The organism is Phyllobacterium sp. GQ127 (assembly GCF_059758635.1).
The window spans coordinates 507,607-621,339 of record NZ_JCAXDZ010000003.1 but is presented as its reverse complement, the minus strand read 5'-3'; the positions used below and the strand labels follow the sequence as shown (position 1 = coordinate 621,339).

Annotated in this window: 113 protein-coding genes and 1 tRNA gene (1 of these 114 only partly in view); 51 read left to right on the top strand and 63 right to left on the bottom strand. The window is 53.1% G+C overall.

From position 1 onward, the window contains the following. The first annotated feature begins 73 nt into the window (after positions 1-73). On the top strand, positions 74-688 hold the full coding sequence (locus tag AC6CHM_RS15070) for a transglutaminase-like cysteine peptidase (protein ID WP_435530097.1): 615 nt from the start codon (positions 74-76) through the stop codon (positions 686-688). A gap of 49 nt (positions 689-737) precedes the next feature. Here the strand turns inward: AC6CHM_RS15070 and AC6CHM_RS15065 are convergent, their stop codons facing one another. The 6 genes from AC6CHM_RS15065 to AC6CHM_RS15040 form a co-directional block, all read right to left on the bottom strand. Further along, positions 738-1,034, bottom strand: coding sequence for a hypothetical protein (locus AC6CHM_RS15065; protein WP_498173634.1), 297 nt, complete (start codon positions 1,032-1,034; stop codon positions 738-740). Positions 1,035-1,278: 244 nt separating this feature from the next. Then, the gene (locus tag AC6CHM_RS15060; protein WP_498173633.1) at positions 1,279-2,829 is read right to left on the bottom strand and encodes a YifB family Mg chelatase-like AAA ATPase; all 1,551 of its coding nucleotides are present in this window, start codon (positions 2,827-2,829) and stop codon (positions 1,279-1,281) included. Positions 2,830-2,935: 106 nt separating this feature from the next. Then, positions 2,936-3,877 carry a glutathione synthase gene (gshB, locus tag AC6CHM_RS15055; protein WP_115054570.1) on the bottom strand — a complete coding sequence of 314 codons (942 nt, stop codon included), beginning with the start codon at positions 3,875-3,877 and terminating at the stop codon, positions 2,936-2,938. Between the two features lie 87 nt (positions 3,878-3,964). Beyond that, a complete protein-coding gene (locus AC6CHM_RS15050) occupies positions 3,965-4,318 on the bottom strand; it encodes a septal ring lytic transglycosylase RlpA family protein (RefSeq protein WP_307281671.1) in 354 nt (117 codons plus the stop codon). A 426-nt stretch (positions 4,319-4,744) separates the two neighbouring features. Continuing rightward, the gene (gene uxuA / locus AC6CHM_RS15045) at positions 4,745-5,935 is read right to left on the bottom strand and encodes a mannonate dehydratase (RefSeq protein ID WP_498173632.1); all 1,191 of its coding nucleotides are present in this window, start codon (positions 5,933-5,935) and stop codon (positions 4,745-4,747) included. Between the two features lie 36 nt (positions 5,936-5,971). Then, positions 5,972-6,742 carry a GntR family transcriptional regulator gene (locus tag AC6CHM_RS15040; protein ID WP_115054567.1) on the bottom strand — a complete coding sequence of 257 codons (771 nt, stop codon included), beginning with the start codon at positions 6,740-6,742 and terminating at the stop codon, positions 5,972-5,974. Positions 6,743-6,937: 195 nt separating this feature from the next. Here AC6CHM_RS15040 and uxaC point away from each other — a divergent pair, with 195 nt between their 5' ends. From uxaC to AC6CHM_RS15010, 6 genes are all read left to right on the top strand, one after another. Next, positions 6,938-8,335: a glucuronate isomerase gene (gene uxaC, locus AC6CHM_RS15035; protein WP_498173631.1), complete on the top strand. Its 1,398-nt coding sequence runs from the start codon at positions 6,938-6,940 to the stop codon at positions 8,333-8,335. 16 nt (positions 8,336-8,351) lie between these two features. Then, positions 8,352-9,830, top strand: coding sequence for a mannitol dehydrogenase family protein (locus tag AC6CHM_RS15030; protein WP_498173630.1), 1,479 nt, complete (start codon positions 8,352-8,354; stop codon positions 9,828-9,830). A gap of 117 nt (positions 9,831-9,947) precedes the next feature. Continuing rightward, a complete protein-coding gene (locus AC6CHM_RS15025; protein ID WP_115054800.1) occupies positions 9,948-11,126 on the top strand; it encodes an ABC transporter substrate-binding protein in 1,179 nt (392 codons plus the stop codon). 61 nt (positions 11,127-11,187) lie between these two features. Next, positions 11,188-12,255, top strand: a complete 1,068-nt coding sequence (locus AC6CHM_RS15020) for an ABC transporter ATP-binding protein (RefSeq protein WP_115054564.1) — start codon at positions 11,188-11,190, stop codon at positions 12,253-12,255. A 5-nt stretch (positions 12,256-12,260) separates the two neighbouring features. After that, complete coding sequence (locus AC6CHM_RS15015) at positions 12,261-13,166, top strand: ABC transporter permease (protein ID WP_498173629.1); 906 nt, start codon at positions 12,261-12,263, stop codon at positions 13,164-13,166. A gap of 2 nt (positions 13,167-13,168) precedes the next feature. Then, positions 13,169-14,014, top strand: coding sequence for an ABC transporter permease (locus AC6CHM_RS15010; RefSeq protein WP_115054562.1), 846 nt, complete (start codon positions 13,169-13,171; stop codon positions 14,012-14,014). 56 nt (positions 14,015-14,070) lie between these two features. Here the strand turns inward: AC6CHM_RS15010 and AC6CHM_RS15005 are convergent, their stop codons facing one another. From AC6CHM_RS15005 to AC6CHM_RS14990, 4 genes are all read right to left on the bottom strand, one after another. After that, positions 14,071-15,087 (bottom strand): Gfo/Idh/MocA family protein, encoded by a 1,017-nt coding sequence (locus AC6CHM_RS15005; protein WP_498173628.1) that lies wholly within the window; start codon positions 15,085-15,087, stop codon positions 14,071-14,073. Next, positions 15,084-16,124, bottom strand: a complete 1,041-nt coding sequence (locus AC6CHM_RS15000) for a Gfo/Idh/MocA family protein (protein WP_498173627.1) — start codon at positions 16,122-16,124, stop codon at positions 15,084-15,086. The genes AC6CHM_RS15005 and AC6CHM_RS15000 overlap by 4 nt, the downstream gene beginning before the upstream one ends. A gap of 12 nt (positions 16,125-16,136) precedes the next feature. Beyond that, complete coding sequence (locus AC6CHM_RS14995; protein ID WP_498173682.1) at positions 16,137-17,276, bottom strand: extracellular solute-binding protein; 1,140 nt, start codon at positions 17,274-17,276, stop codon at positions 16,137-16,139. A gap of 176 nt (positions 17,277-17,452) precedes the next feature. Then, the gene (locus AC6CHM_RS14990) at positions 17,453-18,979 is read right to left on the bottom strand and encodes a UxaA family hydrolase (protein ID WP_498173626.1); all 1,527 of its coding nucleotides are present in this window, start codon (positions 18,977-18,979) and stop codon (positions 17,453-17,455) included. A 549-nt stretch (positions 18,980-19,528) separates the two neighbouring features. On the opposite strand from AC6CHM_RS14990, the gene AC6CHM_RS14985 reads away from it, so the two are divergent. Beyond that, positions 19,529-20,968: a calcium-binding protein gene (locus tag AC6CHM_RS14985; RefSeq protein WP_498173625.1), complete on the top strand. Its 1,440-nt coding sequence runs from the start codon at positions 19,529-19,531 to the stop codon at positions 20,966-20,968. Positions 20,969-21,108: 140 nt separating this feature from the next. On the opposite strand, the gene AC6CHM_RS14980 is transcribed toward AC6CHM_RS14985, so the two are convergent. From AC6CHM_RS14980 to AC6CHM_RS14945, 8 genes are all read right to left on the bottom strand, one after another. Then, the gene (locus AC6CHM_RS14980) at positions 21,109-22,380 is read right to left on the bottom strand and encodes a polyhydroxyalkanoate depolymerase (RefSeq protein WP_336440299.1); all 1,272 of its coding nucleotides are present in this window, start codon (positions 22,378-22,380) and stop codon (positions 21,109-21,111) included. Positions 22,381-22,566: 186 nt separating this feature from the next. Next, positions 22,567-22,854 (bottom strand): DUF1330 domain-containing protein, encoded by a 288-nt coding sequence (locus AC6CHM_RS14975; protein ID WP_115054556.1) that lies wholly within the window; start codon positions 22,852-22,854, stop codon positions 22,567-22,569. A gap of 104 nt (positions 22,855-22,958) precedes the next feature. Then, complete coding sequence (gene pyrF / locus AC6CHM_RS14970; RefSeq protein WP_115054555.1) at positions 22,959-23,669, bottom strand: orotidine-5'-phosphate decarboxylase; 711 nt, start codon at positions 23,667-23,669, stop codon at positions 22,959-22,961. A 62-nt stretch (positions 23,670-23,731) separates the two neighbouring features. Beyond that, entirely contained in the window at positions 23,732-24,328 is a 597-nt protein-coding gene (pmtA, locus tag AC6CHM_RS14965) for a phospholipid N-methyltransferase PmtA (protein ID WP_115054554.1), read from the bottom strand. An 83-nt stretch (positions 24,329-24,411) separates the two neighbouring features. Further along, the gene (gene dnaJ / locus AC6CHM_RS14960) at positions 24,412-25,542 is read right to left on the bottom strand and encodes a molecular chaperone DnaJ (protein WP_115054553.1); all 1,131 of its coding nucleotides are present in this window, start codon (positions 25,540-25,542) and stop codon (positions 24,412-24,414) included. A 300-nt stretch (positions 25,543-25,842) separates the two neighbouring features. Continuing rightward, positions 25,843-27,762, bottom strand: a complete 1,920-nt coding sequence (gene dnaK, locus AC6CHM_RS14955) for a molecular chaperone DnaK (protein WP_498173624.1) — start codon at positions 27,760-27,762, stop codon at positions 25,843-25,845. A gap of 240 nt (positions 27,763-28,002) precedes the next feature. Next, a complete protein-coding gene (locus AC6CHM_RS14950; protein WP_498173623.1) occupies positions 28,003-28,989 on the bottom strand; it encodes a Gfo/Idh/MocA family protein in 987 nt (328 codons plus the stop codon). A 74-nt stretch (positions 28,990-29,063) separates the two neighbouring features. Continuing rightward, positions 29,064-29,954 (bottom strand): LysR family transcriptional regulator, encoded by an 891-nt coding sequence (locus tag AC6CHM_RS14945; protein WP_115054798.1) that lies wholly within the window; start codon positions 29,952-29,954, stop codon positions 29,064-29,066. 138 nt (positions 29,955-30,092) lie between these two features. Between AC6CHM_RS14945 and AC6CHM_RS14940 the strand changes: the two genes are divergently transcribed. Continuing rightward, positions 30,093-31,088, top strand: a complete 996-nt coding sequence (locus tag AC6CHM_RS14940) for an aldo/keto reductase (RefSeq protein WP_307281625.1) — start codon at positions 30,093-30,095, stop codon at positions 31,086-31,088. A 38-nt stretch (positions 31,089-31,126) separates the two neighbouring features. Here the strand turns inward: AC6CHM_RS14940 and AC6CHM_RS14935 are convergent, their stop codons facing one another. The 3 genes from AC6CHM_RS14935 to AC6CHM_RS14925 all read right to left on the bottom strand — a co-directional run bounded on the left by AC6CHM_RS14935 (position 31,127) and on the right by AC6CHM_RS14925 (position 32,588). After that, complete coding sequence (locus AC6CHM_RS14935) at positions 31,127-31,330, bottom strand: hypothetical protein (RefSeq protein ID WP_307281622.1); 204 nt, start codon at positions 31,328-31,330, stop codon at positions 31,127-31,129. 97 nt (positions 31,331-31,427) lie between these two features. Further along, positions 31,428-31,742 carry a hypothetical protein gene (locus tag AC6CHM_RS14930; RefSeq protein WP_115054548.1) on the bottom strand — a complete coding sequence of 105 codons (315 nt, stop codon included), beginning with the start codon at positions 31,740-31,742 and terminating at the stop codon, positions 31,428-31,430. A 60-nt stretch (positions 31,743-31,802) separates the two neighbouring features. Then, the gene (locus tag AC6CHM_RS14925; protein WP_498173622.1) at positions 31,803-32,588 is read right to left on the bottom strand and encodes a helix-turn-helix domain-containing protein; all 786 of its coding nucleotides are present in this window, start codon (positions 32,586-32,588) and stop codon (positions 31,803-31,805) included. A 121-nt stretch (positions 32,589-32,709) separates the two neighbouring features. On the opposite strand from AC6CHM_RS14925, the gene AC6CHM_RS14920 reads away from it, so the two are divergent. Continuing rightward, a complete protein-coding gene (locus tag AC6CHM_RS14920) occupies positions 32,710-33,099 on the top strand; it encodes a hypothetical protein (RefSeq protein WP_162802601.1) in 390 nt (129 codons plus the stop codon). Between the two features lie 205 nt (positions 33,100-33,304). Then, on the top strand, positions 33,305-34,117 hold the full coding sequence (locus tag AC6CHM_RS14915) for an aspartyl/asparaginyl beta-hydroxylase domain-containing protein (protein WP_307281610.1): 813 nt from the start codon (positions 33,305-33,307) through the stop codon (positions 34,115-34,117). Between the two features lie 73 nt (positions 34,118-34,190). Here AC6CHM_RS14915 and pheT read toward each other — a convergent pair whose 3' ends face one another. From pheT to infC, 6 genes are all read right to left on the bottom strand, one after another. Beyond that, a complete protein-coding gene (gene pheT, locus AC6CHM_RS14910) occupies positions 34,191-36,605 on the bottom strand; it encodes a phenylalanine--tRNA ligase subunit beta (protein WP_498173621.1) in 2,415 nt (804 codons plus the stop codon). 64 nt (positions 36,606-36,669) lie between these two features. Then, positions 36,670-37,752 carry a phenylalanine--tRNA ligase subunit alpha gene (gene pheS / locus AC6CHM_RS14905; protein WP_336440306.1) on the bottom strand — a complete coding sequence of 361 codons (1,083 nt, stop codon included), beginning with the start codon at positions 37,750-37,752 and terminating at the stop codon, positions 36,670-36,672. A gap of 153 nt (positions 37,753-37,905) precedes the next feature. Continuing rightward, the gene (rplT, locus tag AC6CHM_RS14900) at positions 37,906-38,307 is read right to left on the bottom strand and encodes a 50S ribosomal protein L20 (protein ID WP_008127401.1); all 402 of its coding nucleotides are present in this window, start codon (positions 38,305-38,307) and stop codon (positions 37,906-37,908) included. A 41-nt stretch (positions 38,308-38,348) separates the two neighbouring features. Continuing rightward, complete coding sequence (gene rpmI / locus AC6CHM_RS14895) at positions 38,349-38,549, bottom strand: 50S ribosomal protein L35 (RefSeq protein ID WP_008127399.1); 201 nt, start codon at positions 38,547-38,549, stop codon at positions 38,349-38,351. A gap of 193 nt (positions 38,550-38,742) precedes the next feature. Beyond that, positions 38,743-39,360, bottom strand: a complete 618-nt coding sequence (locus tag AC6CHM_RS14890; protein WP_498173681.1) for a methyltransferase family protein — start codon at positions 39,358-39,360, stop codon at positions 38,743-38,745. 90 nt (positions 39,361-39,450) lie between these two features. Further along, entirely contained in the window at positions 39,451-39,987 is a 537-nt protein-coding gene (gene infC, locus AC6CHM_RS14885) for a translation initiation factor IF-3 (protein WP_040855885.1), read from the bottom strand. 214 nt (positions 39,988-40,201) lie between these two features. Here infC and AC6CHM_RS14880 point away from each other — a divergent pair, with 214 nt between their 5' ends. From AC6CHM_RS14880 to AC6CHM_RS14835, 10 genes are all read left to right on the top strand, one after another. After that, a complete protein-coding gene (locus AC6CHM_RS14880) occupies positions 40,202-40,993 on the top strand; it encodes an alpha/beta hydrolase (RefSeq protein WP_337354136.1) in 792 nt (263 codons plus the stop codon). Positions 40,994-41,004: 11 nt separating this feature from the next. Next, positions 41,005-42,150, top strand: a complete 1,146-nt coding sequence (locus tag AC6CHM_RS14875; protein ID WP_337354137.1) for a benzoate/H(+) symporter BenE family transporter — start codon at positions 41,005-41,007, stop codon at positions 42,148-42,150. Positions 42,151-42,265: 115 nt separating this feature from the next. Then, positions 42,266-42,715: a DUF2852 domain-containing protein gene (locus AC6CHM_RS14870; RefSeq protein WP_498173620.1), complete on the top strand. Its 450-nt coding sequence runs from the start codon at positions 42,266-42,268 to the stop codon at positions 42,713-42,715. A 109-nt stretch (positions 42,716-42,824) separates the two neighbouring features. After that, entirely contained in the window at positions 42,825-43,595 is a 771-nt protein-coding gene (locus AC6CHM_RS14865; RefSeq protein ID WP_498173619.1) for a M48 family metallopeptidase, read from the top strand. Further along, positions 43,595-44,236 carry a YdcF family protein gene (locus AC6CHM_RS14860; protein WP_336440310.1) on the top strand — a complete coding sequence of 214 codons (642 nt, stop codon included), beginning with the start codon at positions 43,595-43,597 and terminating at the stop codon, positions 44,234-44,236. The genes AC6CHM_RS14865 and AC6CHM_RS14860 overlap by 1 nt, the downstream gene beginning before the upstream one ends. Positions 44,237-44,305: 69 nt before the next feature. After that, positions 44,306-44,965: a phosphoribosylanthranilate isomerase gene (locus AC6CHM_RS14855; RefSeq protein WP_115054537.1), complete on the top strand. Its 660-nt coding sequence runs from the start codon at positions 44,306-44,308 to the stop codon at positions 44,963-44,965. Further along, positions 44,962-46,230 carry a tryptophan synthase subunit beta gene (trpB, locus tag AC6CHM_RS14850; RefSeq protein ID WP_443094462.1) on the top strand — a complete coding sequence of 423 codons (1,269 nt, stop codon included), beginning with the start codon at positions 44,962-44,964 and terminating at the stop codon, positions 46,228-46,230. The genes AC6CHM_RS14855 and trpB overlap by 4 nt, the downstream gene beginning before the upstream one ends. Positions 46,231-46,232: 2 nt before the next feature. Further along, the gene (trpA, locus tag AC6CHM_RS14845; RefSeq protein WP_115054535.1) at positions 46,233-47,072 is read left to right on the top strand and encodes a tryptophan synthase subunit alpha; all 840 of its coding nucleotides are present in this window, start codon (positions 46,233-46,235) and stop codon (positions 47,070-47,072) included. Positions 47,073-47,116: 44 nt separating this feature from the next. Further along, positions 47,117-48,037, top strand: a complete 921-nt coding sequence (accD, locus tag AC6CHM_RS14840; RefSeq protein ID WP_115054534.1) for an acetyl-CoA carboxylase, carboxyltransferase subunit beta — start codon at positions 47,117-47,119, stop codon at positions 48,035-48,037. A 31-nt stretch (positions 48,038-48,068) separates the two neighbouring features. Continuing rightward, positions 48,069-49,397: a bifunctional folylpolyglutamate synthase/dihydrofolate synthase gene (locus AC6CHM_RS14835; protein WP_337354141.1), complete on the top strand. Its 1,329-nt coding sequence runs from the start codon at positions 48,069-48,071 to the stop codon at positions 49,395-49,397. 57 nt (positions 49,398-49,454) lie between these two features. Here AC6CHM_RS14835 and trxA (AC6CHM_RS14830) read toward each other — a convergent pair whose 3' ends face one another. From trxA (AC6CHM_RS14830) to AC6CHM_RS14770, 13 genes are all read right to left on the bottom strand, one after another. Beyond that, entirely contained in the window at positions 49,455-49,781 is a 327-nt protein-coding gene (trxA, locus tag AC6CHM_RS14830; protein WP_115054532.1) for a thioredoxin, read from the bottom strand. Between the two features lie 449 nt (positions 49,782-50,230). Further along, positions 50,231-53,728: a double-strand break repair helicase AddA gene (addA, locus tag AC6CHM_RS14825; RefSeq protein ID WP_498173618.1), complete on the bottom strand. Its 3,498-nt coding sequence runs from the start codon at positions 53,726-53,728 to the stop codon at positions 50,231-50,233. Next, positions 53,725-56,865, bottom strand: coding sequence for a double-strand break repair protein AddB (gene addB / locus AC6CHM_RS14820; RefSeq protein ID WP_498173617.1), 3,141 nt, complete (start codon positions 56,863-56,865; stop codon positions 53,725-53,727). The genes addA and addB overlap by 4 nt, the downstream gene beginning before the upstream one ends. Further along, positions 56,858-57,580, bottom strand: coding sequence for a nucleotidyltransferase family protein (locus AC6CHM_RS14815; protein WP_115054529.1), 723 nt, complete (start codon positions 57,578-57,580; stop codon positions 56,858-56,860). Before AC6CHM_RS14815 ends, addB begins: the two co-directional genes overlap by 8 nt. Continuing rightward, positions 57,577-59,091, bottom strand: coding sequence for a tRNA (adenosine(37)-N6)-threonylcarbamoyltransferase complex ATPase subunit type 1 TsaE (gene tsaE, locus AC6CHM_RS14810; protein ID WP_498173616.1), 1,515 nt, complete (start codon positions 59,089-59,091; stop codon positions 57,577-57,579). The genes AC6CHM_RS14815 and tsaE overlap by 4 nt, the downstream gene beginning before the upstream one ends. Before the next feature lie 5 nt (positions 59,092-59,096). Continuing rightward, on the bottom strand, positions 59,097-61,625 hold the full coding sequence (locus tag AC6CHM_RS14805) for a sensor histidine kinase (RefSeq protein ID WP_498173680.1): 2,529 nt from the start codon (positions 61,623-61,625) through the stop codon (positions 59,097-59,099). Between the two features lie 205 nt (positions 61,626-61,830). Then, positions 61,831-63,231: an adenosylhomocysteinase gene (gene ahcY, locus AC6CHM_RS14800; RefSeq protein WP_115054527.1), complete on the bottom strand. Its 1,401-nt coding sequence runs from the start codon at positions 63,229-63,231 to the stop codon at positions 61,831-61,833. Between the two features lie 173 nt (positions 63,232-63,404). Continuing rightward, positions 63,405-64,550, bottom strand: a complete 1,146-nt coding sequence (locus AC6CHM_RS14795) for an alpha-hydroxy acid oxidase (RefSeq protein ID WP_307281547.1) — start codon at positions 64,548-64,550, stop codon at positions 63,405-63,407. Between the two features lie 57 nt (positions 64,551-64,607). After that, a complete protein-coding gene (locus tag AC6CHM_RS14790; protein WP_115054525.1) occupies positions 64,608-64,922 on the bottom strand; it encodes an HPr family phosphocarrier protein in 315 nt (104 codons plus the stop codon). A gap of 9 nt (positions 64,923-64,931) precedes the next feature. Then, positions 64,932-65,333 (bottom strand): PTS sugar transporter subunit IIA, encoded by a 402-nt coding sequence (locus AC6CHM_RS14785; protein WP_115054524.1) that lies wholly within the window; start codon positions 65,331-65,333, stop codon positions 64,932-64,934. 162 nt (positions 65,334-65,495) lie between these two features. Next, complete coding sequence (locus tag AC6CHM_RS14780; RefSeq protein ID WP_115054523.1) at positions 65,496-65,963, bottom strand: phosphoenolpyruvate carboxykinase (ATP); 468 nt, start codon at positions 65,961-65,963, stop codon at positions 65,496-65,498. A gap of 4 nt (positions 65,964-65,967) precedes the next feature. Continuing rightward, entirely contained in the window at positions 65,968-67,755 is a 1,788-nt protein-coding gene (locus AC6CHM_RS14775) for a sensor histidine kinase (RefSeq protein WP_115054522.1), read from the bottom strand. A 109-nt stretch (positions 67,756-67,864) separates the two neighbouring features. Continuing rightward, the gene (locus AC6CHM_RS14770; RefSeq protein WP_162802600.1) at positions 67,865-68,584 is read right to left on the bottom strand and encodes a response regulator transcription factor; all 720 of its coding nucleotides are present in this window, start codon (positions 68,582-68,584) and stop codon (positions 67,865-67,867) included. 311 nt (positions 68,585-68,895) lie between these two features. Between AC6CHM_RS14770 and AC6CHM_RS14765 the strand changes: the two genes are divergently transcribed. From AC6CHM_RS14765 to AC6CHM_RS14750, 4 genes are all read left to right on the top strand, one after another. Continuing rightward, positions 68,896-70,506: a phosphoenolpyruvate carboxykinase gene (locus AC6CHM_RS14765; protein WP_498173679.1), complete on the top strand. Its 1,611-nt coding sequence runs from the start codon at positions 68,896-68,898 to the stop codon at positions 70,504-70,506. A gap of 92 nt (positions 70,507-70,598) precedes the next feature. Next, positions 70,599-71,036: an alternative ribosome rescue aminoacyl-tRNA hydrolase ArfB gene (gene arfB / locus AC6CHM_RS14760; protein WP_115054794.1), complete on the top strand. Its 438-nt coding sequence runs from the start codon at positions 70,599-70,601 to the stop codon at positions 71,034-71,036. 117 nt (positions 71,037-71,153) lie between these two features. Continuing rightward, positions 71,154-71,612, top strand: a complete 459-nt coding sequence (lysM, locus tag AC6CHM_RS14755) for a peptidoglycan-binding protein LysM (RefSeq protein WP_115054520.1) — start codon at positions 71,154-71,156, stop codon at positions 71,610-71,612. 66 nt (positions 71,613-71,678) lie between these two features. Further along, positions 71,679-72,293, top strand: a complete 615-nt coding sequence (locus tag AC6CHM_RS14750; protein WP_115054519.1) for an alpha-ketoglutarate-dependent dioxygenase AlkB — start codon at positions 71,679-71,681, stop codon at positions 72,291-72,293. Here the strand turns inward: AC6CHM_RS14750 and coaA are convergent. From coaA to hisB, 7 genes are read right to left on the bottom strand one after another with little or no spacing between them, the layout of a single operon-like run. Next, positions 72,280-73,293: a type I pantothenate kinase gene (gene coaA, locus AC6CHM_RS14745; protein ID WP_307281530.1), complete on the bottom strand. Its 1,014-nt coding sequence runs from the start codon at positions 73,291-73,293 to the stop codon at positions 72,280-72,282. The genes AC6CHM_RS14750 and coaA overlap by 14 nt on opposite strands. A gap of 2 nt (positions 73,294-73,295) precedes the next feature. Beyond that, on the bottom strand, positions 73,296-73,619 hold the full coding sequence (locus tag AC6CHM_RS14740; RefSeq protein ID WP_307281528.1) for a phosphoribosyl-ATP diphosphatase: 324 nt from the start codon (positions 73,617-73,619) through the stop codon (positions 73,296-73,298). A 13-nt stretch (positions 73,620-73,632) separates the two neighbouring features. Further along, positions 73,633-74,418: an imidazole glycerol phosphate synthase subunit HisF gene (gene hisF, locus AC6CHM_RS14735; RefSeq protein WP_115054517.1), complete on the bottom strand. Its 786-nt coding sequence runs from the start codon at positions 74,416-74,418 to the stop codon at positions 73,633-73,635. Next, the gene (gene hisA, locus AC6CHM_RS14730) at positions 74,415-75,158 is read right to left on the bottom strand and encodes a 1-(5-phosphoribosyl)-5-[(5-phosphoribosylamino)methylideneamino]imidazole-4-carboxamide isomerase (RefSeq protein WP_115054516.1); all 744 of its coding nucleotides are present in this window, start codon (positions 75,156-75,158) and stop codon (positions 74,415-74,417) included. The genes hisF and hisA overlap by 4 nt, the downstream gene beginning before the upstream one ends. Beyond that, positions 75,155-75,805, bottom strand: a complete 651-nt coding sequence (gene hisH / locus AC6CHM_RS14725) for an imidazole glycerol phosphate synthase subunit HisH (protein WP_307281523.1) — start codon at positions 75,803-75,805, stop codon at positions 75,155-75,157. Before hisH ends, hisA begins: the two co-directional genes overlap by 4 nt. A gap of 2 nt (positions 75,806-75,807) precedes the next feature. Further along, entirely contained in the window at positions 75,808-76,296 is a 489-nt protein-coding gene (locus AC6CHM_RS14720) for a DUF2628 domain-containing protein (protein WP_498173615.1), read from the bottom strand. A gap of 3 nt (positions 76,297-76,299) precedes the next feature. Next, positions 76,300-76,908 (bottom strand): imidazoleglycerol-phosphate dehydratase HisB, encoded by a 609-nt coding sequence (hisB, locus tag AC6CHM_RS14715; protein WP_115054513.1) that lies wholly within the window; start codon positions 76,906-76,908, stop codon positions 76,300-76,302. Between the two features lie 194 nt (positions 76,909-77,102). Between hisB and hslV the strand changes: the two genes are divergently transcribed. The 5 genes from hslV (at position 77,103) to AC6CHM_RS14690 (ending at position 81,055) form a co-directional block, all read left to right on the top strand. Next, entirely contained in the window at positions 77,103-77,657 is a 555-nt protein-coding gene (gene hslV / locus AC6CHM_RS14710; RefSeq protein ID WP_115054512.1) for an ATP-dependent protease subunit HslV, read from the top strand. Further along, positions 77,647-78,207: a GNAT family N-acetyltransferase gene (locus AC6CHM_RS14705; RefSeq protein ID WP_498173614.1), complete on the top strand. Its 561-nt coding sequence runs from the start codon at positions 77,647-77,649 to the stop codon at positions 78,205-78,207. Before hslV ends, AC6CHM_RS14705 begins: the two co-directional genes overlap by 11 nt. Then, entirely contained in the window at positions 78,204-79,505 is a 1,302-nt protein-coding gene (gene hslU / locus AC6CHM_RS14700; RefSeq protein WP_115054510.1) for an ATP-dependent protease ATPase subunit HslU, read from the top strand. Before AC6CHM_RS14705 ends, hslU begins: the two co-directional genes overlap by 4 nt. 79 nt (positions 79,506-79,584) lie before the next feature. After that, positions 79,585-79,998 (top strand): lysozyme inhibitor LprI family protein, encoded by a 414-nt coding sequence (locus AC6CHM_RS14695; RefSeq protein ID WP_498173613.1) that lies wholly within the window; start codon positions 79,585-79,587, stop codon positions 79,996-79,998. Between the two features lie 88 nt (positions 79,999-80,086). After that, on the top strand, positions 80,087-81,055 hold the full coding sequence (locus AC6CHM_RS14690; RefSeq protein WP_115054792.1) for a DUF1402 family protein: 969 nt from the start codon (positions 80,087-80,089) through the stop codon (positions 81,053-81,055). A gap of 29 nt (positions 81,056-81,084) precedes the next feature. Here AC6CHM_RS14690 and AC6CHM_RS14685 read toward each other — a convergent pair whose 3' ends face one another. The 4 genes from AC6CHM_RS14685 to AC6CHM_RS14670 are packed head-to-tail and all read right to left on the bottom strand — an operon-like array spanning position 81,085 to position 83,810. After that, positions 81,085-81,456, bottom strand: a complete 372-nt coding sequence (locus AC6CHM_RS14685; RefSeq protein ID WP_115054508.1) for a helix-turn-helix domain-containing protein — start codon at positions 81,454-81,456, stop codon at positions 81,085-81,087. Further along, complete coding sequence (locus AC6CHM_RS14680) at positions 81,453-81,998, bottom strand: Smr/MutS family protein (protein ID WP_498173612.1); 546 nt, start codon at positions 81,996-81,998, stop codon at positions 81,453-81,455. Before AC6CHM_RS14680 ends, AC6CHM_RS14685 begins: the two co-directional genes overlap by 4 nt. Beyond that, positions 81,995-83,095 (bottom strand): murein transglycosylase A, encoded by a 1,101-nt coding sequence (gene mltA / locus AC6CHM_RS14675; protein ID WP_498173611.1) that lies wholly within the window; start codon positions 83,093-83,095, stop codon positions 81,995-81,997. Before mltA ends, AC6CHM_RS14680 begins: the two co-directional genes overlap by 4 nt. Before the next feature lie 19 nt (positions 83,096-83,114). Continuing rightward, on the bottom strand, positions 83,115-83,810 hold the full coding sequence (locus tag AC6CHM_RS14670) for a Tim44/TimA family putative adaptor protein (RefSeq protein WP_337354151.1): 696 nt from the start codon (positions 83,808-83,810) through the stop codon (positions 83,115-83,117). A gap of 177 nt (positions 83,811-83,987) precedes the next feature. Here AC6CHM_RS14670 and AC6CHM_RS14665 point away from each other — a divergent pair, with 177 nt between their 5' ends. Both AC6CHM_RS14665 and secB read left to right on the top strand, forming a co-directional pair. Beyond that, positions 83,988-84,470 carry an FxsA family protein gene (locus tag AC6CHM_RS14665; protein ID WP_498173610.1) on the top strand — a complete coding sequence of 161 codons (483 nt, stop codon included), beginning with the start codon at positions 83,988-83,990 and terminating at the stop codon, positions 84,468-84,470. Between the two features lie 129 nt (positions 84,471-84,599). Then, on the top strand, positions 84,600-85,085 hold the full coding sequence (gene secB / locus AC6CHM_RS14660; RefSeq protein ID WP_008127318.1) for a protein-export chaperone SecB: 486 nt from the start codon (positions 84,600-84,602) through the stop codon (positions 85,083-85,085). A gap of 44 nt (positions 85,086-85,129) precedes the next feature. On the opposite strand, the gene dnaQ is transcribed toward secB, so the two are convergent. The 5 genes from dnaQ to AC6CHM_RS14635 all read right to left on the bottom strand — a co-directional run bounded on the left by dnaQ (position 85,130) and on the right by AC6CHM_RS14635 (position 88,775). Beyond that, complete coding sequence (gene dnaQ / locus AC6CHM_RS14655; protein ID WP_307281491.1) at positions 85,130-85,837, bottom strand: DNA polymerase III subunit epsilon; 708 nt, start codon at positions 85,835-85,837, stop codon at positions 85,130-85,132. 67 nt (positions 85,838-85,904) lie between these two features. Beyond that, positions 85,905-86,498, bottom strand: coding sequence for a dephospho-CoA kinase (gene coaE, locus AC6CHM_RS14650; RefSeq protein ID WP_115054502.1), 594 nt, complete (start codon positions 86,496-86,498; stop codon positions 85,905-85,907). Next, on the bottom strand, positions 86,495-87,331 hold the full coding sequence (locus AC6CHM_RS14645) for a shikimate dehydrogenase (RefSeq protein WP_115054501.1): 837 nt from the start codon (positions 87,329-87,331) through the stop codon (positions 86,495-86,497). Before AC6CHM_RS14645 ends, coaE begins: the two co-directional genes overlap by 4 nt. Next, positions 87,324-87,917, bottom strand: coding sequence for a Maf-like protein (locus AC6CHM_RS14640; RefSeq protein ID WP_370878745.1), 594 nt, complete (start codon positions 87,915-87,917; stop codon positions 87,324-87,326). The genes AC6CHM_RS14645 and AC6CHM_RS14640 overlap by 8 nt, the downstream gene beginning before the upstream one ends. A 24-nt stretch (positions 87,918-87,941) precedes the next feature. Beyond that, a complete protein-coding gene (locus AC6CHM_RS14635) occupies positions 87,942-88,775 on the bottom strand; it encodes a pyruvate, water dikinase regulatory protein (protein ID WP_370878744.1) in 834 nt (277 codons plus the stop codon). Between the two features lie 404 nt (positions 88,776-89,179). On the opposite strand from AC6CHM_RS14635, the gene hemE reads away from it, so the two are divergent. From hemE to rho, 3 genes are all read left to right on the top strand, one after another. Then, a complete protein-coding gene (gene hemE, locus AC6CHM_RS14630) occupies positions 89,180-90,208 on the top strand; it encodes a uroporphyrinogen decarboxylase (RefSeq protein WP_115054499.1) in 1,029 nt (342 codons plus the stop codon). Positions 90,209-90,272: 64 nt separating this feature from the next. Continuing rightward, the gene (gene hemJ, locus AC6CHM_RS14625) at positions 90,273-90,749 is read left to right on the top strand and encodes a protoporphyrinogen oxidase HemJ (protein ID WP_336440497.1); all 477 of its coding nucleotides are present in this window, start codon (positions 90,273-90,275) and stop codon (positions 90,747-90,749) included. Positions 90,750-90,945: 196 nt separating this feature from the next. Next, a complete protein-coding gene (gene rho, locus AC6CHM_RS14620; RefSeq protein ID WP_115054498.1) occupies positions 90,946-92,211 on the top strand; it encodes a transcription termination factor Rho in 1,266 nt (421 codons plus the stop codon). Here the strand turns inward: rho and AC6CHM_RS14615 are convergent. Next, positions 92,208-94,214 (bottom strand): thioredoxin domain-containing protein, encoded by a 2,007-nt coding sequence (locus AC6CHM_RS14615; protein WP_498173609.1) that lies wholly within the window; start codon positions 94,212-94,214, stop codon positions 92,208-92,210. The two genes, rho and AC6CHM_RS14615, sit on opposite strands and share 4 nt — an antisense overlap. 68 nt (positions 94,215-94,282) lie before the next feature. On the opposite strand from AC6CHM_RS14615, the gene mnmE reads away from it, so the two are divergent. The 5 genes from mnmE (at position 94,283) to AC6CHM_RS14590 (ending at position 100,103) form a co-directional block, all read left to right on the top strand. Beyond that, a complete protein-coding gene (gene mnmE, locus AC6CHM_RS14610; protein WP_498173608.1) occupies positions 94,283-95,605 on the top strand; it encodes a tRNA uridine-5-carboxymethylaminomethyl(34) synthesis GTPase MnmE in 1,323 nt (440 codons plus the stop codon). A 203-nt stretch (positions 95,606-95,808) separates the two neighbouring features. After that, positions 95,809-97,674 (top strand): tRNA uridine-5-carboxymethylaminomethyl(34) synthesis enzyme MnmG, encoded by a 1,866-nt coding sequence (gene mnmG / locus AC6CHM_RS14605; RefSeq protein WP_498173607.1) that lies wholly within the window; start codon positions 95,809-95,811, stop codon positions 97,672-97,674. Beyond that, positions 97,671-98,303 (top strand): 16S rRNA (guanine(527)-N(7))-methyltransferase RsmG, encoded by a 633-nt coding sequence (gene rsmG, locus AC6CHM_RS14600; RefSeq protein ID WP_498173606.1) that lies wholly within the window; start codon positions 97,671-97,673, stop codon positions 98,301-98,303. Before mnmG ends, rsmG begins: the two co-directional genes overlap by 4 nt. 63 nt (positions 98,304-98,366) lie before the next feature. Next, a complete protein-coding gene (locus AC6CHM_RS14595) occupies positions 98,367-99,161 on the top strand; it encodes a ParA family protein (RefSeq protein WP_498173605.1) in 795 nt (264 codons plus the stop codon). A 39-nt stretch (positions 99,162-99,200) separates the two neighbouring features. Then, positions 99,201-100,103 (top strand): ParB/RepB/Spo0J family partition protein, encoded by a 903-nt coding sequence (locus AC6CHM_RS14590; RefSeq protein ID WP_307286286.1) that lies wholly within the window; start codon positions 99,201-99,203, stop codon positions 100,101-100,103. Positions 100,104-100,118: 15 nt separating this feature from the next. Here the strand turns inward: AC6CHM_RS14590 and holA are convergent, their stop codons facing one another. Together holA and AC6CHM_RS14580 are read right to left on the bottom strand one after the other, a co-directional pair. Next, positions 100,119-101,171: a DNA polymerase III subunit delta gene (gene holA / locus AC6CHM_RS14585; RefSeq protein WP_498173604.1), complete on the bottom strand. Its 1,053-nt coding sequence runs from the start codon at positions 101,169-101,171 to the stop codon at positions 100,119-100,121. A 226-nt stretch (positions 101,172-101,397) separates the two neighbouring features. Then, positions 101,398-101,472, bottom strand: a tRNA-Gly gene (locus tag AC6CHM_RS14580). A gap of 196 nt (positions 101,473-101,668) precedes the next feature. Between AC6CHM_RS14580 and AC6CHM_RS14575 the strand changes: the two genes are divergently transcribed. The 6 genes from AC6CHM_RS14575 to AC6CHM_RS14550 all read left to right on the top strand — a co-directional run bounded on the left by AC6CHM_RS14575 (position 101,669) and on the right by AC6CHM_RS14550 (position 104,973). Beyond that, positions 101,669-102,166, top strand: coding sequence for a prolyl-tRNA synthetase associated domain-containing protein (locus tag AC6CHM_RS14575; RefSeq protein ID WP_307281459.1), 498 nt, complete (start codon positions 101,669-101,671; stop codon positions 102,164-102,166). A gap of 71 nt (positions 102,167-102,237) precedes the next feature. Continuing rightward, positions 102,238-103,209 carry a thioredoxin gene (trxA, locus tag AC6CHM_RS14570; protein WP_115054489.1) on the top strand — a complete coding sequence of 324 codons (972 nt, stop codon included), beginning with the start codon at positions 102,238-102,240 and terminating at the stop codon, positions 103,207-103,209. 51 nt (positions 103,210-103,260) lie between these two features. After that, positions 103,261-103,923 (top strand): LON peptidase substrate-binding domain-containing protein, encoded by a 663-nt coding sequence (locus AC6CHM_RS14565; protein ID WP_115054488.1) that lies wholly within the window; start codon positions 103,261-103,263, stop codon positions 103,921-103,923. Between the two features lie 9 nt (positions 103,924-103,932). Continuing rightward, complete coding sequence (locus AC6CHM_RS14560; RefSeq protein WP_115054487.1) at positions 103,933-104,127, top strand: Trm112 family protein; 195 nt, start codon at positions 103,933-103,935, stop codon at positions 104,125-104,127. Between the two features lie 63 nt (positions 104,128-104,190). Continuing rightward, positions 104,191-104,613: a metallopeptidase family protein gene (locus AC6CHM_RS14555; RefSeq protein WP_115054486.1), complete on the top strand. Its 423-nt coding sequence runs from the start codon at positions 104,191-104,193 to the stop codon at positions 104,611-104,613. 18 nt (positions 104,614-104,631) lie between these two features. Further along, positions 104,632-104,973, top strand: a complete 342-nt coding sequence (locus AC6CHM_RS14550; RefSeq protein WP_115054485.1) for a YunG family protein — start codon at positions 104,632-104,634, stop codon at positions 104,971-104,973. Here AC6CHM_RS14550 and AC6CHM_RS14545 read toward each other — a convergent pair. Both AC6CHM_RS14545 and AC6CHM_RS14540 read right to left on the bottom strand, forming a co-directional pair. Continuing rightward, the gene (locus AC6CHM_RS14545) at positions 104,970-105,179 is read right to left on the bottom strand and encodes a DUF1737 domain-containing protein (protein WP_115054484.1); all 210 of its coding nucleotides are present in this window, start codon (positions 105,177-105,179) and stop codon (positions 104,970-104,972) included. The two genes, AC6CHM_RS14550 and AC6CHM_RS14545, sit on opposite strands and share 4 nt — an antisense overlap. Positions 105,180-105,214: 35 nt before the next feature. Beyond that, entirely contained in the window at positions 105,215-106,099 is an 885-nt protein-coding gene (locus AC6CHM_RS14540) for an HpcH/HpaI aldolase/citrate lyase family protein (protein ID WP_336440335.1), read from the bottom strand. Between the two features lie 150 nt (positions 106,100-106,249). Between AC6CHM_RS14540 and leuD the strand changes: the two genes are divergently transcribed. Beyond that, complete coding sequence (leuD, locus tag AC6CHM_RS14535) at positions 106,250-106,855, top strand: 3-isopropylmalate dehydratase small subunit (RefSeq protein WP_115054483.1); 606 nt, start codon at positions 106,250-106,252, stop codon at positions 106,853-106,855. Between the two features lie 176 nt (positions 106,856-107,031). Continuing rightward, on the top strand, positions 107,032-108,144 hold the full coding sequence (leuB, locus tag AC6CHM_RS14530) for a 3-isopropylmalate dehydrogenase (protein WP_498173603.1): 1,113 nt from the start codon (positions 107,032-107,034) through the stop codon (positions 108,142-108,144). A gap of 66 nt (positions 108,145-108,210) precedes the next feature. Here the strand turns inward: leuB and AC6CHM_RS14525 are convergent, their stop codons facing one another. Continuing rightward, on the bottom strand, positions 108,211-110,097 hold the full coding sequence (locus tag AC6CHM_RS14525; protein ID WP_115054481.1) for an MFS transporter: 1,887 nt from the start codon (positions 110,095-110,097) through the stop codon (positions 108,211-108,213). 581 nt (positions 110,098-110,678) lie between these two features. Here AC6CHM_RS14525 and AC6CHM_RS14520 point away from each other — a divergent pair. Beyond that, positions 110,679-111,713, top strand: a complete 1,035-nt coding sequence (locus AC6CHM_RS14520; protein ID WP_115054479.1) for an aspartate-semialdehyde dehydrogenase — start codon at positions 110,679-110,681, stop codon at positions 111,711-111,713. A 49-nt stretch (positions 111,714-111,762) separates the two neighbouring features. Here the strand turns inward: AC6CHM_RS14520 and AC6CHM_RS14515 are convergent, their stop codons facing one another. Next, positions 111,763-112,227, bottom strand: a complete 465-nt coding sequence (locus AC6CHM_RS14515) for a MarR family winged helix-turn-helix transcriptional regulator (protein WP_498173602.1) — start codon at positions 112,225-112,227, stop codon at positions 111,763-111,765. A gap of 155 nt (positions 112,228-112,382) precedes the next feature. Between AC6CHM_RS14515 and AC6CHM_RS14510 the strand changes: the two genes are divergently transcribed. Further along, positions 112,383-112,805, top strand: coding sequence for an organic hydroperoxide resistance protein (locus AC6CHM_RS14510; protein WP_008127257.1), 423 nt, complete (start codon positions 112,383-112,385; stop codon positions 112,803-112,805). A 177-nt stretch (positions 112,806-112,982) separates the two neighbouring features. Then, positions 112,983-113,733, top strand: the 5' portion of a protein-coding gene (locus AC6CHM_RS14505; protein ID WP_115054788.1) for an alpha/beta fold hydrolase. Its footprint extends 71 nt past the window's final position; only the first 751 of its 822 coding nucleotides appear in the window; the start codon lies at positions 112,983-112,985; its stop codon lies beyond the right edge, outside the window.

The window sequence follows — 113,733 nt, the reverse complement described above, 5'->3', positions numbered from 1 at the left end:
CCATTGTGATTGACTCATGGTCCACTCCGACATTAACGTTTTGTTAATGATCGGCAGTCGGTTGGAGTTAAGAATGTTTGCAGCAGTCAACAAAATGAAATCCTTGGGCTTTGCCCTTGCGCTTTTCACTGCTGCATTTTGTGCAAATCCTGCCGCCGCCGCTGAGCCTTTCATGCAGACGGGCGGAATGACATCACAGCCGATCGGTCATTACGAATTTTGCAAAAGGCTTCCCGCAGAATGCAATATCAAAAGCCGGAATGTAATGCCGGAAACGATGAATCATGATTTCTGGCAGCTCATTGTCAGCGTCAACAGCAATGATAACCAGAAGATCAAGCCACTGACCGATATGGAAATCTATGGTGTTGAAGAATTCTGGGCTTATCCCGATGCGGTCGGCGATTGCGAAGATTACGTTCTTTTGAAACGTCGCGATTTGATGGAAGCTGGTATTTCGCCAGCCAATCTTTTGATAACTGTCGTTCGCAAGCCTGATGGCGAAGGTCATGCCGTCTTAACCGTACGCACCGATCGCGGCGACTTCATCCTCGACAATCTCGTTGATGGCGTGAAGAACTGGTCGGAGACCGATTACACCTATCTGAAGCGTCAGGCCTCCAACAATACAGGCCGTTGGGTCAGCATTGAAGCCCCAAGCAACATTCTGGTCGGTTCAGTTCAGTAACAGCGTTCAACCCATCTTTAAATAAATCGCTCTGTTGAACGAGAAGGCTCTAGCTAAAAATATCCGCATTGCGTTCGACCTGATGCCAATGTTGGTTCACCGGTAAGTCTTTAGCGCGTTGCCTGATCATATCAATGCGGACCGGCATGAAATTCCAAACATCGACACCAACATTAATGCTGTTACACGAACCCTGCCAGTGTTGGTGGACATGCCCGAACAGCTGAATTGCTCCACATCTTGCATGGCTCCAGGTAATCATAGGATAGTGACACAAGGTCAGGCTTTGCTCGCCGTCCTTGATTTCAATCAATTGGGAAACGGGTGCCCAGCCGAGTGTTTTCACCTGTCTGTTGTCGTGATTGCTAACAAATAAGATGCTTGTTGCCCGGGACTCGCTCAAACAGCGATTTTAGATAACCTGCCTTATGCTTTTGCCGACCATGGCTGAAATCTCCAATGATCCAGAATTCATCATCTGGCATCACGCATTGCGTATAATTGGCCAATATCGCCATCGCCGCGTCCATTTCGCTGGCGCAGGATGTTTTCATGACCGAAATGGGGATCAGCCGTTTATCAATGTGCCATCAATAACCTCTTATACTTTCATGCTGCGTCGTCGCCATATCTGCACCCATTCGGTATGAGATAGCTTCGGCGAGATGGATACGACCGATTGTTTCCTGTCCTTCCAGATCCGCCAAAGTTCGCGCTACCTTGAGCACCCGGTGATAGGCTCTGGCCGAAAACTTCATCTGCTCGCTGGCTTGATGCAGCAGAGCCGTGCCTGCTTTGTCCGGTTGAGCTATTTTCTCGATTATCGCGACAGAACATTGCGCATTGGTCGTAATGGCCGAAACCCCCAGCTGCTCGAAACGCAGCTTCTGCATCGTGCGGGCGCGCGCAACGCGTTGCGCCACCACTACGCTGCTTTCCGAAGCCGAAGGCTTGATAAGATCAGCCGCGCTCACGGAAGGTACGTCAATCCTGATATCAATACGATCCAGCAGCGGGCCTGAAATCCGCGCCTGATAGTCCTCGCGGCATCTTGGGCCTCTTGCACAACGGTGCCCCGGTTCACTCGCCATGCCGCATTTGCACGGGTTCATGGCAGCAATCAGCTGGATTTGCGCCGGATAGGATATGCGATGGTTGGCCCGGGCAATCATGCACTCTCCAGTCTCTAGCGGTTGCCGCAGCGAATCCAGAACTTGCGGTGTAAATTCAGGAAACTCATCGAGAAACAATATGCCGCGATGGGCGAGCGAGACCTCGCCCGGTCTCGCCCGTATTCCTCCCCCCACCATCGCCGCCATGGATGCAGAGTGGTGGGGCGCACGGAAGGGACGTCGGTCGGTCAGCTTACCACCCATCAGCTCGCCTGCGATGGAAGCTATCATCGATACATCCAGTAATTCGCGCGGCAATAATGGCGGCAGGATAGAGGGGAGCCGTTGCGCCAGCATGGATTTTCCGGACCCTGGAGGGCCCGACATCAGCATATTGTGTCCGCCCGCAGCTGCGACCTCCAAAGCACGCCGGGCACTCTCCTGCCCCCTTATATCGGTCAAATCCGACAAGCCCGTCGCACTGGCCTGCATTGCAGGTTCCGGGCGCGACAAAACCTGCGTGCCACGAAAGTGATTAGCGAGGGCAATCAGGCTGCGCGGCGCGAGTATATCGATCTCCGAACCAGCCCATGCCGCTTCTGGTCCACAAGGCGCAGGACATATGAGGCCACGATCCTGCCGGTTTGCCGCAATGGCAGCGGGCAGGACGCCTGCAACATGCGTTATTGTGCCATCAAGTGAAAGCTCGCCCAGCACGACATAGGATTGCAGCGCATCAGCCGGAATGGCTCCAAGGCCAGCCATAAGCCCAACCGCAATGGGCAAGTCATAATGACTGCCTTCCTTGGGCAAATCTGCGGGAGCAAGATTTACGGTAACCTTCTTGACGGGCATCGAAAGTCCGGATGCATGCAAAGCTGCCTGTACGCGCTCGCGGCTTTCGGCAACAGCCTTGTCCGGAAGACCAACAATATGCATCCCCATTTTCCCGGGAGCGATCATCACCTGCACATCGACGGGCTGGGCCTCAATGCCCTGAAAGGCGACCGTACGGACACGGGTAACCATGCAATGATCCTTGAAAATACAATAATCCAAAATGAAAAAGTGCTAATGTTTTCACATCAGCACGTTTCATCACGCATGACAAGAACATTGAGTGAACAGGCGAATTTTATCGCCGCTTGGCTTCCACTGAATCCCAGAACAAAGCCGCAATATCAGCTCCGCCGAACTTTTTGACTTCTCTTACGCCGGTCGGAGAAGTCACGTTGATTTCGGTCATATAATCGCCAATGACATCAATCCCGACGAGGATGAAACCTCTTTCACGCAATGACGGGCCGATCCGGGCACAAATTTCGCGCTCGCGGTCTGTCAGCTCGGTCTTCTCGGCCCGCCCGCCAACATGCATGTTGGACCGTGCATCGGTTTCGGAAGGAACCCGGTTGATCGCGCCCACTGGTTCACCGTCAATCAGGATGATGCGTTTGTCGCCGGCGCGGACATCCTTGAGATAGCGCTGCGCGATAAAGGGTTCGCGGAACATCTGGCCGAACATTTCCAGCAGCGATGTCAGATTGCGGTCACCATCAGCCAGATGAAATACGCCTGCGCCGCCATTGCCGTAAAGCGGCTTCAGAATAATGTCGCCAAACTCTTTACGAAAATCAGCGATTTCCTGTGGGTCTTTGGTGATAAGCGTTTCCGGCATGAGATCGGGAAACTCGGTAACGAAAATCTTTTCCGGACTGTTGCGCACCCAGGCAGGGTCATTGACAACGAGCGTCTTCGGATGAATGCGCTCCAGCATATGGGTTGTTGTGATGTAGTTCATGTCAAATGGCGGATCTTGCCGCAGCAACACCACATCCATCTCTGACAGGTCGCGGGATATCTGCTCACCAAGCGTGAAGTGGTCACCCTCTATGTCGCGAACACTCAGCTCTTCAACCCGCGCATGGACAACACCATCGCGCATGCTCAGCCGGTCGGGCGTATAGTGATAAAGCTCATGACCGCGCTTTTGCGCTTCAAGACAAAGCGCGAAGGACGTATCGCCGCCGATCCGGATAGAATTGATATGGTCCATCTGGACCGCGACTTTCAGTGCCATGGAACGCCCCCGATTTTAACGCGAATGTTCACATGGCGATGTCACGTTCAACGATCAAGGTCAATGCCGAGATTATTGGCGCATTTATTAGAGACGGGCCATGCAGATATTTGTGTGACCCGCGCCGACAAAGCCCAGACGGTTTGCAGCTCCCTTTGAAAGATCGATCACACGACCTTTGATGAACGGACCCCGATCATTGATACGCACGACGATGGATTTGCCATTACGCTGATTGGTAACTTTAACCTTGGAGCCGAAAGGAAGCGTGCGATGCGCAGCTGTGAGAGCGGAAGGGTTCATGCGTTCACCAGAGGCGGTTTTGGAGTGAAGTGCATACCAGGAAGCGCCACCGCATGCGGCATTGGCGGAAGCCGCACCAAACATTAAAAGAACAATGGAGGTGACGAGTACCGAACGGATACCTGCAAAAGAGATCATAAATAAATCGCACTTTAAATGGCCCACGGCAGAAACGCCTGATGAAGAAACACGCTCGGAAATGATCTTGGGCAAGTAGATCGCAGCGCGGATGATGCGCCTCTTCTATTTTGTAGAAATGTGGCACCGAGGTGTCGCGATTGATAAGAACAGTTGAGTCTATCTGAATAGAAATGCCAAGTTACTAAAAAAACTTGTCTTATTGTGACTCAAAACGTGATCACGGTTGCTTATCTGGCGTTTAGATATGCCTCTGGGGCTTTCGAACTATGGCGATAATGTGATGATTTATGATCGAATTATTAAACAGGATGCCATTAAGATATGGGTTGGCGCTAAAAGGATTAAAAACCATTAAGTCTTTAGATGTAGAAACCCCGGCTCGATTTGAACCGGGGCTGAAGAAAATCCAAAATGTGATCAGATTTAAACGAGTGCGCTCGCGTCCAGAGCGTGAATAATACCGCGCAGCTCGGCAAGCCCCCGCAGACGACCGATTGCAGGGTAGCCGGGGGTAACTTCCTTGTTCAGATCATCAAGCATGCGATGACCGTGGTCCGAGCGGAAAATAATGCTGTCCGACTTGGCACGCTTCCTATCTTCTGCGAGCAATTCGCGCAACACCGCAACCATATCAACATCGCCTTCCAAATGCGCTGCTTCATGGAAACTGCGCCCATCGCCCTCACGCGTTGTTGCACGCAAATGGGAGAAATGAATGCGCGAGGCAAAGCGCCGCGCAATCTTTGGCAAATCATTATCGGCGCGTACGCCAAGGCTCCCTGTACAGAAACACATGCCATTTGCAGCAGATGGCACAGCGTCGAACAAGGCGGCATAATCGGCTTCTGTCGAAGCAATACGCGGCAAGCCAAAGAGCGAACGGGGCGGATCATCCGGATGCAAGGTAAGCTTCACGCCAAGATCGTCGGCCACAGGCGTCACAGCTTCAAGAAATTCGATCAGATGCTTGCGCAAACGCGGTGCATCAATGCCAGAATAGGCTTCAAGCTTGTCGCGGAAGGCTGGAATAGTAAGCGGTTCAGTAGTCGATCCTGGAAGCGCACTCGCAATATTGCGGGTGAGGTCAGAAATCTCCTGTGCGCCCATAGTTTCGTAAAGATCGCTGGCGATTTCACGATCGGCAGCAGAATAGTCTTTTTCAGCGCCGTTACGCTGCAGGATATGCAGATCGAATACGGCGAAGCTGTTATGGTCGAAACGCATGGCCGTCGAGCCCGTAGGCGTTACATAATCAAGATCTGTACGGCACCAATCGACGACGGGCATGAAGTTGTAGCAAATGACCTTGATGTCATTGGCGCTAAGCGCCTCCATGCTGGCGATCCACGCGGCAATTTCGTGCTTTGCCGCGCCACCAAGACGCTTTACGGCATCAGGAATTGGAATGCTTTCCACCACGGACCATGTGAGCGGTGTACGATCCGATGGAGTCGATTCAATTAATGATTTACGAGCGCGAACCTGATCTGTCGTCCAAGCCTCGCCGATTGGCACTTCATGCAGGGCAGATACAATATCGGTCGCGCCTGCCTGACGCACATTATCCAGCGAAACCCCGGCCTTGGGTCCAAACCATCTCCATGCCTGACGCATTATTCCTCCGTCAAATTTTCGTATTCCAACCGCGGATCAGACAAATGATCCAGGGTGGGTTTTTCTCAATGTTTCAATGTCGGGAATGACGGCATTCAAATGCTGCTTCATTGCCGCGCAAGCGGCGGGAACGTCATGGCTTTCAATCGCGTCGCGAATGATCTTGTGTTCGGAAAGAACATGGTTCATGCGGCCCAGACCCGGCAGCGTCATACGCCGTGCCCGGTCAATCTGCACTTTCACGGGTTTTAAATAGTGCCAGATGCCAGGATGTCCGGATATTCCCGCGATGGCCTCATGAAAGGCCTCATCAGCTTCGTGGAATGCGCTCATATTCTGCCGATCGGCAAAGAAATGCTGGCGGGCGAGTATCTCGTCCAGCCATTCAACATCCTTCGCCGTCGCAACCGCCGCCGCGCGTTCGACCGTAGCGCCTTCAAGGGCCTGCCGGATTATCACCGCTTGCGGTATCAATGCTACAGGAATACGGGCAACGAAAGTTCCCGATTGTGGAAACACGTCGACAAGTCCGTCTTCAACGAGGCGGATCAATGCTTCGCGGACAGGCGTGCGGCTCACACCGAAACGCTCCGTCAAAACTTTCTCGTTAAGTGCTGTGCCAGGCGTCATTTCCATGGCGACAATGGCTGCATGAAGTTCGCGATAAATAGCCATCGCGGTGGTCATACGCCCTGCCGGAGCGCCTCTCGAACTGGATCGCGCAGCTTGAACGGCGCGATCAGGCTTGGATTCCGGCGCTGGCGATGCTAGCTCCGCAGTCTTCCCCCCGACATTCTCTGCTGTCATTTCAGCACTCCATTTCCACCTATCACAGACCGTCAGTCTCATTGAATGATGGAATTCCGTATAAATTCCTAGTCCAATGGCATCGTTATCCGGCGATATAAACGCAATCGCACGCTGTTGACATACTAATATATTATTATTTACTCTTCGCCAAGATCATCGTTCACATCAATTGAACGGCGGCGAGGAACATCCATGGCACTCCACCCAGACAGACTATTCCCAATTGAATCTGACGCGCGTTTGATTGCGAGACGCTTGTTCGACGCAGTGGAGCGTCTACCTATCATCTCACCGCACGGCCATACGGATCCGTCATGGTATGCCAAGGATGAGGCTTTTCCCGATCCGGCCAGCCTTTTTGTAAAGCCCGACCATTATATTTTCCGCATGCTTTACTCGCAAGGTATCCAGCTTGAGGATCTTGGTGTGCCAAGACAGGATGGCGGGCCGGTCGAGACCAACGGGCGCAAGATATGGCGCTTGTTTGCGAAGCATTTTTATCTGTTTCGAGGCACTCCATCACGACTTTGGTTCGAGCATGCACTCGAAACCGTATTTGGGATTGAAGAGCGCCTTACGGAGAAAAATGCAGACGCGCTCTATGACAAAATCGCCGGTCGGTTGGCTGATCCATCCATGCGTCCCCGGGCCCTCTACAAACAGTTCGGGATTGAAGCCATCTCCACCACGGATGCCGCTACAGACGATCTGGCCGCACATGATGCGATACTAAAATCCGGCTGGGATGGCCGCGTGGTGCCAGCCTATCGCCCCGATGCCGTGATTGACGCATCGCGTCCGGATTTTCGGAGCAATGTTGAGAGCTTCACCGCTTTGGCTGGCACGAAGCTTGACTACCAAGGTTATCTTGAAGCTCATCGCATAAGGCGAGCCTACTTCAAGAAGCGTGGCGCTACATCATCAGATCATGGCCATCCGAACGCGCGTACCGCCAATCTTTCGGCCTCGGAAGCTTCGGCATTGTTTGAGCGTGTGCTGAAGAACGCCTCAGTAGCCGATGCGGATCTTTTCCGAGCTCAAATGTTGACCGAAATGGCGCGCATGAGCACCGAAGACGAGCTGGTCATGCAGATACACCCGGGTTCCTTCCGAAACCATAATGCATCGGTGTTCGAGCGCTTTGGCATGGATAAGGGCGCCGACATTCCGCGATCAACAGGCTATGTGGAGGAATTGAAGCCGCTATTAGACGCATTCGGCAATGATAGCCGCCTGACACTCATTCTGTTTACGCTGGATGAGACGAGTTACAGCCGGGAACTTGCACCTTTGGCAGGTCATTACCCTGCCCTGCGGCTCGGACCTGCATGGTGGTTTCATGATAGTCCTGAAGGGATGCGCAGGTTTCGTGAATTGACGACTGAAACCGCTGGTTTCTACAATACGGTCGGCTTCAACGATGACACGCGAGCTTATCTCTCCATCCCGGCGCGTCATGATATGGCGCGGCGGGTCGATTGCTCATATCTTGCCCGGCTTGTTGCCGATCATCGACTGGACGAAGACGAGGCGCATGAAATTGCCCATGACTTGGCCTACCGCCTGGCAAAACAAGCCTACAAGCTTTGACTGAAAGAATACAAACATGACTAAACCAGCACGTCTCTCCAATGCAACACTTTCACATCTGTCAAAGGAGGTGACGCGCCCTGGATATGATCGAAGCCAGACAAAAATTGGCATAGTTCATCTTGGCATTGGAGCTTTTCATCGCGCGCATCAGGCAGTTTATACAGATAGCGTATTGGCCAGCGGCGATAATAGCTGGGGTATCCTCGGCGTGTCTTTGCGCAGTGGTGATACACGTGATGCTTTGGAGCCACAGGACGGGCTTTATACCGTTGCAACACGCAGTGGAGACGGAGACAGCTTCCGTGTGATCGGAAGCATTGGCGGGCTTATGGTCGCCCCGGAAAATCCGGCTGCCGTTCTCGACGCCATGACGAATGCGGCGGTTCGGATTGTCTCGCTTACCGTGACCGAAAAGGGCTATTGCTATTCACCGGCTTCCGCAGCGCTCGACGAAGCTCATCCCGACATTGTTCACGATCTTGCGAACCCCGCTGCTCCGAAATCGGCGATAGGCTTCATCGTTGAAGCTATTTCTCGTCGGCGCGCCAATAAGATAGAACCTTTTACGCTTCTATCGTGTGACAATCTTCCCGCAAATGGCGAGACGTTGCGACGTGTCGTGACACGCTTTGCTGAACTGCGCGATTCCGAACTTGCAAATTACATCAAGGAGAAAATCGCCTTTCCATCAACGATGGTTGATCGCATTGTTCCAGCGACCACTGAAGCTGACCGCGCAACGACTTTGAGCGCAACAGGGCTGGTTGATGCCTGGCCGATTATGACCGAACCCTTCACGCAGTGGGTTATAGAAGATCATTTTCCGGCTGGCCGACCAGCTTGGGAAAATTTCGGCGCAACCTTCGTGGAAGATGTTGATGCTTTTGAACTGATGAAGCTTCGGCTCCTGAATGGCAGCCACTCCACATTGGCATATCTTGGCTATCTGGCGGGCCATGAAACGGTCTCGGACGTTATGAAAGCTCCAGGTTTCAGCGAACTCATCAAAGCGATGATGGATGAGGAAATTTCCCCTACGCTTCCACCGCTTCCGGGTTTCGATCTGGAGGCTTACAAGGCGCAATTGCGTGAACGCTTCTGTAATCCTGCTCTTAGGCATCGTACGTGGCAGATTGCCATGGACGGCTCACAGAAACTGCCCCAACGCCTTTTGAATACTATCCGCAAATGTATCGACAACGGCTTGCCGTTTGATCTTCTGGCGCTCGGAGTAGCCGCCTGGATGCGATACGTGACTGGCGCAGACGAAAAAGGAGACGCTATCGACGTTCGCGATCCGCTTGCAGCTGAACTCAAGAAGCGCGCAGCGAACAAGAACAATGCCGAGGAGTTGGTGACCGCATTTATCGGAATGGACCAAATATTTGGACGGGATTTGCCAGAAAATGAAGCATTCGTTCAATTGGTAAAGACCCAACTTGCGAAGTTGATGCGACTTGGAGCAGCAAAAACCGTTACACAGATAGTCTAAGATGAAGGCCCTTGCTATCTCCATCTGATAGATTAATATATTAGACAATATTGACCAGTCGGGAAGCTGGTCGTGCCCGAAAATAGGGCGAGGGAATTAAACAGGGAGGAAGTCATGATCCGCATTACACGCAGGCACGCTATTGCCGGATTGGCGGCGGTTGCCACCTTGCCGGCAACACGTCTTTTTGCTCAATCCAAACTGGCTTTGCCGAGTTCACCTATCACATTGAATATTGCTGACGTGGCGGGCAACCTTGCACTGACGCAAACGGCAATCGAAAACTACGCCAAGGCAAAACCGGAACTCGTTTCTAAGATCACCTTCACGAAAGCGCCGGCACCGGAACTTCCCGGAAAAATCAAGGCGCAGCAGGCCGCAAACAGGCTCGATATCGATCTTGTATTGACGGGCACAGATGCGCTTTCGGCGGGTCTTGACCAGGATTTGTGGGTCAAGCTTTTGCCTGATCATTCGGCTTCCTTGCCCGATCTTGCTAAAATCTATCTCGAGCCTGCGCACCGCATGCTCGCCTTGGGCAAGGATCACGGCGTAATCGTAACCTATTACCCCTCTGGGCCGCTCCTCGAATATATGCCAGAGCGTGTGAAAAAAGTTCCAACGACCGCCGAGGAACTGCTTGCGTGGGCAAAGGAAAATCCAAACAAGTTCCTCTATGCGCGCCCCGCAAACTCCGGCCCGGGCCGTACATTTTTGATGGGCCTGCCCTATTTGCTGGGCGATATCGACCCGCGAGATCCGGTCAAAGGCTGGGACAAGACCTGGGCCTATCTTAAGGAATTGCACAAATATATTGAATACTACCCAACCGGCACGGGCGCCTTGATGAAGGAACTCGGCGAAGGAACGCGCGACATGACCGTTTCCACCACCGGCTGGGATATCAATCCACGTGTGCTGGGCGTTGTCCCGAAGGAAGCCGCTGTTGCACCGTTGAAAGGTTTCCATTGGGTCGCTGACGCGCATTACATGTGCGTGCCAAAAGGTATCGCCGATGAGAAGCTTGCTGTTCTGCTTGATCTGATGAGCTTCCTGCTTACACCAGAGCAGCAGGCATATACTTATGATCAAGGTTACTTCTATCCGGGTCCTGCGGTGAAGGATGTTCCCATTACGATGGCCCCCCAGGAAAGTCAGGATGCCATCGCTGAATTCGGTCGTGCCGAATATGCTGACTGGATCGCCAATAACCCGGTCGAAATTCCCCTCGAGCCATCATCCATGGTCGTGGCTTTCCGCCGCTGGGATGAAGAAGTCGCAGCCAAAAAGTCCTGATCCCTAGACGAACATGGAGCCATCCGGTGAGACCGGATGGCTTATAATTATGAGGTAATCGATGCTGCTTGCGTCATCCCCGTTCAAGGAAATCCGTCTCGATCGGATGAGCCGTGCCTTCGGTTCGCACAATGCGCTTAAAGATGTTTCTCTTTCGATCCGAAAAGGAGAATTCATCGCTTTGCTCGGCCCTTCCGGCTGTGGCAAATCCACGGCGCTGAACTGCATCGCCGGTCTTCTGTCCACTACGGGTGGAGGTATCTTCATTGACGACAAGCGCATTGACACGTTGAAGCCCGAAGATCGCGGCTTTGGTATGGTGTTTCAGAACTATGCGCTTTTTCCGCATATGACCGTCAGACAGAATATCGGCTTTGGATTAAAGATGCGCCGCGTGCCCAAGGCTGAGGCTGAAAAGCGCATCGAAGAAGCCTTGAATCTGGTGCGGTTGCAAGGACAGGGACATAAATTGCCAGGCCAGCTTTCCGGGGGCCAACAGCAGCGTGTCGCCATTGCCCGTGCCATTGTCATCGAACCGCCTTTGGTGCTGATGGACGAGCCGCTTTCAAATCTCGATGCGAAGCTGCGCCTTGAAATGCGCGCCGAAATCCGCCGTATTCACAACCAGCTTGGTGCGACAACCATCTATGTAACGCATGATCAGGATGAAGCTTTGTCGCTTGCTGATCGGGTTGTCGTGCTGCGGGATGGCGAAATCCGTCAGGTTGGCGTGCCGAGCGATCTCTATGAGCGTCCCGACCATTTGGATGTGGCTGAATTCATGGGATATCGCAATCGCCTGACCGGGAAAGTCATTGCGGTTGACGGAGATAAGACCAGCATTGCCGTTGGCGCTTCAACGCTATCCGGAATTGCCCGAGACACGTTGAAGGTTGGTGACACTGCAGTTGTGGCAGCTCGTGCCGATGATGTTGTCGCGGGGACGAAATCCGGAACGACTGTCGAAGCTGTCGTCGAAACCATCGAATATCGCGGTCGTGAATTCGTTGGGACCGCTCGCACTGCTGAAGGGCTTGAGCTTGTATTTCATGCACCTCAGACGGCTGCACTGGGCAGCGCTATCTGGCTTTCAGTCGATCCGGCGCGTGCGCTGGCTTTTGCGGCGTGACAGCCATGACCAGTGTGACCTCAACGCCTTCGGTCAACCATTTATCTTTGCGCCAGCGGCTCGCCCTGCGCGGGATTGACGGTGTGACATTGCTTGTCTTGCCAGCGGTTATTTTCCTGCTGGCGGTTTTTATCTACCCGTTCATTTACGGTCTTATCCTCTCCTTTGAACCCAAAGAGGGAGGCATGTTTGCCAATTATCAAAAATTCTTCTCCGACCCGTTTCTCTATGACACGATCCTGACGACGCTTTGGCTTGCGGTGCCGGTTACCCTGATAAGCATTGCCATAGCCCTGCCGGTAGCCTTCCGTGTTCGTCTGATGACCCACCAGCGTTTGTTGACGACGATACTGGTTTTGCCAGTTACGCTTGGCACGGTGCTGGTAGCAGAAGGATTGTTGAACTACCTTGGTCCGCAAGGCTGGTTCAGCCGTACATTGATGATGATCGGCGTGATCGACAGTCCGGTAAAGCTCACCAATAATTATTGGGGCGTTTTCGCATCGCTGATCATTACCGGCTTTCCATTCACCTTCCTGCTGACCCTGTCCTATGTTTCAGGCATCGACCCGGCATTGGAGCAGGCTGCCGCCACGCATGGCGCAAAAAGTTGGCAGCGTTTTCGTTATGTGATGTGGCCTTTGCTTGTGCCCGGACTCACCATTGCGTTCTGTCTGTCCTTTGTGCAGGCCTTCGCAGTCTTTCCTTCAGCCGTTCTGCTTGGCGCGCCGGCAGGACCCACCCGCGTCATTTCCATTGCGGCCTATCAGGCAGCTTTCGAGCAGTATGACTATTCAATGGCATCGGCCATCGCCATGATCATGGCAGCCGTCCAGTTACTGATTGTGGTGTCACTGCTCTCTATTCGTAACTTGTTCTATCGCGGCTCGACCGCTGGCGGAAAGGGCTGACGATGATCCGCGATACGACCATTGGAGCAAAGCTCTGGATCACTGCCGTATGGGTGGTGGTCGCCTTCTTCATCATCAATCTTCTGGCGATGATCGCAACAGTCATCATATCGTCTTTCGGTACGCGTTGGCTTGGCACTTGGCTACCGGCCGGATGGACGACAAAATGGTATTTCACCGCATGGTCGGAATTCCAGCTTAGCGACGTGCTGATCGTTACATTCCAGATTGTCTTCACGGTGGTGGCGCTTTCGGGCCTGCTCGGCGTTACGGCTGCCTATGCTTTGGCGCGCCGCAACTTTCCCGGCAAGAAACTGATCATGCTCCTGTTTCTTTTGCCGCTGCTCGTGCCGCCGATTACCTTTGGTATTCCACTGGCCACGGTGCTCTATCAAGCGGGCGTAGGCGGCACTTTCTGGGGTGTGGTTCTTGCCAATCTGGTGCCGACAGTGCCTTTCGTTATTCTGGTGATGATCCCCTTCATAGAGCAGATCGATCCGAAGGTTGAAGCTGCCGCCCGGGTGTTTGGAGCCGGCACATTCCAATTGTTCCGATATGTGCTGCTGCCAATGCTCCTGCCCGGCATACTTGCAGCGCTGCTATTGGTACTGGTGCGCACGGTGGCCATGTTCGAGCTGACCTTCCTGACCGCCGGACCAACCAGCCAGACGCTTGTGGTCGCCCTTTACTACTCTGTATTTGCATCCGGCGTTCGTGCTGTGCAGTCCATCGACGCGATGGCGGTTGTCTATATGGTCACCACGCTGGTCTGGTTGCTTATCGCACTGCGTTTCGTCAACCCGACACAGATCGTGGCACGGGCAAAGACACAACAGACAACGGCCTGATCTGCGCATGCAAAACCCGCCGGAATGATTCCGGCGGGTTTTCATTTCAAAGCTGCTCAAACTGGCTGGAAATTGGACGGATCCGCCCGGATGATATCCGCGATAAATTTTTGGGTCGCCAGAGCTTCTTCCCCTGTCACTATTGGGTCCCGTTTTTCGGCGACTGCGGCCAGAAAATCCGCAATGAGCGCCCGATGCGCATCATGGGGGAAATCCATGATATTCGCCCCACTGCCGGACTTGCCTTCCGCCTCGATGATTTCCTCGTGTCCATCCAACCAGGAAAGCTTCAAGGCGCCGACCGCAAGATGAGCCGAACCAAGCGATCCGGTGATTTCCAGGGTTTCCGGAAAACCCGGAAAGGCGGCTGTCGTGGCCAAAAGAGATGCAGGCGCGCCATTGGCCAGGGTCATTAAGGCTGTCACATGATCTTCCGATTCCATGCGATGCAGAGCGGTCGTTCGTACCTGCGAGGCCACAATAGTGCTGATGGGAAGAAGCGAACGGAACAAATCCAATGCGTGGATTGCCTGCGATAGCAGCACGCCTCCCCCATCGCGAGCGAAGGTTCCCCTTCCACCTTCATCATAATAACTCTGCGGACGCCACCAGGGTACGCGTAGCGACGTTGCCTGCACATCACCCAGACTCTTGTCTTCCAGCGCTTGGCGTAGCCTGAGGCTGGCGGGCCTGAACCTGTGCTGCAATACAACACCGAATGTCAGCCCGCTGGCACGGCCGCGTGAAACAATTTGCTCCGCACGTTGCAACGTAATGTCCAACGGCTTTTCCAGAAGCACATGTTTGCCAGCGGCAAAACTCTTCTCGGCGATTTCAAGGTGGGCATTGGCCGGTGTCAACACCAGCACAATGTCCACAGCAGGGTCTGCGATGGCAGCATCAACATCGTTGGTCACCGGAAAAGGAAAACTCTTCGAAAACTCTTCCGTCCGCTCCTTTGTCCTGCTGACCGCCCATATCACATCCACCTTGCCCTGAAGGTCGACAAGGCTTTTCGCATGGGGCAGCGCCGCGGGCCCAAGGCCGATGACTGCAAGGCCGGGCTTTTTCATTGCTTGTTCTCCTGCGGTCGAAACGCGGGGCGGTGCGCGAGGATGGTCGCGCGTTTTTGTGCGTCAAGCGCCAGCCTGCTCACGGTAAAGACGTGGCTTTGCTTCATCGTGGTTTCACTGCGCTCGCGCACATCCGTCAGAAAGGTCCTGAAGTAAGTGATCGGTTCCCGGCTGGCATCCATATGTTTTGTGCCCTTGCTGTTCACGAGGAACACGTGGTCCGTCCCGTCGCGACCGGCAATATCGACATATTTACGCAGCTCGATCGTGCCTTCCGTGCCAAGAATGATCAGCCTGCCGTCGCCCCAGGTGGGAAGTCCATCGGCGGTGAACCAATCCACGCGAACATAGCCGGTTGCCTGATCGCTGCGCAGTAACACTTCGCCAAAATCCTGAAACGCCGGAATATCGTCGGCACCAAAATGGCCAATTGCGCTGGATATGATCTCCGCAGTGTCAGACCCTGTATAGGTCAGAAACTGATCGATCTGGTGCGAAGCAATATCGACCAGAATGCCACCGTAAAATGCAGGATCGAAGAACCAGTCAGGCCGAATGGGACGGTTCAGCCTATGGGGTCCAAGACCGATAGTCTGGATTACACGCCCGATGGAACCCTCATCAATCAGCTTCTGCGCCACTCCGGTTGCTGGAACAACGAAACGCTCCGAAAAGCAGATGGAGAATATGCGTCCCGTTTCCGCTACGACCTTTTCGATCTCTGCAAGCTGTGCGTAATCGGTGATCCCCGGCTTGTCCGACATCACGTCCTTGCCAGCCTTCATGGCTGCAATGGCAATTGCTGCGCGCTCACTTGGCACTGCCGCTGTAACGATTATATCAATCGATGGATCATCGATAAAAACCCGGCCATCGGGTACGGATTTGAGGTCGGGAAAACGCTCGGCAATGCCTTCAAGAATTTTCCCGTCTGATGTTTGCGAAAGGAAACCGGCGCACTCAGCGCCGGCTTCAATCAGACCATTGATCATATGGTAGATATGACGATGATCAATGCCAATGACGGCAAACCGCATGACTTTTACCTGCTACTTGTTCATCTTATTGGCACCGACTTCACGGTCCCATTTTTCAAAAGCTGCAACAAGCAATTGCGGCTTCAAGGGAGCCTCCACCGGATATTTCGCGATCAAATCTTCATAGATTGGGCGCCCAAACTCGGCGATGACATCCTGGCTTTCCTGCGGCGCCATATTGAGCGGAACGTCCTTTACTGCCGGACCGGGATAGAAATAGCCCTTGTCATAGGTATAGGCCTGCTGCGCCGGTTCGAGCATGTAGGACATGAGCTTGAGCAGCACGGCAACCTTGTCATCACCAACCCCGCGCGGAATACACATGAACTGGGTGTCCGGAACCCAATGGGTGCCATCAAGCGCAAAGGTTTCTGCTTCCTTGGGTACCACGCCAAGGACGCGCGGATTAATGTCCCAACCGAAGGTGGACACGATCATATCACGCGTGCCTTCAGCAAACTCCTTCATGGTCGCGGTGGTGCCGGGTGGGTAATAATCAATGCCCTGATCGAGTTCTTTCAAATATGCCCATGTCTTTTCCCAGCCATTGATGGGACATCCAGGTCCCGAATTAACCGGGCGCGCGTAACAAAAACGGCCAGGATTCGCCTTGACCCAAGCGAGCAATTCTTCCGCATTCTTCGGCACTGTTTTGACGCGATCCGGCGCATATTCAAACAATGGTCCGGAGGGTGAATAGACAACAGCTACACCCTCGTTCTGGCCGAAATTCTTCTGCATCATGAGTGCCTTCTCATGATAGATTTCATCTGCTTTCGGCAAGAGGTCCGGGTATTTCGTCCAGACATCGATCCAAAGACCTTGTGTAATGCCATCCGACATAGCGCCGGGGCCTGTCAGCACCAGATCAATATCGACCCGATTGGCAGTCTGCTGCGCCTTGAGCTTGGCCGGAAGCTCCGGTGAAGGAGCGCGCGAGAAAATCACTTTCGATATAAGTGCTGGATTTTCCTTGGCAAACTTCTCGATTGCCGCCTGTGTCAGCTGCAGATTTCCAGCTACATCGATGATGTTCAGCGCGACAGGTGATGATGGCAGAGGTAGTGATTGCGCAAAAGAAAAGCGCGGCAATGCAGTTATTCCGGCAATGCCAGCCAATCCCCCGATTGCTTGTCTGCGATTAATTCGGATCATTATTTTCCTCCCAGAAATGACCGATTATTCTTATTTCTCCCAAAACAAGAATAATCATATTAGTATATTAATCGGAAGAAAAGCAACCCGGCCTCAATATTCGCCTAAGTCGGGAATTCCATAAAAAAGGGAGCCCCGGCTCCCTTGATTTAACTCATATCTTTGGAGAGACCTTACATTGTGGCCCCGATTTGCCATGGCACGAATTCCGCATCGCCATAGCCCAGAGCCTCGGATTTGCTGCGCTCACCTGAAGCGATCTTCAGGATATGCTCGAATATTTCGCGTCCCTTGTCTTCGATGGAGACACCGTCGAGGACGTCACCGCAATTGATATCCATATCCTCGATCATCTGCGTATACATCGGGGTATTGGTAGCGAGCTTAATGGACGGTGTGGGCTTGCAGCCATAGGCAGAACCACGGCCCGTGGTGAAGGCAAGAATATTGGCACCGCCTGCCACCTGGCCCGTCGCGGAAACCGGATCGTAGCCGGGCGTATCCATGAAAACCAGACCGCGCGCCGTAACAGGTTCCGCATAGCCATAGACCGCTTCGAGCGGCGTTGTGCCAGACTTTGCCACCGCGCCAAGCGACTTCTCAAGGATGGTGGTCAATCCGCCCGCCTTATTGCCGGGTGAAGGATTATTGTTCATTTCCATGCGGTTACGCGCCGTGTAGTCTTCCCACCAAGCGATGACCGATTGCAGGCGTTCGACCGCTTCAGGGTTTGAAGCGCGCTCAATCAACAGGTGTTCTGCACCATAAATCTCCGGCGTTTCGGAAAGAATGGCGGTGCCACCCTGCTGCACCAGAAGATCGACGGCCGCGCCCAGCGCCGGATTGGCGGTGATGCCGGAATAACCGTCCGAGCCGCCGCATTGCAAGGCGAGCATGAGTTCCGATGCGGGAATGGTTTCACGCTTCACATTTGCCGCTGTCGGCAGCATGTCACGCACGGCAGCGACACCCGCTTCCATGGTCTTACGCGTGCCGCCTACCTCCTGAATTGTCAGGCTGCGGAATGTGTCGCTTTCGACAATATTATAGGCTTCTTTCCAGCGTCCGATCTGGAATCCCTCGCATCCAAGGCCGACCATGAGCACTGCGGCAATATTGGGATTGGTTGCATAGCCCCACTGGGTACGCTTCAAAACCTCGTAACCCTCACCCTTCACATCAAGCGCGCATCCACCGCCATGAACCAGCGGAATTATGCCGTCAACCATCGGATATTCGTCAAGAATACCGGACTTCTGCACTGCCTCAGCGATGAACCGGGCAACCGAAGCGGAGCAGTTCACGGAGGTCAAAACGCCGATATAATTGCGCGTTCCGGCACGCCCATTGGCGCGGCGAAACCCTTCAAAAACAGCACGTTGGCCGATTGGCAGTACGCCATGCACGGAGGTCGCGTGAGCCGTATCAGGTTCGCGCGCGAAATCGCTGTAATCGAGATTATGTTCATGCACCCATTGGCCTGGCTCGATCTGCTTGGAAGCAGAACCAATGATCTGGCCAAATTTGCGAACCGACTCACCCTTGGCAATCAACCGCGAAGCGAGTTTGTGGCCGCGCGGCACGCGATCCGTTACGGTAACATTTTCAATGCGTTGCCCGACCTGAAACGTGTCGACAGCAACGACGACATTGTCGCTGGCATGCAGGCGCAAATGCCGCGGTGCGGTGAGGGTGTCCATGTAACTCTCCAATTGGTCAATTAATATATTAGTCGCGTCGCGCTGGCTTGCAATGTGTCAAGATGAAACAGCGGAAACATTCCGGGTTAAAAGGCTGAGCTCACGGTGAATTATCAACCGATCACAACTAAAACACACGCTGCGATAGAGAATATTCGGCAAAATTTGCCAGGTTTTGGGGAAAAATCGGCAAGCATTGCGAAGTTTCCAACCGATATGGTCAAATCACGCAGGAGACAAAGCTTTCTTTTCAATTTTCCAGGAAGCAAAATTCACAGAGCCCCCATGAATTTCGGCGGCCATGGCCAAACTTTTTTTCGGAGGCAATTGGCGGCATAGGGCGCCGTACCCTTCGTTACTCAAACCTGCGTTCGTTGAAAGATAAGCGAAATTCCAAATATATTTTAATTCAACTTTTGAAATATATTGAAGCTATATTTCAAACATACTTTGTCATAAAAATTTGGGTTGGAATAGAACCAAATTTGTAGTTCATATTCAAAATATATCCAAGCTTATCTGAGTTAAACTCTCCAATCGAGGACTGCCATGGCGCTCAATCAATCCCTGCTCGACCTTTTGAATATTCATCCGGAAAATGGTCTCGACGAGGTCATTATCGGCAATAGTGGCGACGACACAATTTTCGGTGGCAGCGGCAACGAATATATCGAAGGTGGAAGCGGAACCGATTTGCTGTTCGGCAATGAGGGTATCGACACGCTGGGTTATGCCGGTTCGAAAGAAGGAGTCATGGTACGTCTGGGCGGACTTGACGGTTCGGGCACGCTTGGCGGTTGGCATGGCGATGCGGAAGGTGACCGGCTTGCCGTCGGTTTCGAAAACGTTGTGGGTTCCGGTTTCAACGATGTCATTTCCGGCGATGCCGGAGATAATGTTCTGGCTGGCCTCGACGGGGATGACGGCCTTGGCGGCGGCGCCGGCAATGACACATTGGTCGGCGGTGCCGGCAATGACTGGCTGGACGGCGGAACAGGCGACGACAAGCTGCTCGGCGGCGAAGGCGAAGATTACGCCTATGGCGGCGCTGGCAATGATGTTCTCGACGGCGGCAATGGCGATGACCGGCTTAGTGGCGACGAAGGCGACGACCAATTGCTCGGCGGTGCCGGTAATGATTGGCTCGACGGCGGTACGGGAAATGACTATCTCAATGGCGGTCTGGGCGATGATCATATTCGCGGCGATGCTGGCGACGATACACTGATCGGCGGCGCTGGCGATGACGTTCTGAATGGCGGTGACGGCGACGACCGCATCAGTGGCGGCACCGGCAATGACGCGATTGACGGCGGCGAAGGAACCAATTGGATTGATGCCGGGGCTGGTGATGACGAGATCCACACCAGCGGTGCTGCAAACTGGGTCAATGCTGGCGATGGCGATGACAAGGTATTTGGTGGCTCCGGCGATGACAGGATCAGCGGCGATGGCGGCGATGATCAGCTCAATGGTGGAGCCGGCACGGATTGGATTGATGGCGGCGATGGCAATGACACGCTGTTAGGCGGCGAAGGCGATGATTTCCTTCGTGGCGGCTCGGGCGACGATGTCCTGAATGGCAGTGCGGGCGATGACCGCTTGAACGGCGGCGAAGGCAACGACATTCTTAATGGTGGCGACGGCAATAATTGGCTGAGCGGTGGGTCTGGAGCAGACACGTTTATCTTCGAGACGTTCGGGCGGACTGCCCACATTACCGACTTCAGCGCAACTGACGGTGACAAGATCGATCTGAGCCGTCTCGATGCGGATACAAATACCGCTGGCAACCAGCCTTACCATTTCATTGGCGAAAGCGACTTCTCCGGTGCGGCAGGCGAATTGCGGATCGTGGTGCCGGAACAGGCAAGCGATACGCAATATCTGCATATCGAGGCTGATAGTGACGGCGACGGAATTGCCGACCTTATCATTGAGCTCAATAATACGGACCATGACTGGTCGGCAAACGACTTCAATCTGTAATGGAAATGAGAAAGGGCCGCTGATCAAGCGGCCCTTATCTTATGGACTATTTGGATTGATGCGGCTAATTTTGCCAGAGCGCCCGGGCGCTTTGTAAGTCGGCAAACTAATCTCTAACCCGCCCGACGTTTCCGCTCGTATCAAGCGCGTCGCGAGATGGGTGTTACATTTGATTGACGTTTTGCCTGTGCGTGGTCATTGACGAATTTGACGATCCGCGGCGCGATTTCAGCGCGGAATCTCGACCCATTGAAAACGCCGTAGTGGCCAACCTTGGGCTGTAGATAATGTAGCCGCATGTCTTCAGGGATATTGACGCATAGCGTTTGCGCGGCCTTTGTCTGACCCACACCCGAAATATCGTCGTTCTCTCCCTCAACAGTCAGAAGCGCCACATTGCGAATCGCAGATGGGTCAACCGGCAGGCCGCGATGCGTCATCTCCCCTTTTGGTAAAGCCTGGCGCACAAAAACCGTATCCACAGTCTGCAAATAAAACTCGGCTGTCAGATCCATAACCGCAAGATATTCATCGTAGAACTCCCGGTGCTTGTCTGCGGAATCGCCATCTTCCTTGACTAGATGCACAAAAAATTCCTTGTGGGCAGTAATATGCCGGTCGAGATTCATGCTCATGAACCCGGAAAGCTGTAAAAACCCTGGATATACATCGCGCATGAAACCGGCATGCGGCCATGGAACAGACATGATTACATTTTCGCGGAACCAGTCGATGCCCTTTTCTTCGGCAAGCTTGTTCACCGCTGTCGGATTCTTGCGGGTATCAATTGGCCCGCCCATCAGCGTCATGCTCGACGGGGCAAACCGATCGCCATTGGCTTCCATGACTGCCACGGCAGCAAGCACGGGCACAGAGGGCTGGCAGACCGCGACAACGTGGGTATCCTCGCCCAATGCATGAAGTATTTCGATGACATAATCGATATAGTCGTCAAGATCGAAAGAACCATCGCTCAAAGGAACAGTGCGCGCGTCGACCCAATCGGTAATGTAAACCTCGGCATCCGGCAGCAAGGCCTCGACTGTGCCGCGCAGCAAAGTCGCATAGTGCCCGGACATGGGAGCCACAATCAAGATCTTGGGATCGGCAGCCCGTTTTGCCGATAATGAGCGCTTGAAATGAACCACGTTGCAGAAAGGCTTTGACCAGACCGTTTTCTCGCGAATCTCCGTTTCAACGCCATCAACGACAGTCGTCGGAAGGTTGAACTTTGGTTTTGCATAGGCTCTCGTGGCGCGCTCAAACAGCTCGCAGCCAGCAGTAATCGAACGCCCTAAAACCGTTTGCGACAATGGATTCAACGGGTTGTCGTAAAACAACTTGGTAGCGTCAGCCAGAGCGCGATAGGGTTGAAGCGCCGCATGGTTGAGTTCATAAAGCTGGTAAAACATTCCACTGTCCGATCCATCAGCACAACTGCAACCTAAAGACCATCTCACTCACAGGTGAAAAAGTTCTTGATTGATCAGTGAGCCTATCCGGTTTTGGTAATATTGCAATGCAACAAACAGCTAAGGCTGGATAAAAATGCCTTAGCCCGGTATGGCCAGAAACTATTGAAATTATTAGCTAAAGTGTCAAGCGCCCTCGACAATCAGCATTTCAGCGTCAGCCACGCTTTGCCGAATTGCTTTAGCCGCCTGATATTCCGGCGAATTGTAACAATCCAATGCTGCTTGGACCGACGGAAACTCGATCACGACATTGCGGCCACGGGCTTGCCCTTCCAATGTGTGAAATGGACCGCCCCGTGCCAGGAAATTGGCGCCAAACTTTTCAAAGGCCGGTTTTGCCGTCGAGACGTAATCCTTGTACCGTTCAGCATCCCGAACGTCGACACGTGCTATCCAATATCCCTTGGCCATAGTTCCCTCTACCTTCTGCAATTGGTTACTCTTACAGCTTGAGACTGTGCTCTCATTTCCAGCCATTAGCTCGATTTGAGAATCACATCCCATCCTAATCGAGCTTATGCTGGCGCAAATCCGTTTGCCATTTCGCTCAATATCGATTCAGCCGCTGAACGCCGATCTTGCGCGGCAATAATTGGACGCCCGACCACAAGATGTGTCGCCCCGCCACGAAGCGCATCCGCAGGTGTCATTACCCGTTTTTGGTCTCCAACATCCGCACCTGCCGGGCGTATACCCGGTGTCACAATATTGAGTTTCGGCCCGACAATCTCGCGTACGCCCGATGCTTCGGCAGCAGAGCACACAATGCCGCCCATGCCGGCATCGGCGGCCTGTTTTGCGCGCTTTAGAACAAGAGCTTCGGGACTGTCGGCGTAACCGGCCTCAATGAGGTCTTGCCCATCCATCGAAGTCAGAACAGTGACACCGAGCAAGCACAGATCCGATCCGTGCGCTGCTTCGACCGCTGCCCTCATGGCCTTCGGATAAGCATGCAAGGTGAGCATCGACACGCCCATTTTAACAATATTCTCGACGCCCTTGGCGACAGTATTGTCGATATCGAGAAGCTTCATATCCAGAAAGACTTTTTTGCCCGACCGGACCAGGTCAGATGCAAAATCCAATCCCCCGGCAAATACCAGCTGATAGCCGATTTTATAGAAGGTCACCATATCGCCAAGTTCGCCGACAACCTCATTGGCCACTTCAACCGTAGGCACATCAAGGCCCACGATCAGGCGCTCGCGCAAAGCCGCATTCGTCATGACAAATCACCTTTTCTGTTGATCGTATTCCAATCGCACAGAAACGGCCAACAGGAAAGAACCTAATCGGCGCGCCGATACACCCAAAGCCGGGCTGGCGGCACATTGCGGATAATGAAGTCGAGATGTTCGACCTTGTAATTACCGCGACCAGCAGGAACAGGCGACATGGGGCCATAGGTGATCTGAACGACCGGGCGGCCATGGGGGATACGGCGCAACAGATCTTCGATGATTTTAACGCGGTCGCCGACGGGGAAGTTCAACAAGGGCACCGCCGAAATGACCGAATCAAACTTCTGGTCACGCTTGTCGCCAAGGGTCGTATCCAGATCGAAAGCATCGCCTTCGATAATGTTTACGCCTGGAAAATCTTCTCGCAAATGTTCAGCAAAATCCGCTGAATATTCAACGCAGTAAAGGTCGGATGGCTCTACACCGCGCTTCAAAATGGCTTTGGTAATAACGCCCGTGCCCGGCCCCAACTCCAGCACAGGAAGGCCGGAATGCGGATTGATGACACTTGCCATGCGGCGAGCCGTGACAGAACTTGTCGGCAAAATTGACCCGACAGCCTTCGGCCCGTGCATCCAACCCTTGAAGAAGCGAATTTCCTCGCCGAATTTTTCGGCAAACTTCTTGCCCAGTGGTCGTGACATGCCATTCCTCCGTCGCAGCAAGAACAATTTATGACGCAACCGACGATAGATGCAAGGCTGCAACTTGCGAAAAACTCAATAAACTACTCGCTCAACCCCTCAAAGAAATCCTTCATGCGGGAAAAGAAGCCTGTCGATTGCGGGCTATTGTCCTGCGAAGAAACGCGTTCGAATTCTTCCAGCAATTCGCGCTGCTTCTTGTTGAGGTTTTGCGGGGTTTCAATTGCGATCTGAATATAGAGATCGCCCATGGCGGGTTGCCGTAGAACCGGCATGCCTTTGCCTTTCAGGCGGAACTGCTTGGCGTTTTGCGTACCATCTGGAATCTTGACGCGCGTCTGGGTGCCGTCCAGTGTCGCCACCTCGAACTGTCCGCCAAGCGCGGCTGTAGTCATCGAGATCGGGACTTTGCAATAAAGATCGGCACCATCGCGCTGGAAGAATTCATGTGGCTTCAGCGAGAGGAAAATATAAAGATCGCCTGAGGGGCCGCCGCGAAGTCCTGCCTCGCCCTCACCCGTGAGGCGAATGCGTGTTCCATCTTCAATGCCGGCTGGAATATTGACCGAGAGAGAACGCTCTTCGGTGATACGTCCCTGGCCGCTGCATTTCGGGCAAGGGTCCTTGATGATCTGGCCGCGGCCATGACAGGTCGGGCAGGTGCGTTCAATGGAAAAGAAACCCTGAGCTGCACGCACGCGGCCGGAACCGCTACAGGTGCCGCATGTGACCGGTTGCGTGCCGGGCTTGGCACCACTGCCGGAGCATTCGTCGCAAGTAATCGATGTCGGGACATGGATTTGCGCCGTCTTGCCTGCATAGGCTTCTTCAAGCGTGATTTCCATATTGTAGCGCAGGTCCGCACCGCGCTCGCGGCCACCGGAACGGCGCTGGCGTCCGCCGCCCATCATCTCGCCAAAAATGTCTTCAAATATGTCGGCAAAGCCACCGCTACCTCCGCCACCGAAACCACCGCCGCCCATGCCGCCATTTTCAAAGGCAGCGTGACCGAAGCGATCATAGGCCGCGCGCTTTTGCGGATCTTTCAGCGTTTCATAGGCTTCGCCGATTTCCTTGAACTTGTGCTCGGCATTGGCATCGCCCGGATTCTTGTCAGGGTGGAATTGCATTGCCAGTTTACGGAAAGCGCTCTTCAGCTCTTTCTCATCAGCGCCTTTGCCTACGCCGAGGGTTTCGTAATAGTCAGCCTTCATCCAAATACTCGTTCCATGGGATCGCCAGAACTTCCGCAGAAGCTCGTTTAAGAGCGGTATTTAGGTGCTCGCGACCGTAAATGCCATAGTTAACTTACATTGATTCTAATCAAATGGCGCATATTTGCTGTTTAAAGCGTTTATGTGGCAACAATCTGCACCAAGCCTGCCAATCAATAACGCGGCAAATCGAACGACCAAAATTTTCTTGAACTTCGAAGGCCGTCCAAGCTTGTCCACTGAGCAAACAAAAAGCCCGGCTCAATGGCCGGGCTTTTCGTTAAACGCAGGGCGTTAGGATCAGGCAGACTTCTTCTTGCCGTCTTCGTCGATCTCTTCGAAATCGGCATCGACAACATCATCATCTGCCTTTGCAGCTGCATCGGCTTCAGCACCTTCGCCAGCTTCCGCAGCCTGTGAGGCTTCATACATGGCCTGACCAAGTTTCATCGAAACTTCGGCAAGAACTTGCGTCTTGGCCTTGATGTCTTCAGCGTCATCGCCTTCGACAGCGGTCTTCAGCTCGGCAAGGGCGGTCTCAATGGAGCCCTTGTCTTCAGCCGAAACCTTATCGCCATAATCCTTCAGCGACTTTTCAGTCGAGTGGATCAGAGCTTCAGCCTGGTTCTTCGACTCAACGGCCTCGCGGCGCTTCTTGTCGCTCTCGGCATTGGCCTCGGCGTCCTTGACCATCTTCTCGATATCGGCGTCGGAAAGACCGCCCGATGCCTGAATACGGATCTGATGTTCCTTGCCAGTGCCCTTGTCCTTGGCCGAAACGTTGACAATACCGTTCGCATCAATGTCGAAACCGACTTCGATCTGCGGAATGCCGCGTGGTGCTGGCGGAATACCAACGAGATCGAACTGGCCAAGCGACTTGTTGTCAGCAGCCATTTCACGCTCGCCCTGGAAGACGCGGATCGTCACGGCGGACTGATTGTCTTCAGCCGTGGAGAAAGTCTGCGACTTCTTGGTAGGGATCGTGGTGTTGCGTTCGATCAGACGTGTGAACACGCCGCCAAGTGTTTCGATGCCGAGTGACAATGGCGTTACGTCGAGCAAAAGAACGTCCTTGACGTCGCCCTGCAGAACGCCAGCCTGAATGGCAGCACCCATGGCCACAACTTCGTCCGGATTCACACCCTTGTGTGGTTCCTTGCCGAAGAAGGCTTTAACGATTTCCTGGATCTTCGGCATGCGGGTCATACCGCCGACGAGGACCACTTCATCGATTTCGCCAGCCTTGAGGCCTGCATCCTTGAGCGCGGCCTTGCATGGCTCAACCGTGCGCTGGACCAGATCGTCAACGAGGCTTTCGAACTTCGAGCGCGACAGCTTCATGGTCAAGTGCTTTGGACCCGAAGCATCTGCCGTAATGAATGGCAGGTTGATTTCAGTCTGCTGCGACGAGGAAAGCTCGATCTTGGCCTTTTCGGCAGCTTCCTTGAGGCGCTGCAAAGCAAGCTTGTCGTTCTTCAGGTCGATGCCCTGTTCCTTCTTGAACTCTGCTGCAAAATACTCGACCAGACGCATGTCGAAATCTTCACCGCCAAGGAATGTATCGCCATTGGTGGACTTAACTTCGAAGACACCATCGCCGATTTCCAGAACGGACACGTCGAATGTACCACCGCCAAGATCGTAGACGGCAATGGTCTTGCCTTCCTTCTTGTCGAGGCCATAGGCCAGAGCAGCAGCAGTCGGTTCGTTGATGATACGCAGAACTTCAAGACCGGCAATCTTACCGGCATCCTTGGTTGCCTGACGCTGGGCATCGTTAAAGTAAGCCGGAACGGTGATAACGGCCTTTTCAACCTTTTCGCCCAGATAGGCTTCAGCTGTTTCTTTCATCTTCTGCAGGATCATTGCGGAGATCTGCGAAGGCGAATACTTCTTCTTGTGCACTTCTACCCAAGCGTCGCCATTATCGCCTTTGACGATTTCATAAGGAACAAGCTTCTTGTCCTTGGCAACAGTCGGGTCTTCGTAGCGGCGGCCGATAAGGCGCTTGACCGCAAAAACGGTTCCTTCCGGATTGGTTACAGCCTGACGCTTGGCCGGCTGGCCAGCAAGGCGCTCATCACTATCCGTAAAAGCGATGATCGAAGGCGTTGTACGTGCACCTTCTGCATTTTCGATGACCTTCGCGCTCTTGCCGTCCATGACGGAAACGCAGGAATTGGTCGTACCCAGATCAATACCGATAACTTTAGCCATTACTCTTCTCCATTCAGCAGGCTGCCGGGACCTCTGCCGAGCATTCCATACGGGCAGCCCCTAGGGTTTAACAAAATCAGGGCTGCCGGGGCGGGCAGTTCCTTACAGTGTTGAGGGCTATATAAGAAGGGGTAAATTGCCATGCAAGTAAGAAGCAGTGCAATTTACACCCTTAATAGCCCAAAAAGACACATAAAATGGGGTTTTCAGCCCGTTTTATGCGGTTACTTATAAAAGTCGTCAGACGGTTTCCCACTTGCCGCTCTTGTCGGAGCGATAAACGGCATCAATGAGCTTTTGATTCCGTGCCGAATCTTCCAGCGAAAACACACCGGCCTTCTCGCCTTGGGCCTCGCGGGCAAATGCCTCGACCTGCAACCTGTAGTGGTTGACGCCACCAAAGTTGAATTCCTGCGCACCGTCATGTGCCGCGTTATGCAGCCAAACCTTTGCGTGGTCGTACTTGCCTGTGTTGAACGGCGCCAGGACCTCGATATAGCCCTTGTCGCCATGAAAAACGATGGACTGGCGCGACGCAAGCTGGGTCCCGACATAAAAACCCAGTTCAAAACCATCAAAATCAGCACGGACGCTGGCATAGCGGTCCGTGCCGAAATCCGGGTCGCGCTCGACTGTGGCGCTAACCCGAAGCGGCTCCTTGCCGGTGACGAAACGCGTGACAACAGTCGGATAGACACCAATATCGGGCAAGGCACCGCCACCCAGCGATAGCTGATTGCGCATATTGCCCGCATCCTTGTTGAAATAGGTGAACGCTGCCTGAACCTGACGCAAGGTTCCGATGGCTCCACCCTGCACCAACTCACGAACTTTCAGCCATTGCGGATGATAGGTGACCATGAAGGCTTCTGAAATCAAGACGTCATGCGTATCGCGGGCATGCTGCAAGGCGGCGATCTGATCGGCATGCAGCGAAATCGGCTTTTCGCACAGGACATGCTTTCCAGCTTCGGCTGCCTTCAACGACCATTCGACATGCTGCGAGGTCGGCAAGGGAATATAGACGCCGTCAATATCCTTGGAGGCGAGCATTTCCTCGTAGGAGCCGAATGCATGGGGAGCGCCAAAACGATCCGCCACCGCGCGTGCTTTCGACAAGTCACGGCTGGCAACGGCCGATAGAACCGAATTTTCCGCATCGCAAATGGCGGGAATAACCACGGTGACGCCAATTTTGGCAGTAGACAGAATACCCCAGCGAAACATGCAAACTCCTTCTATGACCGGCCCGATAGGCGGTCAGCACCCTATTGTATTTCGGTTACGGAAGGAAAGACCGCTCAACCGGTATATTTGAAGAAATCGATAAATGCGCGCAGTGCCGGACGCATTTGCCTGCGGCTGGGGTAATAAAGATAGACGCCGGGAAATGGCGTGCACCAATCCTCCAAAACGCGTTGCAGCCGCCCGTCGGCAATTGCTTTGGGCACCATATGTTCCAAAAGAAACGCAATGCCCACGCCACCAAGCACTGCTTCAAGAACCAACGTATCATCACCCAGAATAAGCGGGCCATCGACATCAAGGACGATTTCTTCCACGCCTTTTTCAAACTCCCAGCGATAGACTTGGCCGCTGGAAAACCGGCGGCGGATACAGCGATGATTGAGCAAGTCTCTCGGGTGTAACGGCACCGGATTGCGTTTGAAATAGTCCGGCGTAGCAACGACACTTCCAGAAATCGTATCGCTCATGCGCACAGCGATCATGTCCGATTCCAGGCTCTCTCCAAGCCGCATGCCCGCATCCATGCCAGCGGCAACGATATCATTGAATTGTTCCTCTACCCGCAATTCCAGCGTGATTCCGGGATAGGTCTGGCTAAAATCCGCGAGTCTTGGACCCAGCAGCCAATGCGCGGCGAAGGGCGGTACGCTGAGCCGCAGATTGCCTGCCACACGATTATTGGCTTCTTTAACTGCACCCAGCGCCAGGTCGATCTCACCAAGGGCAGGCTTCAAGCGCTTCAGCAGCATCGCCCCTTCATCCGTCAGGGCGACGCTGCGCGTGGTGCGGGTCAATAATCGAACCCCCAGCGATTGCTCCAGCGCGGCTATGGCATGACTGACCGCCGAAGGCGCAATGCGAAGCTCCTTGGCGGCACCGCGAAAACCACCGCAGGCGGCGACAGTGGTGAAAATGGCGAGTTGGGGCAAATGAGAACGATCCATTGATCTATAATATAGAACAAGCTGTGAAATTTTAAGCGAATTATCGAACAGCAATTTACGACCTATGTTTGCTTCACCACACCAGGCAATTTCAGCGAAGCGGTTTTCCGTCAGGAATTGCGTAAAAGGAGATAAGTGATGGAACAGCGTAAACTTGGAACCAATCTTAACGTATCAGCGGTCGGTCTCGGCTGCATGGGCATGACATTTGCCTATGGCGGACAGGACGAAGCGGATGCGATCCGCACCCTTCACCGCGCTATCGATATCGGCGTTACATTCTTCGATACTGCCGAGGTATATGGTCCGTTCGACAATGAAATTCTGCTTGGCAAGGCTTTCAAGGGCCGCCGCGACGAGGTTGTGATCGCCACCAAATTCGGATTCAAGATTGCCGATGAGGGTGAAGGCGCCGCCCGCATGATAGGCGTCGATAGCCGACCGGAACATTTGAAGGCTGTTGCCGAGTCCTCGCTCGGACGACTAGGTATCGAACAGATTGACCTGTTCTACCAACATCGGGTAGATCCCAATGTTCCTATTGAGGAAACAGTCGGAGCCATGGCCGAACTGGTCCAGCAGGGTAAGGTGAAGGCGCTGGGCCTATCGGAAGCAAGCGCCGCCACGATCCGCCGCGCCCACAAGGTGCATCCCATTGCTGCGGTCCAAAGCGAATATTCCCTATGGAGCCGCGAGCCGGAAGACGAAGTATTTGCAGTTTGCCGTGAGCTCGGAATCGGCTTTGTGCCTTACAGCCCGCTTGGCCGTGGCCTCCTGACCGGGACGATAAACAAGCCTGACGAACTTGGCGCTGACGATTGGCGCAAGACATTGCCGCGTTTTCAAACGGAAAACATGAACGCCAATGCCGCACTGATCGCAACATTGAAGGGGCTGGCTGCCGATAAGGGCGTGACAGCAGCGCAATTGGCGCTTGCCTGGGTGCTCCATCAGGGCGACTTCATCGTGCCTATTCCCGGTGCCCGCAAGATCAAGCACCTGGAGGAAAACACTGCCGCCGCCGACATCAAGCTGACAGAAGCTGAGCTGATCCGCATCGGCGGTGCTTTAACGCCGGATCAGGTAGCCGGGAGTCGCTACACGGAAGCTGCATTGGCCTTGGTGAACGGCTAAACGACAAATGCGGGGCGCTGGGCAATCAGCGCCCCTGCTTATTTTTGAATCTCTGTCGGATCAAGCGGAATACTGTTGCCGTCCGGATCGACAAGCGCCTTTTTTATGGCGTTGAGAAACATTTCGGGATCGTCAATGACAACCCTGACGCTCCTGTGTTTCTTGAACGGATTCAGACCAGAGAACTTTAATGTCGCTGTCCTTTCGTCATACCGAATTTCCTGCAATTCGCGGATACGCATGTCGCCAAGATCCTTGCTCTAGCATTTGCAGCTAAGCTTTTCCGAACCTTGTGTCACAATCAAGTCCGGCAATAGGTAGCGCGATTTGAAGACCTGTCTATACCGCGAGAAACACACCGGAAATGGTTGTGAGCATCAATGCGCCACCAGCCACTCCGGCGGTCTGCTTCCTGTTTAAAACCACATGGGACGCTGCAAATTCAACAGCGACAAGAAACACGATAATTGCCAACACCGGGTTTGAGGCAAGGCTGGGATAAATGACCGACATGATGATGTAGAACAGCTCAATGGCAGACAGGCCGAACACGCCGATCAAACCACCTTGCCAAAATTGGGCCCCCGTCTGGATTGCGCCAATCATACTTCCAAGCACCGTGGTAACGGCCAGCACGAATAGCAAAACATGCATCAACTCACTCCTGGTTTCAGGCGTGTATCTGCACCGGCAAGCTGACAATGCGCTGAACGATCAGCGGCCCGTACTATCGGCAATGGCGCGCGTTGCGTCATCGGCAGGAAAATACTGCTCGATGAAAATTCCCTCCGTCAAAACCTCTTGCGCTGAACCGAATGACGTAAGCGTCGTGATCCAATTTGTCTCCGTATCGCCAAGCCGTAATCGGGCTGTGATAATTGGCGGTGGATTTCTCTCGCCTTCATCGTTGCGTAATAAAGCGGAAATCTCCGTATCATTTTCATAGACCGCCAGGCGCTGCGCCAAACCGCTTTTCGGCCCATAAAGACGGGCTTCATTCCGCGCTCTTTTCAGGAAGAGCAGGGCAACTTCCGGCCAGTTGGTCATTGCCTGCCGTACAGGACCCGGCTCAAGCACGAGCGCCAGAATGTTTATTCCCGGCGCGACCGATATGCCGAGCGCACCCGCCAAACCAGCAAACCCCGCATTGGCAGCAAGAATATCGTGGTCGGCATCAAAAGCGACGGCGGGCCATGGTTCATGTTTTGTCAGTATCAGATGCAGCGTGTCGCGGACCAGAACAGGCAATCCTGCCAGTCCGTCCCGCTCCGCCGAGAAATAACGCGGCGCGAAACCGGCAGCACTGAAGAGCTCGTTCTGTATTCTGTAAGGCAGGTCAAGCGCTTCGCAAATGCGGATGATCATGCCTTCCGAGGGCCGGGAACGTCCGGTTTCAAGAAATGACAAGTGCCGGGAGGAAATGCCCGCCTCAAGGGCAAGGTCCATCTGGCTCAGGTGCCTGTGCGAGCGCCATTGCTTCAGATGATCGCCGAACTCCATGCCATTCTCCTTTTGGCAAACCTGACTTAGGCCCGCTGGGATATCCATTACCTCCAAGGTAATTGTTTTGCTTACGTCAAATTGACATGCTTGCCTCATCAACGCAACAAAGGAGAGCGACATGATACAGATCAATCTGAAAGATGGCATGATGACCAATGCCGTTTTGACCGGCGTAACCGGACTTGGACTTGCCGTATTTTCCGAGCTTGCCACGCAATATCTCATGCCCGGCGCACCGAGCTGGCTGGTCCTGGGACTTGGCATTGCGCTTCTGCTTTTCGCCGCTGACGTTGGCATGATAGCTCAGTGGAAAACCCGGTCGCGACCTCTCGTCGGCTTTGTCTTTATAGCGGACTTGCTATGGGTCATCTGCGTCCCGGCGATCCTGGTGCTGATGCCCTCTGCCTTTACGTCGCTGGGTGTGGTCGCAACTGTTGCCGTTACTGCCGTGGTTGCTGTCTTTGCCCTGATCGAATGGAACGGATTGAAGCATTTGCAAGCGGCCTGAATTGCCTAAGGCAGATGAGCAAACCAGCCGCTCGTCTGCCTTAGTCTTGCCAGAAACCGGCCGCACTCATATTCACCGCCGCTGTTCTGTTTCGCTTTGGAGTCAGCGCGCAATATACAAAAATTTATTGTCCTGTTTGTCCCCAACACACGCCAGCCACCCCTGTATATTCATCGATGGTCGGGCCTTCAAAAGCTGGAATATCATGGAAAAATCCACCAGAAAGTCACTTCGGCGCTGGATTGCCGGAATCGTAATTCTCACCTTTCTCGCCTTCTTCATTCCTTATCTCGAATTTTTCTATCTCGCCTGCGGTCTCTATGATCTGGCCCGCAACAAAAACCTGAAACTCCAGGTCGTCGAACAATATTTCTTTGGCAATGGACTGTTCACCTGGCTGCTATCGCCCTTGAACATCCTGCTTGATATTCTTTCTTTGCCCTACAGGAACAAGGGCGTTTACAAATTGCAGGATCTGCCGCCGGCCTATCAGGCGGAAGTGAAGCGCCTGATCACCGCGACACAGAAGGAAAACATTATAGGACAATTGCAGCAGCGGGCAGAACAGCAAGGCCGCAGCATGTTCTTCTTCAAATGGTATGGCAAAGACCAGCCAAGCTTTGCCAATGTCCCTTCATTTTATGAGCACTATGACTTCGTGAAGACGATTGGCGTTTCTGTGTTCAACAAGAAGAACTCGACTTCAAAGCATTTCGGCCCGATCCGGGCAACAATCCGCGTGCTTTACAATATCAACGATATGAATGACCGGACTGCCTATATCTGGTGCGGCGATACCACCAGCTACTGGAAGGATGACAAGCTGTTTATTTTTGATGACACGCTGATGCATCAATCCGTCAACCAGACCGATCAGACGCGCTATTGCCTATTTGTCGATATATTGCGCCCGTCATACATGCCGGGTTTTTTTGCCGCGATCGTCACATTCATGGGTGTGATCCTGAAAGGCAGCAACTCGATATTCTACAAGAACTGGAAGGTGATCCAGAAATAGTATCAGCAGGGTAAGAGAGGGGAGTGATTTGCCCCCTCTCTCACAATTTCTCTCCCCCGATGGGGAGCAAGGCTTACCCGCGCAATACGCCGCCTGTCTGCTTGGCAACGCTTTCGACCACGCGCTTGGTCAGCGCGTCGAGATCCTCATCGTTCAAGGTGCGCTCCTGTGGTTGGATCGCCACTTCAATAGCCACGGACTTCTTGTCCTCGCCCAGCGAAGCGCCCTCGAACAGATCAAATACCTGCACGCCGACAATCAGCTTCTTGTCGCTGCTCAATGCCGCACGGACAATGGTGCCAGCTTCGACAGATTTGTCGACGACGAAAGCAAAATCGCGGCGTAGAAGCTGCAAGTCAGAAAGGTTGAGCGCCGGTTTCGTCCGGGTGGCTTTCTGCTTCGGCTCCGGTATCGCATCAATGAAGATTTCGCAGCCGCAAAGATTGCCGCCGACATCCAGTGTTTCCAGAGTTTTCGGGTGGAATTCGCCGAATGTGCCAAGAATCACTTTTGGACCGAGCTTGATCGTGCCGGACCGGCCTGGATGATACCATGCTGGACCGCCTGCCTCGATCTGCAACTTGTCGACGGGTGCACCGCATGCCTCCAGAACCGCAATGGCATCGGCCTTGGCATCGAATACGCCAACGGGCGAAGCATTGCCTGACCAGTGGCGACCAGTTCCCTCGAAACGAGCCGTGCCACGACGAACACCTGCCGCAACGCGGCGCTGGTCTTCCGGAGCATTGCCTTCATAAGTGCCGGAAACCTCGAACAATGCGAGATCGTTGAAACCGCGATCCGCATTGCGTTGAGCAGCGGCAAGCAGGCCGGGTAACAAGGAAGGACGCATGTCGGACATATCGGCGGCAATCGGATTGCTCAATTTAAGCTCCGGCTTTCCGCCACCAAAGGCTTTAGCAGCGCTTTCCGAAATGAATGACCATGTGACAGCTTCCATCATACCGCGCGACGCGAGTGCTCGCTTGGCATTGCGCGTGCGGATCTGCAAAGTCGTTAAAATCTTGCCATTGACTGCGGCGTGGCTGACCAGCGGCTGCGGCTCAATCAGATTGATACCGTGAATACGCATGACTTCTTCAACCAGATCGGCCTTGCCATCCACATCCGGGCGCCATGACGGCACCACGACATCAACCAATTCGCCTGTACCCTGAGGCACGAAACCCAGGCGGGACAAGATATCGAGACTGGTCTTGGTCGGCACGTCGATACCAGTCAGGCGCTTGACTTCAGATGCGGGGAACTTGACCGTCTTAGGAGTGTGGCCCTTGTAGCCCACAACCTTGGTTTCAGACGGCGTGCCACCGCAGAACTCAAGAACCAGTTGCGCAGCAAGTTCAACACCCGGGATCATCTGCTCAGGATCAACACCGCGCTCAAAGCGATAGCGGGCATCGGTGATAATACCGAGCGTGCGGCCCGTGCGAGCAACGTTCATCGCGTCCCATAGCGCGGACTCAATGACGACATTGACCGTGTTTTCGTCACAACCGGAGTGCTCGCCGCCCATGACGCCAGCAATGGATTCTACCCCGTTGTCGTCAGCGATAACGACATTCTCCGGGCTCAAAGTATAATCCTTGCCATTGAGACCAAGGATCGTTTCACCGTCGCGGGCGCGGCGGACCGTCAGCTGGCCCTTGACCTTATCCGCATCGAAAACATGCAGCGGGCGGCCACGGTCGAACGTGACGTAATTGGTGATGTCAACCAGCGCATTGATGGGACGCAAGCCAATAGCGATAAGACGTTGCTGCAACCATTTCGGGCTTGTGCCATTCTTGACACCCTTGACGGTGCGCCATGCAAAGCCCGGGCACAGATAGTCCTCGCCTTTAAGATCGAGAGCTACCTCGACCTGCGGCGCGCCTGTGCCTTTTACAGGTTCAATCGCAGGTGTTTTCAGCGTGCCAAGACCAGCGGCAGCCAGATCGCGGGCGATGCCATAGACACTGGTACAATCCGGGCGGTTCGGTGTCAGGTTAATCTCGATGACCGGATCATCAAGGCCAGCATAGGCGGCAAAGCTCGTGCCGACAGGGGCATCAGCAGGCAGATCAATAATGCCATTATGTTCATCGGACATTTCCAGCTCACGCTCGGAGCACATCATGCCGTGGCTATCCACGCCCCTGATCTTGCCGATCGAAAGCGTGATATCGATACCCGGCACATAGGCGCCCGGCGCTGCAAAGGCTCCGATTAATCCGGCACGCGCGTTGGGTGCACCGCATACAACCTGAAGCGGCTTGCCGTCGCCCGTATCAACGGTGAGCACCTGCAGCTTGTCCGCATCCGGGTGCCTTGAAGCCGTCAGAATCTTGGCGATGACAAATGGCTTCAGTGCTGCCTTGTCGTCGAGAGACTCGACCTCAAGACCAATCATGGTCAGGGTTTCGACGATTTCATCCAGCGACGCCTGCGTCTCAAGATGATCTTTCAGCCAGGAGAGTGTGAATTTCATGATTTCACTCGTTTCTCAATATTATTCGGGCTAGGCCCGATATCTCGGTCGGTTCTGCCGCGCCTTAAGCGCTCAGACCTCCAAACAGGGTTGGCATGTCGAGCGGACGGAATCCGTAATGCGACAGCCAGCGCACATCGGCATCGAAGAAGGCGCGAAGATCGGGCATGCCGTATTTGAGCATGGCAATGCGATCAATGCCCATGCCCCAGGCAAAGCCCTGATACTCGTCCGGATCAAGTCCGCCATGGCGCAGCACATTTGGATGCACCATGCCGCAGCCCAGAATCTCCATCCAATCATTTCCCTCGCCAAACTTCACTTCCTTGCCGGAGCGGTCGCACTGGATATCAACTTCCAGCGATGGCTCGGTGAAAGGGAAATAGGACGGACGGAATCGCATCTTCAAGGATGGGACCTCGAAGAAGGTTTTGCAAAATTCTTCAAGCACCCATTTCATATTGGCGACATTGGCCGTCTTGTCGATGACCAGCCCCTCGACCTGATGGAACATGGGCGAGTGGGTGGCATCGGAATCCATCCGGTATGTCTTGCCCGGAATGACAATGCGGATCGGCGGCTTCTGCGCTTCCATGGTACGGATCTGCACAGGGCTCGTGTGGGTACGCAGCACACGCCGGTCATTCTTCTCATCTGGATTGAAGAAAAACGTATCGTGCATTTCGCGAGCCGGATGGCCTTCGGGAAAATTGAGCGCCGTGAAATTATAGTGATCGGTCTCGATATCCGGACCTTCGGCAATAGCGAAACCCATATCGGCGAAGATCGCCGTGATTTCGTCAATGACCTGACTGATCGGATGAATACGACCGCGCTCTGCTGGAGAAGCTCGCAAAGGAAGCGTCACATCAAGCTTTTCCCGGGCAAGACGCTCGGTTATTGCAGCATCCTTGAGCATCGTCTTGCGAGCGCTAAGTGCTTCAGTAATGCGATTCTTCAAGCCGTTGATTGCTGGGCCTTGGCTCTGGCGCTCTTCCGGCGACATGGAACCAAGCGATTTCAGCTTTTCGGAGATAGACCCCTTTTTGCCCAGCGCCGCTACGCGAACGGCCTCAATCGCGGCTTCATCGTTGGCAGCATCGATCTGCGCGGCAAGGGCGCTTTCCAATTGTGTAAGCTCATCCATGGCTTTTCACCTGTTATTCTACAGTGACATGTCGGATGCCGCTTTTTCCTTGCAGAACAGAGCGGCGTTAAAAATCGAAAAACCCGCGCCAGCCGAGCCAGCGCGGGTTTCCCAAACTTAAATTTTCGAATGCTTTGGGAGCGGCGGCTGGACTTAGCGGACAGCGCCTTCAAAAGCGTTCGGTGTGGTATCTTTAAGATATTCGAGCGCCTTCTTGGCAGAAGCCACGATTGCACCGAATGCTTCAGGCTCGTGGATCGCGAGATCCGAAAGAACCTTACGGTCAACTTCGATGCCCGACTTTGTCAGACCATCGATGAAGCGGCTATATGTCAAACCATGCTCACGCACAGCAGCGTTGATGCGCTGTGTCCAGAGAGCGCGGAATGTGCGCTTCTTGTTCTTGCGATCGCGATAGGCATATTGCTTCGAACGATCGACAGCAGCCTTGGCGGTCTTGATTGTATTCTTGCGGCGACCGCGGAAACCCTCGGCCTGCTTCAGAACTTTTTTATGCTTGGCGTGGGACGTAACGCCCCGTTTTACACGTGCCATGATATGATCTCCTTAACTTAGGATGGATAACGTTGCCCGGATCAGAGACCGTTAGGCAGGAACTTCTTCACGATTTTCGCATCGGCATCAGCAAGAACCATGGTTCCGCGAGCGTCACGAATGAATTTGTTCGAACGTTTGATCATGCCATGGCGTTTGCCAGCGGCGGCGGCTTTGATTTTGCCAGTTCCGGTAATCTTGAACCGTTTCTTGGCAGCAGATTTGGTCTTCATCTTGGGCATTTTGCTACTCCTGATTTATTGAGGCTTGCGTCATTTCAAAGAAACAACCACCTCTTGATTGACTTCAGGCCGACCAAAGCCTGAAAGCATGTAAAACCGCCACGGCATGCCCTGCCGGGCGGTTTGAACGGGTGCTTCTTACCAGAAGACACCAAAAGCGCAACTGTTGAATCGTGCAGCGCTGCTGAATTTATCAATAAAGCCGCAACAAAACCGGCAAAACATGGGTCGATTGCAGATATTCAACAAATTCCAACAAGGGGTATGACACAAAAAATACCAGCCCGTCAGCCAGCGTCTTATACAGCATGGATGCCCTGACGCTCAATAATTCACTTTCCCTATAAATGGATAGATTCGGGAAAAATCGCGGCACAGCGCGTTTATAGGATATATAGGTCTCGCCAAAATTCCGCTCAAGGTAGCCTTCCTCGGCAAGAATGACAAAGTGGAAGGCCGCATAACAGATGAGGGAAAGAGCCACCCCCACGATCAGACTACCGGTCATCATGCCGATACCCGCAGCGCCCAGCGCAGAAAACACATAAAGCGGGTTCCGGCTGATCGAATAGGGGCCGAGCCGCACAATTTCAGCGCTCTTGCGCCCGCCAATATAGAGCGTGCACCACATTCGCCCGAGAATTGACAGGACGATCATGCCCACGCCAATATCCTCGATATATTCATGCGCCCAATCATCCAGCCATGCCGAACGGATTGTCAAAAGAGCCATGAGGACAAGTGCAATGATGCCCGCAACAACCAAACGCCTGCGCCGCTGAAAACGCGACATGTCTTTCGGGGAATTCAATGCCATGGGGATGTCATCCATTTGCCAGGCATTATGCCATGAACGGAAAAAGCCGCCCGAAGGCGGCTTTTCAAAGGCAGTAGATCGATTTTAGCGAGGTGCCAGAACCATCATCATCTGGCGGCCTTCAAGCTTGGGCTCGGCTTCCACTTTGGAAATCTCCACGGTGTCTTCCTTGACCTTGTCGAGGAGACGCATGCCGAGTTCCTGGTGGGCCATTTCACGGCCACGGAAACGCAGTGTTACCTTGACCTTATCGCCTTCTTCAAAGAAACGCTTAATCGCGCGCATTTTCACGTCATAATCATGCGTGTCGATGTTTGGGCGCATCTTGATTTCTTTGATTTCAACTGTCTTCTGCTTCTTGCGAGCTTCCGCAGCCTTTTTCTGGCCCTGGTATTTCAGCTTGCCAAGATCAACGATCTTGCAGACCGGCGGCTCAGCATTTGGCACGATCTCGACAAGGTCGAGTCCCGCCTCGTCGGCCATCGCCAACGCTGCCTGAATCGTTACGATACCGTGGTTTTCACCTTCGGCATCAATGAGCTGTACCTGGGGTACCCGGATATCACGATTGGAACGTGGTCCATCTTTCTGGACCACCTGGGCTCTAAAGGGTCGGCGAATGGCAGTAGTCTCCTTGAATTATTTCGGACCCGCAAATAGCATCACACGGCCTTCGCCGCAATGCTTATGCTGTGCTGGCAGGCACCAATGTTACTATTTTCAGGATAAATCACTCAAATTAGAGATAGGAATATTTCAGTTTTATGCAATGGGGCAGGCTTTATCGTTCTGTTTTCCCATGCAAGAAGAAGAATATCGAGAGTGAGTCCCGCCCATGACACAATCCCCGCCCGAGTTTCTTGAGCTGAACGGAATCAATATCGCCCTGCGAAAGCGTGCCGGAGCCAATCCTGGCATAGTCTGGCTGGGCGGATATCGCTCGGACATGCTCGGTAGCAAAGCAAATTTTCTGGACGAATGGGCCACGGAACACGGGCATGCTTTCCTGCGCCACGATTATTCCGGCCATGGGGAATCGGGCGGCGAATTTCGCGACGGAACCATCTCGCTCTGGCTTGAACAAAGCCTTGCAGTTTTCCGGCAGTTCTCATCGGGCCCGCAAATTATCGTCGGCTCCTCCATGGGCGGCTGGATTGCCTTGCGTCTGCTCGCAGAATTGCAAAGGCTCGGAGAAGGCGGCCGCATTGCCGGTCTGGTGCTGATTGCACCGGCACCGGATTTCACATCGGAACTGGTTGAGCCAAAACTGACCAATGACCAGCGCCGTCAGATTGCCGACCGCGGTTATATGGAAGAGCCATCCGAATATTCGGACCAGCCCTATATCTACACAAAGGCCTTGCTTGAAGATGGCAGGATCAATCAGGTCTTGAAAGGCGTTATCCAGACCGATTGCCCGGTGCACATACTTCAGGGCATGCAGGATGAAGATGTGCCTTATAGCCACGCAATGAAGCTCGTAGACCATCTTCCCGTCGATGATGTAACGATTACGCTTATCCGCGATGGAGATCACCGGCTTTCGCGACCACAGGACCTTGAACTTTTGGGTCGTACCGTGTCTTCAATGGCTGGCAGTATCCAGCCCACTCCCTCTGTTCAATAATCAGGTCCGCCATGCGCTTTTCCGTCATCGCCTCCGCTGTCGTTGCTGCCGTCGTCGGATTTGGCGGAACTTTGGCTCTTGTCATTGCGGCAGCCAACGCTCTGGGCGCTACCCAGGCCGAAACAGCAAGCTGGGTTACGGCAAACTGCCTCGCCATGGTTGCAGCCACGGGCTATCTGAGCTGGCGATATAAAATGCCGATCATCAGCGCGTGGTCGACGCCTGGCCTTGCACTGATTGGCAGCTCAATCGGCTTTACCATGCCGCAAGCCGTTGGTGCATTTATCGTTACGGCGATCGCCATTATTCTTACGGGGCTAATCAAGCCCATATCCACCTTTGTATCGAAGATACCTGCATCGATCGCTTCAGGAATGCTGGCGGGCGTGCTCTTTGCCTTTCTGACGGGAGCCGCCCGCACGATCCCTATTGATCCCTTGTTCGTCTTGCCGCTCATTTTGCTGTTTTTCGTCATCAGGCTTTTCAACCCGGCCATGGCGGTGCTTGCGGTTCTTTTCGGCGGCGTGATTTTTGCTTTTCTCAGCGGGCGCGTGGCCAGCGTTCCAGCGATTGAACTATCCACGCTCACGCTTATCATGCCGGTATTTGATATGCAGGCGATGATCGGCCTCGCCTTGCCACTCTACCTTGTGACAATGGCCTCGCAGAATCTGCCGGGATTTGCGGTAATGCGTGCTGCAGGTTACGAGCCGCCTACAGCGGCCGCACTGCAGGTGACAGGGCTCGTATCGCTGCTCACCGCACCCTTTGGAGCGCACACCAGCAACATGGCGGCAATTTCCGCCGCGATATGCACCGGGCCGGATGCTCATCCCGACCCGGCCAAACGCTGGCTGACCGGGCCATTTTATGCATTAAGCTATCTTGTATTTGCAATTTTCGGGGCCTCGCTGGTTGCGCTTTTCGCGGTTCTTCCGGCGCCCTTGATTGCGCTTGTGGCTGGTCTTGCCCTCATTGGCGCATTCGTTAACGCGCTGACTCTGTCGTTGAAAATCGAAGAGGAGAGACTGGCGGCAATTGTCACTTTTGCCGTGACTGCATCCGGCATTGCCATTGCCGGTATTGGTGCTGCATTTTGGGCTTTGGTGGCAGGACTACTCGTTGCCGGACTGGAGCACGCAAAGAAACGGGCCTGATTTCAAACTCTTAGAGTAATTGAAATCACGTTTTCTTGAAAAGCCGCAAAGTTTTTCCCATGTCGTTCATAATCGACCAATTGGGGTCGGGGTTCTTAAGAAGGAAGGGCTCAATATGAACAATGCTGCTTTGATCCGGCCGGGCTGGACTCCCGCGACCATCGCTCTGATGATTATCGGGTTCATGTTATTCTGGCCGCTGGGTTTTGCCATGCTCGCCTATATTCTCTGGGGCGATCGCCTTGAGGGTTTCAAGCAGGGTGTAAATCGCAAGACTGACAGTTTCTGCGGCGCGTTTCGCCGCAACAAGCGTTCGGCACATTTTGGCCGCGCTCCCTTTGGCACAGGCAATGCTGCTTTCGACGAATGGCGTGACAAGGAATTGGAACGTCTTGAGGAAGAGCGCCGCAAGCTTGACGAAATGCGCGCGGAATTTGAAGACTATGCCAATGAGCTTCGTCGCGCCAAGGATCGCGAAGAATTCGATCGCTTCATGGCAGAACGCAACGCAGTCTCCAAAAAGCCATCTGGCACCGTGCCCGATGTGAATGAAGACCAGCAATAATCCGCTTTGTTAAAATCCAAAAAGCGGCGGCGGAAATTTTTTCGTCGCCGCTTTTTCTTGTCGAAGCACGCACGATGATTTTGCCACCGAATCATTTAATATCATCATCATGATCCTATCCTTGTTTCGGGCTTCACCTCCCAAACCGGTCAAGAAATCAGCCACACTGAGGGCCGAGCGGAGCTATGAAGTTGCGGGCCGAATTTTGCCCTTGCGCGTGGTGGAAAATGCACGGGCGACACGGCTGACCCTGCGCATTGATGCGGGTGGCAAGGGTTTGCGCATCACCGTGCCTCCCGGCGTTCCATCACGCGAAATCGACAAGTTTCTTGTGCGCCATGAGGGCTGGATTGAAACGCGTATTGCCAAAATGCCGGATCAGCCCAAGGTGCGGCCCGGCGTAAAAATACCGGTGCGCGGTGTGCCGCATCTTATCGTTCACGAGCCGGCGGCGCGTGGAACTGTGCGGCAGGAAAACGGTGCTGAAGGCCCACGCCTCATCGTTTATGGCGACAGACCTCATCTCGCTCGGCGTGTTGGCGACTTTCTCAAGCGTGAAGCCAAGCGCGATCTAGAAATTCTTGTGGCACGGCACACGGCAACGGTTGGGCGGCGTGCCAAAGTCATCCGCATCAAGGACACAAAAAGTCGCTGGGGCTCGTGCACATCCGATGGCACGCTGGCGTTTTCCTGGCGTATCATGATGGCTCCGCCGCCAATTATCGACTATCTGGTCGCGCATGAAGTGGCGCATTTGAAAGAAATGAATCACGGCCCGAAATTCTGGAAGCTGTGCAGCGAGCTTTGCCCCGATACCGAACGCTGCAAGGCTTGGCTGAAGCGCAATGGCGGCTCTCTGCAGGCGATCGATTTCACCTGATGTCTGCTGTTGTTTCACCCGCCATGCTTGAGGCAAGCCGCGTGCTTTGGGATTTTCACCTTGTCTATGATGAGCTTTCCCCGGCAGATTTGATTATCGGGCTTGGCAGTTATGATCTGCGTGTTGCGGATCATTGCGCAAAGCTATTGCATCAAGGTTTGGCCAACCGGATTTTGTTTACCGGAAAATCAGGCAATTGGACGGGTCGGCTTTACCCGACATCGGAGGCAGAAGCCTTTGCCGCGCGCGCCGAGGAGCTTGGTGTTTCCGGCAAAGCAATACTGATCGAGCCCAATGCAACCAATATCGGGGAAAATATCCGCTATGCCCGCGACATGGCGGGCGATGCTACCAAGCGCATTATCATCGTTACAAAACCGCAGACGCAGCGCCGCGCTTTTGCAACGGTTCGGGCGCAATGGCCGAATGTCGAGGCGATGGTAACGGCGCCGCCGACTTCATTCGAGCAGCAGCCTACCAATGCCTATCCCCTGGACAATTTCATCAATGAAATGGTGGGCGACGTGAAGCGCCTGATCGATTATCCCGCCAAGGGCTATCAAATTACGCAATCCATCCCGGCGCATGTCGCGGATGCGTTCGATTTTCTTGTTAAAGCCGGTTACGACAACCATCTATAATTGGTGGCTGCAAAGGCGTTTTGCACCAAAATCCTCGACTTTGACGCATTTTCATGCGAGTTGCGCCCTATGAACCTTGATATCAAAATATGCGGATTGAAAACCGACGATGCAGTTGCTGCAGCGCTGGATGGTGGCGCATCGCATATTGGCTTTATTTTCTTTGCAAAAAGCCCGCGCAATATCGATCCGGTTGAAGCAGGAAGGCTGCGAAAAGCAGCCATTGGCAGGGCAAAGGCAGTTGCCGTGACTGTTGACGCCGATGATGCAACGCTTGATGCGATTGTTGCTGCGATGAAACCGGATTTCCTGCAATTGCACGGGCACGAAACTGTAGAGCGCGTTGCCCAGGTGAAGGCGCGTTTCGGGCTGCCCGTCATCAAGGCTTTTGCCTTGCGTGAGCGGGGTGATCTTGATCAGATCAAGCCTTACAATGACGTTGCGGATATATTTCTTTTTGACGCCAAGCCGCCCAAGGGATCTGAGCTTCCGGGCGGAAATGGTGTTTCTTTTGACTGGCAGTTGCTCAGCGCGCTTGACGGGCAGGTTCCATACATGCTTTCCGGCGGGCTGAACGCGGCTAATATTGGCGCGGCGCTGCAAGCGACGAATGCGCGCGGTATTGATATTTCATCGGGTGTGGAGTCCGCTCCGGGCGTTAAAGATGTTAGCCTGATCAAAGAGTTTTTTCAGGCGGTACGCGCCGCTCAAAGCGTGAATGCGGTATGACAGGGAGTATGGTGGTGGACAAGGTGGCGGAACCCAATTCATTTAAAACAGGCCCCGATGAAGAGGGCATGTTCGGCATATTCGGCGGACGGTTCGTTGCCGAAACCTTGATGCCGCTCATTCTTGAACTCCAGCAGGCCTATGATGATGCGAAGAACGACCCTTCCTTCAAGGCGGAGCTGCAGGAACTCTCCACCCATTATGCCGGACGGCCTTCAAAGCTCTATTATGCCGAAGGTTTGACCAAGCATGTTCGTCAGCTTGCCAAAGATCAGGGTCTTGCTGGCGGTGCCAAGATTTACTTCAAGCGTGAAGACCTGAATCATACGGGTAGCCACAAGATCAATAATTGCCTCGGCCAGATTCTTCTCGCCAAACGCATGGGCAAGACCCGCATCATCGCGGAGACTGGTGCTGGTCAGCACGGTGTCGCTTCGGCTACGGTTTCTGCGCGCTTTGGCCTGCCTTGCGTTGTTTATATGGGCGCGACCGACGTTGAGCGTCAGAAGCCAAATGTTTTCCGCATGAAGCTGCTCGGCGCTGAAGTGAAGCCCGTATCATCAGGTCATGGGACGCTGAAAGATGCGATGAACGAGGCTCTGCGCGATTGGGTTTCGAATGTTGATGACACTTATTACCTGATTGGCACTGCGGCGGGTCCGCATCCTTATCCAGAACTTGTGCGCGACTTCCAGTCTGTCATCGGATCGGAAGCACGCGAGCAGATCCTGGAGCGTGAAGGCCGCCTGCCCGACACGATTATCGCTGCTGTTGGCGGTGGTTCCAACGCAATCGGGTTGTTCCATCCATTCCTTGACGACAAAGGTGTCGAGATCATCGGTATTGAAGCAGGAGGACGTGGACTGGACGGCGAAGAGCACTGCGCTTCGATGAGCGCTGGCCGCCCGGGCGTGCTACATGGCAATCGCACCTATTTGCTGCAAAATGCCGATGGCCAGATTCTCGATGGCCATTCGGTTTCCGCCGGTCTTGATTATCCCGGCGTCGGTCCCGAGCACTCATGGCTGCGCGACACGGGCCGTGTCTCCTATGTGCCTATCCTCGATGATGAAGCGCTGGACGCTTTCACGCTGACAACGCGCACGGAAGGCATTATTCCTGCGCTGGAATCGGCGCATGCGATTGCCCATGCGGTGAAAATTGCGCCCAAAATGGCGCAGGACAAGATCATGATCGTCAATCTTTCAGGCCGCGGCGACAAGGACGTGCATACTGTCGGCCAATTGCTTGGAATGGATATCTGACAATGGCGACACGTATCGATGCAAAATTCGCGGCTTTGAAGGCTGAAGGCCGTCCGGCACTGGTCACCTATTTCATGGGTGGCGATCCGGACTTTGAAACCTCACTCAGGATCATGAAGGCCTTGCCGGGTTCCGGTTCGGACATTATTGAGCTTGGCGTGCCTTTCTCCGATCCGATGGCCGATGGTCCGGCCATTCAGGCTGCCGGTCTTCGCGCCCTTAAAAAGGGCATGTCGTTGACTAAGACGCTTGATCTGGCGGCGCAGTTCCGGGAAACGGATAATACGACGCCAATCGTCATGATGGGTTACTACAACCCGATCTATATTTATGGCGTTGACCGCTTTCTGAAAGATGCGGTTGCCTCGGGCATTGATGGTCTCATCATCGTTGACCTTCCACCGGAAATGGATGAAGAGCTTTGCATTCCTGCAATCAAGGCCGGTATCAATTTCATCCGTCTTGCCACACCCACGACTGATGAAAAGCGCCTGCCAAAGGTTTTGCAGAATACATCCGGCTTCGTTTACTACGTTTCGATGAATGGCATTACCGGTTCAGCTTTGCCGGACACGACAAGGATTGCCGCAGCCGTTCACCGGATCAAACAGCACACGGATTTGCCTGTCGTGGTTGGTTTCGGCGTCAAGACTGCCGAGCAGGCCAAGGTCATGGGGGCTTCCGCTGACGGCGTTGTGGTCGGTACCGCAATCATAAACGCGGTGGCCAATACGATTAATCCGGATGGTTCGCTGGTAGCCGATCCTGCCGAAGCTGTAGCGACGATGGTTCAGGGCCTGTCGAGCGGCGTACGCGCAGTGCGACTTGCAGCAGCCGAATAGAAGTCTTAAATCAACATTCCGATAGATAAAAAACAGGACCGATCATGAACTGGATCACGAACTACGTCCGGCCGAAAATCAATTCGATGCTTGGACGTCGTGAAATGCCGGAAAACCTCTGGATCAAAGATCCCGAGTCCGGCGAAATGGTCTTTCATACGGATCTGGAAAAGAACCAGTGGGTTGTGCCATCGTCCGGCCACCACATGCGTATTCCAGCCAAGGATCGTCTGAAGTTCTTCTTCGACAATGGCGTTTACGAAACATTGGAACAGCCGAAGGTTGCGACCGATCCGCTGAAATTCCGCGATGAGAAACGCTATGTCGACCGCCTGAAGGAGCACCGCTCCAAGACCGGACAGGAAGATACAATCATCAATGCGCTTGGCACGATTGAAGGCCTGCCTGTTGTCGTAACCATCCACGACTTCAACTTTATTGGCGGCTCGCTCGGCATGGCAGCCGGTGAAGCCATTATCAAAGGCTTCGAAACTGCTATCGCCCAGAAGAAGCCGCTCGTTCTCTTCGCTGCATCTGGCGGCGCGCGCATGCAGGAAGGCATTCTTTCGCTGATGCAATTGCCGCGCACGACAGTAGCGGTGGAAATGCTGAAAGAAGCAGGTCTGCCCTATATTGTTGTTCTTACCAACCCCACGACAGGCGGCGTTACTGCTTCCTACGCCATGCTTGGCGATATTCACATTGCCGAGCCTGGTGCGCTCATCGGATTTGCCGGACAGCGCGTCATCGAGCAGACTGTTCGTGAAAAACTGCCAGAAGGCTTTCAGCGTGCAGAATATCTCAAGACGCACGGCATGGTTGATATGGTTGTTCCGCGCACGGAGCTGAAAACGACAATCGCACGACTTTTGAAGATGTTGATGGGCGAACCGGCAACGGAGAAAGTTGTTGAGCCGGAAGCGGAAACGCCAGCAGTTCCGGCAATAGCTGAAGCGCAATCTTGACGGGTTTCGGTTTATTGGAAACCGCATTTTGATGTCATCACGCGCGTCACAGGAAATAGAGCGGCTTCTCGGACTGCATCCTAAAGGTTTTGACCTTTCGCTGGGCAGGATTACCCGGCTTCTGGATACGCTCGGTAATCCCCATTTGAACCTGCCGCCGGTCATTCATGTGGCTGGCACAAATGGCAAAGGCTCTGCCACCGCCTTTTCCCGCGCATTGCTGGAAGCGGCGGGCTATACGGTCCATGTTCATACGTCCCCGCATCTTGTGCGTTGGCATGAGCGTTATCGCCTTGGTGCGCCCGGAAAGGGCAAGATTGTCGATGACGATACGCTGTTCGAGGCGGTTCGGCGTGTGGCTGATGCCAATGCAGGGCAGCAGATTACGGTCTTCGAAATTCTGACCGCCGTGACTTTTGTCCTTTTCGCCGAGCACCCCGCCGATGCCGTCCTCCTTGAGGTTGGGCTTGGGGGACGTTTCGATGCAACCAACGTCATTCCAGAGCCTGCCGTCAGCGTTATCATGCCGATTTCGCTCGATCATCAGTCCTATCTCGGAGATCGAGTTGAGCTGATTGCCGCCGAAAAGGCCGGTATCATCAAGGCGGGTTGTCCGGTTATTATCGGCGCACAGGAACATGATGCGGCACGCACAGTGTTGATCGAGACTGCCGAGCGCCGTGATTGCCCTTATAGTGTCTATGGTCAGGATTTCCTGAGTTTCGAAGAGCGCGGACGCATGGTCTATCAGGACAATGTAGGCTTGATGGATCTGCCTCTGCCCAACCTGCCCGGCCGCCATCAATTGGCAAATGCCGCCGCAGCGATTCAGGCGGTCAGGACTGCGGGCTTTACCATTCCCGACCACGCCGTTGAAACAGCGATGGGTACAGTTGAATGGCCCGCCCGGATGCAGCGCCTGACCAAGGGCAACCTGGTCGATATGGCAGTGCCCGGCTCAGAAATCTGGCTCGATGGCGGGCATAATCCCGGAGCTGGCATGGTGATCGCTGAGGCAATTGCCACGTTGGAGGATCGCAGCCAGCGTCCGCTATTTTTGATTACCGGAATGATCAATACCAAGGACCCTGTAGGGTATTTTGAGGCTTTTACGGGCATGGCGCGGCATGTTTACACGGTGCCGATCAGATCAAGCGATGCAGGCATTCCCCATGAGGAACTCGCTCTTGCAGCGCAAGAAGCCGGACTTTCCGCCGAGCCTGTTTATTCGGTGGAAAACGCCTTGAAAATCCTGCGCGATAGCTGGGACAAGTCCGAGCCCGCTCCACGGATATTGATTGGCGGATCGCTCTATCTGGCTGGCGACGTGCTTTCAGAAAACGGAACGCCGCCGCAGTAACTTCCAATAACAAAAAGCCCGCTTTGCAGCGGGCTTTTCGATGAATATCAGAACTGATCAAGCAGCCGAGTTTTTGATCCAGTCGGAAAGCTTGCTCTTTGGAGCAGCGCCAACCAGATTGGCAGCGAGCTCACCATCCTTGAACATCAGCAAAGTCGGAATCGAGCGCACGCCAAACTGGGCAGCCAATTCAGGGTTCTCATCAATATTAACTTTGGCGATTGTAACTTTGCCATCCATTTCCGCAGCGATTTCTTCAAGCGCCGGTGCAATCATCTTGCAAGGGCCACACCATTCTGCCCAAAAATCCACAACGACAGGCTGACCGGCCTGAATTACATCGGACTGGAAATTGCTGGTGTCAATTTTGACGGTGGTAGCCATGAAGCTGTTCCTTAACCTTGTGAATGTGTTGCCCATCATGTGGTGAGTCTGCTGTGCCTAGTCAAGCCGACTCATGTCACGATTCAGTGCAATCTGTCACCTGACGGCTTTCAACCCTGCGTTTGTTGCTCAAAGCACTACTTCAATCGTATTTCGTCAAGCAGTTTGAGGGCGAAGCAGCAGCACGAATCCAGCCAGTGCACCAGGGAGATGGCCTCCCTGGCTGAGGCATACGGCCATATGCCCTCAAACTTGGAGCAATAGATATGTGGTATCTGCCAATGTCTATTACCTTTGAACTCAAAAGAACCCGGACCAGCTGGACACTGACAATCCGGGTTCAATTGATAACTTAAGGCAAAGTGGGGTGGGCGAAGCTCACCCCACACTCCAAAATCAATATAGCAGCTTTCTTGCCGATTCCAAGACGGGAACAATCCTGTCCAGTTTCAAGCCATTCGCTCAAGAGCAATCTGCATGGCGTCCACCGGGATGTCGATAAGATGCGGACCTTCGGTGAAAAGCAAAGCAGCTTCTACTGTCTTGCCGGGATAAAGCGGCTCAAGCAGCTTCCGGTAAAGGGCGAGCTGAGCGATATAGGCATCTGGAACCGTCGACAGATTTTGCGGCGGAGGACGGTTGGTCTTGTAGTCGACAATTACAACCCGGCTTTCGCTCACAGCAAGCCTGTCAATAATGCCGGAAACCGCATGATCCTTGCCGCGAATATGCAGCGTTCCCATGATTGCGACTTCCGCCAATGAACCTGGCGCGAAGACCGGCGCAAAATCGGCTGAATTCAGCACAGCAAAGACCGAGTTAAGCGCCTTCTCGATCTCCTCCGGTTCCCAATCATAAGCGGCGCGGCTGAGATAACGCTGAGCCGCCTGCGCACGTTGTTCGTCCGGAATATCGGGCAAAGTCTGCAACAGCGCGTGGATGACCGTGCCGCGGCGGATGGCGAAAGCGGGATTCTTTCCATCTGTCAGTAGCACCGGCGAACCTGTGACCAGCGGCGCCTCATCATCGGGCTCGATCAGGACCGATACGCCGGATGGTGCAAGGGGCCTTGGCAAGCCCGCTTCCCGAGGCATCGGTATGCGATAGGTAGGAGGAAAGGGAACGGCCCTTGGCTCAAGGGGAAGCTCTAGTTCGATAGGCGTAGCGGCTGCGGGTTCAGTCAACCGGTAACGCTTGGCGATGACAGACTCGACAGGATGTTGCATTGGCTCGCTCGTGTCACCGAGTGCTGCCTCCACAAGCCCATGCCATGTATCCGGCACCTGCCGCGAACCGCGATAACCACAAATGATGAGTCTATCTTCAGCACGTGTCATGCCGACATAAAGCAGGCGGCGATATTCTTCTTCTGCCCTTACCTTCAGCTTATCGACAAGGCCCGCCGAGAAAGCAGTCGCATAAGCCTTTCCGGGTACGAACAAAAACCCTTTGCCCTCCCAGCCGCTATATTCTCTCATATCGAAAGAAAGCAGATTGGACATACGCCCGCCTGAAGAAGCCGAACTGCCGGAATCGACGAGGAATACCACGGCGGCTTCAAGGCCCTTTGCAGCATGCACCGTCATGATGCGGACTTCATTACGGCTTTGATCCAGCTCCCGCTTGATTTCCGGCGTTACTGCTTCCAGCGTTTCCAAAAATGCCTGCAAGCCCGGCAAACCGGTTTTTTCGGTTGCGATTGCGTAGTTTTGGAACTCATCGATAACATCGCCCGCCTCATGGCCAAGACGTGCAAGAAGCTCACGGCGCGCGCCGCCGCGTCCAAGAATATCCGCATAAAACTCGAAGACTGGTACAGTATCGGCACGGTTGCGCCACTCCTGAAGACGCGCGGCAACCGGAGCCAGCAGCAGATCATCCTTTGCCTGCGCCAATAGCCGCTCATAAAGCGTTTCATTGGCCGCCCGCTCATAACCGAGCGTAAAGAGCTGATCGTCATCCCACTTGAACAGGGGGCTTTTGAGGAGTGCCGCCAAGGACAGATCATCGGATGGCAAAAGCATGAACCGCCCAAGCGCCATGAGATCCTGGACTGCGATGTGATCCGTCAATTTCAGACGGTCTGCACCGGCGACCGGAACATGGCGCTTCTTTAATTCGCGCGACAAAGCCGGCATGAACTGGTCACGCTTGCGTACCAGCACCATGATATCGCGCGCTTCAAGGCGCCGGTTCTGCCCTTCAATGATTTCACCATTCTTCAACCAGTGCTCAATGGTTCGGGCAATTTGCTCCGCAAGACGCACGGGTGGTGCTGGCAAACTATCAACTGGTGTTCGCCAGTCATCCTCTTCCGGTGTTGTTTCCGGTGTCAGCATATCCCAGATCTGCACTTCACCCGGATCATGGTCGCGAATGGCTGTATGGACAGTCGGACCGTGATCGGCACCAAAGCCGCGATGGGCTTCCGGCCGCTCGAACACCTTGTCCACTGCAGACAGAACGTCCGGTGCAGAGCGGAACGAGAAGTTGAGATTAACCCGTTCAAAGGTCAGTTCAGCTTGGCCGGTTTTTTGCTCCGTCGCCTTGCCGTGTCTGGCAAAATCCTCCGGAATCGCACCTTGAAACGAGTAAATCGATTGCTTTTCGTCGCCGACTGCAAAAAGGGTGCGCCGCACATTGCGTGCGGTATTGCCGGTAAAGAATTCCTCGCTGAGAAGCCTTATCACGTTCCACTGGTTTGGGCTGGTATCCTGCGCTTCGTCGACGAGAATATGGTCAATTCCCTTGTCGAGCTTATATTGCACCCAAGGCCCTGCATCCTGCCGCGCAAGCAATGCCACGGTCCTGACAATGAGATCGTCAAAATCGAGAAGCCCGCGATTTCTTTTCATGTGCTCATAGCGGCCGATAAGGTCATCGACCACCACCAAGGCTGAAAAAGTCAGCCGGAGAAGGCGCAATTGCTTTAATTTATCCAAACCCTCGAACACGCGCTGTGCAGCGCGGTCGAATCGCTCGATGAAATCCGGAAAGCGTTCTGTTACGCCCTTTGTGCCGATATAGGCGCCACTTTTGGGCTCTCCTGTTGCCTTGATAAACGCGGTTCGCAATGCCTCTTCGCGTTGGTCAGACTCCGGCCCAAACTTGGCGTCGAGCAGGATCATCGCAAATTCCTGCGCTCGTGCGGCACTCTTTTGAATGTCGAGGATCGAACGCAGCATTTCCCGGTCAAATTCCTGAACCGGCCACAGTGCAGAAAGGATATCGTCTTCTGTTTCAGTGCCGGTAAATCCGAAATGGGAGTAGAACGCCGTCCTGCGCAGGTCGTCTTGCCCGACTTCTCGGATAAAGCGGGTAAGATCATTGCGCTTGGTGACCGCCTCATCAAGAAGCTGTTGCAAGCCGAACTCCCCGGCAGCGTCAAGCACATCCGCAAAGGCTGAAGCAAGCTCGACATTATGATCAAGGCGCGCTGCTTGCAGCACCTGCCGCCGCGCTTCGCCAATAAGCGCAACCTGCATCATGTCGTCCATCAGTTCGAAATGACCGGCAATATTCGCCTCTAACGGAAACTGATGCAGAATGGCTTCGCAAAAGGCGTGAATGGTTTGTATCTTGAGGCCGCCGGGGGTCTCAAGCGCCCGCGCAAACAAGCGGCGCGCCTGAGCCAGCCGCTTTGGTCCGGGCCGTGCACCGTCAATGTCCTCAATGATTTTTGCCAACGCGTCGCCATCCATGGTTGCCCAATCGGAAAGGCGCGCAAAGACACGGTTTTGCATCACCGCCGCAGCAGCTTTCGTATAGGTCAGGCACAGGATTTTCGACGGGTCGGTGCCATCCAGCAGCAAGCGGATGACACGGTCCGTCAAGACATAGGTTTTGCCGGAGCCCGCATTTGCCGACACCCAGACAGAGTCCTTTGGATTTGCTGCCCTGCTCTGGTTGCGCGTGGTTTCCGGCGGGATGGTTCGAGGCTTTCTCATTCGGCCTCCCCTCCCTCTTCAGCGCCACCAGCCGACCACTCCAAAACGCGGGCCAGATGGTCATAATCGCCGGTCAAATCACTTTCCCTGAATGGCAGAGCACGGGACAGATAGCCCTTATGCGGATCACCATAGGCCGTCAGCAATTCATTGAGACGCAGCCACGACAATTCGCCCAACTCCGGCGCAGTTTTTTCACTTCCATTGGCAGCCGTGCCGATTCTTAAAATGGATTCCGGATCGACTTTTCCATTTGGCCGTAACCGCACATAAAGAAGATCGGCAGCTTTGCGTGCCCCAACCTCATGAAACGCACCCCGTGCCAGCAATGCGGCTTCCAGCGCTAGCTGCGGCGACAAAAGAACATGGGCCTGCCGCTTGGATGGTGTTGATCCGGTCTTGTAGTCAATGATGTCAACCGTACCGTCGCGGAGCAAATCCACCCGGTCTGCCCGGCCTGAAAGTGTGACGCCAGTTGCTTCGACGACAATCTTTTTGGAAGCAATTTCGGGATGACGTTCGGAAATCAGATGGTCTCGTAGCCGCTCCCAGTTCAGATATTCCGGCACCAGCGATTGGAACCTGGGCCACCAGACTGCATCGATTTCTTCCGGTAACGCGATGTCGTCAAAATACTGCCTGCCTATTTCCAGAAGACGTCTGGCGGCATTCGCATCAAGAGGATCAATGCCCTGTTCCGTGAAATGCGCGAGGATATTGTGAAAGAGCGAACCGCGCTCAGCCACGTCAGGATCACGGATCAATGGCTCAATGGGCCGCAACCGCAAAATGCGCTTGGCAAAGATGGCATAGGGATCGCGCCGGAGCGTCTCTATTTCTGTAACTGAGAAGTGCTTGGGGCGGGCTGTTAAAGGCGGCTTCGGTTCCGGTCGTTTGACAAAATCCTCATCCGGCGCGTGGTCGATTTCCCGCGCCCATCCAAGATATTTTGCCCCACGCCTGCGCAGCTCTCCGGTAGCGTCATTGCCAAGAACCGTCTCCAGCCTTTGCAACCAGCGCGAAGCAACCGTTGGCGCATTGGCTGAGCGCTGTGCACGCGTAAGAATAACCTGATCCATTCCCAGCGCCATCTGAAAATCGTGCGCGGCAAGGCCGGTGCGCCGCTCCGGCGGATCAAGATTTATAATGGATTTCATCGGCCGTGACATGAACGGATCATTGCGCGTTTTTCCCGGCCATGAGCCCTCATTCAGTCCGCCGATAATCATCGTATCAACAGTTTGCAGACGCGCTTCCAGAGCACCCCAAATAAACAGGCGCGGATGAGCGCCCGCTTTTGGTTTTACAACCTCTCCCGCAATCAGAGCTTCCATCATTGCGGGGAATTCGCCGACAGAAAAATCGAGCTGCGAATCCGCCGAGATCAGATTGCGCAGGAAGGCGGCGAACTGTTCACCAGCCGCTCCACTATAAAGTGCAGCAATATCTCCCTGATCATCCCGCACCAGATTTTCCAGACTTGCAACAACCGCCTGAATGATCTGCGGCAGCTGTACAGATTCCGTGACTCCAACAAAATGAAACAAGGGTTCCATCGCACCGCTAAGCGCCTTGCAGACGATATGCGCGGACTCAATTCTTGCAGCGCTGATCTGGCGAAGCCAGGCCGGTTCAAATGGCGTAGATCCTGTTTCGGCAAGGCGTCTTTTGAAATGTTGCTGGAAATCCGATAGGGTGGCTCGCCCTGTACCACCACGCAGCGCAACCAGTTCAATAGTTTCTGCAGCCTGGCGAACCCTGACACGATCAAGGCCAAGCCGCGTCAGTGGATGTTTTAGCAAAGCCAGTAACGCAACCGGATCCCCGGGATTGAAAACAATATCCAGGACCAGTCGCATCAAAGCCGCAGGTCGCGTTTCGCGCATGGCATGTCCACCGGAATCATCAGCGGCTATATTGAACCGCGCGAGTTCCGTTGACACACGGCGGGCAAGATCGCGATCGGCGGTGATCAAAGCTGCGGTCTTGCCCGGTTGTTCTATGGAATCGCGCAAGGCCACTGCGATGCTCAGCGCTTCCTCGCGCTCATTTGACGCTTCAATCAGGGCAATGGAGGCAACGGCAGCGGAAAACTGACCGCTGTTCCGGTTAATTTGCGCCCACGCCTCACTCGTGTCGGCGGGGCGCATCGCCTCGGCCAAAAGGTTTTCGCGTTGGCGTTTTTCTGGAGTGACGCCGCCCAGCACAATCACATCCTGACGCAGCACACCCAGTTCACCGAGCAGTTTGCGCAGCCCATATTGCGGGTGACCAAAAATCGAAGGATTGTCTGCGGTGCTTGCCAAAACATCCCAGCTGACGGCATCCATATCGCGATCAAGCCCTGGAAGGACAAGGGCGCCCATGGGCAATGAAGCAATAGCAGCCAAGAGCTTTGCTGTTGCAGGTATGGATCCAGTAGAGCCCGCCGCAATGACAGGACCCTGCGACGCCTTGCGCAGGAGCCTTTCGGCTTCAAGCTCAATCAGCCGGTTACGGTGGGCAGCAGGGTTGGAACGTCTGCGTTCAGCCAGAATATCGGGCCAAAGGCTTGTGACAATGTTTAGAAAATCGAGAGTGACCTGCCACCAATTTGGTAATTCTTCAGAAACAATATTGGAAAGCGTTGACCATCCGGCAGCTTCAGTCTCAACCTGATCCATGAGTCCGGCAAGATCGCGGGCAAGCCAGATCGCATCGGCGGTCGTTGCCGGAATGGCAATTTCCTCATTTCCAAACAAGGCACGCACATGTTCCGGCAGGCGTTCGCGCCAAGGCCGGACCAGTCGCGCTAAAAGCAAAAGCCTCTCGACACTGCCTATTGCCGGCAGAAGGTCGAAGAAGGCATCGGAACCCATGTCGAACATGGCTGCATCTTCATCGACATCGCCCAATGCTCGGATTACTGGCAGAATCGCTGATTTAACCGGGCTTTTCTCGACAAGTAGCGAACGCAGCGTTCGCGCTGCACGACGGGTCGGCACATAGATTGTAGCATGAGCCAGCGCCATTGGATCATTCGGGTTTGCAGGATAACCCGGAATCAAGGCTCCCGATTGCAGCGCATCCACAAGCGCTGGAAGAAAAGGCGTACCCGGCGCTATGGAGAAAATATTCGGATTCTGGCGCTCAGCCATGAATCCCCTGCTTGGCAATAGCGGCATCTGCCTCTTCTATTGCATCCGGCGTGCCGACTGTCAGCCAAATGCCATCCATCGGCAGTCCAAAGAGCCTGTCAGCTGCAATCGCTTCATCGAAATATCGGTTCAATGATACTTTACCCGATGGAGCATTCGCGAAAATGCGCGGATGGATGATCGCCGCTCCGGCATAAATATAGGGCGATGTCTCACCCGGCTTCAAACGGCGCAATTGCCCGGTATTGCTCATGCTGAAATCGCCACCACCTTCGCGTCCAACAGCCTGATCCATATGGGCAATCATCAAGAGAATATCCATGCTCGCATCATTCCACCCTTCGGCAAGCAGGACAAGATTGGGTTTGTCGCTATCGGTCCAGAAAGTATCGGCATTCAAAACATAGAATGGTTCAGAGCCAATTTGCGGCAGGGCTTTGATGATACCCCCCGCAGAGTCGAGCAACTGCTCTCTTTCATTGGAGATTTCGATCAATGGCGCTGTGCGCTCCATCAGATGCGTTTCAAGCTGGTCGGCAAGATAATGCACATTGACCACGGCGCGTCGCACGCCAGCGCCGGCAAGCGAATCCAGCCCCCAATCGATCAATGATTTGCCGGCTACCTTTACCAAAGGTTTTGGTATTGTATCGGTTATCGGTGCCATGCGTTTTCCCAAACCGGCAGCGAGAACCATAGCTGTATGCGGTGTCATGCCTTAATCCTTTGGGCGAGTATTCCATTCTTTTCGCACCAATCCTTGACTGGCGCCAGAGCCGGATGATCAATAACCCGCTCCAGATAAGTTTGAATACGCGGAAGATGCCTCAAATAAAATGGTTTGCCGTCGCGCTCATCGAGCCGAACGAATATGCCAAGAATCTTTGCATTGCGCTGCGCCGCCATAATGGCAAAGGCTTTTTTGAAACCGGTCTCATCAAAAGCTGTGCTTCCCGCGCGACGCTCTTCAATATAGGCCGCAAGCAACAAATCCTGCATGTCGGGCTCAATCGTCACGCGCGCATCCATGATGAGAGATGCGACATCATAGGCCGAAGGACCGAGCATCGCATCCTGAAAATCAATCAGGCCAACGCGTTCAATGCCTGATCTATGAGCCTGCCAAAGGATGTTGGGTGAGTGAACATCGCGCAGAAGCAGGGATTGCTCGGCATTACTAAGCTGGCTAAATACATTATCCCATGCAGCGATATAACTGCTCTTCAAATCGGGACTTATCACTGTTCCGTTCATGCGCGGCACATACCAGTCCGACAAAAGCTCAACTTCAATCATCATCGCATCCCGGTCGAAATGATGCAGACGATGCATAGCTCCATTTCCTACAGGTATATCCTGTGGCCAGATGAATTGATGGAGTTTGGCCAGCAAGCGCACAGCAGCCTCATAGCGCTCGAAGATGGGCGCTCCATCCTTATCAAGAATACCATCACTGCCGAGATTTTCGATGACGAGAAAACCATGCTCCAAATCTTCGGCGTTGATATGCGGGACATTGAAGCCTTTGGACGCCAGGAGACGATCCAAGGCCACGAAAGCATTCACTGACTGGGAAAGATGCGCAATCTGCATGTAGGTTTTGCCATCGCGCAGGATTGGACCGCCCGGATTATAGGGTGAGTTCATCAGGATGAGCGGGGTTCCGCTGCCCGTCGACAGGGTCTCATAGCCCCGGGCGGATGCATCGCCGAGAAGATATCGCCGTTCAGCATGCGCTAAACCCGATCTTGCCAGAAAAGAGCGGATGGCCAGAGAACGTTCCAATCGCGCCAGAACATCAGGGGGGCCCTCGATGAAGGCTTTGCGGCCACTTCCATGATCCTGCAACGTGATGCTCAAGCTGACCGGCGGCAAAAACCCGTCAGCGCGTTCGGGCCATTCGACCAGTACAACCCCATCAAGCAGCGCCTCGTCGAGCCCCAACTCGTCAATCTCATCGGCAGTGGAAAGACGGTACAGGTCGACATGGCTAATGGGCAGCCGCAATTCGGGATAGGATTGCACGATGGTGAAAGTCGGGCTTGGTACGTCATAATCCGCATCATCAGCGATCGTACGGATTAAACCACGGGCAAATGTCGATTTGCCCGCACCAAGATCGCCGCTCAAAGCAATGAGATCCCCTTTGCGTAGGGACAGACCAACATCTTGGCCCAAGCGTGCAGTATCTTCAGCGTTCGCAAGTTCTACAGAAAACGGGGTCATTCAGACTATTCGGCAGCGAGGCTGAAGGACCGTGCCTCCAGCGGGAATCGACAGGTAACCAGCGTGCCCTTGCCTGCAGAACTGTCTATATCAACTGTTCCACCATGCAATTCGACAAAGCCCTTCACAATGGACAGGCCCAGCCCCGCACCGCGTTTGCGCCCGCCATTCGGGTAAGGCTGGAAGCGCTTGAAAATGCTGTTGAGCACATAATCCGGCATTCCGGGGCCATTATCCATGACACTGAACACCATTTCCGTCTGTTCGCGCCAGCACTTGAGCGTAATCGTGCTGCCTTCCGGAGCATAGTTAGCCGCATTGCTCAAAAGATTGGACAGCACCTGCTTGATACGGGCGGCATCGGCACGGAACGAACCTGTTCCTGTCTCAATACGCGTATCGAGCAGAATATTATGTTCCTTGAGCCGGTCGGCGACTTTCTCCGATGCAACAGTGACGGCATCGGTGACGGAAACATCGCTGATATCGAGCTCCATGATCCCCGCATCCACAGTGGCCAGATCAAGAATGTCATTCACGATGGTCAAAAGCACTGATGAAGAAGTGCCGATATGATCAAGATAGTCCCGTTGACGGTCGTTCAACGGTCCGGTCATGGGCGTTTGGAGAAGCTCGGTAAAGCCCATAATATTGGTCAGCGGCGAACGCAGTTCATAAGAGACATGCTGGACAAAATCATTCTTCAGCTCGTCAGTACGCTCCAGCGCTTCGTTCTTTTCTTTCAGTGCACGCTCAACCTGAACAGAATCCGTCACATCGACGAAGGTGAGCATTGTCTGGCCATTAGGCAGTGGCGCCGTTGCATAAGACAATATTTTACCCGTTGTCAGCTCTATATGGCCGGAGAGCGAGCGGCGCTCATCATCAAAACCAGTGACTGTCGTTACAAAGGATTCCCAATTATCCGCGTCCGATACAGGTTCGCACACCCGCCGGATTGCCGAAATATGCGTGCCTTCCGCTACCTGTTCGCTCTTCAGCGACCACAGCGAGGCAAAAGCAGGATTGGCAAGACGTACTTTTCCGTCTGACCCAAACACCGCAACACCTTCAGCAAGGTAGTCCAGCGTCTGGCCTTGCACTTTGATCAGCGTGTTATAACGGCTTTCGAGTTCAAGCTTTTCAGTCAGGTTCTCGAACACCCAGGTAACGCCGCCCTTCGGCTGGGGATTGACGATAACCCGCAATGTGCGGCCATCGGTCAGGTGCCAGACATATTCCTGCGATTCGATAGAATGATAGGCGGAAAGAACCTGTTCCTTCCAGCGCCGCCAATCCGGCTGCTCGGGCAATATGCCATCGCTGCGGAAACGGTCGAGCAACATGGCATTGTCAGGATTGCTCTCAAGGAATGGTGTCTCGAGACCCCATAATTTGGCGAATGCCTGATTGAAGAATTGCAACTTTCGGTTGGCATCAAACATTGCGACAGCCGAATTCAGCTGATCCAACGTATCCGAATGATTGAGGACAGTCCGTTTAAATTCCTCCCGGATCAACTCAGCTTCGCTGATATCGATTGCCATACCCGCAGATCCATTGCTTGCGGCAATATCGGTAACGCTGAATACGTGCCTGTCGCCGCCAACTACGGTCGAGAGTTGATCGTGGAATTTACGGTTCAGTGTCTTGTCGCGCTCTATGCGTTCGCGCGCCTGAATACCGAAAAGCTCGCGACCATCGCGAACCGCGCTATTGGGGTCGCGCTCGTCGACCGCCTTTGCATAGGCCAGATTAACCCAATTCAACTGACCTTCACTGCTGCGGCTCCAGGCTGGCATATCGATTGCATCCAGCAGACCACGCAGCGTCGCGACAGCTTCGCTTAAATGATAGTTTTCGGCTTTAAGCATGGCTTGAGCGGCACGAACTTCGCCTGGATTGATGAAGCGCACGATAGCATATCCGCCAGAAGTGCGGCCCTGCACCTCCAGCGGCGTGCCTTTCGAGGTCTCGATGGCTATGTCGAAAGGACGGGCTTTCTCGCGCAGCGCTGATACTGACCGGTCCAGAAGCGTGACGGATTCAACCCGCAACCAGCGGCCAAAGGCCAGAAAGAGCGAGCGGCTTTCGGGCACGCCGATTTCAGGCGGCAGACTGCCGATGAGCACGGGAGTCGACGAGCTTCCCTCCCAAACTATAACGCGCTGATCCTTAAGATTGAGCAGGGCTTCGTTGCGCTGAACCGTGACATTCAGATCGGCAACCTTGTCGCGCAAATGGCGGTTCTCATGGGCAATGCGGCTACGCTCCCGAATGAGCCAGCCCGCGGAGAGCAGGGCAGCACCCATGGCACCAAGAAACATTGCGAACTGAACGACTTCAAACGTGCCGACTTTCATCCCGAAGGGAGTATCGATCAGGCCAAGCATATCTTCAGCGTGAGCAGAGAAGGAGGCAGTCAAAAGGATTGGCAGCGCGGAAACTGCGCTCAATGCCCGGGTTTGCAGCCTGCTCAGCACGGATCGTTTGTGTGCTGCATCTTCACTGCGAACATCACCTTCAATTTTCATGTCAACCGTCGCAGCCCCATCCAGACGAATGACGATCCTCTTTTCCATCCGGCTTATCACCATTTGGCCCATCAAGAGCAACGTCATCCCGAATCACTACAATAAACCTTGAGGGAATCGACGGGAAGAACTATGCGCAAAAAAGAAAGCCGGAGAATTTGTCAATTCTCCGGCTTCTATATATTGTAGGTATATTCTAGCTATATCAATATCTGTAGTGGTCAGACTTGAATGGACCCTTTGGAGTCACCCCGATATAGGCAGCTTGTTCTTCCGAAAGAACCGACAATTTCGCTCCGAGCTTGTCGAGATGCAAGCGCGCAACCTTTTCGTCGAGATGTTTCGGTAGGACGTAGACTTCATTCTTGTACTGATCACCACGGCTATAAAGCTCGATCTGGGCCAGAACCTGATTGGTGAAGGAGGCTGACATAACGAAGCTTGGATGGCCTGTTGCATTGCCCAAATTCAATAGGCGGCCTTCAGAAAGAAGCAAAAGACGCTTGCCGTCAGGGAACGAAATCATGTCGACTTGCGGCTTGATGTTGTTCCATTTGAGATTGCGCAGGGCCGAAACCTGGATCTCGTTGTCAAAGTGTCCAATATTGCCAACAATGACCATGTCTTTCATCTGACGCATATGGTCGATGGTGATGACGTCCTTATTGCCGGTCGTGGTGATGATAATATCAGCCGTTGGTGCTGCATCTTCCAGCGTGACGACTTCAAAACCATCCATGGCTGCCTGCAAAGCACAGATCGGATCGACTTCAGTTACCTTGACACGAGCACCGGCACCCAGCAGCGACTGGGCCGAGCCTTTGCCGACATCGCCGTAACCGCAAACAACAGCGACCTTACCGGCCATCATGACGTCGGTTGCGCGGCGAATACCGTCAACCAGCGATTCCTTGCAGCCATATTTATTGTCGAATTTCGACTTGGTAACACTGTCATTGACGTTGATTGCGGGGAAAGGCAGCAGGCCCTTCTTTTGCAACTGATAGAGACGGTTAACGCCCGTTGTGGTTTCTTCGGTAACACCCTTGATCGCATCGCGCTGCTTGGTGAAGAAGCCCGGAGTTTCCTTCATGCGCTTCTTGATCTGCGCGAAGAGGATTTCCTCTTCTTCGCTTTCCGGCTTCGAAAGAACATCTTCGCCAGCTTCGGCGCGCGCGCCGATCAGAATATACATTGTGGCGTCGCCGCCATCATCGAGAATCATGTTGGATGGCTGACCATCCGGCCACTGGAAAATCTTATCCGTATAGGTCCAATATTCTTCGAGCGACTCGCCTTTAATCGCAAATACCGGCGTGCCGGTTGCGGCAATGGCTGCTGCAGCATGGTCCTGGGTAGAGAAAATATTGCATGATGCCCAGCGCACTTTTGCACCCAGCTCCTGCAAAGTCTCGATCAGAACCGCTGTCTGAATGGTCATGTGCAGTGAGCCGGTGATGCGCGCGCCTTTGAGCGGCTGCGACTTGCCGAATTCTTCACGGCTGGCCATCAGACCTGGCATTTCGGTTTCAGCAATGTCCATTTCCTTGCGGCCCCACGCGGCCAGCTCAAGGTCCTTGACTACGTAATCCTGCTTATCGGCCATCTTTTTTCAGCTCCGTCTTTGTTATTTGGATCGGCAAGGCCCAGTTTTTCAGACCGCCGGAGATGCGCTTGACTAGCAGATATGCCATCCGCACACAATGGGATATAAAGAAATCCTTATGCGTGCATATGCGGCATCAAGCAACTGCGCCATTTCTGTTGATGATTTTGATTTTACCGGAAGCGCAGGTTCTCGCGGGAAAGCTGATCAATGGAGGTGCAGCCCATAAGCTTCATGCCTCTTTCAACCTCTATTCTCAAGAGATCGACAGCGCGATCGACGCCTTCCTGCCCTGCGGCAGCGAGCGGAAACAAATAATACCGGCCGACACCCACCGCCTTTGCGCCTAGGGAAAGCGCCTTCAAGACATGCGTTCCCCGCTGAACGCCGCCATCCATGATCACGTCAATCTTGTCGCCGACAGCATCGACAATTTCGGCCAGCTGATCAAAGGCAGCGCGCGATCCATCCAGCTGGCGGCCACCGTGATTTGAAAGGATGATACCCGTGCAGCCGATATCAACTGCTCTTTTTGCATCGGCCACCGACATGATGCCCTTAAGACAAAACTGCCCCGACCAGAGCTTGACCATTTTTTCCACATCATCCCAATCCAAGGACGGATCGAGCATCTCCGTGAAATATTTGCTGATCGACATGGCTCCGCTTTCCATCTGCACATGCCCTTCAAGCTGCGGCAGCCTGAACTTTTCATGTGAAAGATAGTTCAACGCCCACATCGGCTTGATGGCGAATTGCAGCATTCCTGCCAGATTGAGTTTGAAAGGAATGGAAAAACCGGTCCGCTTGTCGCGTTCGCGGTTTCCGCCGGTAATACTATCGACGGTCAGCATCATCACTTCAACGCCCGCCCCCTTGGCGCGCTCCATCATGGCGTGGTTGAGCCCGCGATCCTTGTGAAAATAGAATTGATAGACCTGCGGGCCGCTATGCTGCTTGCGCAACTGCTCAAGATCGACAGTTCCAAGCGAGGAAACACCAAACATTGTGCCATATTTGGAAGCGACATTGGCCACGGCATGTTCCCCGCGATGATGGAAGAGACGCTGCAAGGCTGTTGGAGACAAATAGAATGGCAGGGCCAATTTCTGTCCCATAATCGTTACCGACATATCGACGGATTCAACGCCGCGAAGAACGCTTGGGAGAAGGTCGCAATTTTCAAAACTTGCAGCGTTGCGGCGCAGCGTAATTTCATCATCAGCCGCTCCATCGATATAGTCGAAGATGGGGCCGGGCAGACGCCGCTTGGCCAATGCTCTGAAATCATGGAAATTATAGCAATCGCGCAGACGCATCGAAACCTCGTATCGGGCTTGGGGAATCAGGAAAAGTGATCTCTCAGCGATCGAGGCTCAGGCTTCTTCACCAAATTTATCCGCAATCAAAACGCCAAGCGCTTTCATGACTTCGGAAGCCTGGCGACCAGAGGCGCTGACTTTGATGCAGCAACCGGGCGAAGCTGCCAGCATCATCAATCCCATGATTGAGGTGCCGCCGACGGTCATTCCATCTTTTTCGACACGCACATGAGCATCATATCCGTCAACCAGTTGGACGAACTTCGCAGAAGCACGCGCATGCAAGCCACGCCTGTTGACGATCTCGAACAATTCAACGAGCGCGTTTTCCGCATTAAATGTGCCAGTCGTTTCGGCAGTCAGACGCATTTACTACCTCTATTTGGCTGTCAGCACCTGGCTGGCAACATTAATGTACTTGCGTCCGGCATCCTGACTTTCCTTCAAGGAGGCAGCCATGTCGTTGGTAAGCCGAACACTGGAAAGCTTGATCAGCATTGGAAGATTAACGCCGGCGATAACTTCCACACGTCCAGCTTCCATTACCGAAATTGCAAGGTTGGAAGGTGTTCCGCCAAACATGTCGGTGAGGATAATGACGCCTGAGCCATTGTCAGCGCGAGCGACAGCATCAACGATGTCCCGCCGGCGCTGCTCCATATCATCATCTGCACCGATCGAGACGGTCTCCAGATATTCCTGCTGCCCGACCACATGCTCAACCGCATGATGAAACTCTTCGGCCAGTCTTCCGTGCGTCACAAGCACGAGTCCGATCATTCTGAAACTGCTCCTGTCGCGCCAGCCCGTTTAAGAGTAGGCTTTTTCTGCGCTCTAAAATGCCCCGTTTGGCAGGTGTCGCATTCTGGCAGGACGAATCGCGAAGGCAAGCAGAAAATGTCATCCACATGGCAGTCAGTCATTTTATCGCAGGATAACTCGTTAACCCGCTGAATCCACCAGCTTATTTTTCCACTCTGGCTTGAATAACCATGCTTCAACCGAACGGCAGGCGGATTCAACTTCACCGGCAGGTAGGTCCAAATGCGCAATTGCGACACCTAGCAGTTGTGTATGGGTGTTTTCATGTAATCGCACAACCTGCGCGGGCTCAACCAGACGTACCATAAGGTGAATCACCGCGTGCGGTTCATAGGCAAATGCGTGCAACCCTGAGCCGCGCACTTCCATTCCACCGCGTAGCGTATCGGGAGGCGAGCAAATCAATCGTCCGGAAACGGCTCGCACCAGACATTGATCATCACTGACCAATGTCGCATAGCGGCCCTCGGCAAAGGCTCTTTGCAAAAGAGCATGGGCGAGAGACGATTTGCCGGAACCCGAAGCGCCGATAATTATGATACCCCGATCACCAATCACGACAGCAGTGGCATGAATCAGTTCGGACATCCGATTATGCCTCGACCGGCAAAATGGCTATGAACCGTGCGCCAAGGTAATTTTCCGGATTTTTCGGATCAATGATATTTTCGGCATTCAACGTGCCGCCATGGGCTTCGATAATCTGGCGGCTGATCGAAAGACCAAGTCCTGAGTTTTGTCCAAAGGCCTCACCCGCTGGTCGATCCGTATAGAAGCGCTCAAAAATGCGGTCTATCTGCTCGACGCGAATACCGGGGCCATTGTCTTCAACCAAGATGCGGATTCGGTCGCCCAAATGCTGGAGCGTGACTGTGATGACGCCATTTTCAATGGGAACAAACGAGCGGGCATTTTCAATAAGATTTGAGACCACCTGCCCAAGCCGCAAATCATGGCCAACGACAAAAAACCCTTTTCGGTTATTTGGCAGCTTGTCCACGACGAACTCGATACGTGTATCTTTCTTGTTCCGCCGAACCTCGCGCGCGGCTACCACCAGATTGCCCAACAGGAATTTGAGATCCACATGCTCGGAATCTTCACGGGCAAGTTCTGCATCAAGCCGTGATGCATCGGAAATGTCTGTGATCAAGCGATCAAGACGGCGCACGTCGTGCTGAATGACATCCATCAACCGTTTGCGGGAATCATCATTCTTGGCCAATGGCAAGGTTTCAACAGCACTACGCAGGGATGTGAGCGGATTCTTCAACTCGTGGCTGACATCGGCAGCAAAGCTTTCGATGGATTCAATTCGCGCGTAGAGCGCATTTGTCATGTCACGAATTGAGGTCGAAAGATGCCCGATTTCATCCTGTCTTTCGGAAAAATCCGGGATTTCCTCGCGATTTTTCACACCATGGCGAACGCGATCCGCGGCCGCAGCAAGCCGACGCAACGGATTGGCAATTGTCGAAGCCAGAAACAGGGAAAGAATGGCCATGACCAGCGCTGCAACCGTGAATACACGGATAATTGCATAGCGTTCACCTTGGACGATCTTATCAATGTCACCGCCTTCGGTCGACAGGAGCAAAACGCCGAGCACAGCACGAAAACGCTGGATCGGTACGGCAACCGATACGATCTGCTCGCCTTTTTCCGTCATGCGCACGACAGTTGCCGGTTGTCCCGTCAGGGCTTTAACGATTTCCGGATAGGACGAGCCATTACCGCCGGGCAATTCCTGGTAGATCGGCAAATCGCTTCGACGCAAAAGCCGTGTCATGCGATTGGTAAGACGCTCGAAAAAACTGGGCTCTTCCCCATCAATGGGTGGGAGGTCATAACGGAGCACCTGCCCGCGTGAATAAAGATGACGAGAATCGAGCAGGAGATTCGAATCCCGGTCATAAATGCGAGCACGGGTGCGTGTGGGAGAAATCAGCCGGCGCAGGACGGGAGCCACGCGTTCGGGATTGATGGGAAAATCGAGATTGTCGAGAACGTCAGGGGAAGGCGTGATGCTTTGCCCTGCCTGGAGCTCCAGCAGTTTTTCCGGATCAATCGCAATGGAATTTGTATCCACAGTGGCCGATGAGGCAATTGCACCAGCGATGATCTCGCCCTGCGTCATCAAGCTTTCGACGCGTGCATCAATCAACCCGTCGCGAAATTGATTGAGATACATGATGCCGGAGAGCAGCACGGCCAAACCTGCGAGATTCAGGAAAAGAATGCGCCGTGTCAGACTTGAGAAGAGATAGTTTCCAAAGACGCGATTGAGCGGCTTGAACAGCCGACGCAAGGCAACCGAGCGCTTCCGGCGCATGACGGCGCTCTTGCGCGTAATATTGCCGCCTCGCAGTTCGGCTACCATCTTTGCCTCAAAACATCAGGAACGGGTTGTCTCATCGCACTCATATCACGTTGAGACAACCGAATTTTACAGCCGATTGGTCGGCTTTGAAAGCAGGCTTGCCCGCAAATCAGGTTTCGCGGAAGCGATAACCAACGCCATAGAGCGTTTCAATCATATCGAAGTCGTCGTCAACGACCTTGAACTTCTTGCGCAGGCGCTTGATGTGACTGTCGATTGTACGGTCGTCAACATAGACCTGCTCATCATAAGCAGCATCCATCAAAGCATCGCGGCTTTTTACAACGCCGGGGCGCTGTGCCAAGGAATGCAGAATGAGGAATTCGGTGACTGTCAGGGTTACCGGCTCACCCATCCATGTGCAGGTATGGCGTTCCTGATCCATGACCAATTGGCCACGTTCAAGCGACTTGGCCTGTACGCTGCCTGGCTTGGCGGTATTTTCACGTGCGGCGACCCGGCGCAAAACTGCCTTCACACGCTCGACGAGCAGGCGTTGTGAAAACGGCTTGGTGATAAAATCATCCGCGCCCATCTTCAAACCGAACAGCTCATCGATCTCATCGTCTTTCGATGTGAGAAAGATAACGGGCAGATCCGATTTCTGACGAAGGCGGCGCAAAAGTTCCATGCCATCCATGCGCGGCATCTTGATATCGAAGATCGCGAGGTTGGGTGGACGTGCAGTCAGGCCATCCAATGCCGAAGCACCATCTGTATAGGTCTCTACGCGATAGCCTTCCGACTCCAGTGCGATGGATACGGATGTCAGAATGTTGCGATCGTCATCAACGAGCGCAATAGTCTGCATTGCGGGTACTTCCCTCATGCCCTGCCTTCCTGTGTGCTACAAACCTGTGCGCTTGTGCCGGACAAATTAGGTACAAAATGTGGCACAGATCGCAAACCTTGTCATCCAATCACTTTTACAGGTGTTTTTTGCTGGTAAATAAGGCGGGCTTGCCTCTTCGCAACTAAACCGATTTAAAAAAAATTAAAATCTTTAAATCGATTAAACGTTTGAAACTATTTGATTTTTCTGCTTTTGACCAATTCATGTCGCATTTTACATTGAACATGTAGAGTGAGATTAACCAAAAGTTTGACCCATGCACCTTCTTAAACAATGGCGGACAGATGATTAGAGAGATCGGCATCCACAACGCGGCAATCGCGCTCGGCAACTCAGGTTTGAAGGGCGTTTCGGCGGCCTATTATAATCTTGGAACTGCCGAACTCTATGAGGAAACATTGCGCCGCGGCGAAGCTGTCTTGACGGCGCAAGGCGCACTCGTCGCCCGCACCGGCCAGCATACGGGCCGCTCTCCCAAGGACAAATTCGTCGTTCGCGATGCCTCCACGGAGGGTAATGTCTGGTGGGACAACAATTCGGCAATGTCGCCTGAGGCGTTCGAATTGCTTTATGCGGACTTCATGGAGCAGGCAAAGGGCAAGGAACTCTTTGTTCAGGATCTCGTCGGCGGCGCTGACGAAGATTACAAGCTTAATACGCGCGTGATCACCGAGTTTGCTTGGCACTCCCTGTTTATCCGCAATCTTCTCATTCGTCCGGAACGCGAGGCTTTGGCCGATTTTGTTCCGCAAATGACCATTATTGATCTGCCCTCTTTCCGCGCTGACCCGGCGCGGCATGGCACGCGGACAGAGACGGTCATCGCCGTCGACCTCAATCGACTTATCGTTCTGATCGGCGGCTCGGCCTATGCCGGTGAAATGAAAAAGTCAGTCTTCACGGCGCTCAACTATATTCTACCGGGTAAAGGCGTCATGCCTATGCATTGCTCGGCCAATGAGGGCCCTGATGGCGATACTGCGGTGTTCTTTGGCCTTTCCGGCACCGGCAAGACAACACTTTCGGCTGACCCCACCCGCACCCTGATTGGCGATGACGAGCACGGCTGGGGCGAGCACGGCGTTTTCAATTTCGAAGGTGGCTGCTACGCCAAGACCATTCGCCTTTCCGCGGAAGCCGAACCGGAAATTTTCGCAACGACACAGCGTTTTGGCACTGTTCTGGAAAATGTCGTTCTGGATGATAAGCGCCAGCCCGACTTCAATGATGGTTCGTTGACGGAGAACACGCGCTGCGCCTATCCGCTCGATTTCATTCCCAATGCATCGAAAACCGGCAAGGCGAGCCATCCAAAGAATATCATCATGCTTACAGCCGATGCTTTTGGCGTCATGCCGCCAATTGCCAAGCTGACACCCGCCCAGGCAATGTATCATTTCCTTTCCGGATACACCGCCAAGGTTGCGGGCACCGAGCGTGGCGTTACCGAGCCGGAGGCGACATTCTCTACCTGCTTCGGTGCGCCATTCATGCCTCGGCATCCTTCGGAATATGGCAATTTGCTCCGTCAACTGATCGCTGACCACAATGTTGATTGTTGGCTGGTAAATACCGGTTGGACAGGCGGTGCCTATGGCGTTGGCAAGCGCATGCCGATCAAAGCAACGCGCGCACTTTTGTCCGCCGCTCTAGACGGCTCACTAAAAAGCGCTGAATTCCGCACAGACCCGAATTTTGGTTTTGCGGTGCCTGTTTCTGTAAATGGCGTTGACAATGCGATCCTCGATCCGCGCTCAACATGGGCAGACAAGGCGGGTTATGATGCGCAAGCGAACAAACTTGTCGCCATGTTCATCCGCAACTTTGACAAGTTCGAAAGCCATGTAGACAGCGATATTAAAGCCGCTGCCCCACACACGCCGGTTGCAGCGGAGTAAGGGTAGCGGTCCCATATCTGAAGGCCCCGCTCACCATGCGGGGCTTTTTTATGGTTCTTCCAGAGAATCAAAGTTTGGGCTACCAATCTGTCATGGAAGAAAGCCGTAACCGCATAAAGATCAACAACCGAATCTGGATCGACGAGAGCGATCTGGAAGAGAATTTTATTCGCTCGGCAGGTCCCGGTGGGCAGAATGTCAATAAGGTTTCCACCGCCGTTCAACTGCGCTTCTATGCTGTGAAAGCAGGTTTGCCGGAGGAAGTTCTGGCAAGGCTTATCGCGCTGGCTGGTCAGCGGGCAACCAAAGACGGCGAGATTCTGATTGAAGCAAATCGCTTTCGTACACAGGAACGCAACCGTCAGGATGCGCGCGAGCGCATGGTGGCGCTGATTGCGAAAGCTGCTGAACCACCACCGCCGCCGCGCAGAAAAACCCGGCCCACAAAGGGTTCAATAGAACGCCGACTGAAAGAAAAGTCGGGCCGTTCCGGGGTTAAAAAGATGCGCGGGAAGGTTCAAGGCGATTGATAGGGATCAAATGGCTCATTACCGCGTTATGGTTCGGGTTCAAATCATCCTTTCCAAAGCAGGTATGAAATGTCACAACAATGCCTGTCGATTTGAACAATCAACAAGGAGCCAGTTATGGGACTATTTGATTTCGTAAAATCCGTAGGCAAGAAAATCGGTATTGGCGATGAAGAGCCTAGCGCCGAAGATCTGAAGAAGGAACTCGATTCCCACAAGCTCGGTACCGAAAACGTTGAAGTGGCAATCGAAGGTGACAAGGCAGTGCTCAAGGGCAATGTCACCAATCAGGAAATTCTTGAAAAGGCGATTATTGCGGTTGGCAATTCGCTCGGTGTCTCGAAGGTGGATACGGGCGGACTGACTGTTGACCAGACGACGACAGGTTCTGTCGCCAAGACGCCCGTCTTCTATACTGTGAAGAAGGGCGACAATCTTTGGAAGATCGCAGAGTCCCAATATGGCAAGGGTAAGGGCGCGAAGAACACGCTCATTTTTGAGGCCAACAAGCCAATGCTGAGCCACCCGGACAAGATTTATCCAGGTCAGGTGCTGCGTATTCCTGAACTTGGCTGAGTAAAGCTTCATGAACCCACAAACCCGGTGCATGGCGCCGGGTTTGTTTTTTGAGGTCGCAGGTCAATGATATTGCTCGCGCCGGGCATCCGCTACTTTCCTGATTATTTCACCCAACAGCAGCAGACCGCGCTGCTGGAAGAAATCCGGACCGTAGTAGCGGCAGCGCCGCTTTATGTTCCGGCAATGCCGAGAACCGGCAAGGAAATGAGCGTGCGCATGACCAATTGCGGCTCACTGGGCTGGGTTACTGACAAAGAATTCGGCTATCGTTATCAGCCGACACATCCCGTCACGCAGCAACCTTGGCCCGCGATACCACAATCGCTAGTCGAGCTTTGGCTCAGCGTTGGCGATTATCCGCAGCCTCCTGAGGCCTGTTTGATCAATTTCTATTCCGAAACAGCAAAAATGGGACTTCATCAGGATCGCGATGAGCAGAATCTTGAGGCACCCGTTGTCTCGGTTTCCTTGGGGGACACGTGCCTTTTCCGTTTTGGTGGAACGAACCGGAACGACAGGACGCAATCCATCAAGCTTTCAAGTGGCGATGTTGTTGTGCTGGGCGATGAAGGCCGATTGGCATTTCATGGGGTAGATCGTATTTATCCCGGAACCTCTACTTTGCTGAAAAGCACAGGCCGGATTAATTTGACACTCAGGCGCGTTACAGCTTCCTGAGCGCCACCTCTTCCACAAGGTGATTATCGCCCTTGCGCAGGATAAGGTCCGCACGGGGCCTCGTCGGCAGGATGTTTTCACGCAGGTTTTTCAGGTTGATATTTGCCCAGAGGCTTTCGCCAATTGCCCTGGCGGAATCATCGGAGATTGTCGAATAGCGATGGAAGAATGAGCTTGGGTCCTTGAACGCTGTCTCACGCAAGCGCATGAAGCGATCAATGTACCATTTGTGAATTTGCTCTTCATCCGCATCAATATAGATCGAAAAATCGAAGAAATCCGAGACAAACGGCACCATCTTGCCGTCTTCCGGCAAGTCACGCACCTGCAGCACGTTGATGCCCTCGAAAATCAGGATGTCTGGCGCATCGACAGTCTGAAATTGCCCCGGCAATACGTCATACGTTAAATGGGAATAGAGCGGCGCATTGACGTTGCGCTGGCCTGCCTTGATCTGCGAGAGGAACCGCAGCACCATGCCGACATCATAGCTCTCCGGAAATCCCTTGCGTTCCATCAGGCCTTTGGTCCGCAAAACATCATTGGGATAAAGAAAGCCATCCGTCGTCACGAGATCAACTTTCGGGCTTGAGGGCCAGCGCGCCAGCAGCTCTTTCAATACACGCGCCGTGGTCGATTTACCCACCGCAACCGATCCCGCAACGCCAATGATGAAGGGAGTCTTGAATGCGTCACCCGTATTGAGAAACTGGCGGCGCTGGTAGAACAGTAATTGACTGGCCTCGACATGGGCCGAAAGCAGACGCGAGAGCGAGAGATAGATCCGGCTCACCTCATCAAGATCAATCGGATCGTTCAATGAACGCAGGCGCTTGATTTCTTCATTGGTGAGAGTAATTGGCGTATCGGCGCGAAACTCAGCCCAGCGTTCTGCACTGAAGAAGTGGTACGGAGAAAATTCGCTGGGTGCCAATTGATCCACGACGTCGCCCTCCACAGCTATGATCGCCTGCCTGCCGCTTGCCGGGCCCGTGAACATGGTCAGCCCTGCCCCCGCGCAGCTTTCTCCTCAAGTCCGGTCTGTCTTGTCCGATGTTCCAGCTCTTGCAGAACCTCATCGAGCTTGACGCCGGAAATTCCCAGGACGACCAGCAAATGATAGAGCATATCCGCGCTCTCGGAAACAACGCCTTCCCTGTCGCCGGAAACTGCCGCAATGACTGTCTCGACGGCTTCCTCGCCAAGCTTCTGGCTGGCCTTGCCAATGCCTTTGGCATAAAGGCTAGCGGTATAAGACTGGATATCCGTGGAGCTGGCGCGCGTTGCAACGATACGTTCCAGATCCGCCAAGGTGAATGCAGTCATCAAAATTCTCCAGTCAACGAACGGGGTCCAGCCGCATCGGGATACCCGCAGCGGCCATATGCGCCTTCGCTTCCGCAATCGTATAGGTTCCGAAATGGAAAATGGATGCAGCGAGCACCGCTGATGCATGGCCTTCCCTGATGCCCTCAACCAAGTGATCGAGATTGCCCACGCCACCAGACGCTATGACAGGGACACGCACGGCATCAGCGATGGCACGCGTAACAGGGAGGTCGTAGCCGATCTTCGAGCCATCGCGGTCCATGGAGGTCAGCAGAATCTCGCCTGCCCCCAGATCGACGACCTTGCGGGCAAATTCGACGGCATCAATGCCCGTTGCATTGCGGCCGCCATGGGTGAAAATTTCCCAGCGATCCACTTCGTTGCCGGTTGATACTTTTTTGGCATCTATGGCGACCACGATGCACTGATTGCCGAATTTGTCCGCGGCCTCGGCGATAAAGTCGGGATTTACCACCGCAGCCGTATTTATCGATACTTTGTCGGCTCCTGCCAGCAACAATTTGCGGATATCGGCTACGGTCCGAACACCGCCCCCAACTGTCAGCGGCATGAAACATTGCTCTGCCGTGCGGGCAACAACATCGAAGATCGTCTCGCGATTGTCCGACGACGCCGTAATATCAAGGAAGCAAAGTTCATCTGCACCTGCGGCATCATAGGCTTTTGCCGCCTCGACAGGATCACCGGCATCAATAAGATCAACGAAATTGACGCCTTTTACGACGCGTCCATCTTTCACATCCAGACAGGGAATAACGCGCGCTTTCAAGGTCATGCTGCGCGCTCCCGTGCCTGGCGAAGTACATTCAACGCTTCTTCAGGATCAATACGACCATCATAAAGAGCGCGACCTGAAATAGCGCCCTCAAGCCTGCGAGCATCCGGCATGGTCATGCGAACAATATCGGCAATCGAGGCGAGACCACCTGACGCAATGACCGGGATGGAAACGGCTTCTGCAAGCTGCAATGTCGATTCCCAGTTAATACCGGCGAGAATGCCATCCCGGTCTATGTCCGTATAGATAATCGCGGCGACGCCAGCGCCCTCGAACTTTTTCGCAAGCTCGATGACGCCAAGTGTTGATGCCTCTGCCCAGCCCTCGACAGCAACTTTGCCGCCTTTGGCATCAATGCCGACAGCCACTTTGCCCGGGAAATGTTTACAGGCTTCGACAACAAGTTCCGGATCACGCACAGCAACTGTCCCCAGAATGACACGGGACAGGCCCTTTGCCAGCCAAGCTTCAATATGATCAAGGGTTCGGATACCGCCACCGAGTTGCACGGGATTTTTCGTCGCCTTGAGAATTGCTTCTACAGCCGCGCCATTGACGGACTCCCCGGCAAAAGCGCCGTTAAGATCCACCACATGCAGCCATTCAAAACCCTGATCTTCAAATGCCTTCGCCTGCGCGCCTGGATCGGTATTGTAAACCGTTGCCTGATCCATATCGCCAAGCCTCAAGCGGACGCATGCTCCGTCCTTCAGATCAATCGCCGGAAAAAGGATCATGGGTTCCACCTCAAGAAATTGCCTATAAGCGCAAGGCCAAGGGCTTGGCTCTTTTCCGGATGAAACTGTGTTCCAGCCATATTGTCGTTGGCAACTGCCGCGGTCACTGGTCCACCATAATCGGTAATAGCAAGAACGTCATTTTCTATCTCCGCATCGAGGAAATAGGAATGAACGAAATAGGCATGCAGCCCCTTCGGTCCGGTTTCGATACCGTCGAACAGCGGATGCGGCCGGGTCAAACGAATGGTATTCCAGCCGATCTGCGGGATTTTCAAGTCTTGATCGGACGGCACCATTTCGCGGACATCGCCCTTGATCCAGTCAAAGCCGGTCGAAATGGTCTTTTCGAGGCCACGTGACGACATTAATTGCATGCCGACACAAATGCCGAGGAAGGGTCGCGCTTTTTCAACGGCTGCCTCATGAATGGCCTCGACCATGCCCTCTACCGCGTGGAGCCCGCGACGGCAATCAGCATAGGCGCCAACGCCGGGAAGCACGATGCGATCGGCCGTGCGCACACGTTCCGCATCCGATGTCAGATCAATGGTCGCATTGATCCCATTTTCATGCGCCGCACGTTCAAAGGCCTTCGTGGCCGAGCGCAAATTGCCCGAACCATAGTCAATAATCGCAACGCGCATGTTCAGTTCTCTCCGCGATGGCTTACAAGCCCGACCATTCCATCAAGCGCTGGCGCCGTGCTTGAACGATAGGCCGGCAGGTCGGTCTTTGGCGCCGGTTCGCTCAACGGCTCGGCCATAAAATCAGGTCCATGGAAATAAGCGATTTCTGCATCAGCCGCAGTTTCTGCATCAATGACGGCACGCTGCTCGAAACCATTGCGTTCAAGCTTTGCATAACGCCAGCGGCGCGCCTCCAGCCCAACGAACAGGGAAAGAAGCGCAATGATGAGAGTCGCCAGACCTGCATGGTTCGTATAGTTTCCAACCAGCGAGATGATTATTGTTGCCACAAACACCAATGCGGCCTCAAACCACAGACGTTGCAGCATGAGCCACGGCACGGGGAAAATGAACCCAAGCCATGCAAATCCGTCACGGATGAAAACCGTGCGGTCATCATCCCGTTGACCGTTACGTAACTGCGGCATCAGTACAACAAAGCTGGCCATAACTCAGCCTTTCAGACTGCCCTTCGTTGAAGGAATAGCATCCTTCTGGCGCGGGTCGGTTTCTATTGCGTGCCGTAACGTACGGGCCACGGCCTTGAAGCAGGTCTCGGCAATATGGTGATTGTTTTCGCCGTAAAGATTGGCGACATGCAATGTAATGCCGGCATTTTGCGCCAGAGCATGGAAGAATTCGCGCACCAGTTCCGTATCAAACGTGCCGATCTTAGGTGCCGAGAATTTTACGTGCCAGACAAGATAGGGCCGCCCAGAGACATCCAGCGCCGCGCGCGTCAATGTTTCGTCCATGGCCAGATCGAGCGAAGCATAACGATTAATGCCACGGCGCTCACCCAGAGCCTTGGCGATGGCTTGGCCGATAGCAATGCCGGTGTCCTCAACGGTATGATGATCGTCGATATGCAGATCGCCATTGGCCTTGATATCCATGTCTATCAGGGAATGCCGCGACAATTGCTCCAGCATATGGTCAAAGAAACCGACACCGGTTGCAATATTGAATGCACCGGTTCCGTCCAGATTGACCGAAACGGCAATGCTGGTTTCCTTGGTTGTCCGCTCTACCTTCGCTTCACGCGTGCTGACGCTTGTCATGCCTCTATCCCGCTTGGAGAAATACCTTTAATTGTGGCCTTCTAAAACACGAATGCCGAATCTCCAAATGCTTTGATGGCTTAGCCTTATCGACTCATTTGCATTTCCGTAGCGGCATCATACATAAGTGGAACAGAAGGGGTTCGCTGCACTGCTTTGATTAGGGTACAGGCGAACGCGCTTAAGGAGTTAATATGCAAGAACACAACCCCTCCACCATGTATGGAACCACCATCGTAACTGTCCGCAAGGACGGTAAGGTGGTGATCGCCGGCGACGGACAAGTCAGCCTCGGCAATACTGTTATGAAAGGCAATGCCCGCAAGGTACGCCGTATCGGCAAGGGCAATGTCATTGCCGGTTTTGCCGGTGCTACAGCAGATGCCTTCACATTGCTTGAACGGCTCGAATCCAAACTTGAACAATATCCTGATCAGTTGATGCGCGCATGTGTCGAACTTGCCAAGGATTGGCGTACAGACCGGTATTTGCGCCGCCTCGAAGCCATGATGCTGGTCGCCGACAAATCGGTTACGCTCGCGCTTACCGGTAATGGCGATGTGCTCGAGCCTGAGTATGGCGTAATGGCCATTGGTTCTGGTGGCAATTTTGCCCTGGCAGCAGCAAAGGCATTGATCGATACGGACAAGAGCGCAGAAGAAATCGCCCGCCGTTCCATGCAGATTGCAGCTGATATCTGCATTTACACAAATACAAGTGTAACGCTTGAGTCGCTTGATGCCGCCTGAACTAGAATCCGGACAGAAGTTTCGTTACCGCTTCATCCCGGTTGAACCACGCCATCTGAATATGATTTCGCAATGGCTGGCAGAACCGCATGTGGCACAGTGGTGGAACGAAGATCCTGAAAAGGAATTGGCCGACATCGCGGACCATATGGATAGTATTTCGGTTGAGCCGTTCATAATCATGCTTGGTGACGAGCCTATCGGCTATCTCCAGACCTATGATCCACATCTTGAGGATGATCATCCTTACCAGGATCAGCCGGGCGGAACACTTGGGATCGACCTGATGATTGGTGAGCCGGACCTTATCGGCCAAGGGCATGGTGCACGGCTGATCGATGAATTCGTATCGCTCCTTTTCGAAGAAGGGGTGCCACGCGTGATCGTCGATCCGGACCCGGCCAATAAGCGGGCAATCAGGGTCTATGAAAAGGCTGGCTTTGCGGCATTTGATACGAGGACGTCAATTTATGGTCCCGCCCTTATGATGGCACGGGATAATTTGGAAATTTGGCCCGAAGACGGGCAGGAAGAAACGAGAATCCAATGACAACATTTTCTCCAAGAGAAATCGTCTCCGAACTTGATCGTTATATTATCGGCCAGAATGACGCAAAACGTGCCGTTGCTATTGCGTTACGTAACCGTTGGCGTCGCCAGCAGCTGGAAGGCCAGATGCGCGAAGAGGTCATGCCCAAGAACATTTTGATGATCGGACCGACTGGCGTCGGCAAAACGGAAATCTCACGTCGTCTCGCCAAGCTTGCGGGCGCGCCGTTCATCAAGGTTGAAGCAACCAAGTTTACCGAAGTCGGCTATGTGGGCCGTGACGTTGAACAGATTATTCGTGATCTGGTCGAGGTTTCCATCGGGCTTGTACGCGAGAAAAAGCGTGAGGATGTGAAGGCCAAGGCCCATGTCAACGCAGAAGAGCGTGTGCTTGACGCACTGGTCGGCAAGACTGCCAGCCCTGCAACCCGTGACAGCTTCCGCAAGAAACTGCGGGATGGCTTGATCGACGACAAGGAAATCGAAGTCGAGATTGCTGACTCCGGCTCGCCAAGCTTTGAACTACCCGGCATGCCCGGTGCAAATATCGGCGTCCTCAATCTCAGCGACATGCTTGGTAAAGCTATGGGCGGACGCACCAAGACGGTCAAAACCACCGTCAAGGAGTCCTATGGTGTCTTGATCAATGACGAGTCGGATAAACTTCTCGATCAGGATCAGATCACACAGGAAGCGCTACGGTCCGCCGAGAATGACGGCATCGTCTTCCTTGACGAAATCGACAAGATTGCAGCGCGTGACGGCGGAATGGGTGCAGGCGTATCGCGTGAAGGCGTGCAGCGCGATCTGTTGCCGCTCGTGGAAGGAACGACGGTCGCGACCAAATATGGTCCGATCAAGACCGATCACATCCTGTTCATCGCGTCAGGGGCGTTCCATGTGTCCAAGCCTTCCGATCTGTTGCCGGAATTGCAAGGCCGCTTGCCCATCCGTGTCGAGCTTAGCGCCCTTACACGCGATGACATGCGCCGCATCCTGACGGAGCCGGAAGCAAGCCTGCTCAAGCAATATATTGCGTTGATGGCGACTGAAGAGGTCAAACTCGATATTACCGATGATGCAATTGATGCATTGGCCGATATTGCCGTTGATCTCAATTCGACCATCGAGAATATCGGAGCGCGGCGTCTGCAGACGGTTATGGAGCGCGTGCTGGATGAGATTTCGTTCAATGCGCCGGACAAATCCGGAGCTGAGTACACGGTCGATGCCAAATATGTGCGCGAGACTATCGGCGACATGGCTAAAAACGCTGATCTTTCGCGTTTCATTCTCTAGCATTGCAAATAAGGGAAATCGCGATGGAAAACCATCGCGATTTCTTATTTAATGGGCGAGTCGCAACAGGAGATATCCCATGCGTTTCTTGCAATCCGTTCTGACGCTCATCATACTTTTCACGACCGCGCCTGCTGCCCTTTCGGCTGAATCCTGTGACAAGCCTAATAGCAGCCAAGCGGATCTCAACGAATGTTACAGCAATACCTATAAGCACTCAGACACCCAGTTGAATGCGCTTTACAGACAGATTACTGCTCGCCTGAAAGACGATGCGCAAACAACGAAACTGCTTGTGACTGCTCAAAAGGCTTGGGTTGCCTTTCGTGATGCAGAGTGCAATTTTTCAACATCGGGAAGTGCAGATGGCAGCGTATACCCCATGATGCAGTCCATATGTCTGAACGGTTTGACTGCATCACGCATCGAAGATCTGAAATCCTATTTGAAGTGCGAGGAAGGCGACATGAGTTGCCCAGTTCCCGCACAGTGAACTGACTTGATATCCAGATTGAGGTTTTTCTGGCTTTCGTCTGAACAAGCCGCTATTGCGGGCTTCTGACTGGATTTCTGGATCGATGATGAAACGAACCCTTTGCCTTTTTGCAACCAGCTGTTTTTTGCTGTTTTCCGTAACTGCCCAATCCGCATTGGCCGTAACCATGGTTCCGGAGGGCAATCGCAATGCAAGTCAGCCTGGCGTGCCAGCCGCTTCCGCCAAACGGACGCGCGAGATGAACACCACCTATGAGGCCAAATATCAAAAAATTTACGGCCTGCTGAAGAGCGACACGAAGCTGCGATCAAAAATTGCCAGCGTTTCCAGAACCTATGGCATTGATCCCGTTCATGTTGCCGGCGCCTTGGTCGGTGAACACACCTACAATGTCGATGCCTATGACAGGTTGCAGACCTATTACGTCAAGGCGGTTTCATATCTGAAACAAGGCCTCAGCTTTGACTATAAGGGAGAAACCATTGGTGATTTTGTCAAGCGACCCCAGTTTGCTGAATGCAACAAGTTCAAGGACAGCCTGCGCCTTTGGTCATGCCGGGAGAATGTCTGGGATACTACTTTTCGCGGGAATAATGTCGGCGGGATCAGCTACCCGAACAATCGCCTGAGCGCGGTTTTCTTCCAGCCATTCTATGCTGGCCAGAGTTTCGGCTTAGGCCAGCTCAGTCCGCTTGTCGCATTGCAAATGACGGACATGGTCAACCGCTATTCGGGATTGCCGCGTCTTGATGCGGATAATGCCAGTGAAGTTTACAAGACAATCATGGATCCTGACCTGACGTTGCCCTATATGGCGGCAACATTGAAACACTCGATCGATGTGTATAGGCGGGTTGCGGATCTCGATATATCCAAGAATCCCGGTTTGACAGCGACACTTTATAATACAGGCGGCGCGGATGCGCGCGCTCGGGCTCTGGCAAATATCAACGCACAACGTGTTGCCAATGGCGAACCGCTGCAAATGCCGGAAGAAAACTATTATGGTTGGCTGGTCAATGAGAAGGCTGATCAGCTTAAGGCGCTTTTCTAAAGCATTTCAAGCAAACAGGCGCAGGCAAGCTAGCGTTTGCGTCTGGGGGGCAGCAGTTTCAACTTGCCAATGAACAACTGCGTCGTTTCCTGATCCATATCCTCAATCCGCATGGCAAGCAGATTTGCAAGCTCAGTTACAGACGGCGAAAGCCCACCCGTATCGATCGTTACACGGGGTTGCGAAATCAGAGCCAGTCTCTGCAATTCCTCCGCCTCATCCCAGATAATATTGAAATACTGAATGATGCGCTGGAGCTTGTCCCATGTCGGTTGGCCACGACGCCCATGTTCAAGCGCCGAAAGATAGGCCGCTGAAACGCCTATGGCTTTCGCCATGTCCTTTTGCGAGACGCCGCGTTCCTGGCGCAAATCCCGCAGCCTTTGACCAAAGGGGGTCATGGTGCCTCGCGCCGCAGACGGACATAAATCGCTCCGGTCCCGCCATGATTGCGCGCAGCATCCTCATAGCCATTGACCAGAATGCGAAAAGCCGGGGTTGTAAACCATAAAGGCACGGCTTGGCGAAGCACACCATCACTTCCGAAGGATGATCCTTTGCCCGTGATGACAAGCACATGACGTAGTTTCCGCAAATGAGCACGTTGCAGGAAACCGAGCAGCAAACCATAGGCCTCGCTTTGCGTCAGCCCGTGAAGATCAATACGACCTTCTATGACCACGCGGCCCTTGGCGATTTTCTTATGGGTAGGTTTGTCGATTGGATGGAGCAGATGAGGCCTGGGTGCCGGTTTTGCAGGAAATACGGGTGCCTGTTGTTTTGGCCTTTCGGGAGCAGAAGGTTGCTGTTCCGTATTGTCAGCTTCATCCGCCAAGAAAATCGGCTTATCCTTACCCTTGAGAGGGCGCGCTGTCTTGGCAACCGTTTCCCAAAGTATCCGGTCTTCAAGCGTGGCAAATTCTGGTGTTGCCTTTTTTTTCATTGGCTTGAACCCAAAAGGCAACGCGGCACCAGTACATAGAAATCTGCATTGTGCCGAATAACACCAGCTATCTCGCCAGCCTCATCACCGGAACCTGCGAAAAGATCGCCGCGGGCGGGTCCGACAATTGCCGATCCGGTATCCTGCGCGATCATAAGACGGGAAAAACTTTTACCTCCAAATGCGTCCAAGTCGGGAGCATGAATATAAAATGGCGTGCCGAATGTATGGAGAAGCCGGTCAACAGCCATGGAACGGCCACCCATGAGCGGCACCTTTGCCGCTGCAATTGGCCCGAGATCTCTCTCAACAACCGGGGCTTCCCGGAAAAAAATGTAAGAGTGGTTGTTCCACAAGAGTGCCTGCGCCTGTTCCGGATTATCCGCGAGCCATTTGCGGATCGACTGCATCGAAATATTTTCGGGTTCGATTTCGCCGCGATCCAGCAATATCTTGCCGACGCCCGTGAAACGATGTCCGGACTTTGCCGCATAGGTTATACGGCGCAGACTGCCATCAAGCATCTTAAGCCGTGCGGCACCTTGAACATGGATAAAGAACGCATCGATAATACTGTTCACGAAAGCGATTTCGAGCCCTTGCCCCTCAAGGGCACCGCTTTCGATCGCCTGGCGATCGAAATATTCGACAGGTCCATCCCGGGTCTGCCGGGCAAAAGCAAAATAGGGATCAAGCCCGGCGGGACGGTTGTCATCATCTATATCGATCAGATCGGCAGGCCGCCTGAGAAATGGAACGGGATATTCCCGGGTGCGGATCGGGGATGCAATAACTTCCGGTTCGTAAAACCCGGTAACAAAACCGCTTGCCGAACTGTCAGGTTTTATAAAAGCGGGCCGGAACCATCTGGCGAAAAATTGGCGGGCTTGCGCGTCTGTTTCGACAATTGTTTCACGTGAATCAGCAAAAATTGGCTTAAGCGCTTCAAATGAAATGCCAAGCGATCCTGATTTATAGGGCTTTTCCAGACCATGGTGGGCTGAGCGCCGAAAGGCTTTGAACGCCTCGAGCTGATTATCCTCCTCCCAACCGGGGCAATTATTAAAGTCCACCGGTTGCAACAGGGGCGATAACATATTCTCTGATCTCAAAAGGTCAGTCTTCGGCTTCGGTGGCTACAAGCTTCCAGTTCGGATCTTTGGATTTGGTGTCACGGGCAAAGGTCCACACATCCTTCACTTCAACAACGGCTTCCTTATCGCCATCAATGACCGCGTCATCCTTGTCCAGCGTGGCCGAGATAAGCTCGCTAATGATGCGAACAGTGACGTGGGATTCATTACCTTTCATCTCGGCGCCAATAATTTCGGCCTTATTGATACCGACGAAGGATGACTGAACCTTCTCCCCGCGCGACTCGCGATCGGTGATAGCTGAGACAAAGCCGTCAAAGACTTCTCTCGACAGCAAGGATTTCAAGGTTTTGCGATCACCATCGGCGAATGACATAACAATCATTTCATAAGCCATCTTTGAACCATCAAGGAATTTTTCCGGTTCGAAGGTGGGGTCCGCAGCTTGAATTGCGCGCAAACCATCGTTCAATGGCGTCCCCGGCTTTGCCAGACTATCGATTTTCTCGAAATCGTTCGCTTTGGCTTCACCGCGCCTGGGCAATGCAACAACATTGTCACCGGGCTTCGCCTTGTCGTCTGCCTCCGAGGTTCGCGTATAGGGATTGAAAGGCGGACGTTCGCTTCCGGTGCGGCGGCCAAGGACTTTGCGCAACTGGAGAAAGATCACCACAGCTGCTACGAAGAAAAAGATTGTTCCAAAGTCCAGATATTCCATATCGCTTGCCACTCATCCAGATGTTCGTTTCCGCTTTCGATCTTTCGTCGAAATATCAAAAACATATAGATTGCCAATTGCAATCATACAAATACTCTTCACGCTTACCTATATAGGCATGAAATTGACATGAGCTATCCATAATAGCCGGATATGTCCTTTGAAAGGTAAAATAGTTTGCGATCTCTTATTCCTTTGTTCCTGCTGGCGCTGCCATTTCTGGAAATAGCCGGCTTCATCCTCGTTGGAAACGAGATTGGTGTTCTGGCAACGCTCGGCCTGATTATTCTGGCAATGTTTGTCGGTGTATTCCTGTTGCGCCTGCAAGGCTTTGGCCTGATCCAGAAAATACGCGAGGAAACGGCTGCTGGACGCTCTCCAAAACGAGAGCTTGTCCATGGCGTGATGCTATTTTTTGCTGCGCTGCTGCTGATAATTCCCGGTTTCATCACGGACATTATTGGTTTGCTGTTGTTCATTCCAGCTGTGCGGGATCTGGGTTGGCGCTGCATCAGTGACAGGGTCGTGGTGGTGAATTCCGGTGGCCGGCGGCCAACTGGCACACGGCAAACACGGATCAAGGAAAATGTCATTGATCTCAACCCGGAAGATTATACCAGCAAGCCTAATCCCGAATCTCCCTGGAAGGCCGATAAGTAAGGTTTGCCCGATATATGGGACGATAGGATTAGAGCGGGCAGCTTGCCTCGCCAAACAACACATGCTAGCCAGCCACCATTGATTTTCTAGACCGCTACGGCGGATGCAACATTAAAAGGTTTCCAGACAATGGCTGATGAAAACGCAGAGAACGGCAATGGCAACGGTACTGTCCAGCCACAGACCCTGAATATCCTGGCGCAATATGTGAAGGATCTTTCCTTCGAAAGCCCTGGCTCGCCGCTGTCGCTGCGCCCGCGTGACAAGGCTCCTGGCATCAGCATCAATGTCAACGTGAATGCCAATCCTATTGCCGAGAATGATTTTGACGTTGTTCTGACCCTTTCCGCCAAGGCTGCGGAAGGCAAGGAAGTTCTGTTCAACGCAGAATTGGTTTATGGCGGCGTGTTCCGGCTTGAAGGCTTTCCTCAAGAGCACCTTCTGCCATTGCTTTTCATTGAATGCCCTCGCCTGCTGTTTCCTTTTGCACGCCAGATCATCGCTGAAGCCACCCGCAATGGCGGTTTCCCTCCACTCATGATCGACCCGATTGATTTCGCGCAAATGTTCCAGCAGCGCATGGCTGAGGAACAGGCCAAGGCCAAAGTCAGCTAAAATCTGACAGGATGAGTTTTAAACCCGGGCTGGTCCCGGGTTTTTTATTGCGCTTCTATGCGCTCGTTCCAGATGGCTTTTTCGCCAAGTTTGGCCACAAGGGCGGCATGCGCAAGCTTTTCTGCTTCGCTCAAGCGTGACGGCAAAGCCACCTTGCGTTGCATGATAACGATCGCGGCGCTTTCCCCTGCCTCGTTCCGGTTTTTTGTCTGGTCGGAGACTGTCAGACCCAGCGCCGTTTGCTTGCCGCCAATAAGCTCAATGTAAACTTCGGCCAGCAACTGAGAATCCAGAAGCGCACCGTGCATGGTGCGATGGCTATTATCGATGCCGTAACGCCGGCACAAAGCATCAAGCGAGTTTGGCCCCATAGGGTGCTTGCGACGCGCCAGCGCCAGCGTATCGACAACGCGATCATTGTGGATTGGTGGATGTCCCAACCGGTTCAGCTCGGCGTTGATGAATCCCATATCGAAGGTCGCGTTGTGCGCGATCAACTTTGCGCCATCGATGAAATCGAGAAAATCCTGAAGAATTCCGGCGAACAAGGGTTTGTCGAGCAATTGTTCATTGCTGATTCCATGAACCGCCAGCGCTTCTGGATTAACCGGTCTTCCTTCAGGATTGATATAAACGTGAAATGTGCGCCCTGTCGGAAATCGGTTAACAAGCTCTACGCCGCCGATTTCGATGATGCGATCATCCAGCCGGTCGAGACCTGTCGTTTCCGTATCAAATATAATTTCGCGCATGGAATCACCTTTGGCCTAAATTCCACGACTTTCTCAACTCTTGCAAGGCTGTGGTGTCACAGGGTGGTTAGTCCGCAGACATATCCACCAATGAGTGTATGATTTGTTGAACATGCTCACGCGCTGCTACAAGCCCCTGACTTGTATCAATGATAAAGTCGGCGCGGTTGCGCTTTTCAGCGTCCGGTACTTGCCTGGCGAGTATGGCCTCGAGTTTATCCTCCGTCATGCCTTCGCGGGCAAGCACTCTTTCCCGCTGTACTTCTTTGGGCGCGGTAACAACCAAAACCTTATCCACCCGCTTTTCAGCTCCAGTCTCAAAAAGCAAAGGAATATCCAGAAGGACAAGTTTGGCTCCGCTATTTTCTGAGTCCTGCCGAAATCTGTTCTCTTCGGTGCGAACAAGCGGATGAACGATCTCCTCCAGCCGTTGCAATGCCTCCGGCTTACCCATAACGGCTGCCGATAATTTTGCGCGGTCAACCTCGCCATCGCTTGTCGTGCCAGGAAAGTCCTGTTCGATCAGAGGAGCGGCCTTTCCACTGTAAAGCCGGTGCACAGTTTCATCGGCCGAATAGACAGGAACTCCTGCATCCAGAAACATCTGGGCAGTCGTGGATTTTCCCATGCCGATTGATCCGGTTAGACCAAGGACGATCATGGTTTCTGGCCGCCATTCATGTCGGCGAGGATAACGTTACGCAACTCCGCAGTCACCTCTGGTCGAACACCAAACCAATGTTCAAATCCTGGCACTGCCTGATGCAAAAGCATGCCGAGACCATCAACGGTCTTTAATCCAGCCATGTGGGCAGCCTTTAGCAATGGTGTTTCAAGCGGGACATAAACAATGTCCGTTACCAGCGCATCGCGCCTTACATCAGAAAGATCGATTGACAGGCTCTCCTTGCCTTCCATTCCCAACGATGTTGTATTCACGATGAGGGAGACATCCTGCAGCAGTTCCGGCACGGCAATCCATTCATGCGCGCTGATCCCTGAGCCAAATCGATCGGCCAATTCTTCAGCCCTTGTTAGAGTCCGGTTGACGATTCGGATATCTGTCAGTCCACGTTGTTTAAGAGCATAAATAATTGCCCGGCTCGCTCCTCCGGCCCCAAGTACCAACGCGGTTTTGTGTTTATCCCATCCGGGGCTGCTGGCATCGAGATTTGCGAGAAACCCGTAAGCATCGGTATTACCGCCGCAAAGTTGTCCGCCTTCAAACCATAATGTATTGACTGCACCGATCTCTTCGGCTGCGGGTTCGCGTCTCTGACATAAAGCAAACGCCATTTCCTTATGCGGAATGGTGACATTGCCGCCGACATAATCATTGTCTTTTAAACTGTTGAGAAACGCAGGGAAGCTGTCTGGGGCTACTTCAATGGCTTCATATGAACCTGGAAGATCGTATTTTTTCAGCCAATGGCCGTGAATCAAGGGCGACCGGGAGTGTTTGATCGGAAATCCGGTTACGAAAGCTTTACGCATCAATTGCTCCTTGCTTGCGCAGTTCCGCAAGCAGCGGCAGAAGCGGCAATCCTACAATAGTAAAGTAGTCGCCATCGACTCTCTCGAACAATTGCACCCCCTCGCCCTCGAACTGATAAGCGCCAACGCTTTGTAATGCCACGGACCCTACACGAGACAAATGCCGGCCAATGAACTCTGGTGTTAGATTGCGCAATGTCATCCGAGCCACTGACACATGCCTCCAAAGGGTCTGACCATCTTTGCAAAGCACCACAGCGCTATTGAGATGATGGGTCTGGCCGGAAAGCTTCAACAATTGGCGGCGGGCTGCCTCCATATCTTCCGGCTTATGCAAGACTTCGTCGCCAAGCGACAATGTTTGATCCGAACCAATAACCAGCGCCGATGAATTGCGTTCACTGACATCAAGTGCCTTTGCCTCTGCCAGTACCAAAGCAACATCTTCCGGTGTTGCGCCGCTATTATAGAGAGGAGCTTCGACTGCGCGTTCGTCAATGTTTGCTGATTGCGCCGTGAACTTCACCCCGGCATTTTTCAGCAACATTGCACGGAAAGGGCTTTTTGAGGCGAGTATAATGTCCATGTTTTTCTCTTGTGTCATGTTCAGCTACCGACCTTGCGCCCGTAGAGCGAGCACGGCGGCAGCTGTTTCTTCAATTGAACGCCTCGATACGTCGATCATTGGCCAATTGTGCCTGTGACAGATTTGGCGAGCATAGGTCAATTCCTCGATAATATTTGCCCTGTCGAGATAATGATCGGCATCAAAGCCTTGAGTGGCCCCAAGCACACGGTGTTGGCGAACCTGGGAAATACGCTCAGCCGATGCGACCAGCCCCACAATCAGAGGTTTTTGTGAGTTCACGAGAGCATCAGGCACCGGTACGCCGACAACGATTGGCACATTGACCGTTTTTATGCCCCGATTGGCAAGATAGATGCTTGTGGGCGTTTTTGATGTGCGCGAAATACCGATCAGAATGACATCTGCTTCTTCAATATCTGGCGGCAACTGCCCGTCATCATGTTCCATCGTGAAGTTGAGTGCATCAATTCGCTGAAAATATTCAGCATTGAGCACATGCTGTGCGCCTACCCTGCGTCCAGCGGGAGCGCCGAGGTAAGATTGAAACAGCGTGAGCACGGGTTCGAGTACGGAAACGCAAGGCACGCCCAGTTCCGCGCAACTGTCATCAATCATCGCCGCAAGCCTTTGGTCGACAATCGTGTAAAGAACAATTCCGGGTTCCGCATCGATACCCTCAAGCACTTTGCGTATCTGTTTTTCCGTCCGAATGAGGGGATAAACATGCTCAATGGCCCGTGCATGGGCATATTGCGCTGATGCGGCCCGCCCCGCTGCGATGAGAGTCTCTCCGGTCGCATCAGAAATCATGTGAAGATGAAAGTAGTTAACCGGTTTCGTCACAGAAATTTCCATGTCCTGTTGATGAATGGGGACAAATTGGCGGAACTTACCCAAGAGATGGCAGCCATGTGGATTGTTGGCAAGTCATCCACAATGAGCTCACCTGTGCGCAACATCGCCGTTGGCATCCGGATACTGTGGATTGTTGCGACTTTTCGTCTATTATTGGTCCATTATCCACAATGTATTCAGAACCAATATCATTGTAACAATTTGAAATTGTTTATAATTTTGTTTTTTCCCTGCTATCCTGCCATTAGGGTGTAATTGTTTCCTCTTGGAACAGCGCTGATTGTTTGCTGTGGGAAAATTCTGACAATGTGTTAATTCCCGCTACTAACAGACTCTAAGAATCAGAAAATCCAAAATAGATCTGAATTTCTTTTTTAAGAAAGGCCAGGGAGAGGGATCACCTAATGACCGATCGCAAAGTGATGAAAGTCTTGAGAGGTGAAACTGTTTTTCCACCTCCGATCTGGATGATGCGACAAGCAGGTCGTTATCTTCCCGAATATAGGGAAGTCAGAAAGAACGCCGGGACGTTTCTCGATCTGTGCTATTCTCCCGATCTGGCAGTTGAAGTAACGTTGCAGCCAATTCGCCGTTTTGGTTTTGATGCGGCCATCCTGTTTTCAGATATTCTTGTTGTGCCTCATGCTCTTGGCCGGGACCTTCGTTTTGAAGAAGGGCGTGGCCCTTTGATGACGCCGATCGATAAGGATGGAATATTCTGGCTGGAATCTGCCGGTGCTGCAGACAGGCTGGAGCCGGTCTACGAGACGGTTCGTCTGCTGAGACAGCAATTGCCTGCTGAAACAACACTCCTCGGCTTCTGTGGGGCTCCCTGGACCGTAGCGACCTATATGATCGCGGGTCACGGCACGCCGGATCAGGCACCGGCTCGGTTGTTCGCCTATCGGGAACCTGAAGCCTTCAGGAAGCTGCTTGATGAGCTTTCGGATGTTTCGGCAGAATATCTGATACGTCAGATCAATGCAGGTGCGGATGCGGTTCAAATCTTTGACAGCTGGTCAGGTGTGCTTGACGAAGCCTGCTTTGAGGAATTTTGCATAGCGCCAGTCGAAAAGATTGTCAGAAAGGTACGCGCTGTACATCCGAATGTTCCGATTATAGGCTTTCCAAAGGGAGCCGGGGCGCTCTACACCAATTATAGGCAGCGTACTGGTGTGACCGCGCTTGGACTGGATTGGACCGTACCGCTTTCAATGGCTTCATCATTGCAAGGCGATGGTGCAGTCCAGGGAAATCTTGATCCATTGCGCGTTGTTGCAGGCGGAAAAGCAATCGATGCCGGTGTGGATGCCATATTGGAGTCGCTGGGTCATGGACCGCTTATCTTCAATCTTGGCCATGGCATTACACCCGATGCACCTGTTTCCCACGTCGAACAAATGATTAATCGTGTACGCCTGACGCATAGATAGGGAGAGAGTTTTGACCAGTTCATCAGACACAAGCCAAAATGTCCCTGTTTTACCGCGCCTGATCATGGCGGCAGTGGCTATTGCAGCAGTTGGCCTGGTTTTAATCTATCCGGACAGAGCATATCTTTGGGTCAAGGCAATCCATGTCATTGCGGTCATATCGTGGATGGCGGGCATGCTCTATCTTCCACGTCTTTTCGTTTATCACTGCGCTGCTGAAACTGGCTCCGTTCAGTCTGAGACATTCAAACTGATGGAGAATCGACTTCTCAAAGCGATTATAAATCCAGCCATGGGACTGACATGGATTGCAGGCCTCTGGTTGGCCTGGCAAAGTCAGGCATATCTGGACGGCTGGTTTCACGTGAAATTTCTGGCAGTCATTCTTCTATCCGGCGTACATGGCTTTTTCACAAAGGCGGTCCGGTTATTTGCAGAAGATCGGAATGAAAAATCTGCGCGTTTCTGGCGGTTGATGAATGAAGTACCTACATTGCTCATGATTGTTATTGTGATCATGGTCATTATTAGGCCATTTTGATTCATCATAAAAACAACAGTCTTATATCAATAGGACTCATGAAACCTCTTGCCCTTGGCTGGTCTATTAGCTAGATAGGGGCTCTTCCTACGGAAATACCGCCATAGCATCACCGGCCATGTCATCATGGCACTGCATTCAGGCATCGTCATTTCCCTTCCCCATTTCAAACAACAAGAATTAGAGTTCCGCACACATGCAGGAAATGAAACTACAAGAACTTAAGAACAAAACCGCGGTAGACCTTTTGGCTTTCGCGGAGACGCTGGAAGTGGAAAACGCCAGTGTCATGCGCAAACAGGAATTGATGTTTGCTATCCTCAAAAAGCTCGCTGCTCAGGAAGTTGAGATTATCGGCGAAGGCGTGGTTGAGATTTTGCAGGACGGGTTCGGCTTTATGCGCTCCGCCAATGCAAACTATCTCCCGGGCCCCGATGATATCTATATCTCACCCTCGCAGATTCGCCGCTTTTCCCTGAAGACGGGCGATACAGTTGAAGGTCCGATCCGCGGGCCAAAGGAAGGCGAACGATATTTCGCGCTTCTGAAAGTAAATACAGTCAATTTTGAAGACCCTGAAAAGATCCGTCACAAGATCCATTTCGATAATCTGACACCGCTTTATCCAAATGAACGATTCAAGATGGAGTTGGAAAATCCGACTACCAAGGATCTTTCGGCTCGTGTCATTGATCTTGTGGCACCACTTGGTAAAGGTCAGCGCGGGCTTATCGTTGCACCGCCGCGTACTGGTAAAACTGTTCTTTTGCAGAATATTGCCCACTCAATTACTGCCAATCATCCTGAATGTTATCTGATTGTCCTGCTGATCGATGAACGGCCGGAAGAAGTGACAGACATGCAGCGTTCCGTGAAGGGCGAAGTTGTCTCTTCCACTTTCGACGAGCCGGCATCCCGTCACGTGCAAGTTGCGGAAATGGTCATAGAAAAGGCCAAGCGTCTTGTCGAACACGGGCGCGACGTTGTCATCCTGCTCGATTCGATCACGCGTCTCGGCCGCGCATACAACACTGTCGTGCCATCATCCGGTAAGGTTTTGACCGGTGGTGTTGACGCTAATGCATTGCAGCGCCCCAAGCGTTTCTTTGGTGCTGCCCGTAATATTGAAGAAGGTGGTTCGCTAACCATTATCGCGACGGCGCTTATCGATACCGGTAGCCGTATGGATGAAGTCATCTTTGAAGAATTCAAGGGCACGGGCAACTCGGAAATCGTGCTTGACCGTAAGGTTGCCGACAAGCGCATCTTCCCGTCAATGGATATTCTCAAGTCCGGTACGCGTAAGGAAGACCTGCTGGTTCCACGTCAGGATCTGCAGAAGATTTTCGTCTTGCGTCGTATCCTTGCTCCAATGGGCACAACAGACGCGATCGAATTCCTTATCGACAAGTTGAAGCAGACCAAGACCAACAGCGACTTCTTCGACAATATGAATACCTAAAAGCTGGATCGCAACAGCTCTTCGAGCTCTGCTTCTGTCTCGACCGGTGGAAGACAAACAAACCCGCGGCACAAAAATGCTGCGGGTTTATTTATTGTAACCTCACCACCACCGGCAACCAACTCAATCTTCCGGTTTTCTCTATGTTCGATCCATAGATCAATCCGGCGTGGATCGGCAACGCGATCGGCCATCCTCATGACAGGATGATCTTTGTCTGGTGTTACGATTACAAGCTTTATCTGGTCGAGCACCAGCCCGGCACTATTGAGGATTCCCGCTTGTCCGTAACGTTGTTGCAGGATGCGCCCGAGGGCTTTTTCTGTGATCGAAATGGTGCGCACCCGCAGCTCGTCATCGCTTGTTACCAATGCCAGCCGCGCCAAAGCTTCGATGGTCTGGCTTGTGGCGCTTGGCACGGCCTCATCCTGATCGCCTCGAACCCGGATGATAGTGTCCGTACTATCGTTAGCACTAAGGGAATAAAGCCCATATTCATCTTGATGCCAACGGTCCAGCATATCCTTCCAATGCTTTGCATGATTGATGAAATCAGCGTTCTGTGTTGCCTGGTGGAGTGATATTGCCGCATTTATCATGGCGGCGTAGTCAGATGACAGCGCAGGAAACAAACGCGAATTTCCAAGTACCGAGTGCGGCAGTCGCCCGTCCACCATCGATTCGGATATGGAACGGTATGCGTCTGTCGCAATATTAATCCAATCACTTCTCTCAAATGTACGCCCGGCCTCTGCAAGAGCCCGTATCATTAGCCCGTTCCAATCGGTTAAGGCTTTGTCATCACGGCCAGGACGAATGCGCGCTTCGCGTGCTTTGAAGAGTCTGTCACGGGCTTTTGCCAGACTTTCCTCCGACGCAGCATCCAGGAGGTTGATGGACTGCAAGCGATTAAGAATGTTCTTGCCTTCCCAATTGCCCTCTTCAGTAACATCATACACTTCACGAAAGTGTTGGAATTCATCTGTTGTCGGAATTTCGGCGTCTTGCCAAACATAAAAGCGTCCCTCTTCGCCTTCACTGTCCGCATCAAGACTGGAAGCAAATCGGCAATCGACAATCATCTCGCGCTGGAGCCAAGCAACCGTCTCGTCGATTCGCTGACGAAACAAATAATTTCCTGTCTGGCAAAAGGCATAGGTGGCATGTCTTATAAGCTGCGCATTGTCGTAAAGCATTTTTTCAAAATGCGGCACAAGCCATGCATCATCGACAGAATATCGGGATAGGCCGCCACCGAGATGATCGTAGATTCCTCCTTGAAGCATGGTCTGGAGGCTTTTCAAAAAGATATCCCGGTGCGTTGAATCGCCAGTGCGGAGCCACGAAAGCCAGATTGTGTCCATGAAAGGGGCGCTCGGAAACTTGGGAGATCCGGTCAGACCGCCTTTGACAGTATCCATTGCCCCGAAAATGTTAGACGCGAACTGGTTGATCAAAGCCGGATCAAGCTTTGTTTCTTCTGCCTGGGCATTGAGCCGCGCACCAATGTGCTGGGTCAGGGCAATAACGTTCTGTTCCACGCGTTGGCGGTCATTGCGCCAGGCGCCGTCAATGGAACGTAAAACATCAAGAAATCCGGGCCTGCCATAATGGGAATGCTTCGGAAAATAGGTACCTCCCCAAAATGGCTTTCCCTCAGGTGTTAAAAACATTGTGAGCGGCCAGCCACCCTGTTCGCCCATGGCGCCGAGAGCCGCCATATAAATCTGATCAATGTCGGGCCGTTCCTCGCGATCAACCTTGATGTTGATGTAAAGCTCGTTCATTAGCGCCGCGACTTCATTGTCCTCAAAACATTCATGGGCCATGACATGGCACCAATGACACGCAGCATAACCTACGGAGAGGAGAATTGGTTTATTCGTCAGGATAGCTTCGTCCAGCGCTGCCCTGCCCCAAGGCCGCCAGTGGACGGGATTATCGGCATGTTGCCGCAGATAGGGGCTGGATTGATTACCCAGCAGATTAGCTGCCTCGGACATGGATCACCTCACCCTTTCCCAACTACACTAAGAGGGTTATCAAGGCCTGTGTAGTAGGAACTGATTAAATGTATATTTTTGAAGATACCATCTTTGCCCTATCAAGTGGGCGCCTGCCCTCGGGCATAGCCGTCATTCGAATATCAGGCTCACGAACTCGATTCGTAGTCGAAACGATCTGTGGTAGCCTAACGGAACCACGCCTGACTAAGCTATCCTCCTTCAAGAACAGCGATGGCGATTTGATTGATCGTGGTCTGGCAGTGTTCTTCCCCGCTCCGCACAGTTTTACAGGAGAAGATTGCGCCGAGTTTCACCTTCACGGCGGCAAGGCCGTAGTGGATGCTATGATTACCGCTCTGTACGGATTTGACGGGTGCAGAATGGCAGAAGCTGGGGAGTTTTCCCGGCGAGCTTATGCAAATGGCAAATTTGATCTGACAGCAGCAGAAGGACTAGCAGACCTCATCGCCGCTGAAACAGACAGCCAAAGACGATTGGCTCTACAAATATCATCCGGCGCTCAGGCACAGCTATATTCGGGCTGGCGCTCGGAACTCATCCGCGCCCGCGCCCTCATAGAGGCTGAACTGGACTTCGCCGACGAGTCAGATGTCCCCGGTTCAGTTTCCGACTTGGTTTGGGAACAAATGGCAGATCTCGCCGGGCGTATTACTAAACATGTGGGCGACGGAAGGCGCGGGGCAATTGTGAGAGATGGCTACAGAGTCGTTATTATTGGGGCTCCCAATGCTGGTAAATCTTCCCTGCTCAATATTTTGGCCGGTAGCGACGTTGCCATTGTGTCTGACGAGCCAGGCACAACCCGTGATCTGATTGAGATTAAGCTCGATCTTTCCGGGATCACTGTCCTGATCACGGATACAGCCGGAATTCGCAATACCACTGGAGCGGTGGAAATGATGGGTATAGAGCGAGCGCTCGACCGAGCTCACTCCGCTGACTTGATCTTGAGCGTCACAGATTTGTCCGATCCTATCCCGTTGGACGATGTGCCTTTGACAAAGAACGTACTAAGAGTTGGCGCGAAGGCGGATCTGGTGACCGAATCCGAAATCGGTGAGTATGATCTGGTAATTTCCACACGCACTAATGCAGGCGTTGACGCCCTTTTGACGCTTCTATCGCAAAAGGCCGAAGCAGCAGCGGGGGACATTTCTGACCCACTCCCCACTCGGCGCAGACATATGGAGTTGCTCAACGAGGCGAGTATTGAGCTTCGCGCTGCTATTGAGGATATAGCAGCGCCCCTGGAAGTTCGCGCCGAATATTTAAGACGGGCTTCATACTCTCTGGGACGCATAACCGGGGATGTCGATGTGGAAGACATATTGGACGTTGTGTTTTCGCAATTCTGCATAGGGAAATGATTCACGTGAAACATTTGGCAGTAACTTTAGCCCCCGTTCCGGACAGGCTGCCGACGACGAGAAACATCCGGCGATGCCATACGATAATCTATCCAGAACTAGACAAATTGTTTCACGTGAAACACCATTCATCCGGTTATACTTGACTCAGGGCGCTGTTTTGATCATCAAGAGCTCAAATCGAATCCAGAAAGTTTTGCATCGTGCAGAGATCATTTGACGTCATCATTATCGGTGGTGGGCATGCGGGCTGTGAGGCTGCCGCTGCTGCTGCACGCTTTGGCGCGAATACGGCACTGGTCACTCACCGCGCAGACACTATCGGCGTTATGTCATGCAATCCCGCGATTGGCGGCCTGGGTAAAGGCCACCTCGTCAGGGAAATTGATGCTATGGATGGGCTGATGGGGCGCGTGGCTGACGCTGCCGGTATCCAGTTCAGGTTGCTCAATCGCCGCAAGGGGCCAGCTGTACGCGGCCCTCGCACACAAGCAGATCGCAAGCTGTATCGACTGGCAATGCAACGTGCGATCCAAGAGCAAGAAAACCTTACCGTTATTGAAGGCGGAGCAAACGACCTCCTTATAAGCGATGGTCGTGTGAAGGGCGTCCAGTTGATGGATGGACGTGTTCTCGATTGTGCAGCGGTTGTTTTAACTACCGGGACTTTCCTTCGAGGGTTGATTCATATTGGCGAGAAGAAAATTCCTGCAGGACGCATGGGCGAAGCCCCTGCCCTTGGATTGTCCGAGACGCTGCTTCAACAAGGTTTCGCACTAGGACGATTGAAGACGGGAACACCGCCCCGGCTTGATGGAAAGTCGATAGACTGGAAGAGTCTTGAAACCCAGTCGGCCGATGAGAATCCTCTGCCATTTTCCTTGATGACGGATAGGATTAACAATCCACAGATAGACTGCGGCATAACCCGAACAACCGCGGCCACGCATGAGGTGATCCGGACGAATATTCATCGATCCGCGATGTATTCCGGCTCTATCGAAGGGATAGGCCCACGTTATTGCCCGTCGATCGAAGATAAGATCGTAAAATTCGGCGATCGGGATGGTCATCAGATATTTCTGGAGCCGGAAGGATTAGACGACGATACGGTTTATCCTAACGGAATTTCCACTTCCCTGCCGGAAAGCGTTCAGCTCGATATACTCAAGACGATTCCTGGCCTCAACCATGCGACAATGCTGCAGCCGGGTTACGCAATCGAATACGACTTTATTGATCCGCGTGAGTTGGACCGGACCCTGCAAACACGTCGGGTCAAGGGATTCTTCCTGGCAGGCCAGATCAATGGAACGACCGGATATGAAGAAGCGGCAGCGCAGGGGCTCCTGGCTGGTCTCAATGCTGCCCGCCTGGCGAGTGGAACCGAGCCGATTATTATGCAACGCACCGACGCCTATATTGGCGTAATGGTTGATGATCTTACTTCTCGCGGCGTGAGCGAACCATATCGCATGTTTACGTCGCGCGCCGAGTTCAGATTGTCTTTGCGCGCTGATAATGCTGATGAGCGTCTAACTCCTCTGGCTTCTCGTCTCGGGATTTTGGGGAAAGAGCGTGAGCAACGCTTCAAGCAGCGTACTGAGGCGCTCGACCTTGCGCGTGATTTGGCCAAAAATTTGATGATTACGCCCTCCGCGGCTGCGAATATGGGATTGCGCCTGAACCAGGATGGCGTTCGACGCTCGGCTTACGATCTGATGGCTTTTCCCGATATTGATTTGCAGCGTGTGAAAGATATTTGGCCTGAGTTGGCTGCTATCGAGCCACGTATCGGCGAAGCGCTGGAAATTGAGGCGCAATATGCTGTTTATCTCGAACGCCAGAAAAGCGATGTCGCCGCCATGCAGCGGGATGAAATGCTGACGATTCCTGCGGGAATAGATTTCGAAGCCACCGCCGGATTATCGAATGAACTAAAACAAAAGCTTAGGCAACGGCAACCGAAGTCGATAGCTGAGGCACAACGAATTGACGGCATGACACCCGCGGCTCTAGCCCTGATCATTACGCAAATAAGACGCACGTCCACACGGAATGTGGCGTGACCAAAAATCGCGAAAAAAGCCTGCAAGAAATCCTTCCACATGTTTCACGTGAAACATTGGAGGATTTATTTGCTTTTGAGACACTTTTCAGAAAGTGGTCCAAAGCGATAAACTTGGCGTCGCCTTCCACCCTTGTTCAACTTTGGGAAAGGCATATCCTTGATAGTGCACAGCTCTATCGCCTGGCCCCAGATGCTAAGGTCTGGCTTGATCTTGGCTCCGGCGGCGGATTTCCGGGTGTTGTCCTTGCTATTCTTCTGAAGCAATCAGTTGGTAGCAGGATTGATCTTGTCGAAAGCAATTCAAAGAAGGCCGCGTTCCTGCGTACAGCTATTGGTCAAGCTTCTGCTCCAGGCACGGTTCACGCGGCCAGAATTGACGCGGTATGGCAGAAGATTGCTCCTCCTGAGATAATAACGGCCCGCGCCCTCGCCTCTTTGAAAGAGTTATTCGTGCTCGCTGAACCTTGGCTAATCGGAGGAGCAACAGCACTTTTTCAAAAAGGTAGGGATTACCGCCGGGAAATCGACGAAACTCGTGACGACTGGACCTTTGATCTGGTAGAACATAGAAGCGTTGTCGATAAAGATTCTGTGGTTTTGCAGATAAGCAATCTCTGCAGACTTTAAAAACCGCGCCACCTAATGCTCCATTTTATCGGCAACGAACAGTTTAGTGTTCAGGAAAAGCCAATGAATAACCAGACCCGCATTATAACAATAGCAAATCAGAAGGGCGGCGTGGGTAAGACGACGACCGCGATTAACCTCGCGACCGCGTTGGCGGCAATCGGCGAAAATGTGCTCATTGTTGATCTTGATCCGCAGGGAAATGCGAGTACCGGTCTAGGCGTTGATCGAAAGAGCCGGGCGATATCATCTTACGATGTCTTGATGCAAACGGCCACGGTGGAAGAAGCTGCCGTGCCTACGGCTGTGCCAAGCCTTTCCTTGATACCCTCAACTTTGGATCTTCTTGGTGTTGAAATGGAAATCGCTAACGCGCCTGATCGTGCGACCCGGCTACGGAAGGCTTTTAGAGGCAATTCGTCAACATCAGCTTTCACCTATATCCTTATAGACTGTCCGCCATCGCTCAATCTGTTGACGATGAATGCCATGGCGACCGCGGATTCGGTGCTTGTGCCATTGCAATGCGAGTTTTTCGCTCTCGAGGGCTTGAGCCAATTGCTCGAGACCGTTAGCCAAGTGCGTACGTCGCTTAATCCCGCACTAATGATTCAAGGCATTGTTCTGACAATGTATGATGGGCGAAACAATTTGGCGACCCAAGTGGTCGACGATGTCCGATCCTTTATGGGCGATAAGGTCTATCGTACGGTAATTCCGAGGAATGTCCGTGTTTCTGAAGCGCCCTCTTACGGAATTCCTGCTATTTTGTATGACTTGAAGTGTGCCGGCAGCCAGGCCTATTTGCAGCTGGCGTCGGAAGTCATACAGAGAGAGCGTCATTTGCGCGCTGCCTAATCGATTCGTGAACGAAACATTTTTGAAGAGCCTATGACAATGAATGAAGATCTTTCAAAGAAACGCTTGGGTCGTGGTCTGGCCGCATTGATCGGAGAAATGGATCGTGTGCCGGATGAGGCAGCTGCGCCTGTCGCAACGCTGGATCGGCAAATCCCTATTGAATTCATTGCACGCAATCCACGCAATCCTCGTAGACTGTTTACGGAAAGCGATTTGGAAGACCTGACGAATTCGATCCGCGAACACGGAATAGTGCAGCCTGTGGTCGTCCGTTTGGCCAAGGATTCGGCTGATCGATATGAGCTGATAGCCGGTGAGCGCCGGTGGCGCGCTGCGCAGCGTGCGGGTCTTACCACAGTTCCTGTCATCATCCGTGAGGTCGATGATCGCGTTGCCCTCGAGCTTGCCATTATTGAGAATGTGCAGCGCGCCGACCTTAACCCACTGGAAGAAGGTATGGGATATCAACAACTTATCGATGATCACGACTACACGCAAGCTGACTTGGCGCAGGTTATTGGCAAGAGCCGGAGTCATGTTGCCAATACGCTTCGGCTGTTGAAATTGCCAGAGCCGGTGCGCGATATGATCACCAATGGTTCGCTTTCTGCAGGGCATGCGCGCACATTGATCACTGCAGACAATCCTGCTGCTTTGGCCGATAAGATCGTCCGCGACGGCCTGTCGGTCCGCCAAGCGGAAGCTTTGGCGCAGGGCGAAGGCGGAAAACAGCCCTCACCCAAGGCCAAAACGGTTGATGAAAAGGATGCTGACACGCAAGCGCTTGAAAAGCTCCTTTCCGATGTGATGGGTATGCGCGTTACAGTCAATCATCTCAACAAGGGTGGCGACGTGCGTATTCACTACACCACGCTTGAGCAGTTGGATGAGATTTGCCAGCGTTTGCAGAACCGCACAAAATGGGGCGGCTTGGCCTGAGATTTGACTTCAGCCTTAGCGCCCGTTTGAGCGCCCAGCCCGGGCAGCTTCTGCCACAAGTGCGATCATTGTTTGACGAATGATTGGAACCGAGAGAGCAGCATTGCGCCTGCTGTCGAGGACTGTCTTTTGCAGCCTCTCGATCGCTCTGGCACAAGATGCCGTGGACCAGCGCTGAAGGGCTGTTTCCATGAGCTTTTTTCGTGCAAAGAAAACGGGCGGGCGCGCCGCGGCAACGGCGGAGGCCGCATTTTTATTTTCGGTTTCCATGCCGTAACGCAGCGTTTGTAACGCTTGAAACTGCCGTATGGCTGAACTGAGGATCAAAAAGCTGGGACTACCCGTGTTTACGACTCGGTCAAACGCCGAAGTAAAATCATTCAGATTACCCGTTATCATTGCATCAACGATGGTTTCGTAAGAGGTGGCGCTGACATCGCCTATGATGTCACGAACATCTTCTACGGTTACCCGTTCCTTGCCATGAGCATAAAGACAGATTTTTTCCAGCTCGGCACGAGTCGCCAGTCTGTCGCCGCCCAGACTTTCTTTGAGCAAGTTGCGGGCATCCAATGCGATCTGCAGGTTGTTTTTTGTCAACATGTCATCAATCGTGCTGTCAATGCCGCGCGCGTCGTCGCTATAGCAGGGTAGCGCCATGGCGCTGGCACTTTGCTCGACAATGCCCCGCAAACCTGCGCCTTTCTTGAGATCGCCAGCTTCAATGAGGATGAAGGTCGCAATCGGCGGATTTTTCGCCAAATGAGAAACAGCATCAGCCAGCCCCTTCTGGCCGGAAGCGTTTCGCACCCAGATCAACCTCTCTCCGCCAAACATGGATATTGTGTTGGCTTCGTCAGATAGCCGCCCAGGCTCCGCCTGAACAATATCAGCATCCAGCCGGATAACCGCGAAAGGGTCATCTTTCGCCAAACCAGTCATCGTGATGAAGAGGTCGGCTCTTTCGCTAACCAATCCCTTGTCGGGCCCGTAAAGAAGCACGATCGGATAACTGCGATCCAAACGCTTTAAAAACGAATCTACTTCATGAGCTTTCTTCTGTGCCATGGAGCAATGGTTTAGCTATTTAGCCGGACATTGCAAACATCATTCCAATGCTATGGCCCGTCAGAAGGAAATGGCAAATAGCTTCGCGATGGGATGAAGCGCGACATTCCACGGATGAATTTGATTCGATCCGGGACATTGCATAGCGATTAGCAATATTTGGTGTCAGATATTCCGGAAAGCAAAAAGGCCCAGGTAAACCTGAGCCTTTTGATCTTCGGACAACTGGAGCGGGAGAAGGGATTCGAACCCTCGACCCCAACCTTGGCAAGGTTGTGCTCTACCCCTGAGCTACTCCCGCATGTGCCAGTTAGTCTTGCGAAGCGGGTGCTATATGACCCAAGCGCAGACCAATTGCAACAGGGAAAATTGGACTTTCTTTCGATATCCGTAAAATTTACCGATTGTCTCATGAAGTCTCAGGGTTTTGCTTGAGGCAAGGCTCTCGAGCCATTAGACAGTTTTACAAATGCATGATGAATTTGAGGAGGATGCAGATGCCGAAGTCGTATGAAGAACTGATGCAATTTATCAGTGACCTTGGCATTGAGGTATCTACAGTTCGCCACGCCCCGGTTTTTACCGTGGCGGAAGCCCAGGCGCTGCGCGGAAAAATTACGGGTGCCCATACGAAGAACCTCTTCCTTAAAGACAAGAAGGACAATTTCTTTCTGCTGACAGTCGATGAAGAGGCAGAGGTGGATTTGAAAACCATTCACACCAAGATTGGCGCAGCGAGCCGAGTGTCTTTTGGCAAGCCAGAAAAACTGTTGGAGTATCTGGGTCTGGTTCCAGGCTCTGTCAGCGTGCTCGGTGTCATCAATGATGTGGAACGCAATGTGAAGGTCATCCTTGACGAAAGCCTGTTCCACCATGAAATGATCAATGCGCACCCGTTGACCAATGAAGCGACGACGTCGATACGCCCGGACGATCTTTTAAGATTTCTCAAAGAGACCGGGCACTCGCCTTTGATCTTGAAAATTGAAGCATAAAACCCGAACTGAGTGTTCTAGACATGCCGGCATGTCGGCAGTTAATTCATCCAAAGGTGACGGAGAATTTTATGAGCAATATAGATAATCCGTTCAGCGGTGGATATGGCAGCGAGTCAGCAGCAACGACGCTGACTTTCGGTTCCAATGAAGCCTCTGCACCGGCAGGCGATGTCATAAAGGATACGACAACCGCTGCATTTTCGGCCGATGTTATTGCTGAATCAAAGAAACAGCCCGTCCTTGTTGATTTCTGGGCTCCGTGGTGCGGGCCCTGCAAGCAGCTCACTCCAATTCTGGAAAAGGCGGTTCAGGCGGCTGGCGGTCGCGTCAAACTTGTCAAAATGAACATTGACGATCATCCGGCGATTGCCGGGCAGCTGGGTATTCAATCAATACCTGCGGTGATCGCGTTTTCTGATGGCAAACCCGTAGATGGATTTATGGGCGCCTTGCCCGAATCCAAGGTGAAGGAATTCATCGATAAGATTTCCTCACCAAATGGTGGACGTGACGAAGCGATAAAGGATGCGCTTGCTGCTGCGGCTCAAATGGTCGAGGCTGCTGATTTTGAACAGGCCGGCCAGATTTATTCTGCTGTGCTTGCCGAGGTTCCCGATCATCTGGCGGCACTTGCAGGTCTTGCAAATTGCTTGATCGAGCTTGGGGATATCCCGACGGCACAGGCGACGCTGGACATGGTGCCGCCAGCCGGGAAAGAGGATGCGGGAGTCAGGGCCGCTCAAGCCAAAATTGCACTGGCCCTGCAAGTGGCTGAACTCGGAGATCCAACGGCCTTGGAAGCTCGCCTTGAGGCCAATCCGGCTGACCATCAGGCACGATATGATCTGGCCATGATACTCAACGCCAAGGATCAACGTGATGAGGCGGCTGACCATCTTCTCGCCATCATGAAGGCAGATCGTAATTGGAACGAGGACGGCGCGCGAAAGCAACTCTTGCAGTTTTTTGATGCGTGGGGAGCGGGCGATCCTGCTTCCATGAGTGCACGTCGCAAACTTTCCTCCCTGCTGTTTTCCTGACAAGTATAGTATACAGAAAAGCAGATTAAAGGGCTTGGCCCGGAGCTAGTTATGCAAGCTGGAAATGTACGCTATCGTACTTTGGACGATATTCCTGAAAGCGTTCCGATTTTTCCTCTTTCGGGAGCGTTGCTGCTGCCAGGTGGGCAATTGCCGCTCAATATTTTCGAGCTACGCTACCTTGCGATGATAGATGCCGCGCTCGCCTCCAAGCGTATCATCGGCATGATTCAACCTCGCCTTGACCAAGAAGATGAGGAAGGTCTTGAGCTGAGCGAAGTGGGATGTCTTGGAAGAATAACTTCGTTTGCAGAAACCGGTGATGGCCGGATCTTGGTTACGCTCCAAGGTATTTGCCGGTTCCGAGTTGTGAAAGAGCTCTCAACACGCACGCCCTTCCGTCAGTGCAAGATTGCGCCCTTGCGTGCGGATCTCGACGAGGCGGACGACAGGGAGGTGGACAGGGCTGCATTGCTGCGTGTTTTCCGCGCCTATCTGGACGCGAATAGCCTGGAGGCTGATTGGGAAGGTATTTCTCGGGCTGGCAATGAAACACTGGTCAATGCACTTGCCATGATGTCTCCCTTCGGCGCAGCGGAAAAACAGGCTTTGCTGGAAGCGACAGATCTGAAAACAAGAGCCGAAACCTTGATCGCGATTACCGAGATAGCTCTTGCGAAGGATCAGGACGATTATGAATCAAGCCTCCAATAGGACGCCGCTATGACAGAAGCTGATCGTGAAACACCCCTTGATCGCAAGTTGCTGGAGCTTCTGGTTTGTCCTTTGACAAAAGGACCACTCACCTATGACAAGAAAAAATCTGAATTGATTTCCAAAAAAGCGCGGTTAGCCTATCCTGTGCGAGACGGTATTCCCATCATGCTTCCCTCCGAGGCGCGTGCGCTTGAGGATTGATGCCCTCGCATCCATGCTGCTGACGCACTATATAGGGCCATAAACACCTTATCAGGAATTGTGATGGCCAGAAGTAACCAAACGGCTGACTGGGCGAACCGCCTTTCGCCTTCAATCGCTGAAATTGAATCACTGGCAATTGATGCCTATGCCCATCTGCCGGAAAATTTCCGCAGTCTGTGCGGTGAAATCACCATGCAGGTTTCTGACTTTCCCGATGATCAGATTATTGAAGATATGGGGCTGGAATCGCCTTTCGATCTCATGGGCCTTTTTGAGGGCAATGGTATCGGTGAACGTTTTTCATTGCAGACAGGCGACCAGGTCAATCGCATAACGCTTTATCGACGGGCCATTCTTGATTATTGGGCGGAATATGAAGAGGCGCTTGGCGATATTGTCACGCATGTCCTTATCCACGAAATCGGGCATCATTTCGGATTGTCCGATGAGGAGATGGAACGTATAGAGGCTAGCGTCGAATAGCTATCACAGGGGATTGCCTTGACCGCCGATTACTCAACGCCATACGGGCTATATGAGAGCCTCAAATCCGCATGGAGCAGGGAAAGCTCAGCCTCCTGGTCGGCTGAAAACCCCGCAAAAGGCCAGTGCAGCGTAACATCGCTTATTGTGCAGGACATATTTGGCGGCTCGATCCTCAAGACGAAGACCTATGGCGGCACTCACTTTTACAATCTGATCGATGGCGTTCGCTGGGATATGACCATTAGCCAGTTTGACCGGCCCATTCCGTTTGAGGACAGACCAGCCACGCGCGATGAAGCCATGGCTGATACGTCAGAACCGCAATATCAGGCGCTCAAGCGTCGGTTGGGTGTCTAGTGATCGCTGAGCTTTGTTGTGCCGGGTATATAGTCGACGCCATCGACATCTTTGACCACAGCCTGCCCGCATTGCATGATGCCGGTTACAGAATTGAACGCATATGTCGGTGAGCCATAAATATGCCAGCCCTTGTTAAGAGCGGCTGTTACTTTATGGCAAAAGCTCGCATCATCGGGACCAGTCAAAAATCTGTAGAGCTTCATAGTGAATTCCCATTCTCGTGCTTGTCAGATTTGCACTAATTTGAATGATTGATTGTTTCAATCCTTGCCAGCAATTTTTGGGCGGTTTCAAGATGCATCCGCTCCACCATCCGGCCATTCAACGAAATTGCGCCCTTGCCTGCATTTTCGGCAAGGTCGAAGGCTTGGACAATAGAGCGGGCATCAGTCACTGCCTCGGAACCGGGGGTAAACGCTTTGTTTGCCGGTTCAATTTGCGATGGATGGATAAGGCTTTTCCCATCAAACCCCATTTTGAAAGACTCGCCGCATTCACTTTCAAAGCCGGACATATCGTTAAAGTCGTTGTAGACGCCATCAATAATATCAAGATGACCGGCTTTGGCGCATAGCAGAATCTGCATGAGCCACGGTGTGAAAAAATGCCGGCCTTTTTCCAGAACAGTTCCGGTTTCTTTGGCAATGTCATTCGTGCCTACGACAAAACAATCCAGTCTTGAGGTTGATCGCAGGCCAAGCTCGGCAATCTCGTCGGCATTGATGATGCCGCGTGCCGTTTCGATCATCGCCCATAAACGCACGTTTTCTGATGCGTCGGTTTCTTCCAAGACTTCCGCCACTCCGGTCACATCCTGCAGATTCTCTACCTTTGGTAGAAGGATCGCATTGGGCTTGCAGGCGCGTGCGGCCAGAAGATCTTCGCCGCCCCATTCGCTGGTGAGATGATTGATACGGATGATGCGCTCAGCCTTGCCTGCAGGATTGGCTGCAAAATAAGCGCGCAGAGCTTCGCGGGCATCTTCCTTGGCTTCCGGAGCGACAGCATCCTCGAGATCGAAAATAATCGCATCGGCATTCAGCGACGCCACTTTAGCCAAGGCTTTCGGATTGGAGGCCGGAACATAAAGTACAGATCGACGCGGACGGAAAAGCTTGCTCATGACAACTTTTTGCCCCGAAGACGGAAGCAAGGCAAGGGCTGAGATTTGCCAAGCATAAAGTGCCACAGGCGAAAAGCTTTGATTCATGGCCGAGCTGGTGTAAAGCCAAGGATAAATCTCACCTACGCATGGACCGTACAGGCAGCTATTATGGATAAATTCACCCAGCTCACGGGCGTTGCCGCCCCACTGCCCATCATCAATGTCGATACAGACATGATCATTCCCAAGGACTACCTTAAAACGATCAAGCGCACTGGCTTGGGTACGGGGTTGTTCGCTGAAATGCGTTACAACGAAGATGGCAGCGAGAATCCTGATTTCGTTCTCAACAAGCCAGCTTATCGCAAGGCACAGATTCTCGTCGCTGGTGACAATTTCGGTTGCGGCTCAAGCCGCGAACATGCACCGTGGGCCTTGCTGGATTTTGGTATTCGTTGTGTCATCTCAACGAGCTTTGCTGATATTTTCTACAACAACTGCTTCAAGAATGGTATCTTGCCGATCCGGGTCAGCCAGGAAAATCTTGATAAGCTAATGGACGATGCGCAGCGCGGTTCCAACGCCACGGTATCAATCGATCTTGAGGCCTTGACTATCAAGGGGCCGGACGGTGGAACAATCAGCTTTGAGATCGACGAATTCCGCCGCTACTGCATGCTGAACGGTTTGGATGACATTGGTTTGACGATGGAAAAAGCATCGAAGATCGACAGTTTCGAAGCGTCCAATGCGCAAGCCCGCCCTTGGGCCTGACCAATTTTAGGTCAGTATTACCAAAGCCCGGTTTTTGCCGGGCTTTTTCGTGCCTGACAGGCGCGCATATCGGTGAGGGGATTTAAGATAATTTCCCAAAACGCTTTTCTTCTTTGCTCAAGTTGCGCTAAGTACGCGCCATTCCCACGAGCCAATCACATAACGAGGTTTCCAGCATGGCATCGAAAAAGCTTTTCCTTCTTCCTGGCGATGGTATCGGTCCTGAGGCAATGGCCGAGGTCCGCAAGATCATTGCCTATATGAATGCCGAGTTGAAAAGCGACTTTGAGCTGGACGAGGGTCTGGTCGGTGGTTGCGCTTATGATGCCCATGGAAAGGCCATTTCCGAGACAGATATGGAAAAGGCATTGGCATCGGATGCCGTGCTGTTCGGTGCCGTTGGTGGTCCAAAGTGGGATAGCGTTCCCTACGATGTTCGTCCGGAAGCCGGTTTGCTGCGCCTGCGCAAGGATATGGAGCTGTTTGCAAATCTGCGCCCGGCCATTTGCTATCCTGCACTTGCCGATTCATCTTCCCTGAAAAAGGAAATCGTCGAAGGTCTGGATATTCTCATTGTGCGCGAACTGACTGGCGGCGTGTATTTCGGGGAACCGAAGGAAATTCGCGATCTTGGCAATGGTCAGAAGCGCGGCATTGATACTCAGGTTTACGATACATATGAGATCGAGCGGATTTCCGGAGTTGCCTTCGAGCTCGCCCGGACGCGTGGCAACAAAGTCACCTCAATGGAAAAGCGCAACGTCATGAAGTCGGGCGTCTTGTGGAATGAGGTTGTTACTGCAACCCACAAGGCAAAATATTCAGACGTGAAACTCGATCATATGCTGGCCGATGCAGGCGGCATGCAGCTCGTACGTTGGCCGAAACAGTTTGACGTTATCGTAACAGACAATCTGTTCGGCGACATGCTTTCGGATATTGCTGCAATGCTGACGGGTTCTCTGGGCATGCTGCCCTCAGCCTCGCTTGGTGCGCCCGACGGCAAGACAGGAAGCCGTAAGGCTCTGTATGAGCCCGTACACGGCTCTGCGCCGGATATTGCTGGTACTGGTGCGGCCAATCCAATTGCGATGATCGCCTCGTTCGCCATGTGCCTGCGTTATTCGTTCAATATGGTGGCTGAAGCGGATCGGCTGGAAGCGGCTATTGCAGGTGTCCTTGATGACGGAATTCGCACCGCCGACATTATGTCCAATGGGATGACCAAGGTCGGGACCGTCGAGATGGGCGATGCCATTCTTGCGAAGTTCAAAGCTCTGGCCGTCTGATATATAGCGGCTGAAATAAAAAGCCCGGCGCGAGTGATCGCGCCGGGCTTTTTATTTGTGAGGATGCTATTTTACTTCATCCAGATCGGTATCTTTTGTATCGCGAACGAAGAGCAGGCCGATGATCAGCGTCATCGCGGCAATCACAATCGGATACCACAGACCGTAATAGATATCGCCCTTGGCGGCGCTCATCGCGAAGACCGTCGCCGGTAGCAGACCGCCAAACCATCCATTGCCGATATGATAGGGCAGGGACATGCCGGTATAGCGGATACGGGTTGGGAACATTTCAACCAATATTGCTGCAATCGGCCCATAAACCATCGTCACATAAAGGACGAGGATAAACAGAATACCGATAATCATTGTCCAGTTGACCGCTGCCGGGTCGGCTACCATCTTGAATGCGCCAGCTTTTGGCACACTATAAACGGTAACTTCGGTGGCACCTGCCGCCTCTTCTGCTGTGATCAGCTTGTCTTTGATAGCTTGAGCCACAGGCACAACCGTCTTTTCGCCAGCACGGATTGCAGCTGCATCCAATGCCAGTTTCGGATTGCTTGCAACCAAGGCATCAAGCTTGCTGTCTGCAACCTTTGCTGGATCGCGAACCAGCGGGTAACCAGCATCCTGAAGTGCAAGGTTTACCCCTTTTTTGAATGCACCATCCTTCGCGGCAGCTTCAGCACCCGCAGCGGTTGCATCGTAGGATTCAACCGTTTCCTGGCCAATTTTGACTGTTGCGGCAGATCCGGCCGGAGCCGTTGCTGCGATGTCATAAGGAATGGAGTTTTTAGCCAGGAAGTCAGTTGCGATATCGCAGGATGTGAGCGGCTTTCTTGTACCAACCGGATTGAACTGGAAGTTACAATCTCCAGGTGCCGCAGTTACAGTTGCACGCACATTCTGCTGAGATGAGGCCAGCGCTGGATTGGCGGCCCAGGTCAAGGCCTTGAACAGAGGGAAGTAGGTAAGAATGGCAAGTGCCAGACCAGCCATGATGATTGGCTTACGTCCGATCTTATCCGACAACCAGCCGAAGAAAACGAAAAAGCCAGTGCCGAGCAAGAGCGCAATAGCAATCATGATATTGACGGACTGCCCGTCAACTTTCAGGACGTTCTGCAGGAAGAACAGGGCGTAGAACTGACCTGAATACCAGACGACCGCCTGACCGGCTGTAAGACCAAAAAGCGCCAGCAATGCAATCTTTGCATTCTTCCATTGTCCAAATGCTTCAGACAGCGGTGCCTTTGATCCCTTGCCTTCTTCTTTCATCTTTTTGAAGGCTGGCGATTCGCTAAGCGACAAGCGGATCCAGACCGAAACGCCCAAAAGAACGAATGACAGAATGAAAGGAATGCGCCATCCCCATGCGGAGAACGCTTCTTTCGTCATCGAATTCTGGATGATGAGGATAACGATAAGTGACAGGAAAAGTCCGAGCGTTGCTGTCGTCTGAATCCATGATGTATAGAAACCGCGCCGGTTGCTTGGCGCGTGTTCAGCAACGTAAGTTGCCGCACCACCATATTCGCCGCCGAGCGCAAGACCTTGAAGCATGCGCAAAGCGATCAGAATGATCGGCGCTGCGATACCCCAGCTCGCGGAACCTGGCAGAATACCGACCAGAAATGTCGACAGACCCATGATCAGGATTGTGACAAGGAAAGTATATTTGCGGCCGACGAGATCGCCGATGCGTCCGAACACCAGTGCGCCGAACGGACGAACGAGAAAGCCCGCGGCAAATGCAAGCAAAGCAAAGATGTTGCGCGTTGCTTCCGGATATTCACTGAAGAAGGCGGCGCCAATAAAGACAGCCAATGAACCGTAAAGGTAAAAGTCGTACCATTCAAAAACGGTGCCGAGAGAAGAAGCGAAGATCACCTTCTTTTCTTCCCGCGTCATCCCCCGGCTGGTAGTGCCGGACACGGTAGTGGATGCCATTTCTATTCCTCCCAGTAAATAGCAATTAAGCCCAAAGTCAAAGAGACATGCTCAGCCCAAACCTTTTGTCATGTCCCCACTATCGATAATTTCGCGCGTCATTTTTGCTTAGCTTGTTGCTAATGCACATCGCGCGCCAGCCAATGTCCTTGTGAATTTCTTTCCCCCCAAGGTCATACAACCCAATGCACTATTCAATTGTTGACTAAATATTGAAGAAAGCAAAGCCCGTAACTTATACCAAATGTCTAAAATTGTGCGTAACACGACATATTCTTGCCCTTTAAAGATGTAATTGACTCTTTTTGGAAACCGCGTACAAGCACAGGCGGAACAGGAGAGCCTTCGGTGCGCAGCGAATCAACGTCGCTATTTTTGCTGAACAGTTCCGGCATTATCGCCGGATGTGTCGGTGTGCCTGCTTTCCAGACCAAAATTTCGGCCAAAAAACTCTCGAAAACGACCACTAAAACGGTCTGATTTCCCTTGGCCTGCTCGCCCCCTCCCGAGCCCGGCTCGGGGGATAAGACCCGCGGTGGCCAGCGGGTTCGAAGCAGCGGAGAGGGACAGGAGAATACATAATGAGTTTCAAGGTTGCGATTGTTGGTGCCACAGGCAATGTGGGCCGCGAAATGTTGACAATACTGGAAGAGCGCGGCTTTCCCGTGAGCGAAGTTGTTGCTCTGGCTTCACGCCGATCGCAGGGGACTGAAGTTTCCTACGGGGACAGGACGCTGAAGGTTAAAGCGCTTGATACCTATGACTTTTCCGATACCGATATCTGCCTGATGTCTGCAGGTGGCAATATTTCGAAGGAATGGTCGCCGAAGATTGGCGCACAGGGATGTGTCGTTATCGATAATTCGTCCGCTTGGCGCTATGATTCCAACGTGCCTTTGATTGTGCCTGAAGTAAATCCTGATGCGATTGTCGGTTTTAGCAAGAAGAACATCATTGCCAATCCCAATTGCTCCACGGCGCAACTTGTCGTTGCCTTGAAGCCGTTGCATGACAAGGCGCGCATCAAGCGCCTCGTGATTTCCACCTACCAGTCCGTATCTGGGGCAGGCAAGGATGGCATGGATGAACTTTTCCAGCAGTCACGCGCAGTTTTCGTTGCAGATCCGGTGGAAGCCAAGAAGTTTACCAAGCGAATTGCCTTCAACGTTATTCCACATATCGATGTATTCATGGAAGATGGATACACGAAGGAAGAATGGAAGATGGTTGCTGAAACCAAGAAGATGCTTGATCCAAAGATCAAGCTCACAGCAACCTGCGTGCGGGTGCCTGTTTTCATCGGCCATTCCGAAGCAGTGAACATTGAGTTTGAAAGCCCAATGAGCGCGGAAGAAGCGCGGGACATTCTGAGCGATGCGCCTGGCTGTCTTGTTATCGATCGTCATGAAGACGGCGGTTACATCACACCTTATGAAGCGGCTGGTGAAGACGCCACCTACATTTCACGTATCCGCGAAGACATAACGGTCGAAAATGGCCTGTCGCTCTGGATCGTTTCTGACAATCTTCGCAAAGGCGCGGCCCTGAACACCGTTCAGATCGCAGAACTTCTAGTTGCACGTGGGCTTATTCAGCCCAAAAAGATTGCCGCATAATCTAAAGGCGGATGAAAAACCTGAAAGGGCGCTGGTGACAGCGCCTTTTTTATGCGTTGTCGATACTTGCCACGAGATTGTCGCGCAAGCTGATGAGTTCAGCCCGCATGCCACGTGCTTCGTCCAGCGTGCAGCCAAATGCCTGTCCCATGGCAAGGGGCACTGACTCCGCGCGGGCCCGCAGGTCGCGACCCTCTTCTGTCAAATTTATCAGCACTTGACGCTCGTCGGTCTTGTCACGTTGGCGTGATATGAGACCGGCTGTTTCCAAGCGTTTCAAGAGCGGCGTCAATGTGCCGGAATCCAGACTGAGCTTGTCTCCGATTGCCCTGACAGTCTGGTTCTCTTCTTCCCACAATACCACCATCACAAGATATTGCGGATAAGTCAGCTTTAACGCCGACAGCCGAGGCTGATAGGCACGTGTCACGGCGTTGGCGGTGGAATAAATGGCGAAGCAAAGGAAATTCTCCAGCTTCAACTGCGATTCCGGTTTTTGCGTTCCAGCGTTCATTTGTCTTCCTTCTCAAAGGCCTGGACTATAATAGCCATGCGTATTCAATTGTGCATCATTTAATTTTTCATCATCTATAAAATAAGTATTGCACACAATTCAATTGTGTGCAATTTAATAGGCATTGAGAAAATCAACTTCGAGAGGAAAACCAGATGAGCATTCTTTATACAACCAAGGCGACGGCAACAGGTGGACGCGACGGCAGCGCGAAGAGCGAAGATGGCCGTTTGGAAGTAACGCTCTCAACCCCCAAGGAACTGGGCGGTAATGGTGCGCAGGGCACCAATCCTGAGCAACTGTTTGGAGCAGGGTATTCGGCTTGTTTTCTTGGCGCGTTGAAATTCGTTGCTTCCCAGAAGAAGATCAAGCTTTCGGAAGAGACCGCCGTAACAGCAACCGTCGGCATCGGTCCTCGCGAAGATGGCAAGGGTTTCGGGCTGGACGTTGCTCTGGCTGTCACATTACCCGGTATCGAGGCTGGGCAGGCACGCGAGCTTGTGGATGCAGCACATATTGTTTGCCCTTATTCGGAAGCAACGCGCAGCAATCTCGACGTACGCATTTCGATTAACTGACGCAAAATTTGCTCCAGCGTCATGATCAACAGCCTGAAGAAATTGACCTCGCGCCGTTCTGTTTTGACGGCGGGTATTGGAGTGGCGGCTGCTGTCAGCCTCCCTTCCATTCCCGCGATGGCCACCGATAAATCCAAGCAACTTAAATCCAATCAGCCAGTAAAGGGACAAAGGACAATGACCACGATCACCACGAAGGACGGCACAGAGATTTACTACAAGGATTGGGGAACAGGGCAGCCGGTAGTTTTCAGCCATGGCTGGCCGCTCACTTCGGATGCCTGGGAAGATCAGATGTTCTTTCTTGCGTCCAATGGCTACCGTGTGATTGCTCATGACCGCCGGGGCCATGGCCGTTCCAGCCAACCTTGGAATGGCAATGACATGGACACCTATGCCGATGATCTGGCCGAACTATTCGAGAAGCTCGACTTGAAAGACGCGATCATGGTTGGGCATTCAACTGGTGGCGGCGAAGTCGCCCGCTATATCGGCCGTCACGGTACGAAGCGTGTCGCCAAGGCCGTTCTTGTGGGGGCAGTGCCACCTCTGATGCTGAAAACCGCTGCAAATCCTGAGGGTCTGCCTATCGATGTTTTCAACGGCATTCGTGATGGCGTGATTGCCGATCGCTCACAGTTCTTCAAGGATCTGTCGCTGCCCTTTTATGGCTACAATCGGACTGGCGCCAAAGAGTCTGAAGGCATTAGAAACGCTTTCTGGCTGCAGGGTATGATGGCCGGAATGCCAGCCTCGTATTTCTGCATCAAGGCGTTTTCAGAAACGGATTTCACAGAAGATCTGAAGAAGATTGATGTGCCGACATTGTTTATCCACGGCGATGATGACCAGATCGTGCCCATTGATGACACGGCCCGCAAAGCCGTGAAGCTTGTAAAGAACGGCACTTTGAACGTCTATGCCGGTG

Excerpts from the sequence above, each read along its gene's own strand:
- AC6CHM_RS15070 (WP_435530097.1), top strand. The coding sequence starts at position 74 with ATGTTTGCAGCAGTCAACAAAATGAAATCCTTGGGCTTTGCCCTTGCG.
- AC6CHM_RS15060 (WP_498173633.1), bottom strand. The coding sequence starts at position 2,829 with ATGGTTACCCGTGTCCGTACGGTCGCCTTTCAGGGCATTGAGGCCCAG.
- gshB (WP_115054570.1), bottom strand. The coding sequence starts at position 3,877 with ATGGCACTGAAAGTCGCGGTCCAGATGGACCATATCAATTCTATCCGG.
- AC6CHM_RS15050 (WP_307281671.1), bottom strand. The coding sequence starts at position 4,318 with ATGATCTCTTTTGCAGGTATCCGTTCGGTACTCGTCACCTCCATTGTT.
- uxuA (WP_498173632.1), bottom strand. The coding sequence starts at position 5,935 with ATGCGTCAGGCATGGAGATGGTTTGGACCCAAGGCCGGGGTTTCGCTG.
- AC6CHM_RS15040 (WP_115054567.1), bottom strand. The coding sequence starts at position 6,742 with ATGACAGCAGAGAATGTCGGGGGGAAGACTGCGGAGCTAGCATCGCCA.
- uxaC (WP_498173631.1), top strand. The coding sequence starts at position 6,938 with ATGGCACTCCACCCAGACAGACTATTCCCAATTGAATCTGACGCGCGT.
- AC6CHM_RS15030 (WP_498173630.1), top strand. The coding sequence starts at position 8,352 with ATGACTAAACCAGCACGTCTCTCCAATGCAACACTTTCACATCTGTCA.
- AC6CHM_RS15020 (WP_115054564.1), top strand. The coding sequence starts at position 11,188 with ATGCTGCTTGCGTCATCCCCGTTCAAGGAAATCCGTCTCGATCGGATG.
- AC6CHM_RS15015 (WP_498173629.1), top strand. The coding sequence starts at position 12,261 with ATGACCAGTGTGACCTCAACGCCTTCGGTCAACCATTTATCTTTGCGC.
- AC6CHM_RS15010 (WP_115054562.1), top strand. The coding sequence starts at position 13,169 with ATGATCCGCGATACGACCATTGGAGCAAAGCTCTGGATCACTGCCGTA.
- AC6CHM_RS15005 (WP_498173628.1), bottom strand. The coding sequence starts at position 15,087 with ATGAAAAAGCCCGGCCTTGCAGTCATCGGCCTTGGGCCCGCGGCGCTG.
- AC6CHM_RS15000 (WP_498173627.1), bottom strand. The coding sequence starts at position 16,124 with ATGCGGTTTGCCGTCATTGGCATTGATCATCGTCATATCTACCATATG.
- AC6CHM_RS14990 (WP_498173626.1), bottom strand. The coding sequence starts at position 18,979 with ATGGACACCCTCACCGCACCGCGGCATTTGCGCCTGCATGCCAGCGAC.
- AC6CHM_RS14985 (WP_498173625.1), top strand. The coding sequence starts at position 19,529 with ATGGCGCTCAATCAATCCCTGCTCGACCTTTTGAATATTCATCCGGAA.
- AC6CHM_RS14980 (WP_336440299.1), bottom strand. The coding sequence starts at position 22,380 with ATGTTTTACCAGCTTTATGAACTCAACCATGCGGCGCTTCAACCCTAT.
- AC6CHM_RS14975 (WP_115054556.1), bottom strand. The coding sequence starts at position 22,854 with ATGGCCAAGGGATATTGGATAGCACGTGTCGACGTTCGGGATGCTGAA.
- pyrF (WP_115054555.1), bottom strand. The coding sequence starts at position 23,669 with ATGACGAATGCGGCTTTGCGCGAGCGCCTGATCGTGGGCCTTGATGTG.
- pmtA (WP_115054554.1), bottom strand. The coding sequence starts at position 24,328 with ATGTCACGACCACTGGGCAAGAAGTTTGCCGAAAAATTCGGCGAGGAA.
- dnaJ (WP_115054553.1), bottom strand. The coding sequence starts at position 25,542 with ATGAAGGCTGACTATTACGAAACCCTCGGCGTAGGCAAAGGCGCTGAT.
- dnaK (WP_498173624.1), bottom strand. The coding sequence starts at position 27,762 with ATGGCTAAAGTTATCGGTATTGATCTGGGTACGACCAATTCCTGCGTT.
- AC6CHM_RS14950 (WP_498173623.1), bottom strand. The coding sequence starts at position 28,989 with ATGTTTCGCTGGGGTATTCTGTCTACTGCCAAAATTGGCGTCACCGTG.
- AC6CHM_RS14945 (WP_115054798.1), bottom strand. The coding sequence starts at position 29,954 with ATGGATCGTTCTCATTTGCCCCAACTCGCCATTTTCACCACTGTCGCC.
- AC6CHM_RS14940 (WP_307281625.1), top strand. The coding sequence starts at position 30,093 with ATGGAACAGCGTAAACTTGGAACCAATCTTAACGTATCAGCGGTCGGT.
- AC6CHM_RS14935 (WP_307281622.1), bottom strand. The coding sequence starts at position 31,330 with ATGCGTATCCGCGAATTGCAGGAAATTCGGTATGACGAAAGGACAGCG.
- AC6CHM_RS14930 (WP_115054548.1), bottom strand. The coding sequence starts at position 31,742 with ATGCATGTTTTGCTATTCGTGCTGGCCGTTACCACGGTGCTTGGAAGT.
- AC6CHM_RS14925 (WP_498173622.1), bottom strand. The coding sequence starts at position 32,588 with ATGGAGTTCGGCGATCATCTGAAGCAATGGCGCTCGCACAGGCACCTG.
- AC6CHM_RS14920 (WP_162802601.1), top strand. The coding sequence starts at position 32,710 with ATGATACAGATCAATCTGAAAGATGGCATGATGACCAATGCCGTTTTG.
- AC6CHM_RS14915 (WP_307281610.1), top strand. The coding sequence starts at position 33,305 with ATGGAAAAATCCACCAGAAAGTCACTTCGGCGCTGGATTGCCGGAATC.
- pheT (WP_498173621.1), bottom strand. The coding sequence starts at position 36,605 with ATGAAATTCACACTCTCCTGGCTGAAAGATCATCTTGAGACGCAGGCG.
- pheS (WP_336440306.1), bottom strand. The coding sequence starts at position 37,752 with ATGGATGAGCTTACACAATTGGAAAGCGCCCTTGCCGCGCAGATCGAT.
- rplT (WP_008127401.1), bottom strand. The coding sequence starts at position 38,307 with ATGGCACGTGTAAAACGGGGCGTTACGTCCCACGCCAAGCATAAAAAA.
- rpmI (WP_008127399.1), bottom strand. The coding sequence starts at position 38,549 with ATGCCCAAGATGAAGACCAAATCTGCTGCCAAGAAACGGTTCAAGATT.
- AC6CHM_RS14880 (WP_337354136.1), top strand. The coding sequence starts at position 40,202 with ATGACACAATCCCCGCCCGAGTTTCTTGAGCTGAACGGAATCAATATC.
- AC6CHM_RS14875 (WP_337354137.1), top strand. The coding sequence starts at position 41,005 with ATGCGCTTTTCCGTCATCGCCTCCGCTGTCGTTGCTGCCGTCGTCGGA.
- AC6CHM_RS14870 (WP_498173620.1), top strand. The coding sequence starts at position 42,266 with ATGAACAATGCTGCTTTGATCCGGCCGGGCTGGACTCCCGCGACCATC.
- AC6CHM_RS14865 (WP_498173619.1), top strand. The coding sequence starts at position 42,825 with ATGATCCTATCCTTGTTTCGGGCTTCACCTCCCAAACCGGTCAAGAAA.
- AC6CHM_RS14860 (WP_336440310.1), top strand. The coding sequence starts at position 43,595 with ATGTCTGCTGTTGTTTCACCCGCCATGCTTGAGGCAAGCCGCGTGCTT.
- AC6CHM_RS14855 (WP_115054537.1), top strand. The coding sequence starts at position 44,306 with ATGAACCTTGATATCAAAATATGCGGATTGAAAACCGACGATGCAGTT.
- trpB (WP_443094462.1), top strand. The coding sequence starts at position 44,962 with ATGACAGGGAGTATGGTGGTGGACAAGGTGGCGGAACCCAATTCATTT.
- trpA (WP_115054535.1), top strand. The coding sequence starts at position 46,233 with ATGGCGACACGTATCGATGCAAAATTCGCGGCTTTGAAGGCTGAAGGC.
- accD (WP_115054534.1), top strand. The coding sequence starts at position 47,117 with ATGAACTGGATCACGAACTACGTCCGGCCGAAAATCAATTCGATGCTT.
- AC6CHM_RS14835 (WP_337354141.1), top strand. The coding sequence starts at position 48,069 with ATGTCATCACGCGCGTCACAGGAAATAGAGCGGCTTCTCGGACTGCAT.
- trxA (WP_115054532.1), bottom strand. The coding sequence starts at position 49,781 with ATGGCTACCACCGTCAAAATTGACACCAGCAATTTCCAGTCCGATGTA.
- addA (WP_498173618.1), bottom strand. The coding sequence starts at position 53,728 with ATGAGAAAGCCTCGAACCATCCCGCCGGAAACCACGCGCAACCAGAGC.
- addB (WP_498173617.1), bottom strand. The coding sequence starts at position 56,865 with ATGGCTGAGCGCCAGAATCCGAATATTTTCTCCATAGCGCCGGGTACG.
- AC6CHM_RS14815 (WP_115054529.1), bottom strand. The coding sequence starts at position 57,580 with ATGACACCGCATACAGCTATGGTTCTCGCTGCCGGTTTGGGAAAACGC.
- tsaE (WP_498173616.1), bottom strand. The coding sequence starts at position 59,091 with ATGACCCCGTTTTCTGTAGAACTTGCGAACGCTGAAGATACTGCACGC.
- AC6CHM_RS14805 (WP_498173680.1), bottom strand. The coding sequence starts at position 61,625 with ATGAAAATTGAAGGTGATGTTCGCAGTGAAGATGCAGCACACAAACGA.
- ahcY (WP_115054527.1), bottom strand. The coding sequence starts at position 63,231 with ATGGCCGATAAGCAGGATTACGTAGTCAAGGACCTTGAGCTGGCCGCG.
- AC6CHM_RS14795 (WP_307281547.1), bottom strand. The coding sequence starts at position 64,550 with ATGCGTCTGCGCGATTGCTATAATTTCCATGATTTCAGAGCATTGGCC.
- AC6CHM_RS14790 (WP_115054525.1), bottom strand. The coding sequence starts at position 64,922 with ATGCGTCTGACTGCCGAAACGACTGGCACATTTAATGCGGAAAACGCG.
- AC6CHM_RS14785 (WP_115054524.1), bottom strand. The coding sequence starts at position 65,333 with ATGATCGGACTCGTGCTTGTGACGCACGGAAGACTGGCCGAAGAGTTT.
- AC6CHM_RS14780 (WP_115054523.1), bottom strand. The coding sequence starts at position 65,963 with ATGTCCGAACTGATTCATGCCACTGCTGTCGTGATTGGTGATCGGGGT.
- AC6CHM_RS14775 (WP_115054522.1), bottom strand. The coding sequence starts at position 67,755 with ATGGTAGCCGAACTGCGAGGCGGCAATATTACGCGCAAGAGCGCCGTC.
- AC6CHM_RS14770 (WP_162802600.1), bottom strand. The coding sequence starts at position 68,584 with ATGAGGGAAGTACCCGCAATGCAGACTATTGCGCTCGTTGATGACGAT.
- arfB (WP_115054794.1), top strand. The coding sequence starts at position 70,599 with ATGGAAGAAAGCCGTAACCGCATAAAGATCAACAACCGAATCTGGATC.
- lysM (WP_115054520.1), top strand. The coding sequence starts at position 71,154 with ATGGGACTATTTGATTTCGTAAAATCCGTAGGCAAGAAAATCGGTATT.
- AC6CHM_RS14750 (WP_115054519.1), top strand. The coding sequence starts at position 71,679 with ATGATATTGCTCGCGCCGGGCATCCGCTACTTTCCTGATTATTTCACC.
- coaA (WP_307281530.1), bottom strand. The coding sequence starts at position 73,293 with ATGTTCACGGGCCCGGCAAGCGGCAGGCAGGCGATCATAGCTGTGGAG.
- AC6CHM_RS14740 (WP_307281528.1), bottom strand. The coding sequence starts at position 73,619 with ATGACTGCATTCACCTTGGCGGATCTGGAACGTATCGTTGCAACGCGC.
- hisF (WP_115054517.1), bottom strand. The coding sequence starts at position 74,418 with ATGACCTTGAAAGCGCGCGTTATTCCCTGTCTGGATGTGAAAGATGGA.
- hisA (WP_115054516.1), bottom strand. The coding sequence starts at position 75,158 with ATGATCCTTTTTCCGGCGATTGATCTGAAGGACGGAGCATGCGTCCGC.
- hisH (WP_307281523.1), bottom strand. The coding sequence starts at position 75,805 with ATGCGCGTTGCGATTATTGACTATGGTTCGGGCAATTTGCGCTCGGCC.
- AC6CHM_RS14720 (WP_498173615.1), bottom strand. The coding sequence starts at position 76,296 with ATGGCCAGCTTTGTTGTACTGATGCCGCAGTTACGTAACGGTCAACGG.
- hisB (WP_115054513.1), bottom strand. The coding sequence starts at position 76,908 with ATGACAAGCGTCAGCACGCGTGAAGCGAAGGTAGAGCGGACAACCAAG.
- hslV (WP_115054512.1), top strand. The coding sequence starts at position 77,103 with ATGCAAGAACACAACCCCTCCACCATGTATGGAACCACCATCGTAACT.
- AC6CHM_RS14705 (WP_498173614.1), top strand. The coding sequence starts at position 77,647 with ATGCCGCCTGAACTAGAATCCGGACAGAAGTTTCGTTACCGCTTCATC.
- hslU (WP_115054510.1), top strand. The coding sequence starts at position 78,204 with ATGACAACATTTTCTCCAAGAGAAATCGTCTCCGAACTTGATCGTTAT.
- AC6CHM_RS14695 (WP_498173613.1), top strand. The coding sequence starts at position 79,585 with ATGCGTTTCTTGCAATCCGTTCTGACGCTCATCATACTTTTCACGACC.
- AC6CHM_RS14690 (WP_115054792.1), top strand. The coding sequence starts at position 80,087 with ATGAAACGAACCCTTTGCCTTTTTGCAACCAGCTGTTTTTTGCTGTTT.
- AC6CHM_RS14685 (WP_115054508.1), bottom strand. The coding sequence starts at position 81,456 with ATGACCCCCTTTGGTCAAAGGCTGCGGGATTTGCGCCAGGAACGCGGC.
- AC6CHM_RS14680 (WP_498173612.1), bottom strand. The coding sequence starts at position 81,998 with ATGAAAAAAAAGGCAACACCAGAATTTGCCACGCTTGAAGACCGGATA.
- mltA (WP_498173611.1), bottom strand. The coding sequence starts at position 83,095 with ATGTTATCGCCCCTGTTGCAACCGGTGGACTTTAATAATTGCCCCGGT.
- AC6CHM_RS14670 (WP_337354151.1), bottom strand. The coding sequence starts at position 83,810 with ATGGAATATCTGGACTTTGGAACAATCTTTTTCTTCGTAGCAGCTGTG.
- secB (WP_008127318.1), top strand. The coding sequence starts at position 84,600 with ATGGCTGATGAAAACGCAGAGAACGGCAATGGCAACGGTACTGTCCAG.
- dnaQ (WP_307281491.1), bottom strand. The coding sequence starts at position 85,837 with ATGCGCGAAATTATATTTGATACGGAAACGACAGGTCTCGACCGGCTG.
- coaE (WP_115054502.1), bottom strand. The coding sequence starts at position 86,498 with ATGATCGTCCTTGGTCTAACCGGATCAATCGGCATGGGAAAATCCACG.
- AC6CHM_RS14645 (WP_115054501.1), bottom strand. The coding sequence starts at position 87,331 with ATGCGTAAAGCTTTCGTAACCGGATTTCCGATCAAACACTCCCGGTCG.
- AC6CHM_RS14640 (WP_370878745.1), bottom strand. The coding sequence starts at position 87,917 with ATGGACATTATACTCGCCTCAAAAAGCCCTTTCCGTGCAATGTTGCTG.
- AC6CHM_RS14635 (WP_370878744.1), bottom strand. The coding sequence starts at position 88,775 with ATGGAAATTTCTGTGACGAAACCGGTTAACTACTTTCATCTTCACATG.
- hemE (WP_115054499.1), top strand. The coding sequence starts at position 89,180 with ATGACCGATCGCAAAGTGATGAAAGTCTTGAGAGGTGAAACTGTTTTT.
- hemJ (WP_336440497.1), top strand. The coding sequence starts at position 90,273 with ATGGCGGCAGTGGCTATTGCAGCAGTTGGCCTGGTTTTAATCTATCCG.
- rho (WP_115054498.1), top strand. The coding sequence starts at position 90,946 with ATGCAGGAAATGAAACTACAAGAACTTAAGAACAAAACCGCGGTAGAC.
- AC6CHM_RS14615 (WP_498173609.1), bottom strand. The coding sequence starts at position 94,214 with ATGTCCGAGGCAGCTAATCTGCTGGGTAATCAATCCAGCCCCTATCTG.
- mnmE (WP_498173608.1), top strand. The coding sequence starts at position 94,283 with ATGTATATTTTTGAAGATACCATCTTTGCCCTATCAAGTGGGCGCCTG.
- AC6CHM_RS14595 (WP_498173605.1), top strand. The coding sequence starts at position 98,367 with ATGAATAACCAGACCCGCATTATAACAATAGCAAATCAGAAGGGCGGC.
- AC6CHM_RS14590 (WP_307286286.1), top strand. The coding sequence starts at position 99,201 with ATGAATGAAGATCTTTCAAAGAAACGCTTGGGTCGTGGTCTGGCCGCA.
- holA (WP_498173604.1), bottom strand. The coding sequence starts at position 101,171 with ATGGCACAGAAGAAAGCTCATGAAGTAGATTCGTTTTTAAAGCGTTTG.
- AC6CHM_RS14575 (WP_307281459.1), top strand. The coding sequence starts at position 101,669 with ATGCCGAAGTCGTATGAAGAACTGATGCAATTTATCAGTGACCTTGGC.
- trxA (WP_115054489.1), top strand. The coding sequence starts at position 102,238 with ATGAGCAATATAGATAATCCGTTCAGCGGTGGATATGGCAGCGAGTCA.
- AC6CHM_RS14565 (WP_115054488.1), top strand. The coding sequence starts at position 103,261 with ATGCAAGCTGGAAATGTACGCTATCGTACTTTGGACGATATTCCTGAA.
- AC6CHM_RS14560 (WP_115054487.1), top strand. The coding sequence starts at position 103,933 with ATGACAGAAGCTGATCGTGAAACACCCCTTGATCGCAAGTTGCTGGAG.
- AC6CHM_RS14555 (WP_115054486.1), top strand. The coding sequence starts at position 104,191 with ATGGCCAGAAGTAACCAAACGGCTGACTGGGCGAACCGCCTTTCGCCT.
- AC6CHM_RS14545 (WP_115054484.1), bottom strand. The coding sequence starts at position 105,179 with ATGAAGCTCTACAGATTTTTGACTGGTCCCGATGATGCGAGCTTTTGC.
- AC6CHM_RS14540 (WP_336440335.1), bottom strand. The coding sequence starts at position 106,099 with ATGAGCAAGCTTTTCCGTCCGCGTCGATCTGTACTTTATGTTCCGGCC.
- leuD (WP_115054483.1), top strand. The coding sequence starts at position 106,250 with ATGGATAAATTCACCCAGCTCACGGGCGTTGCCGCCCCACTGCCCATC.
- leuB (WP_498173603.1), top strand. The coding sequence starts at position 107,032 with ATGGCATCGAAAAAGCTTTTCCTTCTTCCTGGCGATGGTATCGGTCCT.
- AC6CHM_RS14525 (WP_115054481.1), bottom strand. The coding sequence starts at position 110,097 with ATGGCATCCACTACCGTGTCCGGCACTACCAGCCGGGGGATGACGCGG.
- AC6CHM_RS14520 (WP_115054479.1), top strand. The coding sequence starts at position 110,679 with ATGAGTTTCAAGGTTGCGATTGTTGGTGCCACAGGCAATGTGGGCCGC.
- AC6CHM_RS14515 (WP_498173602.1), bottom strand. The coding sequence starts at position 112,227 with ATGAACGCTGGAACGCAAAAACCGGAATCGCAGTTGAAGCTGGAGAAT.
- AC6CHM_RS14510 (WP_008127257.1), top strand. The coding sequence starts at position 112,383 with ATGAGCATTCTTTATACAACCAAGGCGACGGCAACAGGTGGACGCGAC.